Source organism: Parathalassolituus penaei, assembly GCF_026626885.1.
Classification (GTDB): domain Bacteria; phylum Pseudomonadota; class Gammaproteobacteria; order Pseudomonadales; family Oceanobacteraceae; genus Oceanobacter; species Oceanobacter penaei.
In genome coordinates, this window is the sequence record NZ_JAPNOA010000029.1 from 1 (window position 1) to 115,343 (window position 115,343).

The window sequence follows — 115,343 nt, forward strand, 5'->3', positions numbered from 1 at the left end:
TCATCTCAACGGCTGATCGCTTGAATTCCAGTGAGTACTGCTTTGTCTTTTTCTGGTTCTTGTAGGCTGGCATTGGGCACCTTCTGTAACGTCAAAAGGTGTCCGTTAAAACGGGGCAAGATCAATGGCGGCGATGCGTTGTTGTTCGGCCAGTGGCGGGAGGGGGATTTCCAGATTTGCCAGATTTCCTCTTGATATTCGTTGCCTTGTTGTACCCGTTACATGCTGACTAATTTGGTTCTTGAAACCGTCCGAATTAATTAAATGCATCAGCCAGCGAGAGTCGACCTTATCTGACTCAGGGCGTACCACACAAACATCGACGACGGTTACGCAATCGCCCATATCTTCAGGAAATATGCATGCTCTGCCAATAGGATCAGGCATTCGAGCAATCAAAATATCTCCCCCCCGAAGAAAGGTACATCGCAACTCCTTCGCTTTCTCCTGAGTTAAGAATCGGCTTGATTTATCTATAAATTTGGCGACACCTATGTCAGCTAATTGGATCAACCGTACTCCGCCATCAGGGTCTTGATCCTTACTCTCGACCCAATCACCGTCAGAGAAAACGCCCCTCTCGCTGATCAGATCCTTAAACTTCACCATCGGCCACTTCACAGCATTTTCTCCAGTTCATCCAGATCCGTCAGAATGCTGTTCTCCAGCTCCTTCAACCGTTTAAGGATGACTTTCGGGGCTTCGTATTCTTCTTCGGCGTACACCACTTCCTTGTAGCGGTTGATGCTGAGGTCGTATTTGTTGGCGCGGATATCGTCGGCGTTGACCAGGAAGGCTTTTTTCGTTTTGTCGCCAAAGGCGTCAGACATCAGACGTCCGACGTCCGACGAGTCGCCAGACGCATTACGTATCTCCTGATACTGCTTCCACTGGGCAATGGCATCCGGCAGGTCGTTGCTGCCTTCGCCCTTTAATGGCGTGCGTTTGTCGTCCAGTGAGTAACCGTCGGCGAGCAGGTCGTAGAACCAGACCTGTTCGGTACGGCCGCCTTTGGTAAAGATCATCACGGCGGTGCTCACCCCGGCGTAGGGTTTGAAGACGCCGGATGGCAGGCTGATGATGCCTTCGAGCTGGTTGTTATCGAGTAATTCGGCGCGCAGTTGCTGGTGGGCATTGCTGGAGCCGAACAGTACGCCGTCGGGGACAATCACGGCGGCGCGGCCACCGAGTTTGAGCATGCGCAGGATCAGCGCCACGAACAAGAGTTCGGTCTTTTTGGTTTTGACCTTTTTAAGGATGTCTGGCGAGACGTCGTCTTCGTCGAGGCTGCCTTTAAACGGCGGGTTGGCCAGTACCAGATCAAACCCTTCCTGAGCTTCATTTGGGAAGCGTTCCCGAAACTTTTGACTCAGGGTGTCCTGATAGTGAATATCCGGTTCGCCAACGCCGTGCATCACCAGGTTCATGGCGGCAATACGCAGCATGGTGGCGTCGAAGTCGAAGCCGTGGAACATGTCGGTATCCACATGGTGGCGATGTTCGCCCAACAAATCGCCGGTGTATAACACCTGCTCACTCGCTTCGCCCTTGTCATCCAGCACCGTGGTTTTGATGGTGCCGTCTTCGGAGGAGTATTTCTCCAGCATAAATTCGTAGGTGGTGCTGAGGAATCCGGCGGTGCCACAGGCCGGGTCGCAAATGCGGTCGGTGGCTTTCGGGTCCATCATTTCGATCATGGCGCGGATGATATGGCGCGGGGTACGAAACTGGCCGTTGATACCAGCGGTGGTGAGTTTGCTGAGCAGGTATTCGTACAGGTCGCCCTTGATGTCGTTTTGCTCTAACGGCAGTTCGTTGACCATTTCGACGGCTTTTACCAACAGCGACGGTTTTTGCACCATCAGCTGGGCGTCTTTCATAAATTCGGCGAACAACGAGCCTTCGGTGCTGGCGGCGCTGGTTCGGAAATACGGGAACAGGCCATCCTTGATCACAATCATCAGGTTGTTGGCGCTTTCGATGTGTATCAGTTTGCTCCAGCGCAGGTGTTGCTGGTCGTCGGTAAAACGGCGGTTAAACGGTTTGCCGGTACGGGCGGAGCGTTTTTCGTCGCTGGTTTCGTTCATGTCGAGCAGACGCGCGTACATCAGGAAGGTGATCTGTTCGATCACGGTGAGCGGGTTGGCGATGCCACCAATCCAGAATTCTTCCCAGAGTTTGTCGATCTTGCTTTTCAGTTGGCCGGTAATCATGGCGTCGTTATGTGCTCGTTAATCAATCATTTCGGATACGTGGCTGTCGCCGGGTTTATGTGGTTGGCAGCCGGGTATCAGTTACAGGTTTCGGCGGTGGCTTTTCGCTGGCCGGATTTTACCGTAAAGCCTGCCACAAACCGCGCAATCAGGGTGGCTTGTTCGTCCTGGAACAGGCCGTCGATGCCGTCCTGGTGCAGCTGGCTGAAGGGCGCATCATACAGGCGTTCGACGGTCATGCTGCCACTGCGGCAAATTTCGCTTTTCAGCAGGCTGATAAAGCGCTGCTGCTGGCTGTTGAGGTGAATATGGTGTTGCTGCAAAAAGTCGTTGAAACGGGCTTCGATGGCGTCGCGGTCGAGGCCAATAATGGCGCGCAGCAGCTGGTCGACGCCGGCGGCAGAATCCGGGAAGAATTCTTTCAGCAGGTTCAAATCGACCTTGCTGTTACGGGTGTGCAGCAGCGAGTTGAGGTCGTTAAGCTCCTGTTCGGAGATGGTTTCACCGGCGCGGATTTTTTGCAGCGTCGGGTTGCTGTCGAACAGCGGCGTTAACGAGGCTTCGACTTCGCGGCGGTAAATCTCGTAATCGACAGTGCGAATCTGTGTTTTGACCTCTGCGGTTTCGAACTTCTCCCGATCCTCGGCAATATCGATGATGGGGGTGACGTCGGCTGGCAGCGGATTGACGGTTTTGTCGCGCAGGTGAATCACGCTGCGAATATCCTGGCGCGCCAGTTCCAGATCGCGAACGTTGTCCTGTTTCCAGAAGTCGTCACGCTGCAGTTTGGCCACGGTATCGGCTTTGTTGCGCACCTGGTTCATGTTCATCAGCAAGCTGCGGACTTTTTGCTGAATCGGCTGGCGGCTGTCGTTGATCAGCTTTGGCTGATTTTGGGTGCGGTTCAGCAGCTGGGCGTACTGGGCATTAACGATGTCGAGGTCGAAACGCAGGGCTTCGGTTTCGCCCTGAATATTGCGCCATTGCATCAGCGGTGCCATTTGCTCGCGCAGGGCGTTTTTGGTGGTCGGTGAAAATTGCAGCAGCAGCTCGCGGTTGGCCAGTTGTTCTTTCAAGCGCCAGTTATCCCGAATGGCAATGGTGTTGTCGTTAAGGCTGTCGATGTCTTGTTTGATGAGGTCGATCATGACGGTGAAATCGGCCAGCGCCGCTTGCTTGAGGGCTTCTTCGGCAAACATCAGGCGCGCTTCAAACAGCTGCTGAGCCAGAGACTTGGGCTGACGCGGTTCTTCTTCCTCGTGGTCGAGGTTGAAGTATTCAAAGTTGCCCCAGTGATCAAAGATCAGGAATTTTTCCTTGTCGCGACTGCTGCCATCTGGATTGAGGCCGAACAGTCCTTTGCACAAACGTGTGCCCCGCCCGACCATTTGCCAGAATTTGACCTTGGATTTCACCGGTTTGGCGAAAACGAGGTTAAGCACTTCCGGCACGTCGATACCGGTGTCGAGCATATCGACCGAGATGGCAATGGTGACCTGGCTGCTACTGCCGTCGGTGAGTTTGAAGTCGTCGATCAATTCTTCGGCACGGTCGTACTGGCTGTGGATCACGCGGCAGAAGTTGCCCGAAGTGGTCTGGGCGTAATCCGGGTACATCTCGTTAAACAGTTCGTACAGCAGTTCGGCGTGTTTGATGTTGCGGGCAAAAATCATCGACTTGCCGAGGGTTTGGCCGTCGGCGAGGCGCAGGCCGTTTTCCATCAGGTTACGCAGAATGGCGCGGTTGGTGTCTTTGTTGTAGATGGCCTTGTCGATCAGCTTGCTGTCGAAATCCAGCGTGTTGGGGTCGATGCCCTGGTCTTCCAGCTGGGCGATTTGTTCGTCGCTGAGGTTGTTGCCACGGATGCCTTCACGCAGAAACTGGGTGGTATGCGCCACTACTTTGAAGGGCACCAGATTGCGGTCTTCGATGGCTTTTTCCAGCGGGTAGTTGGCGGTTGGCTGTTTGTAGTCGCAGCCGAACAGCTGACTGGTGGAACGGCTGATCATCTCGACCGGGGTGGCGGTAAGACCCAGCTGCAGGGCGTCGAAGTATTTGAACAGGTCGCCGTAGACGTTGTAGATGGAACGATGGGATTCGTCGGCGATGATCAGATCAAAATAACCAACGTCGAAGTTCTCCATGATGTTCATCATGCCGGGATAGGTGGAGATATAAATCCGGGCGTTGGTCATGTCGGACTTTTTGCTTTTGCCAACGATGTAGACCGGCTCCGCCATAAATTCGGTGTAAGCCTTGCCTGCCTGTTTGCGCAGCTCTTTGCGGTCGCACAGGAACAGGATGCGTTTGCTCCAGCCCGCTTCAATCATGCGTTTACTGAGCGCGATGGACACACGGGTTTTACCGGTGCCGGTGGCTTGCACCACCAGCGCCTTGCGGTGGTTAGCGGCGTAGCGTTCACACACGCGGGTGATGGCTTCGATCTGGTAGTCACGCCCGGCGACGTCGGTGTCGATGCGGGTGCCCAGCAGATTACGCGGGCCGCTGCGTTGCTGGATCAGGTATTCCAGGCTGGCTTTGGCGTAGTAGCCATAGAGCTTGCGCGGCGCTTCGCCCTGGGCATCGTTCCAGATCGTGATGTCACGACCGTTGGTGTAAAAAATCACCGGGCGCTGGCCGTACTGTTTTTCCAGGGCGTCGGCATAAAGTTTGGCTTGCTGCTGGCCTTTCTGGCTGTTTTCACGGGCGCGTTTGGCTTCGATCACCGCCAGCGGCTTGCCGTCGTCGCCCCAGAGTACGTAATCACAGTAGCCAATGCCGGTGGCGGTTGGCTGACCATTGACCTGCACCTCGCGGTGTACCTGTTCGGTGTTGCCGGTTTTCGGGTCTGAGTCGGCCAGATTAATGTCCCAACCGGCGGAGTACAGATCCTTGTCGATCATACGACGGCGGGTTTCATCCTCGTTGTAATCGAGGACGCTGCCAGCGGCCTGGTTGCGCTGACGCAGTTGCTCAAGTGCTTCCACCAGCTGCAGATCGGCCAGCGCCTTGTCTTTGGCTTCCAGCTCTTGCTGCAAACGGGCATTTTCAGCCTGGGCCTGCAACTCGGCCTGTTTCACGGCTTCGAGTTCCGCCAGTGCCTTTTCCAGCTGCGCGGCGTGTTTTTCCAGCTCGGCTTTGGATGGCTGTCTGATTTGTTCGGGAGCTTTGAATTCACACAGGTCGGCACTGCTGCCTGCACCGGTGGAGATGAGTAACCAGCTGCCCAGAATATGGGCTTCTTTCAGCAACCAGAGCGGATCGGTTTTGTTGAACTTGCCTTCGTGGGCGGCACGGTTGCCGACTTTGCGAATGGCGTGCAGCTTATCAACAATGCCCTGATCCACCAGGCTGGTGAAGTTGTGGTTATTGAGGCGATCGATAAAGTTTTCGTTCGGGTAAGACGGAATTTTATAGCGGTCGAACACCACACCCACCAGCTTCTCGGCGAAGCAACGCAACTTCACCAGCGCACTTTGCGGGTCGCTATGGGCGTAGGCTTCGGCATGGGCGGCGAGATTGGCGAGGTCTTCCCAATGCGGGCGAAGGTTTTCGAAGTTGATCGACTGCATATATAAAATTCTTTCCATAGTTCCCCTCGTGAACCGGTATCCGAACCGGTTATAGCGAAGGGGATGCCAGTTTTTCAGGAGTCCTTGTGGATTCCGAATTTTTCCATTCGTTTGCTGAGTGTCTGGTGGTTATTGTACCCCAACAACTCGGCGGCTTTGGTCTTTTGGCCAGCGGTTTGAGCCAGTGCTTTTTTAACGTAGTGGCTTTCGACTTCATCCAGAAGTACTTGAATATCAAAGCCTTGTGACAAATCACGTTCCATGATCGGGTTCTGTTTGCTGACCGTTTTGAACAGGGCTTGCAGTAAGTCTTCACCAGTGATGTCAGAACCAGTGGCCCACAGTGCAGCACGCAATATGGTGGATTTTAATTCGCGAATATTGCCCGGCCAGCGATGCTGCTGGATGACATTCTTACCCGACGCGGAAATTTTTTTACCTTCGAGTAATGGATATTCCTTCACCATCACATGCAGCAGGCTATCCGCCAAAAACAACAAGTCGCCATTACGCTCGCGCAGCGGCGGCAGGTGCAACACACCCACCGCTACGCGATAAAACAGGTCTTCACGAAAACGTCCTTCGGCTGCCGCTTCGATCAGATTTTTGTTAGTAGCAGCAATCAGGCGAAAGTCACTGGTTTGCTCTTTGGTATCGCCAACCCGGGTAAAGGTTTTGTCTTGCAGCACCCGCAGCAAGCGCACCTGAACGGCAGGTTCCAGCTCTCCGAATTCATCCAGAAACAGGGTGCCACCATGGGCTTGTTCGAAATAACCGGGCTTGTCGGCAATGGCACCGGTAAAGGCGCCTTTCTTATGACCGAACAGCATGGAGTCGATCAGCTCTGGCGGGAAGGCACCACAATTCACAGCAATAAAGGGTTTGTCTTTGCGAGGGCTGGCGTTGTGAATGGCGCGGGCAAACAACTCTTTGCCGGTTCCGGATTCACCATCAATCAACACCGGCACCTCGTGCTCAGCCAGTATCCGGGCACGCTGAATCAGCGTCTGCATTGACTCGCTGCGCGTAACGATGTCTTTAAATGCTGCGTTATCTGGCGGATTGGTATTGCTGAGGGTTTGCAGCTGACCGGCACTGAGCGATTTGGCTGGCGGGATGTACTCAGCAGCGATATCGAATGGAATGTCCGCAACCTGAACACCTTGCTGAATTGAAGATTGGTAAAAAGTTGCCGGAAAGCGGGTTTTCCCTAACAGAATCCACACCGCCTGCATGGCCGGTGTACCAGGGCTCAGAAGAATGCTGAGATTGTGCAGCTCCCGCTCCGACAGCGATTCCAGCAATTGAGTAGCGCTTTCGTAGATATCGCCAAAGTGTACGGGAGATTGCAGTTCTGCACGGGTAATGGAAACCGGAGTATTAACCTGCCCTTTCAACCAGGTGATGTACTCGTTCACCTGCTCATCAGGGTAGTTATAAAGAAAGCTGGCCGACTTGAACGGAAAGGCTTTCAGGGTGGCCAGAATAGGGCCATCCGTTTCGTTGGCACGAGCATCCAAGTCGTGCTGACCAATCCAGCTGATCAATGTATTAGAAAACACCTGCGACTCCATTTGCATTCCGCCTGCCAAGTGGATCACATATGAATATTAATCGCCAGAGTGCTCAGAAAATCGAACATTAACGAGGCGCCAATTTCAACGCCAAAACGTTGAAATCCCAAACGCAAAAAACCCGGTTACTTGCGTAACCGGGTTTCTTTAATTCTGGTAGGACTACCCAGATTCGAACTGGGGACCTCTACCATGTCAAGGTAGCGCTCTAACCAACTGAGCTATAGTCCTGAATTGCGACGCATATTACGGTACTTACGGATGACTGACAAGCAATTTTTTCGAGCTTGCTGTCATTCCTGCAATGCGGGTTGTTCTTCCGGGTCGCGGTAGTGGCTGATGATGTCGGCAACCACTTCCTGATTGTCCAGCAAAGCCTGTACGCAGCGGCTGTCGATCTGGCCGATAGCGGCCAGATGGCGCAGTTCGTCGAAGGCGTCGGCAAGTGGCCAGGCTTCTTTATAGGGGCGTTTGCTGGTGAGGGCGTCGAACATGTCGGCGACGGCGACGATGCGGGCTTCCAGTGGAATCTCATCGCCGCTCAGTCCTTTGGGGTATCCGCTGCCATCCAGACGCTCATGGTGTCCGGCGACGATGTTGATCATCAAGCGGGAATCCACCATATGGCTGAGCTGGTAGTCTTTTAACACCCGACGGATGATATCAACGCCTTTGACGACATGGCTTTTCATAACAACCCACTCGGTGTCATTGAGTTTGCCGGGTTTCAGAAGAATCTGGTCGGGCACGCCGATTTTGCCAATGTCATGCAGAGGAGCAAACAGGTACAGATGTTCCACAAACTCGTCGTCGAGGTTGTATTCCTGGGCCATGTCTCTGACAATCAGGCGCGCCAGCAAGGCCATTCGTGTGAGGTGGGCGCCGGTTTCAAAATCGCGCAGGGTGACAAATTCACGGGCAACCTGAGCCGTGGTCATCAGGCAGCTGACGGCTGTCAGTTCCGATACGATGGCCATCAGGATCAGGTTGCAGAACAGTACAAGATCTCGCTGGACGATGTCGGTAAACGCGGCTTCGGTAAGGCTGTCGAAAAAAACAAAGCCAACCAGATGATCACCGCTGAACAGCGGAACGGTAAATGACGACTGATAGCCCTGCTCCAGCAGCCATACGGAATGCGGATTATCCGGGGAGACGCTGCCGGGTATGAAATCGATTACGCGGCATTCGCCGCTTGCTGCCAGACGACTTAACGATACGCTGGCTTCCAGTGGATATTGATAGCGGTTGAGCGCGTTGCCGTTACGGGTGCTATTGATGAAGGTTTTGAGCAGATCCGTGGCGGGGTCATAAATAGCACAGGAAACCCGGTCAACGAGGCTGACACGTTGCAGGATATTGTCATGGATTAACGCCAGACGTTCCGATAACGATTCAACCCGGTTCATCAGCATGGAATGGGCATTACTCGACATCCTGCGACTCCTTTGCTCCACACAACCCGCCGGTGCTGTGACTTCGGGGCTGATCTGCCCCGGCGAACAGACGAGTTATACATCACACCTGTTGCCGGGTTACTGACACATGTTAGCTATTGCTGATCATTTTAGCTTTCATGGCATGTAACAAATCGCGCAAACGGGCAGCCTCTTCAAAGTTGAGGTCGCGAGCGGCCTTGAACATCTCGTCCTCGACCTTGGCGATCCGCCCCACCAGCTCGGTCGCAGGCAGTTGTTGCCAATGATCAGCCTGATAATCGGCAGCGGTTTCGGCAACCTTGCGTCCACGGGTTTTGCCTTTGCCTTTTTTGCCCGGTGGTGGTGCCGCCTCCAGAATATCCTCAACGGAGCGATGCACGCCTTGCGGCACAATGCCGTTCTCTTCGTTAAAGCGGACCTGTTTCTCACGTCGGCGGTCAGTCTCGTCGATGGCGCGCTGCATGGAGTCGGTTATGCGGTCAGCATACAGGATGGCCTTGCCGTTGAGGTTACGGGCGGCGCGGCCAATGGTCTGGATCAGTGAGCGTTCGGAGCGCAGAAAACCTTCCTTGTCGGCATCAAAAATCGCCACCAGTGACACTTCCGGTATGTCGAGGCCCTCACGCAGCAGGTTGATACCGACCAGCACATCAAATTCGCCGAGGCGCAGGTCGCGGATAATCTCAACCCGTTCGACGGTGTCGATGTCAGAGTGCAGATACCGCACGCGAACATTCTGCTCCATCAGGAAGCTGGTGAGGTCTTCCGCCATACGCTTGGTAAGTACGGTGATCAGCACCCGCTCTCCAACCTGAACCCGCAGCTGCAGTTCGTGGAGTACGTCGTCAACCTGTCCAGTAGCCGGGCGGATTTCAATTTGCGGGTCCACCAATCCTGTCGGCCGCACCACCTGCTCAACCACCGCATCCTGATGATCACGTTCGTAGTTGCCCGGCGTGGCCGAGACAAAAATGCACTGGGGAACAATTGACTCCCACTCTTCAAAGCGCATCGGACGGTTATCCAGCGCCGACGGCAATCGGAAACCGAACTGCACCAGGGTTTCCTTCCGGGAACGGTCACCGCGATACATGCCGCCAATTTGCGGAATAGTCACGTGGGACTCGTCAACAAACACCAGTGCATCCTTGGGGATGTAATCGAACAGGGTTGGCGGCGCATCACCTTCGGCCCGGCCCGACAGATAACGCGAGTAGTTTTCGATACCGGAGCAATAACCCAGCTCCTGCATCATCTCGATGTCATAACGGGTGCGCTGTTCCAGTCGTTGGGCTTCGACCAGCAGGTTGTTGTCACGGTAATACTGCAGGCGCTGATCAAGTTCGACCTTGATGCCTTCAATGGCGTCGAGAATACGCTGCCGCGGGGTTACGTAGTGGGTCTTCGGATAAATCGTCACACGCGCCAGACGGTTGTAGATGTGGCCAGTGAGCGGGTCGAAGCTGCACAGCTGTTCAACCTCGTCGTCAAACAGTTCGATACGAATGGCTTCGTCGTCACTTTCTGCCGGGAATACGTCGATGATCTCGCCGCGTACGCGGTAGGTGCCACGGTGGAAATCGGCATCGTTGCGGGTGTATTGCAGCTCGGCCAGACGACGCAAAATGGTGCGCTGATCAATGCGATCACCGCGCACCAGATGCAGCATCATCTTCAGATAGGACTCAGGATCCCCCAGACCGTAGATGGCTGATACGGTGGCAACAATAATCGCATCCCGTCGTTCCATCAGCGCCTTGGTTGCCGACAGTCGCATCTGTTCAATATGTTCGTTAACCGAGGCATCCTTGTCGATGAAGGTATCGGATGACGGAACATAGGCTTCCGGCTGGTAGTAGTCGTAGTAGGACACGAAGTATTCCACGGCATTGTCCGGGAAAAACTCCTTGAACTCCCCATACAGCTGGGCTGCAAGGGTTTTGTTGTGTGCCATGACGATAGCTGGCCGCTGACACTGGGCAATCACGTTGGCCATGGTGAAGGTTTTACCAGAGCCGGTTACCCCCAGCAGGGTCTGTTTCAGCAAACCGGCATTCACGCCACGCACCAGTTGGCGGATTGCCTCAGGCTGATCTCCGGCTGGCGGATATTTGCTCGTCAGTTGAAAGGATTTGCTCATCAGGATTCCAGTATCGACATGAATCTAGTAACATTCGCCGGTTTGCCGGAAATCCGGCAATTGTCAGAGCCGGCCAGCTCTTTTTTTATTTCCACCGCCGTTTTCGAGGATACACATTTTGGATCTGCAACTGTCTGATCGCGTACAACAGATCAAGCCCTCTCCTACTCTGGCAGTTACCAACCGTGCTGCTGTGCTGCGCGCAGAAGGCAAAGACATTATTGGCCTGGGCGCTGGTGAACCGGACTTCGATACTCCGGAACACATCAAGAAAGCCGCCATTGACGCCATTAACAACGGCTTCACCAAGTACACCGCGGTGGACGGTACGCCAGGACTGAAGCAGGCCATTATCGGCAAGTTCAAGAACGACAACAACCTGACCTACGCTCCGAACCAGATTCTGGTTTCTTGCGGTGGCAAGCAGAGCTTCTTCAACCTGAGCCTGGCTTACCTGAATCCGGGTGATGAAGTGGTTATTCCAGCTCCATACTGGGTTTCCTACCCGGACATGGTGATTGTGGCTGGTGCGGTTCCGGTGTTTATCGATACCGACATGAGCACCCGCTTCAAGATCACTCCAGAGCAACTGGAAGCCGTTATCACTGACAAGACCCGTCTGGTGGTTCTGAACAGCCCATCCAACCCATCCGGCGTTGCTTACAACCTGGAAGAACTGGCGGCACTGGGTGAAGTTCTGCGTAAGTACCCGAACGTTCTGATCGCGTCTGACGACATGTACGAACACATCATCTGGTCTGAAGGTGGCTTCTGCAACATTCTGAACGCCTGCCCGGACCTCTACGACCGTACTATCGTTCTGAACGGTGTTTCCAAGGCTTACAGCATGACTGGCTGGCGTATCGGTTACGCCGCAGGTCCGGTGAAGCTGATCAACGCCATGAAGAACATCCAGTCCCAGAGCACCTCCAACCCGACTTCCGTATCTCAGGTAGCTGCTGAAGCGGCTCTGAAAGGCGGCAAGGAATGTATGGTGCCAATGCTGGCGGCGTTCAAGGAACGTCACGACTGGCTGACTGCCGCTCTGAACGAACTGCCAGGTGTTGAGTGTGTGTCCGGCGACGGCGCGTTCTACGCTTACCCTTGCTTCAAGGGCGCCATGGCTGCCATGGGTATCGAAGACGACGTAGTCTTCGCTGAGAAGATGCTGCTGGAAGCTGGCGTTGCCATGGTTCCAGGTTCTGCATTCGGCACCCCTGGTTACATGCGTCTGTCTTACGCCACCAGCCTCGACGTACTGAAGGCTGCGGTTGAACGTCTGAAAGCCGCTCTGGCCTGATTGACGTTTGTATGACCCATAAAAAAACCGGGCAATGCCCGGTTTTTTTATGTTTCAAATCTGGTTTCTACCACCTGCTTGTTACTACCACCTGCTTGTTACTACCACCTGCTCAATACCACTTACCAACCCAGAACTTCCTTAACAAACGGAATGGTCAGCTTGCGCTGCTGTGACAGGGATTCCTGATCCAGCTGATCGAGAATATCGGCCAGCCCGGACATACACTCAGGGCCTCGCCCCACCAGAAAACGCGCAACATCTTCACCCAGCAGAATACCGCGACGACGGGCACGCAACACCAGCGCCAGCGCTCGCTCCTCTGGCTGCAGGCTGTGCAACTGATACATCACCCCGCCGCTCAGACGGGATGCCAGATCAGGCAACGCCACCGCCAATCCGCGCGGAGTCACATTGGCAGCCATCAACAGATGGCCTTCGGCGTCACGAATGCGGTTAAACAGGTGGAACAGCGCGATCTCCCAGTCTTCGTTACCGGCAATCACATCAAGATCATCGAGCACCACCAACGGCAGCTTTTCCAGACCTTCAAGAACGGAAGGCTCATACGAAACCAGTTCGCGCAGTGGCAGATACACACTGTGATGACCAAGCCCATCAGCATAGTGACAAGCCGCCTGCAAAAGATGACTACGACCACTGCCAGGATGCCCCCATATATACAGGAACGGATCACCTGCCAGCGTCCATTGCTTCTGGACCGCCTGAATCAGCTCTTCATTGGCACCGGCATAAAAATTGGCAAAACGGGCATCATCCCTGACCAGAACCGACAGGGTTAATTGAGGATGATGACCAGCAGACTTGTTCAGAACCAATGACAGAACCCCGATTCAGGCCACGGAGAGCACGGATTATCAGCCGAAAGCGCCGAAAATGGCAGCCCCGGACTTTTACCGACCTCGGGTCGGACAACGAGGCGCTATTGTGCCACGTACTTTTGCGCTGTCACCTACCCGAAAAAACAGTATCCACACCTTCATTGATCGAAATTTCCGGTCAGAAACGCCCCTTCCGCGAGAATATTGCATCGTTGACGTGCAGGATGGATGACAAATCGCTAGAATACCCCGCTTCTTTGCAGCCACCCTGTGAATCACAGCATGACCGAACCAACATCCCTCAGCTATAAAGACGCTGGCGTCGACATCGACGCAGGCAACGCCCTGGTCGAACGCATCAAACACGTAGCCAAACGTACCCGTCGCCCTGAAGTAATGGCCGGCCTGGGTGGCTTTGGCGCCCTGTTTGAACTGCCACAAGGCTACAAACAGCCAGTACTGGTATCCGGTACCGACGGCGTGGGCACCAAACTGCGCCTGGCAATGGATCTGGCCAAACACGACACCATCGGTATCGACCTGGTGGCCATGTGTGCCAACGACCTGGTGGTTGCCGGTGCTGAACCTCTGTTCTTTCTCGACTACTACGCTACTGGTCATCTGAACGTAGACGTTGCTGCTTCCGTGATCAACGGTATTGGTATCGGCTGTGAACAGGCTGGTGCTGCTCTGGTGGGTGGTGAAACCGCCGAGATGCCAGGCATGTACGAAGGCGAAGACTACGACCTGGCTGGTTTCTGCGTTGGTATCGTTGAAAAAGACGAAATCATCGACGGTTCCAAGGTACAGGCTGGTGACGCTCTGGTTGCCATCGCTTCCAGCGGCCCACACTCCAACGGTTACTCTCTGGTTCGCAAGATCATCGAGTTCTCCAATGCCGACCTGACTGCTGATCTGGATGGTGTCCCTCTGGCTGACGCTCTGATGGCGCCAACCAAGATTTACGTCAAGCCAGTTCTGAAGCTGATCAACGCTCTGGACGTACACGCCATGTGTCACGTAACTGGCGGCGGCTTCCAGGAAAACATTCCTCGCGTTCTGCCAGATAGCTGCAAAGCCCTGATCGACACCAACAGCTGGCGCTGGCCAGCCGTGTTCGAATGGCTGCAACAGGCAGGCAACGTCAAGACGGCTGAAATGTTCCGCACCTTCAACTGTGGTGTTGGCATGATCGTAGCGCTGCCAGCCGCTCAGGCTCAGCAAGCGGTTGCCCTGCTGAACGCTGAAGGCGAACAATCCTGGATCATCGGTGAAATCGCTGCCAAACAAGGCGACGAAGCATCCGTCGAATTCCTGGGTAACCGCACCGTATGATGGTCACTGACAGCATCCCGGAAACCCCACGTCTGGTTATTCTGATTTCCGGCACCGGCAGTAATATGCTGGCGCTGGTTGAAGCTTGCCGTCGTGGCGATCTGGATGCCACCGTTGCCGGGGTGATTTCCAATCGCCCCGACGCCGCCGGTGTCCAGCACGCTCGCGACCGCGATATTCCGGCACTGGTAGTTGATCACAAGGAATTCAGTGACCGTCTGGCTTTCGACAAGGCCATGATGGACGCTATTGATGAATTCGACCCGGACCTGGTGGTTCTGGCCGGATTTATGCGCATTCTTACTCCAGAGTTTGTCCGCCACTATCAGGGACGCCTGCTGAATATCCATCCATCATTGCTGCCGCTGTACCCAGGGCTTAATACCCATCAGCGCGCCATTGATGCGGGTGACAGCACTCACGGTGTTTCAGTGCATTTTGTGACTGAAGAGCTGGATGGTGGCCCTGTGGTTGCACAGGCCGTGGTCAGCGTCACCGCTGACGACAGCGCCAACAGCCTGAAGGACAAGGTTCACGCTCAGGAACACGTGCTGTATCCAATTGTGGTGAAGTGGTTCGTCGAAGGTCGTCTGCGTCTCACCAGTAAAAGCGTTACCCTTGATGGCAAGGAGCTGCCTGCCAGTGGCTTGCGTCTCGACGCACTCTGAGCCATTGTAGGCACTCTGTCCTGCTGGAGTAGCCCCTTTGCGTTTCTTGCATCTGAGCCTGCTGCTATCGCTGCTGGTATCAGGCAGTCCAGCCGGAGCGGTCACCACCGCCCCGGCGGCGACGCCACCTCAAACCCTGTCCAGTACCAGCCTGTCCCCTTTCAAGGCCCGTTACTCCAGCCGTTACAAGCTTGGCTTCCTGTCATTTGATATCGACGCCGACCGTACCCTGCAGCAACTGACAGACAACAGCTGGCAATTGCAATTCAGCGCATCAGCATCAGCCGCCAGCCTGGATGAAACCACACACTTCCAGCTGAACCATGGCAAGATCCAGCCACTGGAATACAGCCTGAAAGGATCAGGAATGATTCAGGAGGATGATCGAGCCTTCCGCTTCGATCACAAGGCCAAAACCGTTCTGAACAGCCTCTCCGGTGATATTTTCAAAAACCAGTGGCACGACCAGATTCAGGACCGCCTGACCTACATGCTGCAAATCAGCCTGGATGTTGCCGCCGGCAAGCGTCAGCTCGAATATCCGGTGTTCGAAAAGAACAAGATCAAGATGCACCACTACGAAGTAGTTGGTGAAGAAACCCTGAGTACCCGTATTGGCCCCCTGCGCACCATCAAGGTTCGTCAGATTCGCCAGGACAAACGCAGTATTACCGCCTGGCTGGCAATCGATCATCAGTACGTACTGGTGAAGCTGGCCGACAAACAGAACAACAGCACCCGTTACGCCATAGATCTGGTCAGTCTTGAGGACTGACCCCAGGGAGAGCCCCCATGCGCCTCAGCGACGCCGATATCGAACAACATCTGGCTGATGGTTCCATCAGTATCGAACCAGCCCCATCCGAAGACGCCATCGCCGGCATCAGCGTTGACCTGCGCCTCGATCACCGCTTCCGGGTGTTCAGCAATAACTCCGTAACCCACCTGGATCTGTCTGGCGACCGTCACCAGCTCGAACGCGATATCGACCGCATCATGAGCAAGGAAATCGAAATCGCTGCCGATCAGGCGCTGTTTATCCACCCTGGCGAGCTGGTACTAGGCGCAACCCTCGAACAGGTGCGAATCCCGGATAATCTGGTGGGCTGGCTGGATGGCCGTAGCTCCCTCGCCCGCCTGGGACTGGTTGTTCACCTGACCGCCGGACGCATTGATCCGGGCTGGGATGGACAAATCGTGCTGGAGTTCTACAACAACGGCAAACTGCCACTGGCATTGCGCCCTGGCATGGTCATTTGCGCCATGTCGTTTGAAACCCTGAGCAGCCCAGCCAAACGTCCGTACAACAAGCGCACCAACGCCAAGTACAAAGGCCAGAAAGGTGCGATGTTCAGCCGTATTTCTCACGACCAGGATACTCCGGACGGAAAGAACTGATTTTTCAGAATTTTTTACTTCTGATAGCTTGACGTTATCTTCGTCTACCGTATAATGCGCACCACTTGCTTATGACGTTCCCCGATAGCTCAGTCGGTAGAGCAGCGGACTGTTAATCCGTTGGTCGCTGGTTCAAGTCCAGCTCGGGGAGCCAACTTCAAAGCAGGTAAAATCCTGAAAAGCGACCGATAGTCGCTTTTTTGTTGTTCAGGATACAGCAATACTTTTGCTGATTATGTTCCCCGATAGCTCAGTCGGTAGAGCAGCGGACTGTTAATCCGTTGGTCGCTGGTTCAAGTCCAGCTCGGGGAGCCAATTTTCCAGCAAAGAATTCGAAAAAGGCGACTTTATGTCGCCTTTTTTATTGCCTGCAATTTCTCCCAGACATAAAAAACGCCAGCACAATGGCTTAATGCCGATCAGTTAGGGACTTTTAAACAGCCTGATCATTGATTTCCGAATGTACCCAGCGCAGCTGGCTGCCCAATGCCCATCTGGGCGAGCCGGGATTCACCGCAACGGCCGACCCAGCCGGGGCATGGATGCCCCGCAAAGCCCTTCTTCACCAATAGACAGGGCACAGGGATGTGCCATCTGGCCGGGGTCGAAAAGCCGTTGTCGGTGAAAACCGGAAGCACGAGCCCAATCGGGCTAAGCAGGGGGAGGCCCGCCCGGCCGGGGGACAAGGTCCCCCATGAGGGCATACGGTAGAGCCAATTAACAAGCCAAGCAGATCGTGACCAACCGATGCGGTAACGACATTTAAGAATGCCGACGGGGGCTTAACTGATCGGCATTAAGCACAATGACTGGCGTTTTATCGCTTCATGATGGAGACGATCAATCACTACCAAACAGATCACGTGTGAAGATCTTGTCTTCCACCCCGGCGAGATCCGGATGCATACGGTTGGCAATAATCACATCCGACAATTCACGGAATTCGTTAAGATCGCGAATGACCCGTGAATTAAAGAAGTTTTCCTCTTTCATTACCGGCTCATAAATCACAACTTCAATCCCCTTGGCCTTGATGCGTTTCATGATGCCCTGAATCGCTGAAGCACGGAAATTGTCCGAACCTGCCTTCATGATCAATCGGTATACACCCACCACCTTCGGTCTGCGGCGAATAATGGAGTCAGCAATAAAATCCTTACGGGTACTGTTGGCATCCACAATGGCACGAATCAGGTTATTCGGTACATCGTTGAAGTTGGCCAGCAGCTGCTTGGTATCTTTTGGCAGACAGTAACCGCCATAACCAAACGACGGGTTGTTGTAGTGTTTACCGATACGCGGATCAAGACCTACGCCATCAATAATCTGACGAGTGTCCAGACCATGAGTCTGGGCATAGGTATCCAGCTCGTTGAAGTACGCCACCCGCATCGCCAGGTAAGTATTGGAGAACAGCTTTACCGCTTCCGCTTCGGTAGAGTCGATAAACAGCACCGGCACATCCTTGCGAATCGCCCCCTGACGCAGCAGATCAGCAAAACGTTCGGCGCGCTCGGATTGTTCACCAATAATAATCCGGGACGGATACAGGTTGTCGTACAGCGCCTTGCCTTCACGCAGAAACTCTGGCGAGAAGATGATGTTTTCAGTACCAAATTCTTCGCGAATGCGATGCGTATACCCCACCGGAATGGTGGACTTGATAATCATCACGGCGGAAGGATTGATAGCCAATACATCCTTGATCACAGCTTCAACCGAACGGGTATTGAAGTAGTTAGTCTCGGTATCATAATCAGTAGGGGTAGCAATAATGACGTAATCAGCCCCTTCGTAGGCCTGATGCTTATCAAGAGTTGCAGTGAAATTCAGCTTCCGGTTAGCCAGAAAGTCTTCAATTTCATTATCGACTATTGGTGCCATTTTACTGTTCAGCATACGAACCTTGTCCTCAACAATATCGAGAGCAACTACTTCGTTATGCTGTGCCAGTAACAGCGCATTAGACAACCCTACATAGCCGGTACCGGCAACCGCAATTTTCACAGATCTACCTCTTGGGACCAGTCTGGGGATGATTGTGCGACCTAAAAACGCTGCACAAACTAACAGAAAGGAATGACATCAAAATGAAAAGACAGACCGCCGGTTAAATCAAAAATTCCCTTAACCTGCTTCCTTTCTGACGCAAGCCGCCTCAAGCGAGGCTGGCAAGGATTCGGGCGCACGCCTCAGCAGGATTGGCAGCCTGAGTGATTGGACGGCCAATCACCATATAACTTACACCCGCTGCAACCGCTTCTTCCGGGGTCATAACGCGCTTCTGATCCTGGTTATCACTCCAGGATGGGCGAATACCTGGGGTTACGGTCAGGAAATCCGAACCGCAGTTTTCGCGAATGATGCCAACTTCATTAGCAGAACACACAACACCATCCAGACCGGAGGTTTTGGCCAGACGCGCCAGACGGGCAACCTGCTGCTCAGGAGTAACATCCAGACCCAGATCAGCGAGATCAGACGCATCCATGGAGGTCAGCACGGTGACACCAATCAGCAGAGGCTGATATGACTGCTTGTCCAGCTCATTACGCGCGGCCTCCATCATACGACGACCACCACTGGCATGTACGTTGACCATCCAGACTCCCAGACGAGCGGCAGCACCAACCGCCTTGGCACAGGTATTGGGAATATCGTGGAATTTCAGATCCAGAAAGACTTCAAACCCTTTTTTCATCAGGTTTTCAACGATCGCAGGACCTTCAGCGGTATAGAGTTCTTTTCCAACCTTCACACGACAGGCAGACGGATCCAGCAGATCAGCCATCGCCAAAGCAGGAGCCGCTTGCGGGTAATCCAGAGCAACAACAATAGGGGATGAAATAGTCATAAGTCTTCCAGCGCAGCAGGCTGGTACTTCAGCGGCGCGGCAGCCTTGAGGCTGGCCCAGTCCTTACAACTCGGGCAGCGCCAGTGAAATTCCCGAGCCTTGAATCCACAGTGATCACAAACGAACCGGGGTTCGTTCTCAGTAATACGCAGGAGAATATCATAGGCCTGTTGTGACTGCGACTGCCCCATCAGGCGGCCCTGACGTAGCAATAGTCCCAGATAGGTCACAAATCCTGTATAAGACGGATGCGCTTCCAGCTCTTTCAAAAAATGCTCAAAAGCCTTGTCCTGTCCTTCGGTATACGCCAACGCCTCAACCCGTGCCTCAAGCGCAGGAACATATCCCAGATCAGCGGTATGCTGTCGTAAATGCACCAGCAGGCCTGAGAGGTCATGCAGCGCCCGAAACGACTCAACCAGAGGCTCCAGCACGGCAACCACAACATGAGAATCCAGATCCATGGCTTTCAGATAACAGCGTACCGCCTCGTTGTGCTCTCGTTGGCGATAGGCCATATCACCAAGAACCACAAATGCACGGGCACACCCCGAATCCATCTTGAGAGCAACACGCGTCAGACGGCGGGTTTCCAGATACTCCCCGACCCGCGCAGCACGCTCAGCCAACTCACAACACGCATGCGCAAGACGCACACACAAACGGGTACTGGCCGGCTTACGATCCTTGTATAGATCAACAACACGCTGCCAGTCACCTTCTTCTTCATACAGCTCTACCAGCTCCAGCTCGGCCTTTTCCTGAACCACACTGCGATTATTCACCAACTCCTGCAATAGACGTTCAGCACGATCAAACAACCCCGCCACCAGATAATCACGGGCGAGTTCCAGCTCAAGCTCCTGAGCGTGAGTGCGACTGAGATCGGTACGGCCAAACAGCCCCTGATGCAAATGAATAGCACGCTCAACCTCACCCTTGTCACGCAAGGTGCGGCCAAGCTTGAGCAGTAGCTCGAGAGTGTCGTCATCCATGCTCTGGGCATTAATGAGACGCTTGAGGGAGGCATCCGAATGTTGTGACAACAGGGTATCAACACTCGGAATCCAGTCAGGAACAGCCGAAGCCGGCTTTTGTTTGCCAGCGCGATATCCAAGAAACCAGCCACTGGCTGTTGCAACCAGCAGTAGCAGGAATACCGCCAAAAGATCCATTACTGGCTCTTGGCCACAGCGGCAACAGGTTTGCTAACCGGCGCAGTGGCAGCAGCCAGCTGTTTCTGCAGGCGACGAATTTCCCGATTCTTGCGAAAACCGGATGCCACACCAGCAATCACTCCCAGCAAACAGCCAAGCATTACCGCAACACCCAACCACATCGCCAACGGCAACTCAGAGGGCTGACCGACCAGGAAATCGACAGGCACAACCGTGCTGTTACGGGCCGCAAAGGCCAGGCAATACACCAGCAGGAGTACAAAGGACACCAGGCTGACAAAAATCCGGATTTTTCTGAGCATGAGCGATCAAACCACAAACACAGGGTTATTCTTCTTCACCCGAATCATTGACCTGATCCCGAAGTTCCTTGCCAGGTTTGAAATGGGGAACGTATTTGCCTTTTAACTCGACAGTTTCACCCGTTTTTGGGTTACGTCCAGTACGCGGCGCACGATAGTGTAATGAAAAACTGCCGAAACCACGTATCTCAATACGCTCTCCGGATGACAGCGATTGCGACATGTAATCCAGCATGGTTTTAACGGCCAGCTCAACGTCTTTTGGTGATAACTGTGGTTGACGCGCCACTATATTCTCAATCAGCTCGGACTTGGTCACAGCAAATTCCTCCGTGAGGGCCAGCCAGACAATTATTCTTGTGAAATCATGCAGTTAGCATCGGGCATTTGCAAGCACAAGAGTAGGCCAGAGACAGCGTCAAAACAACCACACAGCGGGAAAAAGCACCACTCTTATTCCGTAAAGTGAGCATATGGCTGACAAAGGGCAAAAAAAAACCCGCCGAAGCGGGTTTTTTTACACTGGATCAGTCTTTCTGATTCAGTTGTTCCTTGATCAGGTCACCGATAGTGGTAGGACCAGAGATCTCGGATTCAGCTTTTGCACGCTGCTCTTTCAGAGCTTGACGGTCATCAGCGTTGTCTTTGGCCTTAACAGACAGACCAATAGAACGGTTCTTGCGATCAACAACAGTGATCAGAGCTTCAACTTCGTCGCCTTCTTTCAGGACGTTACGAGCGTCTTCTACTTTGTCACGGCTGATTTCAGAAGCTTTCAGAACAGCTTCTACGCCTGGAGCTACTTCAATAACAGCAGCCTTGGCATCAACAGAGATCACTTTACCAGTTACGATCGCGCCTTTGTCGTTGGTAGCAACGAAGTCAGAGAACGGATCGTTTTCCAGTTGTTTCACGCCCAGGGAGATGCGCTCACGCTCTGGATCGATAGACAGGATAACAGTTTCCAGTTCGTCGCCTTTCTTGTAGTTACGAACAGCTTCTTCGCCGTTGTCGTTCCAGGAAATGTCAGACAGGTGAACCAGACCGTCGATGCCGCCGTCCAGACCGATGAAGATACCGAAGTCAGTGATAGACTTGATCTTACCGGAGATCTTGTCGCCCTTGTTGAACTTGGTACCGAACTCTTCCCATGGGTTCATGGTGCACTGCTTGATGCCCAGGGAGATACGACGACGTTCTTCGTCGATATCCAGAACCATTACATCAATCTCGTCACCAACCTGAACCACTTTGGATGGGTGGATGTTCTTGTTGGTCCAATCCATTTCGGATACGTGAACCAGACCTTCAACGCCTTCTTCCAGCTCAGCGAAGCAGCCGTAGTCAGTCAGGTTGGTTACGCGAGCTTTAACGCGAGCGTTTTCTGGGTAACGTTCGTTGATGTTCACCCATGGATCATCGCCCAGCTGCTTCAGACCCAGAGAAACGCGGTTGCGCTCACGGTCGAACTTCAGCACTTTAACGTCGATTTCGTCACCAACAGCAACGATTTCGCTTGGGTGCTTGATACGCTTCCAGGCCATGTCAGTGATGTGCAGCAGGCCGTCTACGCCGCCCAGATCAACGAAGGCACCGTAGTCGGTCAGGTTCTTCACGATACCCTTGACAGACTGACCTTCTTGCAGGTTAGCCAGCAGCTCTTCGCGCTCTTGAGAGTTAGCAGCTTCCAGAACGGCACGACGGGATACAACCACGTTGTTACGCTTGGCATCCAGCTTGATAACCTTGAATTCCAGCTCTTTGCCTTCCAGATGAGCAGTGTCACGTACTGGACGCACGTCAACCAGAGAACCTGGCAGGAATGCACGGATGTTCTTCAGATCAACAGTGAAGCCACCTTTGACTTTACCGTTGATAACACCCATAACCATTTCTTCAGCTTCGAAGGCTTTTTCCAGCTCTTTCCAGCTTTCAGCGCGCTTGGCTTTTTCACGAGACAGGCGGGTCTCACCGAAACCATCTTCCAGAGCTTCCAGAGAAACCTGGGTTTCGTCGCCGATTTTAACTTCCAGCTCGCCTTTTTCGTTCAGGAACTGGCTGCGTGGGATAACGGCTTCGGACTTCAGACCTGAATATACAGTTACCCAGTCGCTGTCGATATCAACAACGGTACCGGTAACGATAGAACCGGGCTGCATGTCCAGTTCTTTCAAGGATTCTTCAAATAATTCAGCAAAACTTTCGGTCATGAATAACACCTGTCTTTTATAAAAGCGCAAGGTCTGCAGAAGAACAGACTAGGCGCGTTCCGAACGGCCAGACATTCGGGGCTGGTCAAACAAAGAACCTCGGGAGCGTATCTCAAAAAAGAGTCGGGAGCTGGCAGACGCCACGGGTTCCGGATCTCAGATCAGTCCTGCTTTGCGAACAAGATCAAGGACCTGTTCACAGACCTGTTCAATCGTCAGTACGGTACTGTCAATCAGAACGGCGTCGTCAGCAGGCTTGAGTGGAGCGACAGAACGGTTGCTGTCACGTTCATCGCGAGCACGGATGTCTTCGATAAGGGCGGGTAAACTAGCATCAAATCCCTTGTCAAGCAACTGTTGATAGCGTCGACGGCCACGCTCTTCAGCACTGGCGGTCAGAAACACCTTCACGGTGGCTTGTGGGAAAACCACGGTTCCCATATCCCGGCCATCGGCAATCACGCCCGGGCTGGTCTGGAAATCGCGTTGGCGCTGCAGCAACGCAGCACGTACCGCCGGCAAGGCGGCTACCTGGGAAGCCAGACTGCCCACTTCTTCGGTACGAATGGTGGTGGTGACATCCTCACCTTCGAGGATCACTTCCACACCGGTAGAACGTGGCACAAAATACACGTCCAGCGTCGCGGCAACATTGGCAACCGCGGCTTCATCATCCAGCGCAATCTGCTTGCGGGTGGCAGCCAGACCGGTGATGCGATACAGGGCACCACTGTCGAGCAACTGCCAGCCAAGCGACTCGGCCAGCAGGGCACAGACCGTGCCCTTGCCAGCGCCGGACGGACCGTCAATGGTGATAACGGGAGCCGTCAGATCAATCATGCTTCTTCCTGAACACTCAGTTGCAGACCGGCACCAGAAGCCAGTTCCACAAAGCCCGGGAAAGAAGTCGCCACGTTGGCGCAATCCAGAATACGAATCTGGGCACTGCCACGCAGGGACGCCATTGCAAAACTCATGGCAATACGGTGATCACCGTGACTTTCGATTTCGCCGCCACCAAAGGCACCGTTACCACCAAAGCCCTGGATGATCGCGCCATCGTGAGTACCTTCAGCTTTGACGCCGAGGATATTCAGGCCATCCACCATGGACTGGATACGGTCACTTTCTTTCACGCGCAGCTCTTCCGCACCGGTCAGTACGGTTTCGCCTTCGGCACAGGCCGCGGCAATAAACAGCGCCGGGAATTCGTCGATGGCCAGCGGTACCTGATCTTCAGGGATACGAATACCTTTCAGCTGGGCCGAACGGATACGGATGTCAGCCACCGGCTCACCACCCACTTCGCGTTCGTTCAGCAGCTCGATATTGCCACCCATGGCACGCAGGATGTTGATCACACCTACACGAGTCGGGTTGATACCCACGTGTTGCAGGGTGATATCAGAACCTGGAGCGATAGAAGCACCCACCATAAAGAACGCGGCAGATGAAATATCCGCTGGCACGTCGATGCTGGTTGCCGTCAGCTCACCACCAGACTTCAGGGTCACCTTGTTGCCTTCCACCTGAACGTCGTAACCAAAACCACGCAGCATACGCTCGGTGTGGTCACGGGTAGGTGCAGGTTCGGTAATGGAGGTTTCTCCGTCGGCGTAGAGACCAGCCAGCAGCACACAGCTCTTCACCTGGGCAGACGCCATCGGCAGATCGTAGTGGATGCCTTTCAGCGCACTACCGCCCTTGACGTGCAGTGGTGGACGGCCTGCTTCAGCAGTCTCGACAACCGCACCCATCAGGCGCAGAGGATCAGCCACACGGCCCATCGGACGCTTGCTCAGGGATTCATCACCCGTCATTTCCACATCAAATGCCTGACCCGCCATCAGGCCAGCCAGCAGACGCATGGAAGTACCGGAGTTACCCAGATACAGAGCATTTGGTGGTGCTTGCAGACCACGCAGACCTACACCGTGAATGGTCACACGACCACGGTGCGGACCTTCGATGACCACGCCCATGTCACGGAACGCTTGCAGGGTCGCCAGGCTGTCTTCGCCTTCCAGGAAACCGGACACTTCAGTCACGCCATTCGCCAGGGAGCCCAGCATGATGGAGCGGTGAGAAATGGACTTGTCACCCGGTACACGGAAAGTACCGGTCAGTGCCTGGCCGGGAGCAGCCAGATAAGCAATAGAACTGGTTTTCATAGGTTCCACAAAAGCCCGACGGGCCAGTATTTTTGTAAAATGATCACGTGCCGCCTTGGCGCGGGTCAACACCCCCATCATGGTGGTGGTGTCATTGCCAGCAATGGCCGCACGCAGGTATTGCAGATCCTTGTTAAAAAGATCCAGTGTTGCCAACAGGTGCTCTCGATTGGCTGAAAAAATGTCACGCCACATTTCCGGACTACTGGCGGCAATCCGGGTGAAATCACGAAAACCGCCAGCGGCGTAATTGAAGATTTCCTTGTTTTCGTGATTGTTGGCGAGAGTGTCCACCAGTGAATACGCCAACAAGTGTGGCAAATGACTGGTCGCCGCCAACACCTGGTCGTGGTGGGCAACGGTCATGGACTCTACATCCGCATCTACTGCCTGCCAGGCGCGAATCACCATACGCAATGCTGCCGGATCGGTATGCTCTTGCGGGGTAACAATCACCTTGTGGCGACAATAGAGATTTTCATCCGCAGCACTGACACCGCTGCGCTCGGAACCAGCAATCGGATGCCCCAGCACAAAACGGTTAAAGCCGGCGCCAAATACATCATCAACAGCTTCAGCAACCGCGCCTTTTACGGAGCCAACATCGGTCAGCACCGTACGCGGCCCGATACTGGCAGCAATGCTTTCCAGTACCGGACGAATGGCAAGAATCGGTACTGAAATAATCACCAGATCCGCATCGACCACTACTTCAGCAACCTGCTCGGACCAGTGATCGACAATACCCAGCGCCAGCGCTTCCTGCATGGAGTCGAGGTTGCGGTCAAAACCACTTACCTGCCCCACACAGCCACGGCTGCGTAAAGCCTTGACCCAGGAGCAACCAATCAGTCCCAGGCCAATGACCGCAATACGCGGAATAAAAAACGAAGATTCCTTGCTCAAAGCCGCTCCTGAACTCAAGCCAGAACCTTGGCCAGTGCTTTCAGGAAGGTACGGTTTTCGGCATCAGTACCAATCGATACACGCACGTATTGCGGCATACCGTAGTTGGCAATCGGACGCACAATCACACCTTCGCGCAGCAGCTTCTGGTAAACCTCAATACCGGTGACGGAATCCGGCACACGGAACGCTACGAAGTTACCAACGGACGGAATGTAGTCCAGACCCATTTCCGCAAATGCGGCGGTCAGCAGTGCCATACCATCACGGTTAGCCTTCACACTCATCTGCAGATAGGCTTCATCGCGCAGCGCTGCTACCGCACCCACCAGAGCGTAGGAGTTAACGTTAAACGGCGGACGCACACGATTCATGATGTCAGCCAGTTCAGGACTGGACACACCATAACCCACACGCAGCGACGCCAGGCCATAAACCTTGGAGAAGGTACGCGCCACGATCAGATTCGGGAATTGTGCCAGCAGCTCAACGCCATCCGGGTATTCCGCTTCTTCCACGAACTCGCAGTAGGCTTCATCCAGCACCACCACGACATTGGCCGGAACGGTCTGCATGAAGGTCAGGACTTCAGCGCGAGTATTCCAGGTACCGGTCGGGTTGCTCGGGTTGGTCAGGAACACCACACGGGTCTTGTCGGTAACGGCAGCCGCCATTGCGACCAGATCATGACCGAAATTCAGAGCTGGAACTTCAACCACAACGCCGCCCTTGGCGCGCGTCAGCAGGCTGTAGATAGAGAAAGCATGCTCGGACACCACCACTTCGTCGCCGTTATCAACAAACGCGCGCACAACGAAATCAAGAATGTCACTGGAGCCATTACCCAGGGTCAGTTGCGCCGGAGTCACGTTCAGACGGGAAGACAGTTCAGCCTTGAGAGCAAAACCGGCACCATCCGGGTAACGGGTCATCTCGGCCATTTCTTCGTTCATGGCTGCCTTGACCGCAGCACTTGGCCCCATCGGGTTTTCGTTACTGGCCAGCTTGACGATATCTTCTTCTTTCAGGCCCAGTTCACGAGCCAGTTCATCAATCGGCTTGCCTGGTTGATATGGTGACAAACCCCGAACACCGGGAACCGCCAGCTGCAGAAAATCCACGCTCATCACTTGTCTCTCACAATTCGAATCAAAAACCCAACCAGCCCGTGCGATCAGAGAACCGCTTTCGGGTAGGAGCCCAACAATTTGTAGTCCGCTACCTGATCCTGCAGACCTTGCAGCACCGGAGCGATCACAGCGTCTGCCGCGTGACCTTCAAAATCAATAAAAAACGCGTAATTCCAGGTACCGGTACGGGCCGGACGCGTTTCAATACGAGTCAGGCTGACACCCGCTTTGTGAAACGGCTCCAACACCTGATACAGGGCCCCAGGCTGGTTACGACTGGACACCATGATGGAGGTTTTGTCGTCGCCACTCGGCAGGGTTTCCAGCTTGCCAATAATCAGGAAGCGCGTGGTGTTGTCCGGACGATCTTCAATATTGGTATTGAGGATATGCATCTCGTACAGATCGGCCGCCACTTCACCGGCAATTGCAGCAGCACCCGGCTCCAGACTGGCACGACGGGCTGCTTCCGCATTGGAGCTGACCGCAACACGCTCAACATTCGGGTAATGTTTGTCGAGCCAGCGACGGCACTGCCCCAGCGACTGGGCGTGGGAAAAAATGCGCTCAACCGTGGCATCCTTGTCCTTCACCATCAGATGGTGATGGATACGCAGGGATACTTCGCCACAAATACGCAGGCCGGAATCAAAGAAGCTGTCGAGGGTGTGAGTGACCACACCCTCGGTGGAATTCTCGATGGGCACCACACCGAAATTGGCCGCGCCACTCTCCACTTCACGGAACACATCCGCGATGGAAACCTGGCTATGGCAATGCACGGCATGACCAAAATGTTTGACGGCTGCCTGCTGGGTAAAGGTGCCCTCAGGCCCCAGGAACGCCACGTTCAGGGGTTCCTCCAGTGCCAGACACTGGGACATGATTTCGCGGAACAGACGCGCCATGCCTTCGTTGGTCAGCGGGCCTTCATTACGCGCCATCACGTTACGCAATACCTGCGCTTCACGCTCCGGGCGATAGAAAACCACAACCTCACCGGGCTGGGCGTATTTCTGTTTAACTTCCGCAACCTGCTGGGCACAGCGGGCGCGCTGGTTAATCAGCTCCTGAATCTGACGGTCGATACTGTCAATGGAGTTACGGAGCTGTTCCAGTTCCTGAGCTTCACTCATAGGCAGCCTTGGGTAACAAATCCGGGTACTGGTCAGGCGACCAGCACCGGATACAAGTTGGATAACCTGAGGTCAGAGACCATCAGCCATTACGACGGGCGAAATCTGCCATGAAATCAATCAGGGCAGTTACCGCTTCCTCTGGTACTGCGTTGTAAATACTGGCGCGCATGCCACCCACACTGCGGTGACCCGCCAGGTTCAGCAGGCCCGCAGCCTCACTCTCTTGCAGGAACAGCTTGTCGAGCTTGCTGTCAGCCAGAGTGAACGGCACGTTCATGATGGAACGGTTGGCGATTGCGACCGGGTTGGCGTAGAAACCGCTGTTGTCGATGTAATCGTACAGACGTTTGGCCTTGCGATGGTTGATTTCAGCAATTGCATCCACACCACCGAGATCTTTCAGCCACTCGAACACCAGACCTGCCAGGTACCAGCTGTACGTTGGCGGGGTGTTGTACATGGAAGCGTTGTCCGCACACACCTTGTAATCGAACATGGTTGGCGTGCAGGCCTGGGCCTTGCCCAGCAGATCTTCACGAATGATCACCACACACAGACCCGCCGGGCCGATGTTTTTCTGGGCGCCAGCGTAGATCATGCCAAAACGGCTCACATCCAGCGGCTCAGCCAACAGCACGGACGAGAAGTCAGCGACCAGCGGCACGTCACCGGTGTCCGGAATGTAGTCAAACGCCACACCACCGATGGTTTCGTTCGGGCAGTAGTGAACGTAATCAGCATCCGGGCTCAGCACCAGTTCCGCCTGGGATGGTGCAGAGGAGAAGTTGTTGCTTTCGGTGCTGGCAGCAACCACGGCATTGCCGTAGCGCTTGGCTTCCTGCCAGGCCTTTTTGGACCACTGGCCAGTCACGATGTAATCAGCCTTGCCAGAGCCCGTCATCAGATTCAGCGGAATCATGGAGAACTGACTGCTGGCGCCCCCCTGCATGAACAACACCTTGTAGTTGTCCGGAATCGCCATCAGGTCACGCAGGTCCTGTTCGGCTTTATCACAGACGGCTACCACGTCCGCACTGCGATGGCTCATCTCCATGATGGAAAGGCCCTTGCCGTGCCAGTCGGCCAGTTCCAGGCCAGCTTTTTCGAGGACAGGGGTAGGCAGCGCGGCTGGGCCAGCGCAGAAGTTAAAGGCTCGTTTTGTAGACATCGGGGGCAAACGCTCTCGCACAGGATAATGCTGTGGGCCCGGACGTCAGACGCCGGGCCCGGTTTTTCCGTTACTCTTGTTCGTCGTCAGCGACTGGAGCTTGTGCTTCCGGGCTATCAGCTTCGGCAGCAGCGGCTTCCACCGGCGCTTCGGAACCTTCGATGACCTCGTCTTCGTCAGACTCAGCGTCACAGATACGTTCCAGACCAACCAGTTTTTCTTTTTCATCGACCTTGATCAGGGTAACGCCCTGGGTGTTACGACCCAGCAGGGAAACCTCACGAACACGGGTACGCACCAGCGTGCCCTGGTCACTGATCAACATCACTTCATCGTTTTCAAAGACCTGAACCGCACCCACCAGCTTGCCGTTACGATCATTGGTCACCATGGCGATAACGCCCTGGGTACCACGGCCCTTGGTCGGGAACTCGGTCACGTCGGTACGTTTGCCGTAACCACGTTCGGACGCCGTCAGAATGGCACCGCCCTCTTCCGGTACGATCAGGGCAATCACCGCCTGATCATCCCCCAGGGTAATACCACGCACACCACGGGCAGTACGGCCCATCGGACGCACACCACCAGTACCGTCCTCACCCTGACCTTCGTAGAAACGTACGGCCTTGCCAGCGTCGGAGATCAGCATGATGTCCTGGCTGCCATCGGTAATGGCAACACCCACCAGATGATCACCTTCGTCCAGTTCACACGCGATCAGACCACTGCTGCGTGGACGGGAGAACTGGTCGAGGCTGGTTTTCTTCACCACACCACGGGCAGTCGCCATAAACACATAACGGTCTTCGCGGTACTCAGGCACCGGCAGTACAGCGGTAATACGTTCGCCTTCAGACAGGCTCAGGACGTTCACAATCGGACGGCCCTTGGCGTTACGGCCCGCTTGTGGAATGTCGTATACAGTCAGCCAGAACACCTTGCCCATGTCGGTGAAACACAGCACGGTATCGTGGCTGTTGCACACCAGCAGGTGCTCAACAAAGTCTTCGTCTTTTACGGAAGTCGCGATCTTGCCTTTGCCACCACGACGCTGGGCCTGGTAGGCATCCATCGGCTGGGTCTTGGCATAACCACCGTGAGACAGGGTCAGTACCAGCTGCTCTTCCGGAATCAGGTCGGCCATGGTCAGGTCGAGACGGGTACCGATGATTTCGGTCTTGCGGTCGTCGCCGTATTCTTCACGAATGGCCACCAGCTCTTCGCGGATCACTTCCATCAGGCGCTCGGAGCTGCCCAGGATTTCCAGATACTCAGCGATTTCTTCCAGCTTCTGCTGGTATTCCTCGATCAGTTTTTCGTGTTCGAGACCGGTCAGTTTCTGCAAACGCAGATCCAGAATGGCCTGCGCCTGAACCGGCGACAGGTGGTAACGGCCATCACGGAAACCGTATTGCGGCTCCAGATCATCCGGACGGCAGGCGTCTTCACCGGCACGTTCCAGCATATCGAGCACATCACCCGGCTCCCACGGCATGGCAACCAGGGCATCCTTGGCTTCAGCGGCGTTGGCGGAGCGTTTGATCAGTTCGATCACCGGATCAATGTTGGCCAGCGCCAGCGCCAGACCTTCGAGAATATGGCCACGTTCGCGGGCTTTACGCAGATCGTAAATAGTGCGACGGGTAACCACTTCACGGCGGTGTTTGACGAACGCTTCCAGCAACTGCTTGAGGTTCAGGGTACGCGGCTGACCATCCACCAGTGCTACGGTGTTGATACCAAACACACCTTGCAGCTGGGTCTGGGCGAACAGGTTGTTCAGCACCACTTCCGGCATTTCGCCACGACGCAGTTCCACCACAATACGCATACCGTCCTTGTCGGACTCGTCGCGCAGCTCGGTGATACCTTCGATTTTCTTTTCTTTGACCAGCTCGGCGATCTTCTCGATCAGACGAGCCTTGTTCACCATGTACGGGATTTCGGTGAAGATGATGCTGACCTTGCCGTTGCGATCGTCTTCTTCGAAATGGTGACGGGCGCGCAGGTAAATACGGCCACGACCGGTGCGGTAGGCTTCGATAATGCCATCACGACCGTTGATGAAGGCTCCGGTCGGGAAATCCGGGCCCGGAATAAACTGCATCAGCTGATCAACATCCAGATCCGGATTGTCGATCAGAGCCAGACAGCCCGTCAGAACTTCGGTGAGGTTGTGTGGCGGAATGTTGGTCGCCATACCCACGGCGATACCGGAAGAACCGTTCACCAGCAGGTTGGGAACACGGGTCGGCAGCACATCCGGAATCTGCTCGGTGCCGTCGTAGTTTGGCACCCAGTCCACGGTTTCCTTGTCGATGTCGGCCAGCAGCTCATGGCTGATCTTGGCCATGCGGATTTCGGTATAACGCATGGCGGCAGCGGAGTCGCCGTCTACCGAACCGAAGTTACCCTGACCATCCACCAGCGTGTAACGCATGGAGAAGTCCTGCGCCATACGGACGATGGTGTCGTATACCGCGGAGTCACCGTGAGGGTGGTATTTACCGATCACGTCACCCACCACACGGGCGGATTTTTTGTAAGGCTTGTTCCAGTCGTTGCCGAGCACGTTCATGGCGTGCAGAACGCGGCGGTGTACAGGCTTGAGGCCGTCCCGGACATCCGGCAACGCCCGTCCGACGATAACACTCATGGCATAGTCGAGGTACGACTGCTGTAACTCATCCTCGATGTTGATCGGCAGTACTTCTTTGGCTAACTCACCCATAGATATTCATGATCCGTGCAAAGCGCTCACCCGTTACCGCGAAGCGGGGCGGGTTTTTGTAGGTTGCCAACTGCTGGCGATCCGGGAGACAAGCCCTGTTGAGGCGACTGGCCCGGCAACACAGGTTGCCAGCTCCATCGATTCCCCGGTGCCATCCTGCCAGGTCAGAAATACCCGGCGCAGCGTCCGTCAATAAAGCGCGCTAGCATAACACAAAACCTCGGGATACCTAGGCGGCAGCCTGCAAAACCGCGCCAGCGGCCTTCCAGAGGCCCTGACGCGGCACTCAGATGCAAGACCTCGGCAGCAACCACACGCTCAGGGTCGCTCTGCGCAAGCCGCTATTGGTATAATGGCATCTTTTGACAGCTCGCCTGGAGAACGCCCATGACAGCCCAACTGCGGATCAATCCCCGCTGGTTGCTGCCAATGACACCGGAAATGCCGGTCCTGGAGCAGCAGTCCGTGTTTATTGCGGACGGCCATATTGTCGCCATTGAAGATGCGTCTTCCACTCGTACCGCCGAACAGGTCATTGACCTGCCCGACCAGGCGCTGCTGCCCGGTTATATCAACGCCCACGGCCACGCCGCCATGACCCTGTTCCGCGGCATGGCCGACGATCTGCCATTGATGACCTGGCTGCAGGACCATATCTGGCCCGCCGAAGGCAAATGGGTGGATACCGACTTTGTGCGTCAGGGCACCGAGCTGGCGATTGCCGAGATGATCAGTACCGGCACGACCACGTTTGCCGACATGTATTTTTATCCGCAGGCAGTGGCCGACGCGGCGCTGCATTGCGGCATGCGCGCGGTGATTTTCACACCGATTCTCGACTTCCCGACCAACTACGCCCAGAGCGCCAACGATTACATCCAGAAAGCCCTGCTGACCCGTGATCACTACAAACACCAGCCATTGCTGACGTTTGGTCTGGGTCCACACGCCCCCTACACAGTGTCAGACAGCCCACTGCGCCAGATCCGTATTCTCGCTGATGAGCTGGATCTGCCGGTGCAGATCCACCTGCACGAAACTGCCTTCGAAGTAGAAGACTCACTGAACAAGCTGGGCAAACGCCCCCTCAAGCGTCTTGCTGACATTGGCTTCCTGACCGAACGGGTCAGCTGTGTGCATATGACCCAGATTGACGACGAAGACATCACACTGCTGCAACGCACTGGCGCCAGCGTCGTCCACTGCCCGGAATCCAACCTCAAGCTGGCGTCCGGTTTCTGCCCGGTGGATCGCCTGCAACAGGCTGGAGTACGTATTGCCCTTGGCACCGACGGCGCTGCCAGCAACAACGATCTCGATCTGCAAGGCGAAATGAAAACCGCAGCCCTGCTGGCCAAGGCGGTTGCCAGCAACGCCGCCGCCCTGCCCGCCCGCGAAGCCTTGTATATGGCCACCATGGGTGGTGCCCGTGCATTGGGCATCAACGAGCGCACCGGTTCGATTGAAGTGGGCAAACTGGCCGACCTGCAAGCCGTTGATTTGTCGCAACTGCCACAACAGCCGCTGTATGATCCGGCCTCCCAACTGGTATATACCAGCAGCAGCCGTCAGGTCCGCCATGTCTGGATTGGTGGTCAGCACCTGCTGGATAACGGTCGCCTGACCCGTCAGGACCCAGAGCGCCTGACCGAAATTGCCCGTTTGTGGCAAACCCGAATTCGTCCTAATTGAACGCACGACTGGAAACAGGAATCCCCATGAGCACACGCGCAACCCCGAACGTCGACGCTGCTGAAATTGCCAAGTTTGAAGCGCTGGCCAGCCGTTGGTGGGACCCGGAAAGCGAGTTCAAACCGCTGCACGAAATCAATCCGCTGCGAGTCAATTACATCGATGAACATGCCCACCTGGCGGGCAAGAAGGTCATCGACGTTGGCTGTGGTGGTGGTCTGCTGAGTGAAGCCATGGCCCTGCGTGGTGCCAACGTCACCGGCATCGATATGGGTGAAGCACCGCTGAACGTGGCACGCCTGCACGCTCTGGAGTCCGGCGTCAGCATCCATTACGAACAGATTCCGGTGGAAGAAATGGCGGCCCGTGAAGCCGGCCAGTACGACGTAGTGACCTGTCTGGAAATGCTCGAACACGTACCAGACCCAGCTTCGATTATTCGCGCCTGCGCTACCCTGGTAAAACCGGGCGGCAAGGTGTTTTTCTCGACGTTGAACCGTAATCCGAAAGCCTACGCTTTTGCGATTATTGGCGCCGAATACCTGATGCGCCTGCTGCCAGCTGGCACTCACGACTTCAGCAAGTTCATCAAACCCAGCGAAATGACGCGCTGGTGCCGTGCCAGTGGCCTGCAAGTCAACGCCATGACCGGCCTGCAGTACAACCCGCTGTTCAAGACCTATCAGCTGAAAGATCACGATGTCAGCGTAAATTATCTGGTTGCCACTGAACGCCCGGTAGAAGACGCATGAGCCAAGCCGCCGACAGCCCAAACACCGAAGCGGCCAGCGCTCCTGGCCCACGCGCCATCCTGTTTGATCTCGATGGCACCCTGCTCGACAGCGCCCCCGACTTTTATGAAGTCGTGAACAGCCTGCGTCGTCAGGACGGCCTGAGCGAATTACCAACCGCACAAATCCGCGAACAGGTCAGCAACGGCGGTGCCGCCCTGACCTGCCTGACCTGGAATATCCAGCGTGATGATCCGGTATTTGACAAACTGCGCGTGCGTTTTCTCGACCATTACCGCCATTACGTTGGCAGCGCCAGCCGCCTGTTCCCGGGCTTTACTGCGGTACTGGCCGAGCTGGAATTACTCGGCATCCAATGGGGTATTGTGACCAACAAACCTCGCCGTTTTACCGAGCCATTGCTGGCCAAACTGGGCATCAACGCGCCAGTCGTGATCTGTGCCGATGACGTCCCGAATGCCAAACCGGCACCGGACGCCCTGTTGCTGGCCGCCAGCAAACTCGATCTGGAACCACAGCAATGCTGGTACGTGGGTGATCATATCCGCGACATCGATGCCGCTCGCAACGCCAGTATGTTCAGTATTGCCGCGCTGTTCGGTTACATCGAAAGCAGCGACGACCCGGCCAGCTGGAATGCCGATGCCAGCATCCAGCGTCCGGACCAGTTACTCACCCTGTTACAACAGGCCTGAATCAAGGATTACCCATGACCAACCCTCTGAGCCTGCAAGGCCGACACATTCTGGTTACCGGTGGTGGCTACGGCATTGGCCGTGAAGCAGCCCTCACCTACGCCCGTGCTGGCGCTACCGTGTTGCTGCTGGGTCGCACCGAACAAGCCCTGAACGACACCTACGACATGATTGAAGCGGAAGGCCTGCCACAGGCAGCGGTGATTCCGTTTGATCTGGAAAACAGCCAGGAAGACACCTACCGCCAGCTGGCGGCCGTGATCGACGCCAACTTCGATCATCTGGATGGCCTGCTGCTGAATGCCGGTGTCCTCGGCCAGCGCACCATGCTGGATAACTACCACTGGGAAACCTGGCAGAAGGTTATGCAGATCAACGTCAACAGCCAGTTCCTGTTGTGCAAACATCTGCTGCCATTACTGCAAAAAGCCCCGGCCGATGCTTCTATCCTGTTCACCACCAGCACGGTTGGCCGCGAAGGCCGTGCATTCTGGGGTGCTTATGCGGTGTCCAAGTTCGCCATCGAAGGCATGATGCAAACACTGGCAGCCGAACTGGAGAACATCAGCCGCATCCGTGTGAACGCCATCAACCCGGGCGCCACCCGCACCGCCATGCGTGCCGCTGCCTACCCGGCAGAAAACCCGATGTCGGTTACCGAAGCCTCTGCCATCATGCCGCTGTATCTGCACCTGATGAGCCCGGAATCGGAGGGGGTTCACGGTCGTAGCCTCGATGCCCAGGGCGATAACGCTTACCTCACCAGCGAGTTTGTGGACTGACAACCACTCAATCCCGGCCAGCACTGGCCGGGATTTCAAGCGGGATGTTTCAATCGAGCTCCGATACATCCTTCAGCAATGCGATGGCTCGCCTGATCTTCTCGCTCGACCCAAGCTCACTCAGATGCTGATCCGTCAAGCACACCCACTCATCCCAGGACTCCGGCGAAAACTGCAGTATTTCCGCACCATCCAATGGTTTGTTATTCGCATCCAGCAACACTGACTTGACCTCATAAATGCTGTCCTGTGGGTTATCTGCAAACCAATGGACGCCCAAAAAGACCGAGTCCCCAGACACAACATCATGGCGATCAAACTCCAGATATAAAACGTCTTCGATCGGCGGTACTCCTTTGGCGCTCACAAACTCCAGACGCACACGATCTACCAGCCTCTCGCCGTCATTGGCAACGATGGTCTGTACCGTTGCCTTTGGGGATGGCACCTTGGTTGCAGCCCGCAGGCGACGAATTGGTCCAGACATAACAACTCTCCTGTTGTGACAATTGGGAAACCATTGTCACCCGTTCTGCTGCCTCTCCTCATATCCCAACTGGTATAAAAAACAGCGGCAAATTTCCGCCACAGAAACTCCAGGAAAGACGTCAAATTTCCGATCAGCCAACACAACAACTAAAACCGTTTGCCGTCATTTTTTCAAAGCGGCAACGCCTCGTTGCCGCTTGCCGCCGCTCAAATAGTTTCAACCCATTGATATATATAGATAAACCATGCAACAACATAAATGGCACAGTTCTGGCTTGATTACCGCTGTCCTGAATTAACGGCAATGAGGTGGTGAATGGTGAGCCCATTACACAACAGCGGCCAGGCTGAACTGCGAGACGACAAGGTCATTGCGCCATTTGGCGAACTGGCTATCAAACCGGATATCCGTCCGGATCTGTTATTCCGGCTGTCTGCCCGCCTGCAAACAACGCTGGACCTGTCGCAGCTGCTGGAAATTTTCTGCAAGGAAATCCAGCACTCGGTTCTGATTGATGGTCTGAGTTACCGGGTTCGCGACCGGGATATTCACATCAGCATGGGGCGCAGCAGCACCCACAGCGTGACCTATGATCTGAATACCCGCAATGACCGCATTGGGGAACTCAGCTTTTATCGTGCCAGTCGTTTCCGCGAATACGAGTTGGCCAATCTGGAAGGATTACTGAGTACGCTGGTGTACCCGTTGCGTAATGCCCTGCATTATCGCGAAGCGCTGGACGCCTCGTTCCGGGACCCATTAACCGGTGCTGGCAATCGGGTGGCACTGGATCGCACCCTCGATCGAGAGGTGGAGCTGGCACATCGTCATGAAATGGCGCTGTCGATCCTGATGCTCGATCTGGATCACTTCAAGAATATCAACGACCGTTACGGACATCACACCGGTGATCAGGTGTTACGGGAAACCGTCGGAGCGATCACCGACAGCATTCGTCAGACCGATATCTGCTTCCGCTACGGTGGTGAAGAGTTTCTGATTCTGCTCAGCAACGCCAATCAGGATGACGCACTGGTGGTAGCGGAACGCATCCGGCGAGCGGTAGCGCTGGTATCGGTGAGTTATCTGGATCAGGTGATTCATCCGGCGGCCAGTATTGGCTGTGCCAGCCTGACCTTTACCGACTCCCGTCAGAGCCTGGTGCACCGCGCCGATCTGGCACTTTATACCGCCAAAGGTCTGGGACGAAATCGGGTAGTGGGCGAAGCCATTCTGGTCAGCTGCCCGGTTGAACAGTCGGAACTGGATGCGATGGAAAACAACACCACAGAACCCGACGTGCAGGCCAACTAGACGGTCACGAAAAACCCTGCACCAACCGGTACAGGGCTTCCCGAGAGCCGCTGTTCGACTTAACGAATGGCGGCGATACCAACCGCTGCACGCACCTGTTCCATCAGCGGAGCACTAATGGTGCGAGCCTTGGCAGCACCGGCTTGCAGACGATCTTCGATATCCTGCGGGCGCGCCAGCAGGTCGTTGTAGGCTTCACGGGCTTCGGCCAGTTCAGCATTGATCAATGCAAACAGCTGCTTCTTGGCATCACCCCAGCCAATACCATCAGCAAAGGCCTGACGCATTTCGGCAGTTTGCTCGGCGGTTGCGAAGGCTTTCCAGATCTGGAACACAGTTGAATCGTCCGGATCTTTTGGCTCGCCCGGTTCCAGCAGGTTGGTCTTGATCTTGTTGATGTGTTTCTGCAGTTGTTTTTCTGGCAGGAACAGCGGAATGGTGTTGCCGTAGCTCTTGGACATCTTGCGACCATCCAGACCTTGCAGCACAGCTACGTTATCGTCCACCACAAACTCCGGCAGGGTCAGCATTGGCTGGCCGTTGTTGTAGATGTGGTTAAAACGCTGCGCCATGTCACGAGCCATTTCCACGTGCTGGATCTGGTCACGACCCACTGGCACCTTGTTGGCAGAGAACATCAGGATGTCGGCAGCCATCAGCACCGGGTAAGAGAACAGACCCATGGTAATGGCCTTGTCCTGATCCTCGCCTTCTGCCACGTTGGCATCCACAGAGGCCTTGTAGGCGTGAGCACGGTTCATCAGACCCTTGGCGCACACACAGCTGAGAATCCAGCACAGTTCAGTGATTTGCGGGATGTCGGACTGACGGTAGAAAAACGCCTTGTCGGTATCCAGACCCAGAGCCAGCCAGGTTGCAGCGATTTCACGGGTAGACTGTTTGACGGCTGCCGGGTCCTGACACTTGATCAGGGCGTGGTAGTCAGCCAGAAAGTAGAAGGATTCGGTGTCGCTGCTGCGGCTTGCGGCAATCGCCGGGCGAATGGCACCCACGTAGTTACCGAGGTGGGGTGTACCGGTGGTGGTAATACCGGTCAGAACGCGCTGAATACTCATGACAGTTCCCGTCAGACATGATCATAAAGCGGGCAATCATACCGGTTTTGGCGTGACCTGCCAGCCTTGCACCGGCGGCCACACCATCAGGAGCGGGAACCTGACGCTTATTCGACGATAAAACCGGAGGCGTCACCGACGCCCTGACGTACCAGCACCGGTACATCGTCGGTCATATCAATCACGGTCGTAGCTTCAAAACCGCAGTAACCACCATCCACAATCAGATCGAGCTGATTTTCCAGCGACTGGCGAATATCGTACGGGTCGGACAGCGGCAGCTCGTCACCCGGCATGATCAGCGAGCTGGTCATCAACGGCTCACCCATTTCTTCCAGCAGCGCCATGGCAATGGCATTGGCGGGCACACGAATACCGATGGTGCGTTTTTTCGGGTGCATCAGCAGCCGCGGCACTTCACGGGTTGCTTCGAGAATAAAGGTGAAGGCCCCCGGAGTATGGGCTTTTAACAAACGGTACTGGCTGTTGCTGACCTTGGCGAAGGTCGACAATTCCGAGAAATCCCGGCACAGCAGGGTGTAATTGTGTTTGGGCCCCAGCTGGCGCAAACGCTCTACCCGCTCGGTGGCTTTTTTATCACCAATCCGGCACGCAAAGGCGTAGGCACAATCGGTCGGGATTACTGCCAGTCCGCCCTGACGAAGAATATCGGCGGCCTGTTTGATCAGGCGCGCTTGCGGATTTTCGGGGTGAATCTGGAAAAACTGGCTCACGTTGGATCCTATAGCAGCCTGCAGCTGCACTCAGCGTAAGAAGATCTGTCGGTACAGCCGCCGCTGCTACCGCCAGTCGGAGTCAGGCTTGTGGTCGCCACAGCGACCAAACGGGTCGAACATCTGCCGGAAACGCCGGCATCACGCCCAACTCCAGTCCATAACGATTGGGGCCATGATAGTCACTGCCACAGGAGCCATACAAATGGAACTCCCGACACAGATCTGCCATCTGGTTTCTCTGCCCATTGTCCATCTGACCGTAGGCAACTTCGAGCCCTATCCCGCCTGCCTCACGAAAATCACTGATGCACGCACGCAACTTGGTGCGAGTCATCTTGTACATATGGGCGTGTGCCAGCACCGGAATACCACCTCCGGCACGTACCCAACGCGCGGCTTCAACCAGCGTTGGCCAGCCGGTCTTGACGTCACCGACCTTGCCCGCGCCCAGATATTTGCTAAATGCGACGGCCATCGAAGGCACCAGCTGACGTTCCACCATATAACGGGCAAAATGTGGCCGACCGACCTGCTCGGCGCGACCACCAGCCAGATCAACAATGTCGGCAAACGGAATGTCATGACGCAGGCGTTTGCTGACCCGTTCGGCAATCAGCTTGCCGCGTTCAGCCCGTACCTGATTCTGATGCTGCTCAGCACCACGCATGGCGTCGCTGTCCGGATCAAAGTTCAGACCGACCATGTGGACGGACACTCCGCCCCACACGGTTGACAGCTCAATGCCGGAAATCAGGCGGACACCTTTGGCTGCTGCAGCCTCACGCCCCTGACGGAACCCGTCGACGGTATCGTGGTCGGTAATGGCCAAAGTACGGATTCCCCGTTCAGCCGCCCGATCAATCAGCTCAGCCGCAGGAAAGTGCCCATCAGAGGCAGTGGAATGGCAATGCAGATCAATATCGGAGTTCACGTGGACGCCCTGTTTTGGTTCGGCCATAATCCCGCCATTGTAATGGTTCAAAGACGCACAAGCGAATGAAGCTGATTCTTGATTTCCTGCCCATAGTGGTGTTTTTCCTGGTTTACAAGTTTGCACCCCAGCTGGTGCCTATGCTTGAACCCATGCTCAGTGCTGAGCAATACAGCAGCGTGGCCGCCATGCAACCGATCATTCTGGCCACTGCGGTGCTGATCCCGGCGACGATTTTGCAGATCCTCTATGCTCGTATCAGTACCGGCAAAGTGGAAACCATGCATCTGGTGACCCTCGCCCTCGTGGTTGTTATGGGTGGTGCCACCGTAATCCTGCAAGACAAGACCTTTATCCAGTGGAAACCGACCGTGGTGAACTGGCTGTTTGCTGCCGGTTTCTTCGGAACCTGGCTGATCACCGGCAAAACCGTGCTGGAACGTATGATGGGGCAGAACCTGATGCTGCCTGCGAAAGTATGGGTACAACTGAATCATGCCTGGACCGCGTATTTTGTGGTCAGCGGTGTAGCCAACCTGCTGGTGGCTTACAACTTTTCAGAGGAAATCTGGGTCAACTTCAAACTGTTTGGCCTGCTGGGACTGACCGTGCTGTTTGTACTGGCACAGTCTGTTTTCCTGTACCGTCATATTAATCCGGATAATCACGAGGAACGCTAAACCATGTGGTACGCAATCATGAGTCAGGACGCCCCTGGCACCCTGGAAACCCGTCTGGCAGTTCGTCCGGCTCACCTTGAGCGACTGAAAGCTCTGGCAGATGCCGGTCGCCTGCTGATTGCTGGCCCACACCCGGCCATCGACAGTGAAGATCCGGGCAGTGCCGGTTTTACTGGCAGCCTGGTGGTTGCCGAATTTGCCTCCCTTGACGACGCCCGTGCCTGGGCCGATGCCGATCCATATCTGGAAGCTGGTGTTTACGAACAGGTTGTGGTCAAACCCTACAAAAAAGTACTGCCCTGAGCCCAAGGTTCAGTTCTGGAGTCCGTTGTGAAATTTCTGATCCCTGTGCTGGCATGTGTTGCCCTGGCTGGCCCAGTAATGGCCGCCCCTGAAAACGCAGCTCCCCCGGCGGGTGAAACACGTTACGTTACCGATACCGTCTGGGTGCAACTGCGCACTGGCCCAAGCAGCCAGTACCGTATCCTGCAAACCCTGAAAACCGGTGACCGCATCACCATGCTGGAAGAAGACAAGGCCCGTGGTTTTACCCGTGTTCGCAGCGACAAAGGCAACGAAGGCTGGGTGTTATCGCAGTTCATCACCAACACCATTCCTCGCTCTGGTGCCAATGCCTCGGCAGAAATTGGTGCCCGTCTGACCGAAACCGAAACCAGACTGGCGGACATCACCAAAGAATACGAAGCCTTCAAGACTGCTGCTGCTGCAACCGCAGCAGAACTGGAACAGCTCAAGGCCTTGTCAGGCAACGTCGTTGCAATCGACGACAAGAACAAGAAGCTGACCATGACCAACCAGGAGCTGGAAATCCAGGTCGAGGCACTGCGCACCGAAAACCAGCGTCTGCGTGAAGATGGCAAAACCAACTTCATGATTTACGGTGGTGGTCTGATTCTGGTGGGTATTTTTGCGGGCATGGTGATTCCATCCATGCGTGGACGTCAACGTTCTTCCGGCTGGGTCTGATGACCCGGACGGCCATTGCAGGAGCAACTCGATGAAACTGGCAGGATTTGCATATGTACTGATGGCTGGACTGGCGACCTTCAGCCCGCTCAGCCAGGCTGAACCGGTACTGGTTCGGCTGGAAACCAATATGGGGAATATCGATCTGTCTCTGGATCGCGACAAGGCTCCGGTCAGCGTCGACAACTTTCTGACCTATGTAAAAAGTGACCAGTACAACCAGACCCTGTTTCACCGGGTAATTGCCGGTTTCATGATTCAGGGCGGCGGTTACGACACCAACATGCGCCAGAAAGCCACGTTACCTCCGATCAAGAACGAAGCGGATAACGGTTTGAGCAATCTGCGTGGCACCATTGCCATGGCCCGCACCAGCAATCCGAACAGTGCTACCAGCCAGTTTTTCATCAACGTGGTCGATAACCGTTTTCTGGATCACGGCACCCGTGACTTCGGTTACGCGGTGTTTGGCAAGGTAACATCCGGAATGGATGTAGTAGATGCCATTGCCGGCGTGCAAACCCGCCCAGGTGACCAGCCGGTCAAACCTGTGGTCCTGAAACATGTTCAGGTGCTTACAGAAGCCACCACAGCAACACCGGCAAAGTAACAAACGACATCAGTGTCGACATCACGACGAGACCGGCGACCGCCTCAGGCTGGCGCCGGTAACGTTCCGCAAACAGGTAATTGAATACCGCCACCGGCATCGACGCCTGTAACAGCACCACTCCCCGCTCACTGCCTTCCAGGCCCAGCAACGCACAAGCTGCCAGACCGGCCAGCAATCCACCACCAATTCGTAAAGCACTGTACAGCAGCGCCTGTCGCCATTGATTCACTTTCAGCCGCGCCAGCGATACACCCAAGGCCAGCAACATCAGTGGAATCGCCATACCACCCAATAAGCGCACCGAGTTGGCAACCGGCACCGGCAAATGCCATTCCTGCCACAGCATCACAATCGCCAGCAGCACCACATACAACATGGGCATCCGCGCTACGGCTCCCAGACCACCGGCCTCCTTGCCGCCCGCCATCAGGGTTGCGACCGGAAAATGGGCAATCGACAGCACCATAAAAAATGCCAGCCCAAGTGCCAGACCGTGATCGCCAAAGGCCAGCATACAAATCGGCAGACCCATATTGCCGACGTTGGGAAACACGAACGATGGCAAATAGGCGCGCACATCCTGCCCCAGCAAACGCGGCACCATAACGCCCAGCGCCGTCATCACCACTGCGACCAGTACACAGGCCATCGCCGTACGCTTGAAGGCTTCGAAGTCCAGCTGCACGGAACTCAGGGTGCTGAGCATCAGACAGGGTGCACCGATGTTGATAACCAGGCGCGAGACGAATTCCGCGTCAAAGGCATAACCTTTACGCGCCCAGAAAAAACCGGCCGTGGCACAAATCAGCACCGGAGCCATGATGGAGAAGATGTTATATAGCATGCGCCAATTGTAGGGGCTCACCGACAGAAAGTCGTGAGTGATAGCTGAGCCATTACTCTCTGCCATGGAAGGCTATGTTTCCGCTTTTATCAGCGCTCCAGCCAGAACCGGGCAAAGACTCGTTTGCCCTGCCGCAACGAGGTAGACTGCGCTTTTTCCTCGAGACAGCCACGTGACCCAACACTCCGAAACCGTCCGCAATCCCGACCTGATCTGGCGCGATGATGGCCAGCCCGTTTCCCGCGAGTTTGATGATCCGTATTTCTCGGTGGATAACGGCCTCGAAGAAAGCCGCCACGTATTTTTGCAGAACAGTGGTCTGCCGCAGCGCTGGCACCACTGGCAAGGGCCTTTCTGTATCGTCGAAACCGGCTTTGGTACAGGCCTCAACTTCCTGATGACCTGGCAGGCCTTTGCCCGTGAAGCCAGTACCGACAGCTGGTTACATTTCACCAGCATCGAGAAATTCCCGTTGTCGGCCCAACAACTGGCACAAGCCATGGCGCTGTGGCCAGAGCTGGCCGAATACACCGAACAATTGCTGCAACAGTACCCGGATGCAATCCCGGGTTTCCATCATATGGAATGGCCAGAACAGCGTGTCCGCCTGACCCTGATCATCGGTGATGTCAGTGAGGTCATGAATGATCTGTCGGGCCCGGTACATGCCTGGTATCTGGATGGTTTTGCCCCCGCTCGCAACCCGGAAATGTGGTCCGACAGCCTGTTCCGCAATATCCGTCGCATCAGCCTGCGTCATCCACGACTGCTGGGCGAAACCACCGCCGCCTCATTCAGCACCGCAGGAATCGTGCGTCGGGGCTTAAAAGGCGCCGGATTCAGAGTGAAACGTTTGCAGGGATTCGGTCGGAAGTGGGAAATGCTGGGTGGCCGCTTTGAACTCTACGCAGGACCGGAACCCGCGCTGCTGAGCCAGGTTCGGCCATGGTTAGTACCGCAAGCACCGGATACCCGCCGTCGTATCGCCGTGATTGGTGCTGGTATGGCCGGAGCAACCACCGCCGCTGCACTGGCTGCTCAAGGGTATGCAGTAGATGTCTTTGATGCCAAAGGCATTGCCAGCGGAGCATCGGGCAACCCGCAGGGCGGTCTGTATATCAAACTGGCGGCATCGGAAAACGCCACTCACAGCGAATTTTACCTGGCAGCGTTTCAGGCCAGCCTGCGGCTGATGCACCAACTCGCCGCCAGAACGGATACACAGCTGTGGGATAACTGCGGTGTTCTGCAACAGGCGATGAACGAAGCGGAAGAAAAACGCCAGCAACGCTTTATGGAAGTCAGCTCCCTGCCAGCCAGTCTGATCCAGCCACTGGATGCGCAGACTGCCACCTCGGTCAGTGGCACCGCCCAAAATGGCAGCGGCCTGTTTTTCCCTGCGGCGGGCTGGGTCAGCCCGGCACGTTTTTGTCAGCAACTGCTGGAACACCCCGCCATCCGCGTGCTGATTCGCAAGGTCGAGCAGCTGCAATACCAGACAGAAGAATCACAATGGCAGTTGCAAATGGCTGATGGCGAAGTGGTTACTTACCCGCAAGTTGTGATTGCTACAGCCTATGATGCCCGCAAGTTGCTACCGGATGCCTACCTGCCGATCAAATCCATTCGGGGTCAAATCACCCTGCTGGATGCTGCCAGTGTCCCGAAAATCAATACCGTACTGTGTGGCGAGACCTACACCGCTCCGGCGCTGGATAATCAGGTCGTGGTGGGGGCTACTTACCACCAGAATGACTTCTGCGAAGAGGTTCGAGAGGCCGATCACGAGCAAAATTTGAAACACATGTTAGATTTTGGGCCCGATTTCTATAACAGTCGTCATAATTTTCGGGTCATTGGCGGCCGAACCAGCTTCCGTTGCACCACTCCAGACTACCTTCCGATGGTCGGCAGCGTGCCAAATCGATCAGATTTTGTACAAAAGTTTGGCATTCTCGGTTCTAACGCTCGTAAGATTCCTGCCATTGAGGCTCCAACACTGCCGGGACTGTGGCTGAATATCGGTCACGGCTCCCGCGGGCTCGCATCAACCCCGCTGTGTGCTGCCATATTGGCGGCGGATATCACCGGAAGTGCACGTCCGATCAGTGAACGCGTTATTGAAGCCCTGTGGCCTGGACGATTTTTATTACGCGATATAATTCGTAAAAAACTGTCACAATTCTGAATAGATATATGGCGACAGAAATGTCGCCATATTGTTCCTCGAATATATATTTCTGTCTTTTCGGACCAATCTAGGGACCCTCTGCAAAACCCGTTACCCGCTCTGGCTTATGGAGATGGTGCCAAATCACGAATCGGCAGTGATGGCTCACCTACCGGCAGCCGGATGAAGGCAGCATGTAAGCACCATCCCGAAAGCCCCGCAGGGCGCGGGCTGCAGCACGTTTGAGCGGTGTTGGCGAACTTGAAAAGGACCCGGCCAGGTTGGTTCGTCATTTCGCTGCGTTCGCCGCCTTGCTCACACGCACTGCAGCACTCGCGCAGAGCTGGGCAGAGTTTTCCAGAGTGTCCCTAGCACCCGATGACTCCCTCTGTCATGCCAGCCCCCTCCCTTTGAAGCCTCAGTCCGAAGCCTCAGTCCGAAGCATCAGTCCGAAGCCTCACACCGAAGCCTCACGCCGAAGCCTTGAATGCCAGTGGTGAAATACCTCATACGATTGAGTCAGAAGATAACAGCCACCGGCGCAGGTGATCTCCAGGCTCACAGGAAGAGTTTGCAGTCGCGCAAAGCAACAAAGCACGCAACATACCGACCACAAGCCCCAAACAGCTCAAAACGGCTTCCGCGAGGTCTCTTTACAGGCCATGTGAATTGAATGGGCGCAGTCACTCTTACATAGCAATGCCACAACATCACTGCGTGTTAAGACATCAGACCAGACAGGAGCAAATGAGGCCAGCAACCAGGCAAGACAGGAACAGAAAGTACTGACTACCGAAGCCTGCCGCTGATGCGGCAGGGCATTCCGGGTGAAGAAGGGAGTTTCAGATAATCCGCTTCAGACGGCGGCGACGTTCAGCCAGCTGCATGGCATGGCGGGACTCCTCGCGAATCTGGCGCATGACTACAGCGAGACTTTCACAGGCTACGCGCACTTCGCGCAGCTGTGCTTTCATCTCGTCGATCTCCTTGACTGCTGCAGCCAGGCGGCGGCGGAGTCGTTGCCGATCAAGATCGTTCATCACGCCACCCCTGTTGAACCAACGTATGTGTCAATTCAATGTGGCAGCTGTTTTCAACAGGGTCAAATAGCAACTTTGCGGAACCGTTTTGGAGCTGACGTAAAACATCTGACTTTTTCCCGGCCAGGCTGATTTCCTGTTCACCGTAGTCAGTGCCTTCTCGCAAAACGTATTCAAGAATAATGGCGTCCAGGGTTTCCGCACCAAGACGGTCCCACGGGATCACCAGAACGCCCTCACGGGGCGCTTCATCATAAGACAAGACCAGCCTCCCGCTCCCATTCACAACACATGCGCAATTCGGCATCAGACGGTGCGTGGCCACGTTCTGCAGACCAGCTGAAGGTATGTTTGCCCGACAGCTCGGTTTCCAGATGCACCGTGGCAGATACCCAGTACATGCTTTTTAGCAGGGTTTCAAACTGACGCAGCCAGGATTCCCACTCGTATTCAACAGCACGATAGGAAGCCGCGAAGTGAATGATCTGGGTTTGATAGGTGCCCGAGAAAATATGATCTCCGGGCATCGAGAACATTTCACGACACAGCAAGCTCCATTCATCATCCACGCCAGCGGGCAAATCCTGGATAGCCGCCCAGTTCACCCGACGCTGGGCTCTGGCAACGGCTTCCTTTGTACCCGGTACATGGCGAATGATGCCGTAGACGATGGATTCCTGATCGAAATGTGTCACTGATGATTCCTGTGAGTATCACCGTACCCCGGTGATTCAGTCGCCCAATGATAACCAAACCGGCCGCCGGGGCAAGATAACAGAGTAGCGGAACGTCAAACGTCCGACACTCCCTGACGTTGATAAATCAGTGGCCAGTGAGCGCCCATAAAAAACGGCGCCGAAGCGCCGTTTCTCAGAGCAAGGATAATCAGCCCGCTTCGCCGATACGACGACGCACATAGGCGCCTGGCGCATCTTCGATGGCTGGCAGCAGCTCGCTGCCTGGCTGACGGGCAGGAATCGCTTCCGCACCGCCCTGTTGTACCACCCACTTCTGCCAGTCGGTCCACCAGGAACCTTCGTTGAACTGGGCGCCCTGGTACCATTCGTCTGCCTCGGAAGGCAGCGCATCGTTGGTCCAGAAGCCGTACTTTTTCTTGTGTGGCGGGTTAACGATACCGGCGATGTGACCGGAACCACCCAGCACAAAACGTGGCTTGCCACCCATAACGGTAGCGCCAGTGTAGGTGCCTTTCCACAGGGCAATGTGGTCCTGGGCACAGGAGATGAAATAGGTCGGCGCATCAACCTTGCGCAGATCCAGCTTCACGCCATCCAGTTCCAGTTCATCCTTGGCAATCAGCTTGTTGTACAGGTACATGTTGCGCAGGTAGAAACTGTGCATGGCAGCAGGCAGGTTGGTGCTGTCAGTGTTCCAGTACAACAGGTCAAACGCCGCTGGACGCTCACCCATCAGGTAGTTATTCACGAAGAAAGACCAGAACAGGTCGTTCTCACGCAGGGTATTAAAGCTGAACGACATCTGGCGGCCATCGTAGTAGCCGAGCATGTCCATTTGCTTTTCAAGCGCGGTAATAGCAGTATCGTTGATGAAAACACCAATCTCGCCAGGCTGAGAGAAATCCAGCAAGGTGGTCAGGAAGGTGGCTGACTGGATGGAGGTTTTCTTTTTCTTCTTCAGGTACGCCATGGTCGACGCCAGCAGGGTACCGCCTACGCAGTAGCCGATTGCGTTGACTTCTTTCTCGCCGGTGGCTTTTTCGATGGCATCAATAGCAGCAATCGGGCCTTCCAGCATGTAATCATCAAAGCCCTTGTTACGCAGTTCCGGACCAGCATTGACCCAAGAGATGCAGAACACGGTATGTCCTTGATCTACAAGCCATTTCAGGAATGAATTGTCTGGACGCAGGTCGAGGATGTAGTACTTGTTGATGAACGGTGGAATCACCAGCAGCGGACGTTTGAACGTCGTTTCAGTGCTTGGGCTGTACTGGATCAGCTGCATGATGTCGTTCTGATAAACCACCTTGCCAGGGGTTACCGCCACGTTTTCACCCACGCGGAAAGCACTGGTGTCGGTCATGGCCACGTTCAGGGCACCACGTGCACTGCCGTCCATGTCTTTCATCAGCTGTTCCATACCGGTTGCCAGGTTGGAGCCACCGGTTTCAAAGGTCTTGCGGATCACTTCAGGATTCAGTGACGGGAAGTTGGTCGGAGCCAGAGCATTCACGTACTGACGAACAAAGTATTCCACTTTCTGGCGAGTGTGATCACTCAAACCATCGGTGTCCTGGATCATCTTCATCAGGGAATTGCCCTGAATCAGATACAGTTGTTTGATGAAATCGAATACAGGGTTCTCAGACCACTCATCGCTCTTGAAGCGCTTGTCTGAAGGGTCTGGTTGAACCACCGGATCAGGATGCTTGCCGAGAAAACGCAGGACAGTGTTCTGGTAAAGTTCCTGCTGCTGGCGCATCAGATCCATCTGGTCTGAAATCAGTTTATTCGGGTTTTCCAGCATGGCGGCGCCAACTTCACGCATGGCAACAGAAAAATCTGCCAGTACGGATGCTGATGGGTCTTCAGCTGAGCTTGGCTGGGTTACTACTTTCTCCCAGAAGCGACCGTAATGTTCTGCCAGGCGGCCCGACATCTCGTAAAAGTCGCCAACGGCAACTTCAAAATTTTCCTTGGGCATAGTCATTCGTTACCTGTTGTTCAGACGTAAATCAAAAAAGGCCACCATAGGTGGCCCTCAGGAATTCTGTAACAGCAATCAGGCAGCGGTTTTGGCAGTTGTTTTGGTCGCTGGCTTGGCGGTAGTGGCAGTAGTCGCAGCAGTAGTGCGAGCTTCTTCCATAATGGATTCTACCTGGGCTTTGAATTCCAGAGCCATGTCGGAGAAGGTCTTGGCATCTTCCATGATCTTCTTGTTCAGGGCGCTGGCTGCTTCAGCCTGGGCAGAGGTGAAGGAACGCATGGATTCTGCGTCCTTGATGTCGGATGCTTTTTTCATCTGATCCAGACCCATCTCGGCATAGCTCTTGATGGCGTTCAGTTGGAAATCAGTCATCTTTTCCATGTTCTCAACGAACAGACTGTTGAACTTGGCCATTGGGGCGTACATGGTTTTGGCCTGTTCGGTGAAAGCAGTCAGAATGGTATCTTGCATGGTTTTAGCTCCTTCAAAACAATGGTGGTTAGCAATATCTGCTGAAAACCATAATACGCCGGTCCGTTTGACACTTGAATGACAAAATAAGGGAATTGACTCACTTTGTTGCCCAAGATCACATTCCATATTTCAGGCCATATAAATTGGCGGCCAAATGTCAGTTTATTGGCGGAGTTTTACCATTTATATGGCTCGATTTGACCTGAAACGACCGTTAGATTCTAACATACGTTAGTTATTTTGAAGATTTTCCTGACATCATGTTCAACATCACCTGCTGAAACTGCCCCATGGCATTCATGCTTTCGGCAATCAGGGGTTGATACAGCGCCATCGGGTCATAACCTTCTTCACCCGACTTCATTTTTTCCAGCATCTGGTTAAACAGTTCTTGCTGAAACTGCTGCACATCCGGCAAGCCCATCACTCGACGAAACTCTTCCGGGGTCAGATCAAACGTTACGTTGATTTGCATGTCTCGATCCTTTTTTGATGAATGGACAGCTGTGCCCGGCACAGCTGCAAGTTACTGCCTGTAAACACTTACGTTGTAGCAACGTTCTTCAAACCAGCCCAGGCCACCAGCAGAGCCAGCACGGATGCGCCAGCAGCCAGCATGAATACTGGCAAACCGCCCAGCGCCCACAGATGACCGCTGCCCCATGCGCCCAGCGCACCACCCAGACCAAACCCGACACTGGAGTACAGCGCCTGTCCCTGCCCTTGCAGGCTGTCCGGGAACAGAACGGGCACATAACGAATGCACACAGCATGCAGCATGGCAAAACTGAAGGCATGGAACAATTGCGCCACCAGCATTAACAACAGACTGTCGGGGAACAACGCAACCATCGACCAGCGAACACTGGTGAGCACCAGACTCAGTAACAACCAGCGACGCAGCGAAGCCTGACGCAGAAAAAATCCGATCTTCCAGAACAACACCACTTCCGCGATGACACCCAGTGCCCACAATCCGCCAATGGCCGCACCACTGTATTGCAGCTCCTGCATATATATGGAGAAAAATGTGTAATAAGGCCCGTGGCTAACCTGCAACAGGAAATTGACTGCAATAAATGCCAGCACCGCCGGTTCTTTCAATAATGGGAATATTGATAATCGGGCATGGGATAACTTACGTTCTCTACGTTGATCCGGAATACCGAAACTGTTCAGCAGAATTCCCAGCATTAACAACAACATAACCACTGGCAACCAGCGAATACTGATGTAATCCAGCAACCAGCCAATCACCACCACTGCAACCACAAATCCGATTGATCCCCACAGACGGATACGGCTGTACTGCTCAAGACAGTTATTGATCAGCCGCATGGTTAATACTTCATATTGCGGCAAGGTCGCAGACCAGAAAAAGCCATACAGAGCCATCACCCCCAGCACCTGCCAGAAGCCATCTGCAATCCAGATCGCCGAAAAACAGATCGCCGTCAGGACTCCGGCCGCTCGTACCATCTGTAACGGGCTATCGAGGCGCTGACCAAACCAGGCCCAGACATTAGGGGCAAAAATCCGCACACCAGAGAAGGACGCAATCAGCGCACCGATTTCATCGGCGCCAAAGCCGAGGTGCTGCAGGTAAAGCCCCCAGAACGGCATGATGCAGCCGGTGAGCGCAAAAAACAGGGCGTAAAACAGCGACAAACGGCTCTTGGGAAAAGCCGGAGAGAATTCACTCATGCAACACAGCCAGACAACCACTTACCTGTTGAGAATAACAGGACATTGCAGGGGCGGAACTACAGGCCGGTAAAAACAGAGCGACAAAAAACAAAAGGCCGTGGGGTTAACCACGGCCTTCTGAAGATTTCTGCAGAGTTCGGGCAATAACCGTCGCCGATCAGGCCTGTGGCGCCAGACCAGCAATCACCGGGGTATTGCACTGTACATCGGCGTTCTGGCCGCGGTGACGCACCAGGTGGTCGAGCAGCACAATCGCCATCATGGCTTCCGCAATCGGAGTTGCACGAATGCCCACACAAGGATCGTGACGACCTTTGGTGACCACCTCAATCGGGTTGCCATCGACGTCGATAGAACGCCCTGGAATCACGAGGCTGGAGGTCGGTTTCAGCGCGATATGGGCAATCACGTCCTGACCGGTGGAAATACCACCCAGGATGCCGCCCGCATGGTTGCTGAGGAAACCTTCCGGGGTCATTTCGTCACGATGTTCACTGCCCTTCTGGGACACCACGGCAAAACCATCACCAATTTCGACACCCTTGACGGCATTGATGCTCATCAGGGCATGGGCCAGATCAGCATCCAGACGGTCGAAAACCGGCTCACCCAGACCCGGCATCAGGCCGCTGGCGACCACAGAAATACGGGCCCCCACGGAGTTGCCTTCGCGACGCAGGGCTTCCATGTAGGTTTCCATCTCGGCCACCTTGCTGGCATCCGGACAGAAGAACGGGTTCTGCTCAACCTGATCCCAATCGAAGTTGGCCATATCAATGCTGATCGGGCCCAGCTGCGACAGGTAACCACGCACCTGAATACCCTTGGCAGCCAGCACTTTCTTGGCGATAGCACCCGCGGCTACGCGCATGGCGGTTTCACGGGCAGAGGAACGACCGCCACCACGGTAATCACGGAAACCGTATTTCTGGGTGTAGGTGTAATCCGCGTGAGCCGGACGGAAAGTCGCAGCGATGTTGGCGTAATCCCTGGAACGCTGGTCGGTGTTTTCGATCAGCAGGCCAATGGAAGTACCGGTGGTTTTGCCTTCAAACACACCCGACAGGATCTTCACCACGTCGTCTTCACGACGCTGGGTGGTGTAGCGGGAAGTGCCCGGCTTGCGGCGATCCAGATCCAGCTGCAGGTCAGCCTCGGTGAGTTCGATCCCTGGTGGGCAACCGTCAACAATCGCCCCCAGTGCCAGACCGTGACTTTCACCAAAGGTGGTGACGATGAAGTTTTTTCCGATGCTATTTCCAGCCATAGTTTTTATCACTCGGGAACACAGGGACGTCGGCACTCACCGGGTCCGGGTTAATCAATTCACTTCAGCAGATCGAGATCACGCGCCTGCAGAACAAATACACCGTGGCCACCACGTTCGAATTCCGGCCACACAAACGGCAACTGCGGATAGGCTTCAACCAGCGCCGGCCAGCTGTTGCCCACTTCAACCACCAGCAGACCGTCGTCGGTCAGGTAGTCACGGGCTTCGGCCAGCATACGACGCACCAGATCCAGACCATCTTCACCGGCCGCCAGGGCCAGTTCCGGTTCGTGATGGTATTCCTCCGGCAGGGTCGACATATCGTAGGCATCAACATACGGCGGATTGGAAACAATCAGGTCGTACCGGCCATCGGCGGCACTGAACAGGTCTGACTGCAGCGCCACCACACGATCTTCCAGCTCGAACCGCTGGATGTTTTCATCGGCCACTTCCAGCGCTTCCGCTGAAATATCCAGCAACTCGACTTCGGCGTCTTCGAAGTGTTTTGCACAGGCGATACCAATACAGCCTGAGCCGGTGCACAGATCGAGAATACGCTGTGGCGCTTCCAGGCCTTTCCACCAGGTAGCAAAGCCCAGCTCGATCATTTCACCAATCGGTGATCGTGGAATCAGCACACGTTCGTCGACCACAAACGGCAGACCACAGAACCAGGCTTCACCAATCAGGTATGGCGCTGGCACCCGTTTCTGGATGCGTTCAGTCACCAGCGCCAGCACTGCTTCCCGTTCCGGACGGGTAACACGCGCCGACAGCCAGCTGTTGTCGAGCTGCCATGGCAGCGACAGCGCATGGGTTACCAGCAACCGGGCTTCATCCCAGGAATTGTCGGTGCCATGGCCAAAATAGATGTCAGCCTCGTTCATACGACTGACGGTCCAGCGCAGCAGATCCTGCAAGGTCAGCAGCTCATCTACCGCAGCCAGCGCGTGTTGTTGAAGATCCATCGGGTACGCCTGTCAAACAAAGGGCACAGTGTACTGTTGGACCGGGAAAACACCAAATAGACCCGCTGCATATCCAGCATATCCGCAGCGACACAACCGGCCGCAGCGGGGCTGGAATCAGCCCATCCGTTGCCCGTACAGGCTGGCACCACCGCTTTCATAGGCATCCAGTGCCTTGTTGGCGATGTGATAACCGAGCGCGATCATTTCACTGGCGCGATAAAACTCGTACATCTCACACGAGGTCATCGGCAGGTTGATCATCAGATCCGGCGGATAAGCGGCGGTTTTGAAGCGAGTCAGCGACAACTGCATGGTTTCCAGCATGTTGTTCATGATTTCGAACTTGCCGATATTTTCGTCGATCTGGCGCGCGGTATTAGTGGCGATACGTTTGCTGTCGGCCTTGTCAAACCAGCTGCCGGCCTTGGCAAAAATGCTTTCCAGCCAGGCCTGTTTTTCCTCCCGCTCTTCCTGCTCGGAACCGAGGGCAAAGTCGTCCGGCATGGCGATATCAGCGTTGAGATCCACCGCCATGATCAGGTCAGCATGGACCGATACACAGGGTGAAATCGGCAACGGATTCAGTACCCCGCCATCCACCAGCACATGACCATTGTGATGTACCGGTTTGAGAACGCTGGGAATCGCTGCTGACGCCCGCATGGCGGTATCGAGGCTGCCACTCTGGAACCAGATTTCCTTGCGGGCGGTCAGGTCGGTTGCCACCGCCGTAAAGGGAATCGGCAAGTCTTCAATCTGCACACTGCCCAGAAATTCACTCAGCAGCGCAAACACCCGATCACCACGAATGACCCCACTCGACAACAAGGTCACGTCGATCAGGCGTAACACATCGAGATAGCCGAGCGTGCAGGCCCAACTACGGAACTCCTGCAGTTTTCCGGCGCAGTAAAAACCGCCAATAATAGCCCCCATGGAGGCACCGGAGATCGCCGCAACGCGATAACCACGCTCTTCCAGAGCATCCAGCACTCCAATGTGAGCGTAGCCCCGGGCACCACCACTGCCCAGCGCCAGCGCCACCGTTTTGTTTACGCCCGCAGACTTGCCGCTATCCATTTCTAACGCTCCGGCCAGAATACAAATCGCAGGGCAGGCGCAAGACTGCGTCCCGGCGCCAGTGCCAACGCCGCCTGCCCTTCCACGTTCAATTGGGTGTTGCCATCAAAGGTCTGCATGCGCAACTGGTCTGCCAGACGCTGCGAACACACCCGGTTGTCTTCCATATTGCTGCTGTCATAACAGTGCACCAGCAGGTACAAACGCCGCTTGCTGCTGTCTGGCAGACGTTTCAGCACCGCAATCAGGCTGCTGCTGGCGTCAACATCCAGCTGGCCATCTTTCACCACCATGCCCGGCAACCAGCCATCGCTGTCGGCGAGAATACGGGTCATGGTTTCTTCATCAATACGAGCCGAATCCAGATTATCGCTGGTGCTAATCACATCCATCGCAACCACAGTCTGGCGCGCCCCGCGATGACTGGCATAGAGCACCACCAGCTGGCGACCGTTTGTGCTGTTTTCCAGCTCCAGCACGGCATACATCTGGCTACTGTCGCGGCCAACCAGACGGCCGTTTCCAAACACATCATTGGCCCAGTAATGGCTTGAACCACAGGATAAATCGGCACAGGAAAACAGCTCCGAGGCTCCACCATCCGCTGCCAGAGCGGCGCGTACATTGGCGCTCAGATTTTTCAGTTCCAGGCGCCCCGGCACTTCCCACACCCGCCGCCACACACTCGCAGCCAGCACTCGTTCGTCACTGGTAGTGACACGATCAACCGTCTTGCGCGGTGCCGACAGCAACAAACGGTACTGACGATTATCCTGCTCTTGCTCCAGCATCCGCGCTGATCCCAGCTCGCTGACTCCGGTTGCGGGGTCTACGGCGGCGGTCGCCGTATTGGCCCACACCAGTCCAGCCATCACCATCAGAAGCCAAGATTTGATTACATTCACCGGTATCCCCTGTTCTATTCATCGGTGCCATCAAGGTGATTGTGCACCACTCGCCCGTTTACTATTGCGACCACCGTCGCCGATCCGGGTTTCATCTCGATACCTGAAGAGTAACACGTCCTCGACAGCTGGCTTTGTTATCTGCGGCGACGTTTTTTTGTCATATCCAGCCCTTGTTCGACCAGACTGTTATAAAAGATCAAAAACATCCCTGAACCACTCGCCACAAACACACTATCCCCGTTAACAGAGCTGGCCGCGATTGCTACACTGCGCATCCCACACGATGTCCGCCGGACCCTGCTTCCATGTTGATGCGTCACCCACTGCTGTTATCCCTGTTTACCTGTATTGTCCTGCTGACTGGTTGCCAGGCCAAACCCAAGCCCCAGACCGACAGCAGCCCGACGACGGCAACTTCCGCCCCTGCCAGTACCACTCCGGCGGCGACCACCAATAGCAAGGCCGCACCGGCTGCACTACCACCACGTAACGTCCGTGAAGCCCTGAATGCGCTCTACGAAGACTATTGGCAAGTGCGTGTTGATCACAGCCCGGCACTGGCCAGTCGTCTGGCCATGGCACCGGATCAGATGTGGGATGATCTCGGGCCGGAAGAACGTGTGCGTTACCGCACCCAGCTGAACGAACTGCAACTGCGCAGCAAGGAAATGAAAGTCAGCGATATGACGCCGCAGCAGCGTTTGTACTTCAACGCTTTCCAGCTGCTGCTGACCCGCCAGTTGCAACTGGAACAATGCCGCCTGCAGACCTACCAGTTCAGTTATGCCAACAGCTGGAACCACACCCTGGTTGATATGCTCGAGCGTACTCCGGTCGACAGCATTCAGGACTTTCACCATTACCTTGACCTCATCGCGGCTATTCCGGGCCTGTTCAGCCAGTGGCAAGCCAATATTGTCGAAGCACGCTCGGCGGCCATCCTGCCACCCGATAGTGCGCGCCGCGAAGTCATTGCCCAACTCGACCAGCAGCTGTCGGGGTATCCGTTCTCGGACAGCGCGGCACCATCCCGTATCTGGCGCGACCTGCAAGGCAAACTGCGAGCCCTGAACCTGTATCCACAATCCGAAGCCCTGCTAGAAGAAAAAGCCCGCAGCACCCTGCTCAACTACATGCTGCCAGCGCTGCGCCAGATGCGTTTTGACCTGCAGGAGCTGAAGACCCCGACTGACCAGAACATGCAACAGCTGCAGGGGGGGGATGCCTGTTATCGCCTGTGGCTGGCAGATGCTGGTGCTCAGGTAACGGCTGAAGAATTACATGAACAGGGCAAACGCGAACTGACCGCCTTGCAGAAAGACATCACCAAGGCGCTGAATCTCGATCCGGGTGTGCCGTTCGCGCCACAACTGCGGGCCTGGGTTGCCTCGTCTCGCAGTGCTCCGGACGACGTCCTGACCCAGGCTCGTATCCGTCTGCAACAGGTCAACCAGCAGCTGCCAAAAGCCTTTGCCTACCTGCCGGGAACACCACTGGTGATTCAGGGCAACAAGGACAAACTGCGCGAGTTCTCCTGGTATCAGGAGCCTCTGGCGGAAATCAATCGTCCGGGTATCTACTGGATCGACAAAAATAACCCGCCGGGTGTGCTGCGCTGGCCACTGGATCTGTACCGCGAAAGCCTGCCAGGTCGCCACCTGCAAGTCGCCTTGGCGCAAGAGAACATCCGTCTGCCTGAATTTCTGCGCACATCCGCCCTGCACGATTATCCGGCTGGCTGGCCAACGGTAGCCGCCCGACTGGCACTGAGCCTGAACGGTTACCAGAACAGCGCCGAAGCCAACCGTGTGTTTCTGCTCGAACTCGAAGAAGCTCTGAACCTGGTACTGGATACCGGTATTCACCTGTTCCAGTGGAACCGTGAACTGGCACTGACCTATTGCCAGGACAACAGCTTCCTCGACCGTGCTGACTGTCTGACCCGTATTGATCGCATCATGCAGCGTCCGGCCTATTTCGCGGCTGCCGCCATTTCCCGCGACAATATCGAGGACCTGCAGGAAAAAGCGGCCGACGAAGCGGGTAGCAAGTTTGATGCAAACCGCTGGCGCAGTGATTTCCTGTCCCAGGGCGCACTGCCAGCCTCGCTTTACAACGAATGGCTCGATCTCTGGGTCAGCGCCCAACCGTAACAGCAACGGCGTTTCTGATTCAGAAACGCCACGCCAACCCGGCCCGCCAGTAATGGTTGGGCTTGGGTTCGATACTCACCGATGCCAACGTAGCGTCGGTGGCCTCCAGCTGCCGAGCACGCTGCAAGCCAGCTTCCAGCTCAAGCCACCAACCGCTGCGCCACTCCAGTCCTGAGCCAAGCCCCATACGCCAGCTGCGATAATTCACTTCGTAAGTGCCAGTCTGCCCACTCAGTTGTTCACGCCAGACACCACCATCCGGCGCTGCCCGTAACCAGCTGCGCCAGCCTGTCTGAATCATGTATTCCAGCCGGGTTTCCGGGAAACCCAGCAATAATTCGGTGTTGCCGCTATGCCAGGCAATGGCAGCATTTGGACGCGGCCGGAAATCACCAAACCGGCGATCCACCATCAGCCCCAGCTGCCAGAAGAAATCACGCTGCGGCATGCTGCGCCAGGCCAATAACAGATTGGCACCCAGCGCTTTGGTATCCGTCACTTCACCATCGGTCATCAGACCCGGCTCCAGATGAATCCGCAGCTGATCCTGGGCGCTGCGCCACTGGTAATAACGCAACGGCACACCAACCCAGTAATAAGGACTTTGAGTAGCAGTGGCTCCCTGCCAGTCGAACCGGGTTTCGTTAATCGTAAACGCACTGCTGAAACCATCTTCGCGGGCATCCAGCTGTTGAATCGGCAACGTCAGTTCCAGCTCCGACATGGTCAGCGCAGTACCGTCGCCCGACTTTGCAGATACCGGTACATCACGCGACCAATACACACCATCCACCGCCATGGCAGCACCAGAAACAGTTGCCAGCGTCAGCCCGAGCAGGCCGCGGCACAGAGCTTTACGCATGACGTAATTGCGCATCAATAGACTCCTCTACACTGGCGTAACTCACCATAAAACCGGTGCGGGTGCTTTGTTTGCGTAACTGATCAATGGAGATCATCAGCAACAACAACAGCTGAAAGGCTTCCAGCAGAGACTCATCCACGCCTTCACTGCGCAAGTGATCATAGTGATCCGCCAGTGCCTCATAGGCCTGGGTTTCACGACGGCGACTGCGCTCATCGGACTGGTGATCCAGCAAGGCAAATACTTCCAGCACCTGAATCAGCGCAGTGACATCACCGGCACGTTTCTGACGCGCCAGCTGGTCTATGTAGAGGTGCAAAAAACGATTGGCCCAGGCCAGTACGGAATAACCGCAGCCAGGGCGTGGCAATACCGGATGCAGAGGATCACGGCCAAGGCTGTCGAACCAGCTGCCGCGATTATCAGAATCGTCCCCATGCGGAACCGCAGTTGGGGTCAGGTTGGATGCGGGGGTCTTGTTCACAATCGGGTCCTCCATTGGTCTGCGGTGGCAGACGTTGTTGAGTACTCAACTGCAAACTCCGAACCAGATTAAAAAACTCCATATGATTCATAGGGTTGAATCGAATTCCGGCAATAACCACAGGGCTTGTGACGGATTTCTGTCGAATAGCGGCAAACGCGGGAGGAAAGCAGCGGCAGTTATCGGCGGATAACTGCCGCAGGCAGCAGAATCAGTGGCCGGACGGTTTGTCGAGGTCGCCCGTGACCTCCTGATGCTGCTTGTTAACCTTGTGGTGCAAGCGACGGGTGCCGATGTACACCAGCAACAGCACAATCGGCAAAGCAACCCCCTTGACAGCGTAAGGGCTCAGCCACGGGAAGATGGTTTTCAGGCCTTCCACCCCGATGCCAATCAGCGCCAGGATGTAATAACCGATCACGACCACCGACAATCCTTCGACGGTTTGTTGCAGGCGCAGCTGGATTTCACTGCGACGGTTCATTGACGACAGCAGATTCTGGTTCTGTTCCTGAATCGACAGCTCCACCCGGGTCCGCAGCATACTGGTGGTGCGGTGAATCCGGCGCGACAGGTCTTCGAGCTGATCTCGCACCGAAATACAGGTCTTGATACCCGGTGTCAGACGGCGTTCCAGAAACTCACGGAAACTCTGCACCCCCTCAATGGGTTGCTCATCGAGCTGGTTAAGACGGTCAATCACCAGATCGTGATAAGCCACCGCCGCCGCAAAACGGAAGTTGGTATCGGAACGGTCACGCTCAACGTCAGCCGCCAGACGCGACAGCGACTTCAGCAATTCACGTTCGTCCTGACGATCTTCCAGCTGGGAAATGCTCAGGTTCAGCTGGGCCAGCGAACCCTGCACTCGCCCCAGCTCGTTACCCATACGACGCGCCACCGGCAAGGCCAGCAGCGACATCAGACGATAGGTTTCCAGTTCGAACAGGCGTTGCACAAGACGGCCGTTTTCCGAAGCGTTCATGCTCTTGTTCACCGCCAGAATACGACCAAAACCATCACTGTGCAGACGGAACGCTGTCCATACCGTGGCTTTGCCATCCATAACGTTGGCACCGGATACCCGCTGCCCTTCAAACCAGCGATACAGCTCTTTATCGTCCGGAACCTTGTCGACCACCGCCAGGTTCACGGCAACCACCAGTTCACCCGGCATATTGGCCAGCCAGTCTTTGGGAATAAACGCCAGGGTGTCCGCCGCAAACGGCTCGGAGTCGTGAACGATAAAGGTGAAGTTGGAGAACTCCAGGTGGCGCTCCCAGCGCAGCTCGAAACCACCAAAGTCCTGATACAGGCAGGAGGATTCCGGGTCCGGGGCTGGCACACTGAAACGGCGGCAAAGCTCGACCACATGGGCATGTAACTGCTGACGGTTGTCATTCAGCTTGACCGTGAAATGGGCCACCTGACAACAGCCTTCGATAACCGGCGAAGGACGATTGTGCAATTCCTCGTACAGGACCGAACGCATCGGATGTACGTTCAGACTCAGGGCCGGTGCTGCGATATCCGGAGAGCGAGGTGACATAAAACAACAGGTTCCTTGTAGTGATCCGCCCGCCTGACAAAAGGGGCGCTATCATCGAGACTAACGGCAAGCCGGTATCGCGGCCAAGGTGTTCATTAGGTTTACTACCAAGGTGGCAACCGGCCAGCGAGGCCACAGATGATTCAGTATGGTTAAGAAATCACACCTGAGCAGGTGTTGAAGACAGGTTTTCAGGCAAGGCCGGTAATGGCTGCAAACGCCGGAAATCGTCCAGCGACAGAGCCAGCAAACGTTCGGCTTCACCATGCCAGCCGCTCAGCCAGGTTTGCAGCGCCGCTTCGATGGGTAACTGCACACCTTCCGGTGGCTGCAACGCCTGCTGCAAATCGGCCAGCGCCACATCGGCCATAAAATCCGCCAGGGTCAGATGACGCAAATCCGGCAACCACACCCAATGCTGATCCTGGGTCGGACTAACCCAGCCACGAGCATGGAACAGCTGCAACAGCGCCGAGATATGCGGCGCCGGAATCAGTCCCAGCTGTCGCCGTAACTGATCTTCACCGGAGGCCCGACCTTTTTGCTGGTTGTCGTACAGGGCCAGCGCCAGCAACAGACGTTCACGCAGCGGATCGAGCGAACGCCGCCGCTCCGGATGCCCAAGGGCATAACTCAGCTCGGCACCCAGCAACAACAGCATCCAGCTGATGTAAATCCACAACAGGAACAACGGCACCGCGGCAAACGCGCCGTAAATCAGCTGGTAAGACGGAAACAGCCCCATCATACGTGCGAACAGGAACTTGCCGGTTTCAAACACGGTGGCCACAAACAGTGCCGCGATAATGGCATCCCGCCATGGCACCCGGCAGTTCGGCACCATCATGTACACAAAGGTGATGGCTGCCGTGGTCATTAATACCGGCACCAGCCGCGCCGCCACCGGAATATGAGTGCCAAGATCCAGCACCGATACCGAGGCCAGCAAGGAGCTGACCGCCTGCGCCGATGCAAACAGTAGCGGCCCCAGGCTCAACACCGCCCAATAACGGAAAAATCGCTGCAGACTGGAGCGTGCAACTTCTACCTGCCAGATCCGGTTGAACTGCTGTTCGATGGTTTGCATCAACATCAGCGCCGTCATAAACAGCGCCAGTACACCGACCCAGGTCAGATCACGCGCTTGCTCACTGAACTGCACCAGATACTTGGAAATCACCCCGCTGCCTTCCGGCATCACATAGGTGAGCAAACTGGTGTGAGCACGCGAACCCCACTTCTGCAGCGCCGGAATAGCACTCAGGATGGCGTAGGTCACGGTGATCACCGGTACCAGCGCAAACAGGGTGGTATAGGTCAGAGCGGCGGCATCCCGGCGCCTTTCCATACTTTCAAAGCGTCTGAGGGTCTGCCAGAGAATTCTCAGGACAAAACGACCGCGACGGTAAGCGGTGAGCATGGGGCAATTTCCTTGGTACAATCAGTAGCCAGTCCGGCTCCAAACGGGAAAAGCATGAGCGAAATTACTATCTACCACAATCCCAGATGCTCCAAATCACGGGAAACCCTCGCCCTTTTGCAGGAACAGGGCATTACCCCACAGGTTGTGGAATATCTGAAAGACACTCCAGACGCCGCCACCCTGAGTGCATTGATCGACCAGCTGGGCTTACAAAGCCCGCGTCAGCTGATGCGCACCAAGGAAGACGAATACAAGGCGCTGAATCTGGACGACACAAGTCTCTCCGATGAACAGCTGATCGCTGCCATGGTGGCCACCCCAAAACTGATCGAGCGCCCGATTGTGGTGTGTAACGGTCAGGCCCGTATTGGTCGCCCACCTCAACTGGTGCTGGAGATTCTCGGATGAGTACAGGCAGTCAGAGCCGACCGTGGGTATTGGTGCTGTATTACAGCCGCCATGGCAAAACATCCGAAATGGCCAAACTGATCGCTCGTGGCGTTGAGCAGGTAACCGGCATGGAAGCGCGTCTGCGCACCGTGCCTGAAATTTCCGCCAACACCGAAGCCAGCGCTCCGCCGATTCCGGAAAGTGGCGCCCTGTACTGCAGCGCCGGTGATCTGCGCCATTGCGCCGGTCTGGTGCTGGGCAGCCCGACCCGCTTTGGCAATATGGCAGCGCCGCTGAAGTATTTCCTCGACAGCACCAGCAGCCTGTGGCTGAACGGCGCGTTGGCCAATAAACCGGCCGGTGTTTTCACCTCATCGTCCTCCATGCACGGCGGTCAGGAAACCACCCTGCTGACCATGGCACTGCCACTGATTCACCACGGTATGGTGTTTGCCGGTATTCCGTATCAGGAAGCCGCACTGAGCCAGACCCGCAGTGGTGGCACTCCGTACGGTGCCAGCCACTGGTCAGGTATGCACAACGATCAGGACATCAGTGCCGAAGAAAAAGCGCTCTGTATTGCCCAGGGCAAACGGATCGCCCAACTGGCGCTGGCACTGCAAAACATTGGCAAGGGAGGTGCGGCATGAGCGCATTTGCGGCCAAGGCCAAAGTCGCCTGGCAGGTGATGAGCGCCAGTTACGCCGGGCTGCTGTTGCTGATGCTGGTTTCCACATTCAGCACCGCACCGGAAGCCATTGAGAGCACAGGCATGATGATTCTGACCGGCCTGGGTATCTGGCTGTTCAAGGTCGCCCCGCTGCTGCTGTTTGTACCGGGGCTGATCAAGGGACTCCCGAAAACCTCAGCCTGGCTGGCCTACATGATCATGCTGTACTTCGTATTGGCCGTGATGCTGGTGTTTACCCCCGGCGCAGGCGGCCAAGGCTGGTTGATGGTGCTGCTAACCATGAGCATCTTTATGGGTGCCATGTTGCACACTCGATGGCACAAACGAGCGGCTGCCGGTCTGTAAGCTGACTTTCTGGCTCAAAACCTGATCAAAATACGATCAAACGAGCCAGATTTATGAAGATTGGCTGCCAACGGTTCCACCCGCGGGAAGCAAGGCATAGTCTGGACTGGCGTGGCCCCCTTCAGATCCAATGCTGCGCGATCCTTCAGAGAAGCCGTTGGCCGGGTCAGGCCCCTGACCCGGCTCTTTTTTACCAACACTAGCCACGGATGGCGGTGTTATCAACCTGTTTCCCGTCAGCCCTGCCGGGCATTCATCAGAAAACGACTTTCAGATCATCCTCATCCGGCACACCAAAACTGGTCCAGGTCTGCACCACCTTGCCGTCCTTGTCGAGCAGATACTTGTAGAAGTTCCAGCGTGGATAACCGGCACTGTCCCCTACCTGCTTGAACAGCGGATGGGCGTTTTCCCCCGTTACCGCCACCGGTGCCAGCATGGTAAAGGTCACACCAAAGTTCTCGCGGCAAACCCGGGCAATTTCTTCCTCGTTTTCGGCTTCCTGATCAAAACTGTTGGAAGCAACACCAATCACCACCAGTCCCTTGTCCTTGTATTCCTCGTGGAGTTTCTCCAGCTCACCAAACTGACGGGTAAAACCACAGTGGCTGGCGGTATTCACCAACAACACCGGATGGCCTTTGGTGATGTCACACAGGTTCAGGATTTTGGAGCTGTGCAGCTGTTTCATGTCCTGCTGAAACACCGCCGGGCATTCATCGGCCTGAACGCTCATCGCCGATAACGCCAGCAGTGGTAACAGACAGGAACGTAATCCGGTCAAGACGAGAGATTTCATGGCAGGCTCCCAAATAGTGATACAAACCTTGTACAGTATTCATGCAAAGCCGGTGTCAGGCAACTGCTTTTGCACCAGAACAAAAATTAGTCAGGTATTTGAGAATAGCCGACCCGGCTCTTGGAACCGGGCATCACAACAACAAGGCAATCAGGAAAAGGCTCAGGCCGACAGGCTGAGGGTTGGCAACACAAAGCGACTACGACTGTCACTCGGGGTCAGACCACACCAGCGTTTGAAAGCACGCCGGAAATTGGTGGTGTCGTTAAAACACAGATGCTGGGCCACCTGTTCGTTGTTCCAGCCCTTGACGTGTAACAGGTACAAACCAACGTGCAACCGCGCCTGATCCTGCAACTGCTGGAAGTGGCAGCCCTGCCGCGCCAGACGGCGCTTGAGAGTCGCTGGGCTCATGGCAAACGCCTCGGCAACCAAAGCCAGATTCAGCGGGCGCTGGATATGCTGCACAAGATAACGGTATACAGACTCTGGAAAACCACGCCAGCGTTGCTGCCCCATCTGCTGCAGCGCTTCCATCTCGGCCGTACGACGTGCCAGCGCCACATGACGAGGCCAGCTCTGCTGCAAGACCGCTCGTGACGTCAGCATCAGATTGATACCGGCGTCGTAATGACAACGCTCACCCAGATACACCTGACTGCTGGCCGCATCCTGCGGTGCCGCACCGGCAAACAGGAATTGCCAGCCAGGCTGCAAACCCGACAACCAGCGCACCATGGCACTCAACCCGGCCATATGCGCTCGCACCAGAAACTCCAGCTCCTCACCGGCACCATGGCTGTCGAGCCACTGCAGATACACAAATTGCTCATCCACAATCAGTCGTGGTGCCAGCAAGGGGGACAAGGCACGCGAATAATCACACAGCAGCTGCAGGGCATCCTGCAGATTGGCAGCGTTGGCGAGCAAGCTGCTGCACACACCATAATGACCCGGCCACAGCTGAGCTCCCCAACGGAATGCCAGTTCACCATCAGAATCCAGACGTCGGGCATTGGCCACCAGCTTTAACAACTGGTTAGGGGAAATCAGCACCTGACCGCTGTGGAAATCCTCTTCAAACAGGCCAGTGCCCTTTAACACCTTATGGCTGTTGTGCCCCTGCGCCAGCAGCAGGTCCAGAAGCACCGCGGCATGGTGATGAGCTGGCAACAAGGAATCGTCGGCATCGTACCAACGGCTTGCCAGCTTCATGCGCCAATGGCCCGCAGTCCGCGCTGACATTTGTGCTGCTCCAGCACCCGATTGGCACGGCTGATCAGCTCTTCCGCACTTTCACCCAACCAGCACGCAATACCAGTGCCGGTGCTCAGGTAGTGGGTTTCACCACTCTGCTTGTTCTTGTAGGCAAACGACTGCACCGCCAGCTCCAGCTCCGACGCCAGACGCTGGCCGGTTTCCATATCCGTATCCGGCAACAGAATCGCAAAACGGTCAGCGGCGTAACGGCAAATCAGATCCTGGGCGCGCAGGTTCAGCAGCAGCAGCTCCGACACTTCATGCAGCAGGTAATCCCCTTCGCGGACACCATTAACGCGGTTAAATCCAGAGAAATTGTCGAGATCCAGCATCACCAGCTGGGTTGTGCCAACCTGGCTGCTGTTGAGGCAAGTCTGCAATTGCTGGCGCAGATAATTGGCACGACCCAGATGGGTCAGGTGATCGGTAAAACGGTGTTCGCGGAACAGGCGCTCGCGTTTGAGCAGCTGCTGATTGATGGAGATCTGCTCGCGATGCCAATGCACCAGACCGTAAGTCAGCAACGCAATACCGATTGGCATAGCCCCCGACTCCAGCCACTTGCCCCACATCTGGCCAGCCGGAATTTTAATAAACTCATCCAAGCTGTCCTGCCACATGGCCAGAAACATAAAGCCCATACCCAGCGTCAGCCAGTTGGTCACTCGTCCGGCCGGACGACTGCCCAGCACCAGCAGCATCCATACCGCCACGGCCATGGCGGAGCCGCCTTCACCGACCACATCGAGCCAGTCAATCTGGCTGAACGGTTTGGAGTTGCCCAGCATCAGGTTGGCCACCAGAGCCGCCAGCGCCAGGCCGGAAATCAGGAACAGCTTGCGCAGATGCAGGTGCAGATGGGTGAACATAGGTATCTCCAGAATCGAATGCCAGCTGGATACCATTGCCAAATGACAGTTCGGTTACAGGCCGGGAGGTCAAATCGGCTCACACCAGATCAGCAACTTCCTGAAATATTTACAATCCCAACGTCATCCACACCGCCGCCTGCCGGGCCACCAGCGTTAACAGACTGCCAATCAACCACTGTTGATCCCGGTTATCAGGGGGCTGATCCGTATTAACCGGGTCAGAGTGGATCATCGGCGGCATCCAGGCGCATTTAAAAGATCTTATTTGAATCATTAAAGCCCATTCGAGATTTATCTGTAACAGAAGTGAAATACCGTCTTTCTACCGTCGCGGCCCATCACAGCCCGGATCACCGGCCACGACATAGGGAGAAACACCGTGAAATTCCGAAGCAAGCCATTGGCAGCCCGTATTACTTTGATCAGCACCCTGCTCGCCTGCAGCCTGGCACAAGCCGACACCAGCCTCGAAGGCCGGGTGGTGGATGCCCAGGGCCAGAACATCTACAGCGGCGCCGTGGTGCGCCTGCTGGAATCTGGTCGTGAAGTAATTACCGAAGCCGGTGGACGTTTCCGGATTCCGGCGCTGGCCGCCGGTGAATATACCCTCACCGTTACCGTCGGCGGCGAAACCGTCGAAACCCGCACTATCACACTCGAAGAACAGCCGTCCAACAGTATCAGCATTGTGCTGAACGAAGGTCAGGAAGCGGTTGAAGAAGTTCTGGTCGTAGGTCAGGCCGCCGGTTTGCAACGGGCACTGGACCGTCAGCGTAACGCCGATGCCATCGTCAGCGCCGTCAACGCCGACGCCATTGGTGAACTGCCCGACAACAACGCCGCCGAAGCTCTGCAACGGGTGCCGGGTATTTCCATCGAACGCGATCAGGGCGAAGGCCGTTTTGTGCGCATCCGTGGCATGGGCGCCGACCTCAACTCGGTAGCCGTTAACGGCACCGAAATTCCGGCACCGGAAGCGGGTGTTCGTGCGGTTGCCCTCGACGTCATTCCATCCAACCTGATTCGCTCCATGGTGGTTACCAAGTCCCTGACTCCGGACATGGACGCCAGCGCCATTGGTGGCGCCGTGGAAATCGAAGGTATTTCAGCCCTCGACCACGAAGGTTCGTTCTATAACCTGGATGTGGCCGAAAGCCACGACAGCCAGAGCGGCAACAACAACCCGAAACTGTCGCTGGTCGCCGGTAACAGCATCGACTTCGATGATGAACAACGTCTGGGGGTTGCAGCTGCCTTCAGTTACGAAGACCGCAAGTTTGGCTCTGACAACGTTGAAACCGGTGGTGCCTGGAGTGATGGCGAACTGGAAACGCTGGAACAACGCGCCTACGACATCGAACGTCAGCGCACCGGTGCCGCCCTCAACATCGACTACCAGCACGACGTCGATAACAGCTGGTATCTGCGCACCCTGTACAGCGAATTCCGCGACGACGAACAGCGTCAGGCACTGGTCGCCACCTTCCAGGATTGGGACGATGAAGCCGGTGAATACGACGACAACAGCCGCGCAGCTGGTGAAACCGGCCATGCCGAAATCAGCCGCGAGCTGAAAGACCGCACCGAAACCCAGAAAATCATCGCCACCACCTTTGGTGGTGAACACTTCCGCGACGACTGGACCATTGAATACAAACTCGGCCTGTCGCACTCCCGCGAAGACGAACCGAACACCATTTCCGCTGCCGCGTATGTGGGTGAATTTGATGACGTCGGTTTTACCAACAGCCGTCGTCCGAACCTGACCGCAGGCAGTGATGTGTACAGCGCCGGTAACTACGAGCTGGACAAGATCAAACGCACCAAAGGCGAAGCCGATGACAGCATGAAAATGGCCAGTCTCGACGTCACCCGCGACATGATTGTTAACGATTACAACGCCCAGACCCGCTTTGGTGCCAAGGTCAAACGCCGAACCAAAACCAACGATCGTACCAACTGGAAATACGGCGACTTCGGTGACGCATCCAGCAGCCTCGGCGACTACAGCACCGGCAACGTTGACTACTCACTTGACCAGTTCGGCCCGGGAATTTCCGCCTCCGCCGTACGCCAGCTGATGAACAGCCTCGACGCCACCGATGCCTATGATGAAGAAGCCTCCTGGATCGAAGACTACGACATCGACGAAAACATCAACGCCGGTTACCTGATGGGTCAGATCGACATTGATGACCTGCGTCTGACCACCGGTGTTCGTCATGAACGTACTCATATCAGCGCCAGTGGTTATGCGCTGGATGGCAATGGTGACATCGTGCAGATCAGCAAGGACAAGGAATATCACCACACCCTGCCTGCACTGTTGGCACGCTATCAGCTGGATGACGATACCCAGTTGCGCGCGGCCTGGACCAATGGTCTGGCGCGCCCGACCTTCGAGCAGATTCGCCCGAACTACGTGATCGATGACAGCGAACTGGAAACCGGCAACCCGGATCTGGTCGCCATGCGCTCCTCCAACCTCGACCTTGGTGTGGAACACTTCACCGGCAGCGCAGGTGTGGTCTCTGCCTTTGTGTTCCACAAGAACATTCACGACTTCATCTACGAAACCGATCTGGGTGAAAGCGGTGCTTACAGCAACCTCGGTGAGTTCGACTCGGTATCCACCTATATGAACGGTGATACCGCGCGTGTACTGGGTATCGAACTGGCCGCCTCCCGCAAACTGACCATGCTGCCAGCACCGTTTGATGGCCTGCTGCTGTCCGGCAACCTCACCAGCGTACGTTCACACGCAACCATCAGTGGTTACGACGGTTCGGATCGTCTGGAACGTGACATTGCCCTGCCGAACCAGTCCGACCTGACTGGCAACCTGGTCATCGGTTACGAACGCGACGACATCAGCCTGCGTCTGGCCACCAACTACAAGTCCGACTATCTGGTCGAAGTGGGTAACCTCGATGACAACAGCGAGGACATCCATCAGGCCAGCGAAACCCGCGTCGATTTCAACGCCTCGTGGGATGTTACCGAACAGCTGAAGCTGCGCTTTGATGTCGCCAACATCACCAACGAGCCGTACTACCGCTGGCAAGGCAGTGAGTCCTACAACGCCCAGTACGAAGCCTACGGTCCGACCTACACCCTCGGTCTGAACTTCCACAACTTCTGATCCCACCCACACAGATGCCATCCAGACAGATGGCGTTGGCCCCGGTGCAAGCCGGGGCTACCGTTCAGGAAATGCTTATGAAACCCGAATATCTTGTTGGTCTGCTGGGAACCACCGTACTGACCGCCTGCAGCCAGACCGCAGTCGTCAACACCACTGACTCAAGTACAACACCGGCAGCCACCAGCCCGGCACTAATAGTTGAAACGGTTGCAGCCAGCGGTGAACAGCTGCTGGCGCTGGATGCCAATCACTGGCTCAGCACCGGTCGTAAAACCGGTATGCAGCTCACGTCTGATCAACAACCGCTGGTATTACCCAGCGCTGGCAGCAAGTTTCTGGATTATCGCCAGAACGGCACCCAGACCCGCACCATTACCCTCAATGCCCACAAACAACTGCAGCTGACCACCTTCAATGCTGACGGCCAGGCCATGATGGCCAGCAGCCAGCCACTGAACTGGGCGGTTGAAGGTCTGTGCCTGTACCAGCCGGATGCCAACCAGAATCTGCAGCTGTTTGTACTGGATGACCGCGCCATGGCACACCAGCTGGTACTGAAGCCACAGGCCGACCAGCTGCAATGGCAGGAGCTGCGCCAGTTCCCTCTGCCACCGCAGGCGGAACACTGCCGTGTCGATGACCTGACCGCACGTTTTTTTGTGTCCGAAGAAAACATGGGGGTGTGGTCATATAATGCCCGTTCGGAAAGCGAGATCGTGCGCAACGCCGTGGATATGGTCGCACCGTGGGGCAACCTCCAGAAAAGCGCCGGACCAGTGGCCATTGTGAATGGTGAACTGCTGGTTGCTGAACCCGGTTACCTGCATCGTTACCGGATTACCGAACAGGGAGCCGACTCCGGCCAGCGTTATCCGCTACCTGCCAACAGCGCTCCTGACAGCCTGCAAGCCAACCAGATCAATCAGCAACTGGTGGTCAGCTGGGTCGATGATGAAGACGGCAAACTCTACAGCACCCACCTCAACGCACCGGCCAGCAGTGCCCGCCACCACAATGCCATTGCTGAAATCGTCGCAGCCGCTGAAACCGCGCCAATGAACACCGAAGGTGATGCCGCCGATGACCCGGCCATCTGGATCAACCGGGCACAGCCAGGCAACAGCCGTATTCTGGGCACCAACAAACAGCAAGGTCTGATGGTGTATGACCTGCAGGGCAATAACCTGCAGCAACTGGCCGCTGGTCGCGTCAACAACGTGGATGTCCGTCAGGGCTTCCGACTGCGTGGCAAAGCCACCGATATTGCCAGCGCCAGCCAGCGTGACGAACGCGCCATCAGCCTGTTCGCCATTGACCCACACACGGGCGAAGTCAGCGCCGCCGGTTCCATTACCACCGGCCTTACCGATGTGTATGGCCTGTGTATGTACCAGCAGAAGCAGGATGTGTTTGTGTTCATCAACGATCAGGACGGTCGTTTTGAACAGTGGCAAATCATCGACACCCCACAAGGCTGGCAAGGTCGTCTGCGTCGCCAGTTTGCGGTAGCAAGCCAACCGGAAGGTTGTGCCGCCGATGACCAGCAACAGCGTCTGTTTATTGGTGAAGAAGATGTGGCGGTCTGGACCCTGTCAGCCAACCCGGACGCCAGTACCCAGATGCAACGGGTCGCCAGTGTTGGTGACTGGTTACAGGACGACATTGAAGGGATGGATGTTTACCACGGCACAAACTCCACCTGGCTGGTGGTATCAAGTCAGGGCAACGACAGTTATGTGGTGCTGGACGCCAACCCGCCGTTCAAACAGGTCGCACGTTTCCGTATTGGCCTGAACGCTGAACGCGGCATTGATGGCGCATCGGAAACCGATGGCCTGACCGTCACCAGCGTTAATCTTGGCGCGGGCTATCCACAAGGTCTGCTGGTGGTACAGGACGGCCGTAACCTGCTGCCGGACCAGGCTCAGAACTTCAAGCTGGTCGACTGGCGAGAAGTGGCACGTTTGTTACCGGAGAAACCATAAGAAAATCACTACCGGCCTCTGGCACTAATGCCGATCAGTTGAGGACTTTTAAACAGCCTGATCATTGATTTCCGAACTTGCCCAGCGCAGCTGGCTGCCCAATGCCCATCTGGGCGAGCCGGGATTCACCGCAACGGCCGACCCAGCCGGGGCATGGATGCCCCGCAAGGCCCGTTGGCACAGGGATGTGCCATCGGGCCGGGGTCGAAACGCCGTTGTCGGTGAAAACCGGAGACACGAGCCCAGTCGGGCAAAAGCAGGGGGAGGCCCGCCCGGCCGGGGGACAAGGTCCCCCAAGAGGGCAAGCAGCCTGGCCAATTAACAAGCCGAGCAGATCGTGACCATCCGATGCGGTAACGAAGTTAACTGATCAGCACCGGGTTCCGGTTTTGGCAGGGCGTTCCAGCCCATTTACGACGACTTATGGCCCAATTGCCCCAGCAATGGGCGCGTGAAGCGGATTTTTCACTCGACTGGGCCTTTATCGAGCAATCCACCCGGATTTTACTGCATTTACCGCCATTAATTCTGGCACGACAAATGCTGTAACCAGATCGACGATCAATGGCGATCGCTCACACATACTCTGAACAACGGCGTTCAACCAACTGGCAGCTTTAATGACGCTGGTGTGGTTAACGCCGTTTTTTATTTCCGACACGGAGCCCAAACATGTCCTACCTGTTGCCGAATGAGTTTGTGACCAAAATGGTCGATGCTGGTGAAGCCAAGATTTACTACTCCACCCGCGATACCCTTATCCGTGCCTATATGGCCGGTGCCATCCTTGCACTGGCTGCCGTATTTGCGGTCACCATTGCGGTGAATACCGGTATTCCTCTGCTGGGTGCGGTTCTGTTCCCGGTCGGTTTCTGCATGCTGTACCTGATGGGCTTCGACCTGTTGACCGGTGTATTTATGCTGACCCCACTGGCATGGCTGGATAAACGTCCGGGTGTGACCTGGGCACAAATCCTGCGCAACTGGGGCCTGGTGTTTGTGGGTAACTTCGCTGGTGCCTTCACCGTTGCTGTGATGATGTCCTTCATTTTCACCATGGGTTACAACACCGATGGTGGTGTGATCGCCGAGAAGGTTTCCAAGATTGGTGAATCCCGTACCGTTGGTTATGCCGCTTACGGCGTTGACGGCTGGTTCACTATTTTTATCCGCGGCATGCTGTGCAATTGGATGGTGTCCATGGGTGTTGTGGGCGCAATGATTTCTACCCACGTGTCAGGCAAGGTGCTGGCCATGTGGATGCCGATCATGCTGTTCTTCTTTATGGGCTTCGAGCACTCCGTGGTGAACATGTTCCTGTTCCCATTCGCCATGATCATGGGGGGTAACTTCTCCGTGATGGACTACCTGATCTGGAACGAAATTCCGACCGCTCTGGGCAACCTGGTTGGTGGTCTGGCATTCACCGGTCTGACCCTGTACAGCACTCACGTGCGTACGGGTGCCAAACGCAGCCTTGATGCTGCACCTATCAGCAGCGCACTGCGCAAAGCGGCCTGATGGTGGTAACCGGTTCCGCCCTTACCGGGGCAGAACCGGTCACACTGCCGACAGGAGCCTCGGCAGTTTCCAACAATCCCTTCAACCATATTTGGCCAGCACCGTCCACAAGACGGTGCTTGTTTTATTTATATCGGGTTATCACACACTCAAAGTGCCTTGCCACATCTGACAGATACTGCGTAAACCCTATGGGGCCGGTGCCGACATTGTTATGCTGCAGAGCAAAGACTCGCAACCGTGATGTAGCCTATGCCCTATTCTCCAACTCCCGAAGACCTTTTGCTGGCCGCCAAGCGTGCTGGCATCAGCGATCTGCAGCAATTACAACGCAACAGTGAACTGGTGATCCGGGTTAGCCGCCTGATCCATGAGCTGCAAAGGGAACGCGGCATATCCAACACTTTCCTGACCTCCAAAGGTCAGAAGTTCGTGAACGAACGTACAGCAGAAATCGAGGCGACTATTGCAGCAGAGGCTGATTTTCGCCATGCACTCAAAAAAATGGATATCGCCGTAAACCACTGTGGTACCAGCCGCTTGCTGAACAGCCTGGCCTTCAGCCTGCACAGTCTGGGCGAGCTGCCCAACTTGCGGGACCAGATTTCGGCTCTGAAGTTAACCGCACAAGATAACACCTGGCGCTTTAACCGCGTGATCGCCGGTCTGTTAAACGTGGTGTTTGAAGCGGCCGACCTCGCCGGTGATCCGGATATTACCCGCGCGTTGGTGGCCCTGTTCAACTTTATTCAGGGCAAGGAATACGCCGGTCAGGAACGCGCCTGGGGCGCCATCGGTTTTACCGGTGGCGAATTCAACACCGAATTGCAAGATCGTATTCACAACCTGCAAGACGCCCAAAACCGCTGTTTTGATATTTTCACCCGTTTTGCCAGTGCTCTGTGTGCCGAACAATGGCGCCAGCTGGAAAGCAGTGATGCCGCCAACGAACTGGGGCGTCTACGCAGTATGATCGAGCGTTTCCGCCGTGGCGACAGCCTGCCAACCGCCTTTGGTGAAATCTGGTACGGCGTTACTACCAACCGTATCGACGATATGCAAGTGGTAGAGAAGCTGTTGGCTAACAACCTGATCGACCTCTGCCAGCAGAACATCAGCAAGGCCGAAGCCGATCTCAAGCAACATCGAGAGCATCTGCAAGGCAGTGAATTTGAAGAACCACCAATTTCGCCACTCTCCACCCCGGAAGGCAAAAACCAGACGCTTAGTAATATTGCACCCGGCTTTAACGTCAAACTGGCACGCTCGGTGTTTGAGCTGGTGCAGGATCAGGCTGAACGTCTGCAGAAAATCAGTGAAGAGCTGGCCGAGGCTCGTCAGGCACTGGATGAACGCAAACTGATCGAAAAGGCCAAAGGCCTGCTGATGAGCAGCCTGGGTGTTAACGAAGAGCAGGCCTATCGGCAAATTCGTCAAGCCGCAATGGATGGCAAGAAGCGGATTGTTGAAATCGCCGCCAACATCATCAGCGTGTCGGAAATGCTGCAGTTGGGTAAAAAAGGCTGATCAGTTAAGGACTTTTTCAACAGGCTGGTTATTGATTTCCAAATTTGCCCAGCGCAGCTGGCTGCCCAATGCCCATCTGGGCGAGCCGGGATTCACCGCAACGGCCGACCCGGCCGGGGCATGGATGCCCCGCCAGAGCAGCCGGCACAGGGATGTGCCGTCTGGTCGGGGTCGAAAAGCCGTTGTCGGGGAATACCGGGGAAACGAGCCCAGTCGGGCTAAGCAGGGGGAGGCCCGCCCGGCCGGGGGACAAGGTCCCCCATGAGGGCAAACAGCCTGGCCAATTAACAAGCCGAGCAGATCATGGCCTTCCGAAGCGGTAACGAAGCGTAAGAATGCCAACGGCTGCTTAACTGATCGGCATTAGATCACTCAGGGCAGTTTTCGCACTGCCCTTATTTCTGGCATCCGGTCGGCAATTTTGCACCAGAATTACCCTCACCCATTCGAAAAGCACCAAAACAGATCAGAATTACCAATAAAACAATCCGCCACCACCACAAGAATGCTGATGCTGTCTGGCCTGATGCGTTTTTCGGAATTGGCACACATTCTGCTGATGAAATTTAGCTATTGATCAATGTGGATCAGGGCTCAAGAACACAGACGTTTTACACCCACTGACTTTTGTCGGCTGGCGTGTGGACGTCTTTTTTTTTGCCCGTTATCCAGTGATTGGTCAGGCCTACACCAATAATCGATAACGAATGACCATGCCGTGAAGGTCATTCCACCTACCGAGGAACTGAGATGGCTTATCTTGCACCTTCAGAATTCGTCACCAAAATGGTCGACGCTGGCGAAGCCAAAATTTACTACTCCACCCGCGACACCCTGATCCGCGGTTACATGGCGGGTGCCATTCTGGCGCTGGCTGCCGTTTTCGCCGTGACCATCAGTGTTAACACCGGTATTCCTCTGCTGGGTGCGGTGCTGTTCCCGGTGGGTTTCTGCATGCTGTACCTGATGGGCTTCGACCTGTTGACCGGTGTATTTATGCTGACCCCGCTGGCATGGCTGGATAAACGTCCGGGCGTGACCTGGGCCCAGATCCTGCGCAACTGGGGCCTGGTGTTTGTCGGTAACTTTGCCGGTGCTTTCACCGTTGCTGTGATGATGTCCTTCATTTTCACCATGGGTTACAACACCGATGGTGGTGTGATCGCCGAGAAGGTTTCCAAAATTGGTGAATCCCGTACCGTTGGTTATGCCGCTTACGGCGTTGACGGCTGGTTCACCATTTTTATCCGCGGCATGCTCTGCAACTGGATGGTATCCATGGGTGTTGTCGGCGCGATGATTTCCACTCACGTGTCTGGCAAGGTGCTGGCCATGTGGATGCCGATCATGCTGTTCTTCTTTATGGGCTTCGAACACTCCGTGGTGAACATGTTCCTGTTCCCATTCGCCATGATCATGGGTGGTAACTTCTCCGTGATGGACTACCTGATCTGGAACGAAATCCCGACCGCTCTGGGTAACCTGGTTGGTGGTCTGGCCTTCACCGGTCTGACTCTGTACAGCACTCACGTGCGTACGGGTGCCAAGCGTGTAATCTGATTCGCAATCCCCCCGACGATGCGATACCGCTCCGGCTCCCCCGCCGGGGCGGTTTTTTATTGAAAACAGGAGTAAATGCCAATGACCAAACCGCTGGCAGTATCCTGCGGACAGTATTCCGACAAGGGCCGCAAGGATCTCAACCAGGACTCCCACGGTTTCAGCCTGCCGCCTGAACCCGCACTGTCATTAAAGGGGATTGCCATTGGCCTCGCCGACGGCATCAGCAGCAGCCCGGTCAGCCAGCAGGCCAGCGCCATGGTGGTGCGCAGCTTTCTGGAAGATTATTACTGCACCTCCGAAGCCTGGAGTGTGCAAAAATCCGGTGAACGGGTACTGACCGCCAGTAACAGCTGGTTGTACTCGGAAACCATGCGCAGCGATTTCCGTTTCGACCGCGACCGCGGTTACGTGTGTACCTTCAGCGGCCTGATCATCAAAGCCAATACCGCACACCTGTTTCACGTTGGCGACAGCCGTGTCTACCGACTGCGTAATCACGCCCTCGAACAGCTCACCAACGATCATCGTATGTGGGAATCCCGCGAGAAAAGTTACCTCAGTCGTGCCATGGGCATGACCGACAAACTCGAAATCGACTATCGCACCCTGCCGGTACAGGCCGGTGATGTGTTTGTGCTGGCGACCGATGGCATTTATGAATTCATTGATCCGCAAATTCTGATCAGCAGCATCGCCACCAGTGACAACCTCGACCACACCGCCCACGCCATTGCCGAAGCGGCGCTGGTGGCAGGCAGTGATGACAACCTGACCATCCAGATTCTGCGGGTCGACGCCCTGGCGGAAGCCGCCAACGAATCGGTATTACGCCAGGTCGAGTCGCTGCCATTACCGCCACCGCTGGAAGCGCGCATGCTGTTTGATGGCTACCGTATTGTGCGCCAGATTCACGCTTCGCCACGCAGTCATGTATTCCTGGCGATTGACGGCAAAACTGGCCAGCAAGTGGCCATCAAGACCCCGTCCACCGACCAGAGCAGCAATCCCGAATACCTCGAACGCTTTATGATGGAAGAATGGATTGCCCGTCGTCTTAACAGCCCGCATGTGCTGAAACCCTTCACGCTCGATCGCCGCCGCAATTTCCTCTACACCACCATGGAATACGTCGAAGGTAAAACCCTCTCCCAATGGCTGGTGGATAATCCACGTCCGGAACTGGAAAACGTACGGAATATCATCGAGCAGGTCGCCCGCGGTCTGATGGCATTTCACCGGATGGAAATGCTGTATCAGGATCTCAAGCCCGACAACATCATGATCGACAACACCGGCACGGTGAAAATCATCGACTTCGGTGCTGTGCGAGTGGCAGGCCTGATGGAAATGCATCCGGACGACACCGGCAACCAGATGCTCGGCACCGCCTTGTATATGGCCCCTGAATACTTCCTGGGCGAACCGGGAACAGTACGCTCCGATCTGTTTTCACTGGCAGTACTCACCTACCACATGCTCACCGGCCAATACCCGTATGGCACCGAAGTCGCTCGCCATCGCTCCGAAACCGCCCAGCGCCGCCTGCATTACCGACCGCTGATCCAGAGCAGCAAAGACGAACGCGAAATTCCGGCCTGGATCGACTTCGCCCTGCGCAAAGCCACCCAGATCAACCCGTACAAACGCCATGCGGAAATTTCTGAATTTCTGTTCGAATTACGGCAACCGGCACGCGAGTTCCTCACCCAGACCAAACCACCGCTGATGCAGCGAAACCCGGTTGGATTCTGGCAAGGCGTATCACTGCTGCAACTGCTCGTAATCCTGTGGATGCTGTACGAACGCTTTGGGCACTAGCGACGGGCGTCGGGCGTCGGGCGTCGGGCGTCGGGTGTCGGGTGTCGGACGAACAGTATCAATCAACACCGATTTAACCCAGCGCAGCTGGCCACCATTAATTGCCCATCTGGGCGAGCCGGGATTCACCGCAACGGCCGACCTGGCCGGGGCATGGATGCCCCGCAAGGCCCTATTTTTACCGATAGACAGGGCACAGGGACGTGCCATCGGGCCGGGGGCGAACAGCCGTTGTCGGTGAAAACCGGAAAAACGAGCCCAGCCGGGCAAAAGCAGGGGGAGGCCCGCCCGGCCGGGGGACAAGGTCCCCCAAGAGGGCAAGCAGCCTTGCCAATTAACAAACCGATCAATCAGCCCAAACAGTTACAACACCCAGTTAATCGGCGCCTGACCCCGACCAAGCAAATACTGATTAATACTGGAAAACTGCTTCTGACCAAAAAAGCCACGATGTGCCGACAACGGCGACGGATGCACCGACTTCAGTACCAGATGACGGGAAGCATCAATCACAGCGCCTTTTTTCTGGGCATAACTGCCCCACAGCACAAACACCAGACCGTCACGCTGGGCATTCAAGGCGCGGATAGCCGCATCGGTAAACTGTTCCCAGCCCTGGCCTTGATGGGAATTGGCCTTGCTCTCTTCCACCGTCAGGGTTGCATTCAGCAGCAGCACCCCCTGATCCGCCCACGGCGTCAGATCACCGTTACCACTCATACGCACACCCAGATCGGCTTCGATCTCCTTGAAGATATTGCGCAGCGACGGCGGCAGAGCCACACCGGCCGGAACCGAGAAACTCAGGCCGTGAGCCTGCCCCGGCCCGTGATAAGGGTCCTGACCAATAATCACCACCCGTACCAGATCAAACGGCGTGTGGTTAAAGGCATTAAAAATCAGCGGCCCCGGTGGGTAGATCTGTTTGCCGGCATTCTTTTCTGCCTGCAGGAACGCTTTCAGATTCAGCATGTAGGGCTGTTCCAGCTCCTGGCCAAGTACCTGTTGCCATGAAGAGTGCAGAGCACCGGGTTTTGACATGGGAAAACCTTGTAGTCGGATCAAATTCGGCCGCCAGTATACTGTATGCCGTATGTCGTGATCGCAGATTCCGGGCTTGATTCGTCAGCTTCTGCCTTGATCTATACGCGCCCTATACCTGCCATACACCTGCCCGATGCCTGCCATACACCTGCCCTTTCGCTGACCAATTGCTTGTCCATTTCATGATCAGGGTCGTTTTTTCACGGGCTTCATGACAAATTTTTACATCATCCAGCATCCCGTTAGACTCTATTCCTGCCAACGATGACTGACTCAAATTGTTACAAACCACAACCATTATCATCTGGGCAATATATCGCCAGGGCTTACCAACACTGGCTTTTTACAGTTTTATACACATAACCCAACCAGAATATATCTTCCACACAGCGTTTTTTTCCGGAAACGCTGCGTTCGTGAACTCCGGTTGTCGCTGCCATACATTCTGAATACTGTTAACGGACAAATATAAATAAGGCCGAGCATATCCTGACAAGTTGTCATGAAATACCGCATCGACTATAAGGGAGCAGCCATGAATCATATCAACCCGATTGATTACATTTCCGATCCACAACGGCATATCGGCTCTCCTGCTCACGGGCACTGACACTTCCGATTTCAACTTCGACATCTGAATACATCATCACAGGTACAACCTGGGATATTGTTTATCCAGACGAAGCATATCGATGTACAAAATATAAAAACAAAATAAAAACCAGAGGAAACTCCCATGAAAAAACCATATCAGATGCTGCTGAAACCACTGGCTGTTGCCATTACTACCGCTGGCCTGCTGGTTGGCTGTGGCAGCGACGATAACAAATCCAGCAGCACTTCTACGGCTGCGGTTGCCGATACCGAAGATACTGCACTGGCATTTGATGCCAGCAACTACACCACTGCGACCATCACTGTTGACGGCGAAAACATGACTGTACGCCAGTACAGCATGGTGTACGTGGCCAATCCGATTGCCATGGCATCTGCCAACCGCATGGGTAGCACCAGTGTGGTTACCAACCCGTACATCTACCAGACTATGATTGTGACCGTGCCGGAAGCGTCGCTGGAAAACCAGACCACCGCCTTGTACTTCATGGTTAACAACGGTGGCTGGTTCAACAGCCCGGCCACTGCTTCAGTAACCGATGGTGGCAGCTACGTCAGCACCTCGGACTCCGACAACGTTGGCGCTGCTCTGAAAGCCGGTTACGTACTGGTCGACGTTGGTACCCGCAGCCGTGGCCTGCGTGCCGAAGATGGAACTTATGCCGGTAAAGCGCCCGCTCCGGTGGTCGATGCCAAAGCCGCTATCCGTTACCTGCGCCTGAACGACAGCCTGATGCCTGGCTCTGCTGAGCGTATCGTTGTAAACGGCACCAGTGGTGGCGGCGGCCTGACCTCTGCTATCGCTGCCAGCGGTAACAGCACTGACTTCCTGCCATTCCTGGATGCCATTGGTGCCGCCGGTGTAACCGGTTCAGGTGATACGCTGGCCAGTACCATCAAGGATGACGTGTTTGCCGCCGTCGCTTACTGCCCAATCAACAACCTGGGTAACGCCGACGCCGGTTATGAGTGGCAATACAACGCCATTCGCAGTGATTCCAACACCGGAGCAATCAGTGGAGTGGCTTACTCGGCTGGCCCACAGCCTGCAGCTTCTGCCGAAATCGCCGCGACCTTCCCGGAATATCTGGCTGGTCTGGGTCTGAAACTGGATGACGGCACATCCCTCACCACTGATAACATCAACGATGAAATCGTGGCCCAGCTGAAAGCTGAAATTGAACGTCAGATTGCAGCCGGTGTAGCCGTACCTGCCTATGGTGAAAACTTCTCCGTTACCCAGCGCGGTGTAACCTCTGAAGTGATTAACGACTGGCTGGTACTGAGCGGTTCAGGTACTTCTGCCACAGTAGAAAGCATCGACTTCGAGAAATTCCTGAAGTTTGTTACCACTCCAATTGCCCTGAAAACCGTGGTTGCCTTTGACGCCACCGCCGTTAACGGCAACACCAGCGTCAGTGGTGAAACCAACCTGTTTGGTAACGAAAACTACGAATACAGCAACTTTACTGCCTGGTCCTGGGACAACAACGAAGTGGTGGCTGACGGTTCCGGTACTGACGACACCGGCGTTACCTGGGCGGATTACATGAGCAGTTCGGACGGTGAAGACCTGGCTACCCAGCTGAAGCTGATCAACCCGCTGTCTTACCTGAATACCGATGCTGACAGTGCTCCACACTGGTATATCCGTCACGGCATGATCGACCGCGATACCGCCTTCGCCATGCAGCTGGCTCTGTATACCGCCGTGAAAAACGATCCGAACGTGCAGGATGTATCCTTCAAACTGCCTTATCTGGTACCACACAGCGGTAACTACGATGTGCAGGAAGCCTTTGCCTGGATCAAGGAAACGCTCGACGCGGCCAACTGATATTCAGCCAGCATACATTGTCCTGCACTCCTCCCCGTGCAGGACAATTGTCTGATTACCGGATAGTCATTCATTTGAATATCCGGTTTTTATATTCAAGCCCTCCCCGATAACAACCACTCGCCCACAAAACCTGCTCACATATCCTGCCGACACGCCCCCGCGATATTCCTTGCCAAACGGTTACCAGACAGCGCTATCGCGCCATACGGAAAGCAGAACCCCGAATATGAACAATCCGACCACACAAGACTGTTATGACATCACACAGTCTGATCGGTATTTACCCAGAATTACACGTCTTCAGCACTGTCTGACACAGGAGCTTTTACAATAGAGGGCCAATTATCCAACGCCCCACCAACAGGATTTGTATGAATATCCGTGCCCTGGCTGCTTCTTCCGTTATCACATTGGCAACCTTGCCGTGGCTGAGTGGTTGCCAGGTCACACTGGGGGATGCCACCACTGAAGAATCCTCCAGCAGCAGTTCCGATATTCTGACCGCCTCAGTGTCACTGGGTGACTGTGATCTGGATACCCAGGCTGAATCCGTGGCCTGTGCCGCCAATGCGTTCCTCGACACCCTGAGCAGCAGCGAACTGAGCAAGGCCCAGCTGTCCTGGTCCGACTCAGAAGCCCGCACCGTCTGGTCGAACCTGCCAGTGGGCACCGTGACCCGTAATGGTCTGCGCCTTGATGCCATGAGTGATGAAAGCAAAACCGCGGCGCTGGTGCTGGCTCGCGCCGCCCTCAGTGATGCCGGTTACGTTGATATGATTGGAGGCTTCGCCGCCGACGAATACCTTAACAGCGTCAAGGGTGCTTCCGGTTACGGTGCCGAGCTGTATTACGTGGCGATTTTTGGCGATCCATCAGCCGATGGCGACTGGATGCTGCAAATCGGTGGCCACCACATGGCCTACAACATCACCTGGCTGAGCGGCCAGGGCTACCCGTTCCCACATCACAAGGGCGCCGAACCCAAAGCCAGTTTTACGCTGGATTCTGCGACCTATGCGCCTTTGAAAGATGAAGCCGATGCTCTGGTAGCCGTCTTTGACTCACTCGACAGTACGGATCTGTCTTATGCCTATCTGAGTGGCGAAAGTTACTCCGACGTTCTGGTTGGCCCGGACAACGGCAGTGGCACCCTGCCCGACAACTATCCAAGTGGCAGTGACCGCGATGGCATGCTGGTATCCGATATGAGCACCTACCAGCAATCGCTGGTAAAAGAAGCCATCCGTCAGTGGGTTGAAGATTATCCGGATGACATCGCCGATGACCTGATGGACGCCTACACCTCGGATGAAGCCTTTGCCGATACCTACGTGGCCTGGGCAGGCACCCAATCCAAAGGAGTCGATGTGGATACCAGCGGTACCTACATGCGTATTGATGGCCCACGTCTGTGGATCGAAATTGCCTGTCAGGGTGGCATCGTTATCACCAACGAAACCCACTACCACACCATGTTCCGCGACAAGTACTACGATTATGGCAACAGCCTCTAACGCTCGTTATCTGAATTGGGTCTGGTGTAGCCTGTGCTGCTGGTTGCTGCTGGCCAGCACCAGCGTGTTGGCCCATCCGGCCGATAACAGCCTGATTCAGATCGACATTCGCGATAGTGGTTTGCGGGTGCACGTGCAGCTGCCAGTTGAGCAGCTGTACATGGCCGAACCCGCGCTGTTTCCGAAAGGACAGGCTTTTGACAGTATCGATGAAGCCCTGCCAGCCTGGTCGGACTTCGATCAGGCCGCCATGATCAGCTACCTGAAAAAACACCTGCATCTGTTTATGGCTGCTGATGGCCCTGATCCGTTAAATCCGTCGGCCTTGCCACGGGTACGATTGGCAGCGCAGCCGCAGATCAACAACATGAGTGTGGTTGTCAGTAACAACTCACTTCAGTTCAAGGCTCTGCTGGATGTCCCCTTCCCCGACCCCGGTATTCGTAATAGCCGCGCCTGGCGCTGGCTCGTTGATACCAGCCTGATCAACCATCGGGTACGTAACCATAAAACCCTGATCACCCTCGGCAGTGACGCTCTGCATGGCCGGGATGGCAGTGATCCCGGCGTACTGGGGATTGTCGGATACCAGAGTGCACCACTGGTGATCACCAGTGATCCTGGTAGTTCGCTTACCCTGCTCACCACTCTGATCAAACAGGGTGTGATGCATATTCTGGCTGGCTTCGATCACCTGTTATTCCTGATCTGTCTGCTGCTGGCTGCGCCATTACGGATTCGTCAGAAACGTTGGGAAATTGAACCGGATCGTCGGCAGGCACTGTGGAATCTGCTAACGCTGGTCAGCGCCTTTTCCCTCGGTCATACCCTGACGCTGGCATTGGCCAGCCTCGGATTTGTCAGTGTGTCCTCACATACCGTAGAAATTGCGGTGGCCGGATCTTTGCTGATTTCCGCCGGGTATTTGTTATGGCCACTCAGCTGCCATCGCATCACAGTGGTCGCAACCCTGTTTGGGCTGGTACACGGCCTGGCATTTGCCAGTGAACTGGGGAATGACGGTTTTGCGCTGCCACGCCAATTGTTGATGCTGGGCGGGTTTGCGATCGGTATTGAACTGGCGCAGGTCGGAATCTGTTTGCTGGTCATGCCCTGCCTGCTGGAACTGGCGCGACACCGAGCCGGCATTTATCACCGCCTGCGTCAGGGGGGAGCTGTTTTTACGCTGACCCTGGCAAGCGGCTGGGCTATCGAACGCACGTTCAATGTGAGTAATCCCTTACAACTGCTGCAAGACCAGTTACCACTGATCCTGCTCGGTATTTATCTGCTGGTTCTGGCCAGCAGCCTCGCCAGTCTGGCCAGCCGACCGGCCAGTCAGCCAACCGTCTCCTGAGCCGCGCCGTCGGCTTCAGGGCGTCGGTGGAATTTCCCGCTCCTGCTGCATTTCGCTCATCATCCATTCCTTGAAGGCCTTCATGCCGGCGGTTAACGGACGATGTTTGCGATACACCAGATAAAACGCCTTGTGAGTATCCAGCTGGATATCAAACGGCACGATCAGGCGGCCTGAGGCTACTTCGCGCGACGTCAGGGTGCTGTCGGCCAATGCCACACCAAGGTCCTCCTGAGCCGCTGCGGTTGCCAGCTGGCCACTGGATAACTGCAAACTGCCTTTGGGCACCAGCGTCGGCACACCGGCCTGTTCCAGCCAGTCCTGCCATTCCCACTTGCGTTTGCTCACGTAAATCAGCGTGTGGTGACGCAAGTCTTCCGGCTTGTTGAGCGGAAAACGGCCATTCATCAGGCGCGGGCTACATACCGGCACCAGCATGACCTTGCACAGGAAGTGGGTTTCAATGTCGTCCCACTCACCATTACCGTAATAAATGGCGATATCGGTGCTGGAGCGATTGAAATCGATCAAACCCATTGAGGCATTGATCTGCAATTCAATATCCGGATACAGCTCCTGAAAACGCGCCATATGAGGCATTAACCAGCGAGTCAGAAAGTTGGGGGCCACACTGATCTGCACCACGTTATGGCCCTGACTGGCGGTCAGACGACGGGTGGCAATCTCGATTTCATCCAGCGCCGGTTTGATCATATTGAGGTACTGCTCACCGGCAGCCGTCAGTTCAACCTTGCGCTTCTGGCGGCTGAATAACTGTACGCCCAGATATTCCTCAAGTGTCTTGATCTGGTGGCTGACCGCCGAAGCCGTCACCGCCAGTTCGTCAGAGGCCGCAACAAAGCTGCAATTACGCGCCGAAGCCTCAAAAACCCGCAAGGCATTCAGGGGAGGAAGACGTCTCATGGCAACTCCTGCGCACACTCAACTAATTAGATATTCTCAGCATTCTGGTTAGAAAGCATCGCTTTTTCAAGTGCCCATGGCGCCTTACCATACTCTCATTCCTGAACAGAAATGAATGGAGCAACACCATGAACCACTTTGATACTGATCTGCACATCCAGCAAGCCCGTGAAGTGCGCAGCGCCTATCTGGCCTCTCTGTTTGCCGCTGTAGTAGCCCGCATCCAGTCTGCTTTCCACATCAAGTCTCACACTCTGGCCAACAGCCACTAAGAGACTCCGACAACACGCCAGGCATTTGGCCGGCTCGAGGATACGTCCTCTGGAGCCAGGCACAAGCCTGAGCAGTGATGACAATTACGCAATAATCTCCCGCTTCTGTACGTTCCCCAGCCCTGGTTCCAGGAGCATCGCGTTGCCTTCTCAGGCTGAATTTTTTTCACCGACTACATACAACCCGGTTTGACCTTCCCCGGTTTCTGTACCAGCACTCCACCCGCCGCATGACTCGCGTCCAAATAAAAACCCCCAGCCGAAGCCAGGGGTAGTCAGTGTGATTGCTCAGCGTTGATACAGCCGGATCAATCAGCCACGCGGGCCACGATCATCCTGCTGGGTACGCTTTTCACCCTTGCCGTGATCATCCGCTTTTAATTGCTGGCGTTGCTCATCGGTCAGCAGCGACAACATATGAGTGCGAGCTTCACTACCACTCACGAACATCTTCTGCTGCAGGCTGGCGAGATTGCTATAAGCCTGATTCAGGGCTTTTTCATCAAACTTGTCGGCAGCGTAAAGATCACGAATGCGGTTGTTGACCTTCATGACCTCGCCCATCAGCTCCCAGTTCTTGCTGCGAGCTTCATCCTGAACACTGGTCATGGCGGTACGCTGTTCAGCGGTCAGCTCCAGCTTGCCAAAGGCGCGCTCGCTGCCAAACATGTCTGGTCCCATACCACCACGGCCCATGCCACCGTGCATTCCACCCTGCATACCTGGGCCCATTTCACCACGGCCCATGCCACCGTGCATTCCACCCTGCATACCTGGGCCCATTTCACCACGGCCCATGCCACCCGCCATTTCACGACCATGACGACCATCACGTTCGCCGCGCTGACCATCACGACGGTCAAAACGGTCACCATCGTGACCACGGTCTTCGCAGCTGCGTTGTTGATCATCGGCCAGTGTTTCGGTGGTAGCGTCCTTGGCGATCACGACCAGAGATGCAGTACCCAGTACGGCAGCCAGAACGCCACCCATCAGGATTTTGCGGGAACTGAAAAATTCATTGCTCATGGCTTTCTCCATATACCTTTTTACAGGTTTTGATTACCCGAAGAGTTCGTCTGTTCGGGTTGACAAATCCAGTATACGGAAGCAAATCCGGAGCACATCGGGGTTAAACACGCTATTGCAGACTTTTGCCCGTGTCGACAAAGCCATATCCAATCTTTACGTACAGGTTTTATTTTTTAAGCTCTGGTTCAGGTTAAATTCGATAAAACCACCCGCATATTGATTATCAGGCTAATGATAAAGGCAGGATATAAACAGAAGGGAAAATTCTACGGGAACGGTATTCTGAACCATTTGCACACGTCCGGCAAAACAATCGCCGCTATCGATACCTTGATCAATGTCCTGTATCGATACAGCCCTGTCTCGAATTCACACGTTTGTAACTTTCAGCGGAAAGCGTCCAGTGGCAGAATCGGTTGCTGACATTACTAACAGAACATCTGATCAACAGATGCAGTGGATGGGTGAGCTATGACTGAAATTCCCATGGATTACCGGATTGGCGATAACGCCTATCTGGCCGCAGGCAAGCAGGAAGGTATCGAAACCCTGGTTAACCGTTTTTACGACCTGATGGACAGTCGCACAGACGCGAGCAGCCTGCGTCAATTACATCCGGACAGCCTCGACCGTGCCCGCCAGCGTCTGGTGTGGTTTTTGTCAGGATGGTTGGGAGGCCCGGCGTTGTACCAGCAAAATGTCGGCAACCAGAGTCTGGCCATGTCCCATGCACAGGTCGCCGTCACCCGAGACAGCATGCAAGCCTGGCTCGATTGTATGAGCCAGGCCCTGCAGGATTGTGGCTATCCACAAAGCTTTCACGATTATCTGATGCATCGTTTCACGACGCCCGCACACTCCATGCTGATGATGGCCGAATATCAGGCTCGCCCGACCAGCACTACTCCGTCCTTCTCTGCGGTGTAACAACAGCTCAATGGTTTGCGAATACTCACAGACCATTGAGATAACCTCCTGTAAATATCCAGCCGTTTTATCTGACCTGCCCGATTAAATAAGACCAATCGCGTCACAGTTTCCACATGAGCGTCCAAGCCGAAACGTCAACATCCGCCAACATGAGTCAAATAACGGCTGATCAACGGCATTTTTTGTTCTTGCCTGAGACAGGACTGCGGTTAGAATCGCGCTTTCGATTACATCCATGCATGGTGAGGATGACCAACCTGCATAATCTTTCAGTCACCCGCTGACTGATCACCTCAGCTCAACAGGGATTGTTGAATATGCTTCAGACCAGGACGCTTATCCATCGTTTGGGGAAACTGCTTCCCCCACGCATTCAATACCCTCAGTACCGCAATTTTCAGGGAGATCTGTGCATGCGCAGGAGCCATCTGCTTGCTCTTTGTTTGCTGGCCAGCACTGCTGTTCAGGCCAATGAAGTCTACAAATGCCGCAATGAAAAAGGTGTTATCACCTATTCCTACCAGGCCTGTGCCAGCCACGGCTACCAAAATGCCGATGCCATGGCCGGAACCGCGCGCCGCGAAGACATCATTGGTGGCTGGATCAGCGACGAAGACTCTCTGGTACAAATCCGCGCCGGCCTGAATGCCAACGGCACCTATGAGGCAGAGATTACCTCCCTGATGGGGATGAAGATGATCGATTTCGGCACCTGGGAATTGAACAACAACAAATTGGATATACGAGTTGAACGCACCCTTCAGGTATTCCAGAACAACGCGCGCGAGAAACACGAAGAATCGGGACGTTCACTGCGCATCAACAACATCAAGAACGACAGTGTCGAAATCATCACCCGTGATGCGTTGACCGGTGCCGATGAAAAACACACCTTCACCCGCACCAAAGAACCCTACAAATACGTCGCTCCCGATCCGGTAGAGCAAGCCAAACGCCATAAGAAGTTACTGGCCAACAACTGCAAAAAAATGCAGGACACCGCCATGTACGACCAGGCGCTGCTAGCCTGCCAGGCCGCGGCTGCCGAAGGTGATGCCAAATCTGCCTGGTCTGCCGCGCAGATGTTCTGGTCAGGCCAGGGCACCAGCGTTAACGAAGACGAAGCACGCCGTTACTACCAACAAGCACAGCAAGGTGGTGTGAAGGAAGCCGCCGAGCCAATTGAAACCGTCTTCAACGATTTTATGCGCCGCTGGCCATTTGAACTGGCCCCCAAGGATGACTCGGTCATCGGTTCCTGGTGTATCACCAAATCCGGCCCATCACTGGACCGTATGACCACCGATAACGGCCGTATCCAGATCAACGCCGATGGCAGCTTCCGTATGCTGAATGACTCCGCCATCAGTACCAGAGGCCGCTGGAGCCAGCAGGCTGACATGCTGAAACTGGGCACCGAAGGTGAGTTTGGTATTCTCAGTCAGTCCGCCGATAAGATGACCCTGCGCAACAACAACAGTTATGTCTGGGTGCGTGGCAACTGTGATACACCATCGCGCAACATGGGCATTGCCCTGCAGCTGGATAACGCCATTGTGATTGGCAGCCAGCCTTACATCGACAGCATTCTGGCCAGTGGCCACAACATCAACACCGCCAATACCCGCAGCCTCTCGGAAACCACACCTCTGATTCAGGCCATCAAGTCCGGCAACAAGGAGCTGGTCAAACGTTTGCTGGAAATGGGCGCAGATGCCGGTCAACCGGACGCGACCGGACGTTCCCCACTGGAAATCGCCCGTAAGGAAAAAGAAGAAGAGATCGTCCAGCTGCTGCTGGGGGACTGGCCACTCAAGGCTCTGCCAGAACGACCACCGGCCAGTGCTGTACCGGCAGGCAGTTTTGCCATCGCAATTCCTGAATCGGAACAACAGGCTTCGAATAAACGCCGCAGTGATTACGACCAGCAAAAAGCCATGCTGGATGCACTCGACACCCATCGCCTGTATCCGTCCAAGGATATTGCCGAGCTGATGCTAACCGCCGCCTGTGAAAAAACCCAGGATGAAAATGCCACCGACAAAGCAGCCCTGCAGCGCACATTTGGCCGCTTGCACGGCGGCATTATGGATGAGCGTAAGCTGGATCTGTCGGTGCTCTACTACCTCAATAACGAAGAGTTTATGAAGCGTTATAGCGGCCGGATGGAAAACTCCATGATGCGTTGTATGTTGTTCAGTGGTCGTTGATGGATCACAGCGCTTTTATAAGCATGAGGATACAGGGCGTCGAGAGTAAGACTGCGTCGCGATTTCTCATCTAGGGACCCTCTGAATAACTCGGTGCCCGCTCTGGCTTATCGGGATGGTGATGAATCACGAAGCCGGTTTGATGGCATAGCGGGCTACGTCAAAAACCGGCGACACCGAGTCATCACCATCCCGAAAGCCCCAAAGGGCGCGGGCTGCAGCGCGTTTGAGCGGTGTTGCCGATCTTGAAAAGGTTCGTCATTTCGCTGCGATCGTCGCCTTGCTCACACGCGCTGCAGCGCTCGCGCAGAGCTGTGCAGAGTTATTCAGAGTGTCCCTAGCCATAGCTCAACCAGATCACCGTATTGGCCCAGCACCGCTGGCTGCCGAATGCCCATCTGGGCGAGCCGGAATTCACCGCAACGGCCGACCCGGCCGGGGCATGGATGCCCCGCCAGGCCGGGGGACAAGGTCCCCCAAGAGGGCTAGCGGCACCGCCAATTAACAAGCGGCATTGTCATGATGCTCTGTTAATCAGCCGAATTAGCGCGTCAGCGGCCAACCAATCAGCAATACCGCCAGCGTCATTACGCCGATAAACACATTCATCGGCACCCCCACACGCAGGAAATCAGAGAACCGATAACCACCCGGGCCATACACCATCAGATTGGTCTGATATCCCAACGGAGTTGCGAAGCTGGCCGATGCCGCCATCATGATGGCCAGAATAAACGGCTCGTTATTCAGATTCGCCTTTTCCGTCATCTCCAGCACAATCGGCAACATCAACACCGCGGCGGCGTTGTTGGTGATCACTTCGGTCAGAATCGAAATCGCCACATAGGTCAGTGCCAGCATCAGCCATGGTGTGCCGTTACTGAGATTGATAATGCCCTGAGCCAAAAACTCGGCGACACCGGTTTTCTGCAAGGCCGTACCGAGGGTAAACGACGCCGCGATGGTAATAATCACGGTCAGATCGAGGCTTTTTTCGGCCTGATTCACCGAACAACAACCCGACAGGATCATCAGAGCGGCACCCAACAACGCCGCGTTGAGCATATCCAGCACACCAAACGTGGCTGCCCCCACCATGGTCACCAGAATGCCCCACGACAACAGCGCACGTTCATGACGTGGAGATTCTTCTTCGAGATCGTTGATCAGCAGGAAATCACGGTTATAACGCTGACGGCTGACAAACGCCGGACGCGCTTCCAGCAACAGGGTGTCACCAGCAGCCAGACGAATAGTGCCCAGATTACCTTTCACACGTTCGCCATTACGCGCCACCGCCAATACCACGGCACCGTAACGATCACGGAAACGGGCGTCACGAATCGCGCGACCAACGGCTTCACAGTGTGGTGACACCACGGCTTCTACCAGACAACGTTCGGAACGACGACTGGTCAGTACCGCTTCGTTTTCCAGTGCCGATGGCACAATGCCATGGATACGCAACAGATCGGAAATGGCCTGGGTATCACCGGCAAATACCAGTCGGTCACCACCCTGCAGGCGTTCTTCCGAGGATACGGCCGTTACAATGGCACCATCCCGTTCGATCTCGACCAGATACACCCGCGACAGCTGACGCAGCCCGGCTTCCAGCACGGTTTTGCCCACCAGCGGACCATCCGGTGACACCATCACTTCGAGAGTAAATTCGCGCAGATTGCCAAACGCCTGCTGTTCAGTACGCGCAGGCAACCAACGCGGGAAAAAGAGCCACATAAACAACAAGCCAGCCAGCCCTACCGGCAACCCCACTGCGGTAATAGCAAATAGCGAAAAGCCTTCTGCACCGGTCAGGCTCTGGTACTGGCCATTCACCACCAGGTTGGTGCTAGTGCCAATCAGGGTCATGGTGCCGCCGAGAACGGCGGTGTAACTCAGCGGAATCATGAGCTTGGAGGGCGCGATGCCAATCTTGCGCGACCACGAATGAATGGCCGGAATCATGGTGGCCACCACCGGCGTGTTGTTCAGGAATGCACTCAGCACGGTGACTGGCGCAAAAATCCGCCACAAAGCCGAACGAACCGAGGTGGGTTTACCCAGCACCTTGTTCACCAGCAAATCAACACCACCAGAGGCATGAATACCGGTTGCCACCACAAACATGGCCGCCACCGTGATCAGACCGGCATTACTGAAACCTGCCAGCGCTTCCGCCGGTGTCAGAATGCCCAGACAGCTGATCACGGTCAGCATGGCCATCATCACCAGATGTGGCCCAACACGGGTAAAAACCAGTAAAAACAGGGTGACGACGGTCAGCCCGAGGGTGAACCAGCCTTGCCATTCCATTTTTTATAAGACTCCGAGGCAGAATGACGGCGATTCTACGGAGAGTTTAAAATGACAATAAAGAATATTAAAAGCTAATTATATTCTTTTAAGAACTAAATGAATTAACCACCAACAACCGTTCCAGCCCCCGACATCAGCGCCTGTAAGACGCCATAGAACAGCACCAGAAAACCACCAACCTCAACCAGCGCCAGACTGATCATAAACACCAGTACGGCCGCCTTCCCCGACTCCGGTTTGAACTGATTGAGGGTATCTTCGCGCCAGCCATGCCAGATATAAGAAACGATGGCACTGGCGAAATAGATCAGCACCGCCAGCATTGCGCTCCGCTCAAGCCAAACCGGCAACTGACTGATCTCCGCAAACCGCGCCAGTAACATGGCGGCAAAGGCGTACAGCAATGAAGCCCGATGGCCAATATCAACATAAGGGTGCGCACGGCCACTGCTGCGGGTATGAATCTGGTAATACTTCCAGCACCCCATCAGCAAACCACACAGAAAGAACACTCCGGCGGCCACCACCGCCAACGGCTCCGCTGCCAACATCCCCGGCTCCTGCTGTTATTATGATGAACAGCACTATCCGGTAAGGCAGCCATCCAACCCATTCAACCGCCGTCGCAATCGGCTGGTTGAATGGTGGCAAGGCCAAAGGTGAAGGCAAAACACTCCGCACAGACCGGCGGAAAGAAATAACGAACGAGCGGCCAGAGGTTACTGACTGGCCTGATCCACGTAATCCAGATTACGCTGGGTAGAACCGGTACTGAGGTTATCCAGCTGGCCTTTGAGCTGATCCACTTCCGCATCGTTACGCGGCGCATGAATTTTGCCCGATCCGGTTTCCACACTGACATCCGGCACCGCTTCTCCGCCGCCCATTTGTTTCACTGACAACCAGCCAATCACCAGCAACACAATCAACAATCCAATCAGACGCATGCCTGTTCTCCATTAAGCATCATGAGGCGATTGATCCACAGGCACAGATGGCTTGCAAGTTCAGCAGCGGGTTCCGTGATCTGAGCGACACCGCTGGTCGCCCAAAGCGCCAGCAGGTCCGCTATCCGATCAACTGTACTTGTACTGTCAGATGGACCCATTAGGCTGACGCTTATCGACCTTTATGACATTTCATTACGGATAATCGTATGTCGCCAAACACTCACTTGTTTCGCCCCTGTGCACTGATACTGGCCATTACCGGCCTGATCGCCTGTGGTGGTTCCGGGCAATCGGATCAACATAACCCCGATGTTGATCTTAAAAACGCCAGCCAGCTCGAACGTTATCTGAAAACCGGTTACATCAGCCGCTACAGCGCTCAGAACCAGGCCTACCCGGTCGATAGCAGCGCCGGTGAGACCGCTACCGATACCTCCACTGACAGTGATAGCGGCAGCGACGACTATTCCTCGACCAATTTGCAGGAACAGGGCGTTGATGAAGCCGATCTGGTCAAACAGAACGGTGAATACCTTTACACCAGTCGTATTCCCACCGGATATGGCCAAACGGCAGATAACAACACACCCGCCATCCTCAGCTGGCAAACCACCGGCAACCCGGTGAGCAGCGCGCTGGTCAGCAGCGTCGAACTGAGTGACAGTTTTGATATCAGTGGTCTGTATCTGAACGGCCAGACTCTGATAGCGCTGACCAACTCGTCACAGGACGCCCCCGCCAACCACTATGGTCAGGACGATGCCACTCTGGTGGACTACTACAACCCCTGGTACTGGCAGTCGTACAGCACCGATATTCGTCTGTTTGACCTCAGCGATCCCGGCCATCCACAAGCCAGTTCCCGACTCAGTATTGAAGGCTCATTGCTCAGTTCACGGGTGGTCGGCCAACAGCTGTATGCCGTGATTATGTACACCCCTGCCTACACAACACCGGTTGACAGCACTCAATCGTACGATGACTGGTATCAGGAGTTGATCAACACGCCATTGGCGGAACTGTTGCCACGGGTATGGGTAAACGGCGCAGAAGCCGGACACCTGTTCGAAGATGGCTCCTGTCATATCAGCAGCACCGAAGACGGTGGTTATCCCGGTCTGGTCGCACTGGTGCGGATTAACCTCAACAACCCACAAGACTACGAAGCTCGTTGTAACAGCGGCCGCATCAACGGCGTGTACGCCTCAACCGATGCCATTGTTCTGAGCGGTTACGACGGTAATCGTTACGACGCCACTCGCCTCGACTGGTATCGCCTGAGCGATCTGCAACTGTTGGCCAGTGGCTCGGTGCCGGGCACTCTGGATGGCAGCATGCCGTCGTTCCGTCTGAGTGAACGTAACGGCCAACTGCGGGTGATCACCTCCAGCGCTAACTGGGGCTTCTGGGATACCATCGCCATCGACGACGTGGCAACGGTTGCCAGTGACGTCGTGCTGGATAACGAGCCGACTGAACCGGCCTTTGCCAATGCAGGTTCTGCCAGCTCTGATGGCAGCAGCGGTTCGGGTGCAAGCAGCGGATCGGATGTCAGCACCACGACAGACAGTGAACCAGATGCAAACGAGTGGGATCATCGTCTGTTTATCCTTGAGCCCGATAACAACGGCCACTTGCAACTGCTCAGCAGCCTGCCGAATACCCAGCGCCCGCAATCGATTGGCAAACCCGGTGAAAGCATTCAGGCCGTCCGCTTTATGAACGAGCGTGCTTATGTGGTGACCTTCCGCAACACCGACCCGTTATATCTGCTCAATCTTGCCAACAGCAACGATCCGCTGGTTGAGGGCGAACTGGAAATCAACGGCTTCTCGGCCTACCTGCATCCTCTGTCGGATGATCTGCTGCTGGGAATCGGCCGTGACGCCGACAGCAACGGCTCGCTGCTGGGATTACGCATCGGCCTGTTTGACGTTTCTACCCCATCCGCTCCGCAGGAAATCAGCCATATCAGCCTCGGCGGCCAGGGCAGCAGCTCGGACGTATTGTGGGATCACCACGCCATCAGCTTTATGGAGCAGGACAACGGCGTTCGCATGGCCTTTACCTGGAGTGATTACAACGACTGGAACTGGCAGGGAGACAAGTTGTACGTAGCGGATATCAACACCAGCGATCAGACCATCACCGCACAGCTGAATGCCACGTTCCGGAACAACAGCGATACCGAGAGCTGGTACTGGTATTACAGCGGTTACAACCGGGTACTGCTCCACAACGATGGCCTGCATCTGATCACCAATGGCGATACCCAATCGGGGCCTCTGAGTGACTGGAGCGGCCAGTAATCTTCTGGGCAGCAACGCCCTGAACACTGATCAAAAACACAACAGCCAGAAAAACAGAAGCCGGCAATCGCCGGCTTCTGTTGTTTGAATCACTAACACCAAGGCCGTTTAACCACGTGCCGACAATGCCAACCGTAACCCCAACCCCACAAACAGCGCTCCCACCGTGCGATTGAGCCACACACTGGCCATACGACTGACTTTCAGCTTCTGACTGGCGGTGGCAGTCAGTACCGTCAGACCCGAGAAGTACAGCAGGCACACCGCAATATAGGTCAAGCCCAGCAGCAGGAACGCCAGGCTGCTATGGGCGCTGCCAGGATCAACAAACTGCGGCACAAAGGCGAGGAAAAACAGCGCCACTTTCGGGTTCAGGGCATTACTCCAGAAGCCTTGCTGAAAGGTGCCCCAGAGCGAAGCCGTCGCCTCTTCAGCTGACGGTGCGGATGCCTCCTCGTCGCTCAGACGGGTACGTAATGCCATCACTCCCATATAGACCAGATATGCCGCCCCCAACAGTTTCACCAGCATAAATGCCGTGGCAGAACTGGCGAGAATCGCCGATAACCCCAAAGTAGCCGCCACCACATGCACCAGACACCCCGTGCAAATACCCAGCATCGCGACCAGGCCCGCACGCACACCCAGCATGGCGCTGCGCGACATCACCAGCAGCGAATCCGGCCCCGGGGTCAGACTCAGCAAAAATGCCGAAATCACATACAACGTCAGATCATGAATACCCAGCATGGCTCAGCTCTCCGGTTACCTTCACAGGTCTTTTGAAATCGTCCAACAACAGCGCACTACTGTATCGCAACGACCGGCGGCTTTAGCCAAATACCGACCAACCGGTAGCCTGCACCAGACGCTCCAGCGCCTGGGTACCCAGCTTGCTGTTGCCCACGGTATCCAGCCCCGGCGACCACACGGCGATGGAAGCACGCCCCGGCACAATTGCCAGAATACCGCCCCCCACACCACTTTTGCCCGGCAAACCGACCCGGAAAGCAAACTCACCGGAGCCATCGTAGTGGCCACACATCATCATCAGGGAGTTGATACGACGGGCCCGATTCGGCAACACCACCCGCGCGCCGGTTAACGGATCACGGCCATCAGCGGCCAGAAACAGACCGGCACGCGCCAGCTGCTGGCAACTCATGGCAATCGCACAGTGGTGGAAGTAGGTGCCCAGCACATAATCCACCGGGTTTTTGATACGCCCATAGGCCGCCATAAAATGCGCCAGAGCGGCGTTGCGGTGGCCCGTGGCCAACTCGGATTTCGCTACCTTGTCATCAAAACAGATGCTGTCGTCGTCAGCGATAAAGCGCACAAATTGCAGCACTTCGGCCAACGCTTCCTTGGGTTGGTGCCCCATCAGAATGGCATCAGCAACGGCTATCGCACCGGCGTTGATAAACGGATTACGCGGTTTGCCGTTTTCATGTTCCAGCTGCACGATGGAGTTGAACGGATCACCAGACGGTTCACGCCCGACTCGTTGCCAAACACCATCGCCCAGCTTGCCGAGCGCTACCGTCAGGCTGAATACCTTGGAAATACTCTGGATGGAAAACAGCTGCTCAGCATCTCCGGCACAGAACATCTGGCCATCCACTGTTGCGATGGCAATACCAAACTGGTTCGGATCGACCGTCGCCAGTTCAGGAATGTAATCCGCTACCTTACCCCGATCGTCACTGGCCCCGATGGTGGCCACAATCTCATCCAGAATCGCCTGCACAGCACATGTCCTGTTGCCCAAAAACAGGGCAGCAGTCTGGCCGAGCCAACCAGCAAGGGCAAGTCCTGCAGCCGGTTAATCCAGGAACAGGCGTTTTTTCCACCCGGAAACGCCAACATCGGACAGATTGGCGAGCTTATTGACACAGTTCCTGATGCAGCACTGCTGACTGTCATGGAGCAGGCGTACACTCGTGGTTCCTTCTGACCAATGTTTTAACCGAAGGATGTTTCACCACCCCAGCCCGCTGTCGAACGGGTTGTACAGACAGCCGCTGGCAACAATAAAAGATCAGGACAAGGAGTCAGATATGTCAGCAGTGCCCACGGTATCCATCACCTCCACGGATGCCATGCTCGCCGAGAAAATTCGCCCGCAAGTCGCCAAAGGCCACAGCAGTATTTCCGGTTTGTCGTCCGGTGCCTTTATGACAGTGCAGATGCACCTGGCTCACTCCAGCCGTTTTTGTGGTGCCGGTATTATTGCCGGTGGCCCCTATCGTTGTGCCGCCATGTATCGCCGGGCCGCCGCACTGCGCGGTGATGCTAATATTCTCACCGCCTATTTTATTGGTATGAATCCGCTGATTCCGTCGGTTGCCCCCAGCGGGATCGAACTGGCCAAACAGGCCCGTGAACGTTCCGGCACCGATATCGACCCCATCGGCCATCTGAAAGACCAGCGTTTGTATATTTTCTCCGGCACCCAGGACAAGGTGGTTTACCAGTCGTCGGTCGAACAAACCAAACTGTTTTATCACGAGCTGGGGGTGAACGACCGTCACGTCAAATGGGTATCCGACGTTGCCGCTGGCCACGCCATTATTACCCGCAATCCGGAAGACTCGCCGTTAAGCACCAACCAGCCGCCTTATATCAACCAGGGCGACTTTATCCAGTCGCATGACATTCTGAAAACCATCTACCCGGATAGCCAAAGCCCGACACACGCAGCGCCGCTGACCGGCCTGCTGCATCGTTTCAGCCAGCTGGCACTGATGCCGGGTGATTCCGAAGCCGAACGTTATGACAACCTCAAAAACGCCAGCATGAGCGAATTCGGTTATGTGTATGTGCCCGCCAGTGTGCTGGATCACTATGCCGCCGCTTCCGAGGGGCATCATCACCAGCATAACCAGCCAGTGCGAATTCATATGGTGATGCACGGCTGCAAGCAGGGTTACAACTACACCCCGGTGATTAACGGTCGCCCGGATACCGACAACTATCCGCCGTACGGCAATCGTTACATCACCACCACGGGATACAACGAATACGCCGACCTCAACAACATGATTGTGATTTACCCGCAGGCCGAAGGTGTGGACGACGGCAAGATCCAGAACCCTGACGGTTGCTGGGACTGGTGGGGTTATACCGGCGACGACTTCTATTCGAAAAATGCCCTGCAAATCCGCGCCCTGTCGCGCATTCTTGAAAACTTTGGCGGCTGATGAATAACAAGGACTGAATCATGACCCACTCAAACAAACGCAAAGCCGATCTTCTGACCCTGGTTTATTCCCCGTTTGGTCACCTCAACAGCGGCCAGAAAAGCTTCAACCGTATGCTGCTGAACAGCTGGCAAAACCAGATGCAAACCGGCGAAGTACTGTGCAGCCGCCATTTGAATCTGAAAGAAATTGGCGACGATATGGTGGCCTTCCAGAAAGCCATTGTGGATCGAATGACCGAACAGCAGGTGGCACTGCTGGAAGGTATCAAGGATATTCAGGACGAATACTGCGAATACCAGGAAACCAACACTTTGACCAAACTGATGGATAACAACTGCAATATTGCCGGTCAGATGATGGCACTGGCGCAGAGCCAGATGACCGGTTGGGCGCAGCTGCTGGACAACATTCAGGTGGATTACGGCTACTGGCTGTATCTGCAGGCCGAAAAAGCCAAACAGTGTGAATGCAAGGGCTGAAACGGCATCAAGGTTAGTACCTGCAACAACGGCGAGAATACGCTCGCCGTTGTTATTTTTCCCTCTCCCTGAAGACAACCCCAGCGGACAATCGGACCGTCCCCAACCAACATGCCAATCCCAGCCGACATGCCCAGCCGACAACCATAGATGAAAACACCTAACGGCTGGCAGACAAACTCTGCTGCCACAAGCGTGCCTGTTCCAGCACCCGCCCGCCAACAATCTGTGCCCGCCGCATCACCTCCTGCTGCCAGTCCCGATCTTCAGTTACGGCTTTGCTGATCGTCGCATTACGAGGGTCCGGCCCGAGATACAAATAAGCGTCCGCTACCCGGTTCATTTGGCTTGATTCACCGGCGGCCGTGCGCCCGCCCGTTACCTCTGCCAGGGTTTTCTGCCCCAGTGCATTCGACTGCAAATCGATCAGGCCGGGCGTACTCCCGAGTGGTTTTCCATTCATATGGGTAAACACACTGAACACCGACGATTGTGTCTGCTGTTGTTCCAGCAAACACACCAGCATACAGGTTGGCTGTGAATCACCCACCAGCGTGACCGGCACACGCAGATTATGGAACGTGCCAAACAGCAACAGGCCCTGACGATGCTGTGCCAGCACCTGCTGCTGAATCACATCGGCATAATGCTGCTCACGACTGTCGACCAGGGTTTGCCACTCAGCGTGATCCAGCAACACCCAGTCAAACGCAGGCTCCGCCAGCACCAGACGGATCTTATGATCGCCACGCTGGTTGAGCTCGTGCAGGTTGACCAGAAAGTCTTCGTATACCTGATACTGCCAGGCCATAAAAAACAAAGTATCGCGCCAGATCGACCGTAACTCATTGATTGGAATGTCTTCGCCATCCAGCAGATAACGGTCAGCCAACGCCTGAAAACGGGCGTTGCCCCACTCCACCACAATATCGTTGGTACTGTTAAACACGGCGTCATCGGTAAGCGCGTTCATCACATAGCGCAGCGGCAGATCACTGCCATGAACATCACCAATGGCGATCAGGGGTGTGCTGGCATACTGGCTGACAATCCATTTGGGATCGGCCAGTTCAAGGTTCGCACTGGCACTTTTAGCCAGCAGCACACCGATCAGCAGCAACAGAAAGCGGGTGAACAGATTCGCTTTTTTCGAGTACGACATTAACAACACCCAACAAATGAGAATAAATCTCATTATATTGAGCATTAATTCAGATACCACCCATGAGGGCGTCAGGAAGTGCCAATACGAGACTTCTGCCAGATTTTCAGAGCAACCACCACCAGCGCAATGGCTAATGCATCAGCAGTCAGGTCACCCAGATCAAAGGTGCGGGTCGGGAATAGAGACTGGGTACATTCTTCCGCAACAGCAAATACCGCCACCAATACCGCTCCCAGGTAACAGCGCAGTCCCAGAAGACGAATCTGACGGCAACGGGTTGCCAGCGTCACCAGCAAGGTCAGCAAACCGAAAATACCGAAATGACCGAACTTGTCGCCATAAGGAATGCTGCGTACCCAGGTCAGAAAGATATTAGGGTTGCCCTGGTCGGCATCAATAATGATCCACAACACAAACAGGAAAAAACCGATGGCCAAAGCCACCAACAGTGGAAATATCCTCGGTGCGAAACCATCCATCTTTTCAGACAAGACACTATTCTCCGTGAGACCCCGGCCCGGCCGGTGGAATATGAATGCAATGTTTGATGTGTTTAAGACTGGTGACGATGGTAAAGGTCATGATCACCAGCAGCGACCACGAGCTCCACTTGCCAACATGCACCGCCGACCAACTGTGAAGCTGGTCCGGATAACTCCAGAGGGTAAAGAACGTACTGATGTTTTCCGCCAGCCAGATAAAAAAGCCGATCAGCACAAACGCCAGCAACAGAGGCATCGAACGCTCACGATCATAAGGCGTGAACACCACAGAGGTGCGGGCATACAACCCCAGCGCTCCGGCGGCGATGTACCAGCGATAGTCACCGATGTAATGATGCGTGAAAAAATTGGCGTAAATCAGCCCGGCCACCAGCCACGCCATCCAATACGGCGGATGATGAACGATGCGTAACCCGAACAGACGCCAGGCCTGAATAATGTAACTGCCAACGGCGGCGTACATAAACCCCGAGAACAGCGGCACACCCAGGACCTTGCTGTAGGCAAAATCCGGATAGGACCACGACTGGATCGACCCCGATACCTTAAAGGCTTCCAACGCAAAACCTACTGCATGAAACATCATGATGGCCTTGAACTCATCAAACGTTTCCAGACGGGTCAGCAACATCCAGCCCTGAATCACGAGGGCAATCAGCAACAGCAGATCATAACGGGGAATACCCAGCACCCCACCACGAGGCACCAGAAAAACCGAGGCAAAAAACAGCCCGGCAAACAGACAGGCCCGTGCTTCCTTGATACCGAAATACCAGAATTCCAGCACGAATCGGCGCAGACCGGTCAGGTGCGGATTATCCCCCCTGACCGTCAGTAAATGCGCATCCAGTGCGCCTAGCGACCAGCTTCCTTGCATAACGCTTATTCAGCGCCCAGCACGATACGGTAAGCAACACCCTGGGTTTCAATCACATCACCAGACATGATTTTCTTGCGCTTGCGGGTCTCGATCTCACCATTCACCAGCACCTGTTCCTGCTCGATCATGATCTTGGCTTCACCACCACTGGAAGCGATGGCCTCAAACTTCAGGATCTTGTAGAGCTCAACCGGCTCGTGGTTGATGATAATTTCTTTCATGGCAAAACCTGCGTCATCAAAACTGTCCGACCAGCAAATCCGGTTCGGCACTTCTGGCGGGCAGTTTAATCACAGGCGGGATTCAAAGCGAATGACTTTGGCGCGGGTTGCAACCGACGGTGCAGAAACCATCGGTATAACCCGCCACCCGCAAAATCAGAACAGCGAACTCACGTTAGCCGAGCAGTACTTGCCACTGGCGCAGACCGCCTTGGTCCACAGACGGGAAACCAGACGGGTGGTGTCTTTTTGCAGTGGCTTCATGGCTTCCAGTTTCGCCAGTACCGCTGACGGTGGATACACTTCCGGCTTGGCCAGCACTTCCGGCGTAATCAGCGGCATGGCAGACGCCATCACGGTTGGATAAGACAGATAGTTGGAGTTACGGGCAGCGTTCTGGGCCTGCATCATGTAGTTGATGAACTGGTAAGCCAGATCCACATGGGTGCTGTTGGTCGGAATCGCCATCAGGTCGATCCACATAGCAGCGCCCTGGGATGGAATCACGTAACTCAATTCCGGCTTTTCCGAAATGCCGGACAACAAGTCACCGGAGTAGCCCATCACCACACAGGCCTCACCCGATGTCAGGGCCTCCACATACCCATCGGAACGCAGATATTTCACATCGACCAGTGCATCCTTGATCAGGGCACCGGCGGAATTCAGAGCTTCAGAAGAAGTTACATTCACCGATTCGCCCATAAAACGCAGCGCTGCAGCGAACAGCTCATCACGCTCGTTTAATACCACAATGCCGCAACTGGATGCTTTTTTGCGCACCTCAGGATCAAACAGCAACGACCAGCTCATTTCATCAGGAGTTACACCAGCACGCGCCAGCGCTGCCTGGTTCAGACCCAGACCGGTGGTACCCCACAAGTACGGCACACCAAACCAGCCGCCGCTATTCTGACCACGAAACTCGTGACGAATGTTGTCGCTGAGCTTGTCGAGGTTTTCCAGTTTATGAGTATCCAGTTCGCGCACCAGACCGGCATCCGCCAACGCCGACAACATCCGGGAAGCCGGGAAAACCACATCAAACTGATTGGCACTGTCGAGGAAATGGGCACCGAAATCATCCACGCTGGTGTATTCAACGTAGTCAATTTTGACGTTGTAGCGTTTTTCAAATTCCTGCAGAACTTCCGGAGCCAAATAATCGCTCCAGTTCAGCACGCGCAAGGTTTCCTGTGCCGACGACATCGACGACATCATTACCAGCAACGAATACAACATCAGGGAAATAACCGACCGCATAACTCACCTCATCTAGTGACAAAACAGGTATGGTCAGCAAACAGACGGAACAGTTTGCGGTTTTCCATAACCTGCGCCCCGATTCAGGGGGCTAATGAACATCCATATTCCGTACACTCCACTTCAGACACTGAAGGGGGGATATGCGTCTTGGAGCGTAAAACAGGAACCAACGCCCAGAATTGGGCGCCCGCATTTTTATGAGATGTGCAGCCAATGTCAACATTCTGACATCAACCAATAGAAAAGGACTGTGCTGCAACTGACATACAACAACAAACCTACAATCAAACAACAGTAAAGAATTTAACCAATACTGTCACAACCGGGGAAAAGAGATAGATAACACAAACAAGACGAAACCAATAATGTCCCAATAGCCGCAGATAATCGATTATTGGAATCGTCATAAAGGTTTTTTATTTTCAGCGAATATAACGACCAAGGGACAAACGAATGCATGCGATGAAATCAGAAAGTGATCGCGCCGAACGGTTCAGCACGATCCATAAAGACCATTCAGGCAGCCAGAGCGCAAAAGCGGTTATGCAGACGAGGCACCACCAGCAGTAATAACGGAATGACGATCAGCATCACCAGCATCGACAACAGGTCTGTCATACCCAGACCGTGATACAACGCATGCCAGCTCAGCAAGTCCACCGGATAGCCGCTGGATTGCTGCAACATACCGGAAATACCTGTCATTACCAGCAGACCTGACGTCATCCAGAACAGCGCATAAAACAACGTTGCATATCCAAGTCCCTTGACCGGGCTGGGATTGATAAAACGCTGTAACCAGAGGCTGAACAACATACCTGAGCAAACAGCTTTAAACAGAGCAAACCATTGCCCATACTCATGCAATATCAGATCGTGTATCCAGGAAATACGGTCCATCAAATAAAATGCATTGGGCTTCTGCAGATATTTCATCAACAGGGCGATATCGGACACCAGATTAATACCGATTACCACAACAGCCAAAAATGAGAATTGACGCTTCATGGATGCACTCTCTGCAATTTGGATAACAATCGGAAATGCCAGCCAGATATCTGCTCCGGACAGAACCGCAATGTGCCACACGCATGAGATTCATCAATAAACGACGAACAATTTTGTGCTCGCCGCACCATCCTGCATATGAAGATGTGAACTGTTTAGTACATTGACAATAGTGGTCATGCCAACGGATCACCACCGTACGTTTTTCGTCATCGGAACTGGCAAAAATTGCCCATAAAAAAACGGGAGCCGAAGCTCCCGTTTTCCGATAATCAGGCACATCTGACGTCAGAGTCAGACCCGGCTGATTACAGCAGTTCGCGACCGTTGTTGGCAGCGATACGCATACGCAGGGCGTTCAGTTTGATGAAGCCTTCTGCGTCTTTCTGGTTGTAGGCACCGCCATCGTCTTCGAAGGTGGAGATACGGGTGTCGAACAGGGAGTTGTCAGACTTGCGACCAACCACAACCACGTTGCCTTTGTACAGCTTCAGACGCACAACACCATTCACCGGCTCCTGGGAAGCATCGATCATGGTTTGCAGCATCTTACGCTCTGGAGACCACCAGTAACCGTTGTAAATCAGGCTGGCGTACTTAGGCATCAGTTCGTCTTTCAGGTGCGCTACTTCACGATCCAGAGTGATGGACTCGATGGCACGGTGCGCGCGCATCATGATGGTGCCGCCCGGAGTTTCGTAGCAACCACGGGACTTCATGCCCACGTAACGGTTTTCAACGATGTCCAGACGACCAATACCGTTAGCACCGCCGATCTTGTTCAGGGTTTCCAGAACAGTGGCAGGAGACATGGCAACGCCATCGATGGCAACGATGTCACCGCGCTCGTAGGTCAGTTCCAGGTAGGTTGGAACGTCCGGAGCGTTTTCCGGGCTTACAGACCAACGCCACATGTCTTCTTCGTGTTCGGTCCAGGTGTCTTCCAGCACGCCGCCTTCATAGGAGATGTGCAGCAGGTTGGCATCCATGGAGTATGGAGACTTTTTGCCAGCCTTGTTGAAGTCGATCGGGATGTTACGCTCTTTGGCATAAGCCATCAGGGTTTCACGGGAAGTCAGATCCCATTCACGCCATGGAGCAATCACTTTTACGCCTGGTTTCAGAGCGTAGGCACCCAGTTCGAAACGAACCTGATCGTTACCTTTGCCGGTAGCGCCGTGGGAGATGGCATCAGCACCGGTTTCGTTGGCGATTTCGATCAGACGCTTGGCAATCAGCGGACGAGCGATGGAAGTACCCAGCAGGTATTCGCCTTCGTAAATGGTGTTGGCGCGGAACATCGGGAATACGAAGTCACGTACGAATTCTTCGCGCAGGTCTTCGATGTAGATTTCCTTCACGCCCATGGCTTCGGCTTTGGCGCGTGCTGGCTCAACTTCTTCGCCCTGACCCAGGTCAGCAGTGAAGGTAACGATTTCGCACTGATAAGTGTCTTGCAGCCACTTTACGATGACGGATGTGTCCAGGCCGCCAGAGTAGGCCAGTACCACTTTCTTGATTTCGGACATCAGATTCTCCCGCTGGGGCGTATGTCTTGTACGTGAAACGAACTCGGAGTCCCGGCTGCAGGCTGTTGCCATCGGGCTGAAGCGAAGGCGAGCAGCAGCAGATTGCCGGGCCAAAAATGAAAAGTGCAATAGTCTAACGGCATGCGACGGCTTAGCCAACAGACAGGCGTGAAAATCCACCGGAATCGCAAATCAGGACATGTTTCATAGCCCACTGTAAGGATTTGTTTATACTCCGCTCATTAAAATCTCCCCAGACCTGACTCCGCCCTGTCACCCGACTACGCAAGGAAGCCTTTATGTACCTGATACGCCGCCATCTGACCGGTGGTTTGCTCTCTGCAGCCTTGCTGCTGACTGGCTGTGGTGCCGACCAGCCCGACAGCAAAGCAGCGACTCAACCCGAAACGGCGGCAGCACAGGTTGTGCCAGCCGCGGTTACGACAACACCACCTCAGGAAGACACCACAACCGGCCAGAACAGTGACACCAACCCGACAGCTCAAGCAGCCAGTGTGCAGCCCGCCGCTCAGGCCCTGAACGAAGCCGTAATGGCGCGTTACGCCAAAGTGCCGCTGGAAGTCAGCCTGATCAGCGAAACCGTTTACGACGATGCCAATACCGTCGCGATCCGCTTTACCTCACCGATTGATGCCAGCCAGCCGTTCGCGGATCGTATTCGTGTGAATGGCAGCAGCCGTCAGCAATGGTTGTTGTCCGACGACGCCATGACGCTCTACTTGCAGGAAGCCAGACCGGAAACCACCTACCGTGTACAAATTGATCCGGGTATCGCTGCCTATAACGGCTCGGCATTGGGCAATGGCGCAGAAGCCAGCGTGACCATCAGTGCTGCTCCGCCGAGCCTGGGGTTTGCCAGCAAGGGCCACTTTCTGCTGCCGGGTTTAAACAAGGGCTTGCCAGTACTGGTACAAAACATCAACGAAGCCAACGTCAGCTTCTATAAGGTCAAAAACAGCAACGCCAGCTTTAACAGCCTGCTCGAATGGGTCAACCGTAATGGCCGGGTCAGCACCGACTCTCTCGATGACCTCAACCAGTTTGCCCAGATGGTGCATGAAGGTCGTTACACGCTGAATCCGAAGCCCAACCACCGCCAGCAAATCAACCTGCCACTCGACAAACCCGCCCTGCAGGAGCCGGGTGTTTATGTGGCGGTGATGTGGGCACCGGGCCAACTGGGACGTATGGTATCGGCCACCTGGTACAGCGTGACCGACCTTGGCCTGCACATTCGCACCCTCAATAACAACCTTGAGCTGTACGTCAGCGAACTCAGCACGGGTAAACCGGTTGCCAATGCCGAAGCCATGATCTGGGGCTGGGATAAGCGCCAATACACCACCACAGCCAACGGCAGTACGGCGAACGACGGCCATGTCAGTCTGAATCGCAAAAATGGCAGTAGCCTGATTGTGCGCAAGGGCGACCAGCTGAGCCTGTTGTCACTGCAGGATGCCAATCTGGACCTGTCCGACTTTGATCCGGGTGAACGCCAGGCATTAAAGGAAGAACTGTTCTTTTACGCTCCACGTAACATCTATCGCGGCGGCGAAACCATTACCGTCAGCGCCCTGCTGCGTAATCAGGATGGCTCACCGGTTCCGGCCCGCACACTCAAGGGCAACCTGTATCAGGCCGATGGCCAACGGGTAAAAGAAGTCAGCCTCAACAGCCAGGGTGGTGGTTATTACCAGTTCGATTACCCACTGGCGCGTGATGCCCAGACCGGTGACTGGTGGCTGCAGGTCAGCATGCCGGATACCGAGTCGTCCACCTGGGAATTCAAGGTGGAAGACTTTATGCCCGAACGCATGAAAATCACCTGGAACCCACAACAGGCACCACGCTGGTTTGCTCCGGAAGAAAGCGTGGAAGTCGATGTCTTGGGTGAGTATCTGTATGGCGCACCGGCCGCCGGTAACCGCTTTGATGCCAGCATCCGGGTAAGCCCTTCGGTTCACCCGTTCCCGCAAGCCGCCGAGTTCCATTTCGGTAATCCGCAATCCTATGACTGGAACAACGAACAGGAACTGACCGACCTGCAAACCGGTGAAGACGGCCATCTGGCACTCAGCATCAACAGCGAATGGCGCAATGCCAAAATCCCGCTGACCGTTGCCATTACCGGCAGCCTGTTTGAAACCGGCGGCCGCGCCGTGATCCGTCGCCATCAGGAAACCGTACTGCCGGCGGAAGCACTGGTGGGTGTGCGCCCGCTGTTCAAGGATCGCGCCGACAGCAACAGCAACGCGCAATTTGAGCTGATCAAAACCAATTTCAAGGGTGAACGTCTGGCTGCCAATGACCTCAAGATCAGCCTGATCCGCCACGAGCGTAACTACCACTGGCGCTTTGATAACAACCGTGGCTGGTACTACGAACGCGAAGCCCGCGATATTCGCGAAATGACCCTGATCCAGACCATTGGCGCTGGCGCAACCAGCCCATTGGAGCTGCCGGTGCGCTGGGGTGAATACAGCCTCGAAGTGCTGGACCCGCAAACCGGCCTCACCACCCGCTACGATTTTGATGCCGGTTACAGCTGGTACTGGGACTACGCCGGTGATCAGCAAGCCCGTCCGGACAAGGTCCAGCTGTCACTCGACAAGGCTGGTTACCAGGCCGGTGACGTTGCCCGCCTGAAACTGACACCACCCGCTGCCGGTGACAGCCTGATTCTGGTGGAATCGGATCGCCTGCTGTGGTCACAACGCATCAGCACCAAAGCCGGTGACAACTTCGTGGATATTCCGGTCGATACCGACTGGAAACAGCACAACATCTACATCAGCGTATTACACCTGCAACCGGCGGATGACCCGCAACGTATTACACCAGCACGCTCCGTTGGCCTGATTCACCTGCCACTGGATCGTACCGATCGTGAACTCAAGGTCAGTTTGAAAACACCGGAAAAATGGCTGCCGGATCGCACCGTAGATGCCGAAATTGCGGTCACCGATATCCATGGCCAACCGGTTTCCAGTGCCTGGCTGACCCTGTCGGCGGTGGATGAAGGTATTTTGTCCCTGACCCGCTTCAAGTCACCCAACCCGATGCCATTCTTCTTCGGCCAGCGTCGTTATGAATGGAACATGGCCGACAACTGGGATGACGTGATTGACCTCGACCGCAATCCGATTGCCAGCCTGCGTTGGGGTGGTGACGGCAGTCTGGATGCTGCCGGTGATATGGCACGCTCCGAGTTCAAGGTGGTATCGCTGTTCTCAGGCAAGGTCGACGTCAAAAACGGCGTTGCCCATGTACCACTGAACCTGCCTGACTTTAACGGCCAGTTGCGCCTGATGGCGGTGGCCTTTGACGATGACCGTGTTGGCAGCGCCGACAAACAGGTAATTGTGGCCGCACCGTTGGTCGCGGAATTACAAATGCCCCGTTTTATTGGTGTCGGTGACGAAACCAGCCTGGCGCTGGACCTGACCAATCTCAGCGAAGCCGCTACTCATCTGGATATCAAACTGACGGCCAGCGGCGCTGGCACGCTGCAGAAAGGTCAGGATCAGGTTGATCTGGCCGTGCGTCAGCGCGAAACCCTGCAATACCAGCTGCAAGCAACCGACCCGGCTGGTGCTATCCAGTTACAACTGGAAGTGACGGGAGTCGCCGACTATCCGATCAAACGCCAATGGACACTGAACAGTCGCCAGCCTTACCCGGCCGAAACCCTGCAACAGCGCGTGCTGCTGGAGAGTGGTGAAGCGCTGAAACTGGATGCTGAAACCCTCAAAAACTGGAAAACCGACAGTCTGCGTGCCGTTCTGTCGGCCAGTAATTTCATCAACCTCGACGCCCATGAACAGCTGCGTAATCTGCTGGTGTATCCATATGGCTGTCTGGAACAGACCGTCAGCTCGGCATATCCATGGCTGTACGCCAGTGACGATGAACTGGCGAGTCTGGAACTGCCAGCCGTCTCTGGTAACAAACGTCAGAGTGCGCTGGCCAAAGCGCTGGAAGGCATCAGCAAACGCCAACGCGACAACGGTGGATTTGGTCTGTGGTCGGCCAACGATGGCAGTGAGGAACACTGGTTAACCGCCTATGCCGCGAATTATCTGAGTGACGCCCTCGACAACGGCCAGAGCATTGATCAGAACCTGCTGAACAAGGCTCTGCAACGTCTGCAGGAGTACACCCGCAACGAAGCCAACTACGACGAACGCTGGTCCAACGATCCTGAGCTGTATCGCATGGCCTATCAGTCGTTTGCCCATTTCGTTCTGGCCCGTCACCAGCAGGCCCGTCTGGCGGACATTCGTAACCTCGCCAAACGTATTTCCAAACGTGCCCCGGCGCTGTCGATGGTGCATCTGGCGTTGGCGGCCCAACTGCAGGGTGATCAGGCTCTGGCAACCGAGCTGGCCGACAAGGCAGCCCAGCGTCTGGGCAAACAGATGCTGCGTCCACAGATGTACCTGGGGGATTACGGCTCGCCGGTACGCGACCTCAGCTGGATTACCTATCTGGGTTATCACTACAACCTGCAATCAGCCGTGGCTGACGCTGCCGTGCAGCAGCTGCAACAGGAGTTGGGCAAACACCGCGTCTACCTGAGCACCCAGGAACGTCTGGCCTTGTTACAAGCCTCGATCGAACTGGAAAAACGCTCCATGACGGAGTGGCAGGCTGACCTGCTCGTGAATGGCCAGACCGAAAACACCCGCCAATCCGGCGCTCAGGTGCTGTATCGCTTCCTGAAAGGTGCGGCACTGCAGCAAGGTCTGACACTCACCAACACCAGCCAGCAACGTCTGTTTGCCAACCTCCAGTATCAGGGCATTCCGGCCCAGGCATCCGAACCCTATGCCGAGCATGGCCTGTCAGTGGATCGTTTCTACTATGATCGCCACGGCAAACCACTGGCCATCAAGGACGGCCAGCTGACCGTCAAAACCGGTGATCTGGTGCTGGTGGAATTGCTGGTTCACAGTGACGATTTCCGCCCGGACCTGATGCTCACCGACTTGCTGCCAGCCGGTCTGGAGGCCGAAAACCAAAATCTGGAAGACAGCATCAAGCTGGATGAAATCCGCGTTGGTGATCGCAGTCTGGAAGAATGGCAAGGCTACGAAGGTTACCGTCACCGCGAATTCCGCGATGACCGTGTCGCCATTGCCCTTGCCGCCGGTGGCGACTACTACTGGGAAGGTGAAAATCCACGCCTGTTCTATCTGGCACGGGCGGTGACTCCGGGTACTTATCTGGTGCCACCACCACAGCTGGAAGACATGTACGAACCGGAGGCCCGCGCCATTGGTTCGACTCCGCAGAAGCTGGTAGTTGCCCCGTAAAGCGCGGTTTTCTACCCTTTTGGCAATCTCTGGACGCCCGGCATTGTTGCCGGGCGTTTGTTCGTTCTGATCAGGCAGATTCATGGTCATCCAGCAGTTGTCCCGTTTGGGGCAGATCATCAGACCGGTTGTTGCCGGTTGCCCTATTATCCGCAAACATCCGTGGCTGACTCTGTTGCTGGCCATGGTCTTGATCACACCCGCGGCCGCCTGGCTGCTCAATCGGGTGTATCCCCTGCCCTTGCCCGGCACATCGGAAGAACGTTTTGCCCAGACCATCACCGATTACCGTGGCCAGCCGCTGCGCGCCTTTGCCGACATCAATGGTGTCTGGCGTTATGAGATCCACCAGCAGCAGGTAGCGCCGTTTTATCTGCAAGCCTTGCTCGCCTACGAAGACCGCTGGTTTTACCAGCATCCGGGCGTTAACCCGTTGGCGATGGCACGCGCCGCCTGGCAAAACCTGCGTTGTAGATGTGTGGTGTCCGGTGGTTCCACCCTGACCATGCAGGTCGCGCGCTTGCTTGACCCACACTCACGCAGTCTCGGCGGTAAACTCAAACAGTTATGGCGGGCGGCCCAGCTCGAATGGTTGTTGTCGAAAGACGAGATTCTGGAGCTGTATCTGAATCTTGCGCCAATGGGCGGCCCGGTAGAAGGCGTTGAAGCGGCCAGCCGTTTGTATCTGAATAAGGCTTCGGCCGATCTATCGCTGGCCGAAAGTGCTTTGCTGGCGGTTTTGCCGCAGTCGCCTTCACGCCTGCGCCCCGACCGTTACCCGGAGCGCGCCCAGCAGGCCCGCAACAAGGTACTCAAACGTCTGCTGGATTTTGGCCTGATCAGTGAGCAGCAATATCGCGAAGCCCTGCTGGAGCGGGTGCTGGCGGCTACTCCGCGTGCGCCCATGCTGGCACCCTTGCTGGCACGCCAGTTACACCAGCAGTTTCCCCACCAGGCGGTGATTCGCACCAGTATTGATGCTGATATTCAGGCCACCCTCGAACGCCTGTTACGCGATGAAATCCGGCGTTATCCGGCCGGGCAGTCTGCCGCCATTCTGGTGGTGGATAACCACAGCCATCAGGTGCGGGCCTATCTGGGTTCCGCCGATTTTCTCAACAACGAGCGTTTTGGCCATGTCGATATGGTGCAGGCGATCCGCTCACCGGGGTCGACCCTCAAACCCTTTATTTACGGACTGGCGCTGGAAGAAGGGCTGATCCACAGCGCCAGCCTGCTGGCTGACGTTCCCCGCCATCGCAAACAGTATCGGCCTGAGAATTTCGCCCGCGATTTCTCTGGCCCCACGGATCCCCAAACCGCGCTGCGTTATTCCCTTAACCTGCCAGCCGTGCAGGTGCTGGAAGCCCTGACGCCCGAACACTTTGCGACAGCATTGGCCAATGTGCGCACGCCATGGCAACTCCCCAAAGGCAGCCAACCCAGTCTGGCACTGGCGCTCGGCGGTGGCGGTTTTAACCTCTGGCAACTGGTAACGCTGTACAGCTCGCTGGCCAACGAAGGCCAGGTGTATCCGTTACAGACGCTGGCCACCGAACCCGACTCACGCGCGACCAACAACAGCGAACAATCGCCGCGCTGGTTATTCTCTCCGGCCACAGCCTGGGTGGTGGGCCATCTGTTGCGTAACCCGCGCCCGAACCGGGTACGGACGCCACAGGTAAAAGACGCACTGCCGCTGGCCTGGAAAACCGGCACCAGTTATGGCTTTCGGGATGCATGGGCGATTGGCGTCACCCCCGACTACAGCATTGGGGTCTGGCTGGGACGGCCGGACGGCACCCCCTCACCAGGCCAATTCGGCTCGTTGAATGCCCTGCCCTTGTTGTTCCGCCTGCAACAGCGTCTCGACCGCCAACCGCAGTGGCCAGCCGCACCGTCTGAGGTCAGCGAACAACGCATCTGCTGGCCGTTGGGACTGGCAGCCAGCAGCACCCAACCGGAGTTATGCCACCAGCAACGCGATGCCTGGATTATTCGGGGCCAGATTCCGCCGACCCTGCGCGACACTGCCGACGGCCTGATGCCCAACCCCATGACCATTCGGGTGTCCGCCAACGGTTTGCTGATCAGTGGTGATTGTGATGCAGCGGCCGACCACACCCGCCAGCTGGCGTTATGGCCCCGGGTTCTGGAACCCTGGTTGGCCCCGCAGTGGCGTTTACAACAGCAATTGCCAGCCTTGCATCCGGGGTGCCACAACAATGATCTGGTGGTTGCACCTTTGCAGATTACCGGACTGGAGCCGGGGAGCTGGCTGGCAGAGCCGACCGGTAGCCATCAGCGCAATAACGACGACAACAGTCGTGAAATCCAGCTGGTGTTGGGGAGTCTGGGAGGATACGGCAGCAAGGACTGGTATCTGAACGGGCAGTACGTGGGAACCAGTACCGGTAACCAGAGCCCGACGCTGCAGCTGACAACTGCAGGTCCACAGGAACTGGTGGTGATTGATGAACAAGGCAGCAGTGATCGTCTGGCGTTTTACGTGAACTGAAGTTGGCCGCCGGTTATGGCGGCTGTGGCCAGCGGATTTGCCAGCGATCATCACGCAACACCAACGGCTGATTCAGGGCACTCGGCTGCTGCGGAGAACCCGGATCAAACGGGCTGTCGAACGGCAAATCACGTACACGATCATCCGAAACCTTGGCTGGGTTATCCGATGGCGTCAACACCGGCGCCACAGCAGGCGCTATCTCCGGCACAATCCCCGGAGCATCAGTTGGGAAATCACCATCAGGCCCGGCCGCAGGGGCATCGCGCAAATCCGGCTCGTTCCAGCGCGCTCCCACCGCCGGAGCAGTTCCCGGCCCGGACGCCGACGAGGTAGGCGGAGACGACGACATCGGTGGCGGAAAACGTGACTGGAAAATCAGTTCCGGTGGAATCGTCAGGTCATCGCCCATTTCCAGGCGAATGGTGACACGGCGATTTTCCGCCCGCCCGGCCGAGGTCTTATTGTTGGCCACCGGGTAACGATCACCGTGAAAACGACTGGTGATCATCGCCGCATCAACGCCCTGTGACACCAGATAATTCTCCACATCCTCAACCCGGCGTTTGGAAATCTGGCGACTGTCATAACGACGACCAACGTTATCGTTATGGCCATCCAGATAAATAGCCTTCACCCGCGGATCATGCTGCAGGTAATAGATGACCCGGTTCAGGGTTTTGATATCCGCCGCGTCAACCTTGTCATCACCGGAACCAAAATAGACTTTGGTGCGGGCGATCTGATCGAAGTTCACGGTTAACAGCTGCCCCAGACAGCGCAGGAACTCCGGGTAATACTCCATAAACGACGAGGGTGACACATAGACCTGCACAAAGCGGTTGTTGTCGTAACCGGTCTTGTGGGTAACGGTCGGCCGCCGCCCCTCCATCAGGCCATGCATGATGATCTGGCTGCGGCGGGTATCCAGCGCCAACAACGGACCATCGTGATTGATACTGGCCGTGCCCAGATTCTCTGGCTGCTCCGAAGGCCGCCACGGCGGTGATAACAGGCTGACTCTGGCGTTGCTGTAATCCATCAGGTTGCGATTGGCCGCCAGTTGAAAACTCAGGCTTTCACCGGCGCGCTGGTAAAACAGCGCCTCCCCAAACCCCTCAATCGGCTGGGCAAAGCGGCACTCGAAAATATTGCCACTCACGGTCCAGCGGGTATTTTGCAAACCGTTTCCGTATTGCAAAGGCCCGGCCACCATCGCCGCGGCCAGAGCGGTAACGGGAAACAACAGGCTGATTGACGCAAGCGGACGCAATTTCATCAAAACCCCAGGGTGCTTTCGCGACTTTTACAGGTGTCTGCCATCGTTATCGGCATAACCGACAGATTCTTGA

Annotated in this window: 95 protein-coding genes and 3 tRNA genes; 39 read left to right on the forward strand and 59 right to left on the reverse strand. The window is 55.4% G+C overall.

Annotation, left to right across the window (positions count from 1 at the left end):
* Nucleotides 1-105 precede the first annotated feature (105 nt).
* The 7 genes from OUO13_RS11385 to uvrB all read right to left on the reverse strand — a co-directional run bounded on the left by OUO13_RS11385 (nucleotide 106) and on the right by uvrB (nucleotide 10,938).
* On the reverse strand, nucleotides 106-609 hold the full coding sequence (locus OUO13_RS11385) for a restriction endonuclease subunit S (protein WP_283174015.1): 504 nt from the start codon (nucleotides 607-609) through the stop codon (nucleotides 106-108).
* Nucleotides 610-617: 8 nt separating this feature from the next.
* Entirely contained in the window at nucleotides 618-2,213 is a 1,596-nt protein-coding gene (locus OUO13_RS11390) for a type I restriction-modification system subunit M (RefSeq protein ID WP_283174016.1), read from the reverse strand.
* Nucleotides 2,214-2,290: 77 nt separating this feature from the next.
* Nucleotides 2,291-5,803 carry a DEAD/DEAH box helicase family protein gene (locus tag OUO13_RS11395; protein WP_283174017.1) on the reverse strand — a complete coding sequence of 1,171 codons (3,513 nt, stop codon included), beginning with the start codon at nucleotides 5,801-5,803 and terminating at the stop codon, nucleotides 2,291-2,293.
* Between the two features lie 56 nt (nucleotides 5,804-5,859).
* On the reverse strand, nucleotides 5,860-7,347 hold the full coding sequence (locus OUO13_RS11400; protein WP_283174018.1) for a sigma-54 interaction domain-containing protein: 1,488 nt from the start codon (nucleotides 7,345-7,347) through the stop codon (nucleotides 5,860-5,862).
* 166 nt (nucleotides 7,348-7,513) lie between these two features.
* Nucleotides 7,514-7,590 (reverse strand) — tRNA-Val (locus OUO13_RS11405).
* A gap of 62 nt (nucleotides 7,591-7,652) precedes the next feature.
* Nucleotides 7,653-8,795 (reverse strand): HD-GYP domain-containing protein, encoded by a 1,143-nt coding sequence (locus tag OUO13_RS11410; protein WP_283174019.1) that lies wholly within the window; start codon nucleotides 8,793-8,795, stop codon nucleotides 7,653-7,655.
* A gap of 112 nt (nucleotides 8,796-8,907) precedes the next feature.
* A complete protein-coding gene (gene uvrB, locus OUO13_RS11415) occupies nucleotides 8,908-10,938 on the reverse strand; it encodes an excinuclease ABC subunit UvrB (RefSeq protein ID WP_283174020.1) in 2,031 nt (676 codons plus the stop codon).
* Between the two features lie 115 nt (nucleotides 10,939-11,053).
* On the opposite strand from uvrB, the gene OUO13_RS11420 reads away from it, so the two are divergent.
* The gene (locus tag OUO13_RS11420) at nucleotides 11,054-12,238 is read left to right on the forward strand and encodes a pyridoxal phosphate-dependent aminotransferase (RefSeq protein ID WP_283174292.1); all 1,185 of its coding nucleotides are present in this window, start codon (nucleotides 11,054-11,056) and stop codon (nucleotides 12,236-12,238) included.
* Nucleotides 12,239-12,360: 122 nt separating this feature from the next.
* On the opposite strand, the gene hda is transcribed toward OUO13_RS11420, so the two are convergent.
* On the reverse strand, nucleotides 12,361-13,077 hold the full coding sequence (gene hda / locus OUO13_RS11425; protein ID WP_283174021.1) for a DnaA regulatory inactivator Hda: 717 nt from the start codon (nucleotides 13,075-13,077) through the stop codon (nucleotides 12,361-12,363).
* Between the two features lie 285 nt (nucleotides 13,078-13,362).
* Here hda and purM point away from each other — a divergent pair, with 285 nt between their 5' ends.
* The 6 genes from purM to OUO13_RS11455 all read left to right on the forward strand — a co-directional run bounded on the left by purM (nucleotide 13,363) and on the right by OUO13_RS11455 (nucleotide 16,796).
* Nucleotides 13,363-14,415, forward strand: coding sequence for a phosphoribosylformylglycinamidine cyclo-ligase (gene purM, locus OUO13_RS11430; protein WP_283174022.1), 1,053 nt, complete (start codon nucleotides 13,363-13,365; stop codon nucleotides 14,413-14,415).
* Nucleotides 14,412-15,083, forward strand: coding sequence for a phosphoribosylglycinamide formyltransferase (purN, locus tag OUO13_RS11435; RefSeq protein WP_283174023.1), 672 nt, complete (start codon nucleotides 14,412-14,414; stop codon nucleotides 15,081-15,083). The genes purM and purN overlap by 4 nt, the downstream gene beginning before the upstream one ends.
* A gap of 37 nt (nucleotides 15,084-15,120) precedes the next feature.
* Nucleotides 15,121-15,858, forward strand: a complete 738-nt coding sequence (locus OUO13_RS11440; RefSeq protein WP_283174024.1) for a DUF3108 domain-containing protein — start codon at nucleotides 15,121-15,123, stop codon at nucleotides 15,856-15,858.
* Nucleotides 15,859-15,875: 17 nt separating this feature from the next.
* The gene (gene dcd, locus OUO13_RS11445; protein ID WP_283174025.1) at nucleotides 15,876-16,481 is read left to right on the forward strand and encodes a dCTP deaminase; all 606 of its coding nucleotides are present in this window, start codon (nucleotides 15,876-15,878) and stop codon (nucleotides 16,479-16,481) included.
* Between the two features lie 78 nt (nucleotides 16,482-16,559).
* Nucleotides 16,560-16,635, forward strand: a tRNA-Asn gene (locus tag OUO13_RS11450).
* 85 nt (nucleotides 16,636-16,720) lie between these two features.
* A tRNA-Asn gene (locus tag OUO13_RS11455) sits at nucleotides 16,721-16,796 on the forward strand.
* A 525-nt stretch (nucleotides 16,797-17,321) separates the two neighbouring features.
* Here OUO13_RS11455 and OUO13_RS11460 read toward each other — a convergent pair.
* The 12 genes from OUO13_RS11460 to gyrA form a co-directional block, all read right to left on the reverse strand.
* Nucleotides 17,322-18,488 carry a nucleotide sugar dehydrogenase gene (locus tag OUO13_RS11460; RefSeq protein WP_283174026.1) on the reverse strand — a complete coding sequence of 389 codons (1,167 nt, stop codon included), beginning with the start codon at nucleotides 18,486-18,488 and terminating at the stop codon, nucleotides 17,322-17,324.
* A gap of 151 nt (nucleotides 18,489-18,639) precedes the next feature.
* Nucleotides 18,640-19,335, reverse strand: coding sequence for an orotidine-5'-phosphate decarboxylase (gene pyrF, locus OUO13_RS11465; RefSeq protein WP_283174027.1), 696 nt, complete (start codon nucleotides 19,333-19,335; stop codon nucleotides 18,640-18,642).
* On the reverse strand, nucleotides 19,332-20,510 hold the full coding sequence (locus tag OUO13_RS11470; protein WP_283174028.1) for a hypothetical protein: 1,179 nt from the start codon (nucleotides 20,508-20,510) through the stop codon (nucleotides 19,332-19,334). Before OUO13_RS11470 ends, pyrF begins: the two co-directional genes overlap by 4 nt.
* Nucleotides 20,510-20,815, reverse strand: a complete 306-nt coding sequence (locus OUO13_RS11475) for a LapA family protein (protein ID WP_283174029.1) — start codon at nucleotides 20,813-20,815, stop codon at nucleotides 20,510-20,512. The genes OUO13_RS11470 and OUO13_RS11475 overlap by 1 nt, the downstream gene beginning before the upstream one ends.
* 25 nt (nucleotides 20,816-20,840) lie before the next feature.
* Nucleotides 20,841-21,134 carry an integration host factor subunit beta gene (ihfB, locus tag OUO13_RS11480; RefSeq protein WP_283174030.1) on the reverse strand — a complete coding sequence of 98 codons (294 nt, stop codon included), beginning with the start codon at nucleotides 21,132-21,134 and terminating at the stop codon, nucleotides 20,841-20,843.
* A gap of 208 nt (nucleotides 21,135-21,342) precedes the next feature.
* A complete protein-coding gene (gene rpsA / locus OUO13_RS11485) occupies nucleotides 21,343-23,025 on the reverse strand; it encodes a 30S ribosomal protein S1 (protein WP_283174031.1) in 1,683 nt (560 codons plus the stop codon).
* 156 nt (nucleotides 23,026-23,181) lie between these two features.
* Nucleotides 23,182-23,865 carry a (d)CMP kinase gene (gene cmk / locus OUO13_RS11490; protein WP_283174032.1) on the reverse strand — a complete coding sequence of 228 codons (684 nt, stop codon included), beginning with the start codon at nucleotides 23,863-23,865 and terminating at the stop codon, nucleotides 23,182-23,184.
* Complete coding sequence (locus OUO13_RS11495) at nucleotides 23,862-26,102, reverse strand: bifunctional prephenate dehydrogenase/3-phosphoshikimate 1-carboxyvinyltransferase (RefSeq protein ID WP_283174033.1); 2,241 nt, start codon at nucleotides 26,100-26,102, stop codon at nucleotides 23,862-23,864. Before OUO13_RS11495 ends, cmk begins: the two co-directional genes overlap by 4 nt.
* Before the next feature lie 14 nt (nucleotides 26,103-26,116).
* Complete coding sequence (hisC, locus tag OUO13_RS11500) at nucleotides 26,117-27,229, reverse strand: histidinol-phosphate transaminase (protein WP_283174034.1); 1,113 nt, start codon at nucleotides 27,227-27,229, stop codon at nucleotides 26,117-26,119.
* 47 nt (nucleotides 27,230-27,276) lie between these two features.
* Nucleotides 27,277-28,368, reverse strand: a complete 1,092-nt coding sequence (gene pheA, locus OUO13_RS11505; RefSeq protein ID WP_283174035.1) for a prephenate dehydratase — start codon at nucleotides 28,366-28,368, stop codon at nucleotides 27,277-27,279.
* 82 nt (nucleotides 28,369-28,450) lie between these two features.
* The gene (gene serC, locus OUO13_RS11510; RefSeq protein WP_283174036.1) at nucleotides 28,451-29,539 is read right to left on the reverse strand and encodes a 3-phosphoserine/phosphohydroxythreonine transaminase; all 1,089 of its coding nucleotides are present in this window, start codon (nucleotides 29,537-29,539) and stop codon (nucleotides 28,451-28,453) included.
* 70 nt (nucleotides 29,540-29,609) lie between these two features.
* Nucleotides 29,610-32,270 carry a DNA gyrase subunit A gene (gyrA, locus tag OUO13_RS11515; RefSeq protein ID WP_283174037.1) on the reverse strand — a complete coding sequence of 887 codons (2,661 nt, stop codon included), beginning with the start codon at nucleotides 32,268-32,270 and terminating at the stop codon, nucleotides 29,610-29,612.
* A 387-nt stretch (nucleotides 32,271-32,657) separates the two neighbouring features.
* Between gyrA and OUO13_RS11520 the strand changes: the two genes are divergently transcribed.
* Genes OUO13_RS11520 through OUO13_RS11535 form a run of 4 tightly spaced genes read left to right on the forward strand, consistent with a single transcriptional unit; the run spans nucleotide 32,658 to nucleotide 36,191 of the window.
* Nucleotides 32,658-33,962, forward strand: a complete 1,305-nt coding sequence (locus OUO13_RS11520) for a TRZ/ATZ family hydrolase (protein ID WP_283174038.1) — start codon at nucleotides 32,658-32,660, stop codon at nucleotides 33,960-33,962.
* Nucleotides 33,963-33,988: 26 nt separating this feature from the next.
* The gene (ubiG, locus tag OUO13_RS11525; protein ID WP_283174039.1) at nucleotides 33,989-34,714 is read left to right on the forward strand and encodes a bifunctional 2-polyprenyl-6-hydroxyphenol methylase/3-demethylubiquinol 3-O-methyltransferase UbiG; all 726 of its coding nucleotides are present in this window, start codon (nucleotides 33,989-33,991) and stop codon (nucleotides 34,712-34,714) included.
* A complete protein-coding gene (locus OUO13_RS11530) occupies nucleotides 34,711-35,409 on the forward strand; it encodes an HAD-IA family hydrolase (RefSeq protein ID WP_283174040.1) in 699 nt (232 codons plus the stop codon). The genes ubiG and OUO13_RS11530 overlap by 4 nt, the downstream gene beginning before the upstream one ends.
* Nucleotides 35,410-35,423: 14 nt before the next feature.
* Nucleotides 35,424-36,191, forward strand: coding sequence for a YciK family oxidoreductase (locus tag OUO13_RS11535; protein ID WP_283174041.1), 768 nt, complete (start codon nucleotides 35,424-35,426; stop codon nucleotides 36,189-36,191).
* A gap of 49 nt (nucleotides 36,192-36,240) precedes the next feature.
* Here the strand turns inward: OUO13_RS11535 and OUO13_RS11540 are convergent, their stop codons facing one another.
* Nucleotides 36,241-36,678 (reverse strand): hypothetical protein, encoded by a 438-nt coding sequence (locus tag OUO13_RS11540; protein ID WP_283174042.1) that lies wholly within the window; start codon nucleotides 36,676-36,678, stop codon nucleotides 36,241-36,243.
* Between the two features lie 318 nt (nucleotides 36,679-36,996).
* Between OUO13_RS11540 and OUO13_RS11545 the strand changes: the two genes are divergently transcribed.
* Entirely contained in the window at nucleotides 36,997-37,995 is a 999-nt protein-coding gene (locus OUO13_RS11545) for a GGDEF domain-containing protein (RefSeq protein WP_283174043.1), read from the forward strand.
* Nucleotides 37,996-38,054: 59 nt separating this feature from the next.
* Here the strand turns inward: OUO13_RS11545 and OUO13_RS11550 are convergent, their stop codons facing one another.
* The 3 genes from OUO13_RS11550 to OUO13_RS11560 form a co-directional block, all read right to left on the reverse strand.
* On the reverse strand, nucleotides 38,055-39,071 hold the full coding sequence (locus tag OUO13_RS11550; protein WP_283174044.1) for a tryptophan--tRNA ligase: 1,017 nt from the start codon (nucleotides 39,069-39,071) through the stop codon (nucleotides 38,055-38,057).
* Between the two features lie 107 nt (nucleotides 39,072-39,178).
* On the reverse strand, nucleotides 39,179-39,805 hold the full coding sequence (locus OUO13_RS11555; protein WP_283174045.1) for an L-threonylcarbamoyladenylate synthase: 627 nt from the start codon (nucleotides 39,803-39,805) through the stop codon (nucleotides 39,179-39,181).
* Nucleotides 39,806-39,887: 82 nt separating this feature from the next.
* Entirely contained in the window at nucleotides 39,888-40,766 is an 879-nt protein-coding gene (locus tag OUO13_RS11560) for a PHP domain-containing protein (RefSeq protein ID WP_283174046.1), read from the reverse strand.
* A 38-nt stretch (nucleotides 40,767-40,804) separates the two neighbouring features.
* Between OUO13_RS11560 and OUO13_RS11565 the strand changes: the two genes are divergently transcribed.
* From OUO13_RS11565 to OUO13_RS11580, 4 genes are read left to right on the forward strand one after another with little or no spacing between them, the layout of a single operon-like run.
* The gene (locus OUO13_RS11565) at nucleotides 40,805-41,419 is read left to right on the forward strand and encodes a septation protein A (RefSeq protein WP_283174047.1); all 615 of its coding nucleotides are present in this window, start codon (nucleotides 40,805-40,807) and stop codon (nucleotides 41,417-41,419) included.
* Between the two features lie 3 nt (nucleotides 41,420-41,422).
* Nucleotides 41,423-41,722 (forward strand): YciI family protein, encoded by a 300-nt coding sequence (locus OUO13_RS11570; protein WP_283174048.1) that lies wholly within the window; start codon nucleotides 41,423-41,425, stop codon nucleotides 41,720-41,722.
* A gap of 27 nt (nucleotides 41,723-41,749) precedes the next feature.
* Nucleotides 41,750-42,406 carry a TIGR04211 family SH3 domain-containing protein gene (locus OUO13_RS11575; RefSeq protein WP_283174049.1) on the forward strand — a complete coding sequence of 219 codons (657 nt, stop codon included), beginning with the start codon at nucleotides 41,750-41,752 and terminating at the stop codon, nucleotides 42,404-42,406.
* A gap of 31 nt (nucleotides 42,407-42,437) precedes the next feature.
* Nucleotides 42,438-43,016: a peptidylprolyl isomerase gene (locus OUO13_RS11580; protein ID WP_428982335.1), complete on the forward strand. Its 579-nt coding sequence runs from the start codon at nucleotides 42,438-42,440 to the stop codon at nucleotides 43,014-43,016.
* On the opposite strand, the gene OUO13_RS11585 is transcribed toward OUO13_RS11580, so the two are convergent.
* Complete coding sequence (locus OUO13_RS11585; protein WP_283174050.1) at nucleotides 42,982-43,863, reverse strand: AEC family transporter; 882 nt, start codon at nucleotides 43,861-43,863, stop codon at nucleotides 42,982-42,984. The genes OUO13_RS11580 and OUO13_RS11585 overlap by 35 nt on opposite strands.
* A gap of 172 nt (nucleotides 43,864-44,035) precedes the next feature.
* Here OUO13_RS11585 and mnmC point away from each other — a divergent pair, with 172 nt between their 5' ends.
* Complete coding sequence (gene mnmC / locus OUO13_RS11590) at nucleotides 44,036-46,051, forward strand: bifunctional tRNA (5-methylaminomethyl-2-thiouridine)(34)-methyltransferase MnmC2/FAD-dependent 5-carboxymethylaminomethyl-2-thiouridine(34) oxidoreductase MnmC1 (protein WP_283174051.1); 2,016 nt, start codon at nucleotides 44,036-44,038, stop codon at nucleotides 46,049-46,051.
* An 824-nt stretch (nucleotides 46,052-46,875) separates the two neighbouring features.
* Here mnmC and OUO13_RS11595 read toward each other — a convergent pair.
* From OUO13_RS11595 to OUO13_RS11645, 11 genes are all read right to left on the reverse strand, one after another.
* The gene (locus OUO13_RS11595; RefSeq protein ID WP_283174052.1) at nucleotides 46,876-47,007 is read right to left on the reverse strand and encodes a hypothetical protein; all 132 of its coding nucleotides are present in this window, start codon (nucleotides 47,005-47,007) and stop codon (nucleotides 46,876-46,878) included.
* A gap of 52 nt (nucleotides 47,008-47,059) precedes the next feature.
* Nucleotides 47,060-47,335, reverse strand: coding sequence for a YheU family protein (locus OUO13_RS11600; protein WP_346429352.1), 276 nt, complete (start codon nucleotides 47,333-47,335; stop codon nucleotides 47,060-47,062).
* Nucleotides 47,325-47,768 (reverse strand): hypothetical protein, encoded by a 444-nt coding sequence (locus OUO13_RS11605; protein ID WP_283174053.1) that lies wholly within the window; start codon nucleotides 47,766-47,768, stop codon nucleotides 47,325-47,327. The genes OUO13_RS11600 and OUO13_RS11605 overlap by 11 nt, the downstream gene beginning before the upstream one ends.
* Before the next feature lie 190 nt (nucleotides 47,769-47,958).
* Nucleotides 47,959-49,758, reverse strand: coding sequence for a PHA/PHB synthase family protein (locus OUO13_RS11610; protein ID WP_283174054.1), 1,800 nt, complete (start codon nucleotides 49,756-49,758; stop codon nucleotides 47,959-47,961).
* A gap of 78 nt (nucleotides 49,759-49,836) precedes the next feature.
* Nucleotides 49,837-50,232, reverse strand: a complete 396-nt coding sequence (locus OUO13_RS11615) for a phasin family protein (RefSeq protein WP_283174055.1) — start codon at nucleotides 50,230-50,232, stop codon at nucleotides 49,837-49,839.
* A gap of 238 nt (nucleotides 50,233-50,470) precedes the next feature.
* Nucleotides 50,471-50,710, reverse strand: a complete 240-nt coding sequence (locus OUO13_RS11620) for a DUF6489 family protein (RefSeq protein WP_283174056.1) — start codon at nucleotides 50,708-50,710, stop codon at nucleotides 50,471-50,473.
* 68 nt (nucleotides 50,711-50,778) lie between these two features.
* Nucleotides 50,779-51,939: an MFS transporter gene (locus OUO13_RS11625; RefSeq protein WP_283174057.1), complete on the reverse strand. Its 1,161-nt coding sequence runs from the start codon at nucleotides 51,937-51,939 to the stop codon at nucleotides 50,779-50,781.
* A 160-nt stretch (nucleotides 51,940-52,099) separates the two neighbouring features.
* Nucleotides 52,100-53,209 (reverse strand): chorismate synthase, encoded by a 1,110-nt coding sequence (aroC, locus tag OUO13_RS11630; RefSeq protein WP_283174058.1) that lies wholly within the window; start codon nucleotides 53,207-53,209, stop codon nucleotides 52,100-52,102.
* 59 nt (nucleotides 53,210-53,268) lie between these two features.
* Complete coding sequence (gene prmB / locus OUO13_RS11635) at nucleotides 53,269-54,183, reverse strand: 50S ribosomal protein L3 N(5)-glutamine methyltransferase (RefSeq protein WP_283174059.1); 915 nt, start codon at nucleotides 54,181-54,183, stop codon at nucleotides 53,269-53,271.
* 117 nt (nucleotides 54,184-54,300) lie between these two features.
* Nucleotides 54,301-55,266, reverse strand: coding sequence for a patatin-like phospholipase family protein (locus tag OUO13_RS11640; RefSeq protein WP_283174060.1), 966 nt, complete (start codon nucleotides 55,264-55,266; stop codon nucleotides 54,301-54,303).
* Between the two features lie 2 nt (nucleotides 55,267-55,268).
* The gene (locus OUO13_RS11645; RefSeq protein ID WP_283174061.1) at nucleotides 55,269-56,171 is read right to left on the reverse strand and encodes a DUF4892 domain-containing protein; all 903 of its coding nucleotides are present in this window, start codon (nucleotides 56,169-56,171) and stop codon (nucleotides 55,269-55,271) included.
* Between the two features lie 308 nt (nucleotides 56,172-56,479).
* Between OUO13_RS11645 and OUO13_RS11650 the strand changes: the two genes are divergently transcribed.
* Nucleotides 56,480-58,327 carry a DUF885 family protein gene (locus OUO13_RS11650; RefSeq protein WP_283174062.1) on the forward strand — a complete coding sequence of 616 codons (1,848 nt, stop codon included), beginning with the start codon at nucleotides 56,480-56,482 and terminating at the stop codon, nucleotides 58,325-58,327.
* Nucleotides 58,328-58,346: 19 nt separating this feature from the next.
* Here the strand turns inward: OUO13_RS11650 and OUO13_RS11655 are convergent, their stop codons facing one another.
* From OUO13_RS11655 to OUO13_RS11670, 4 genes are all read right to left on the reverse strand, one after another.
* Nucleotides 58,347-59,204 (reverse strand): hypothetical protein, encoded by an 858-nt coding sequence (locus tag OUO13_RS11655; protein ID WP_283174063.1) that lies wholly within the window; start codon nucleotides 59,202-59,204, stop codon nucleotides 58,347-58,349.
* A complete protein-coding gene (locus OUO13_RS11660; RefSeq protein ID WP_283174064.1) occupies nucleotides 59,182-59,676 on the reverse strand; it encodes a hypothetical protein in 495 nt (164 codons plus the stop codon). Before OUO13_RS11660 ends, OUO13_RS11655 begins: the two co-directional genes overlap by 23 nt.
* Before the next feature lie 211 nt (nucleotides 59,677-59,887).
* Nucleotides 59,888-61,225 carry a DUF3422 family protein gene (locus OUO13_RS11665; RefSeq protein ID WP_283174065.1) on the reverse strand — a complete coding sequence of 446 codons (1,338 nt, stop codon included), beginning with the start codon at nucleotides 61,223-61,225 and terminating at the stop codon, nucleotides 59,888-59,890.
* 160 nt (nucleotides 61,226-61,385) lie between these two features.
* On the reverse strand, nucleotides 61,386-62,645 hold the full coding sequence (locus tag OUO13_RS11670; RefSeq protein WP_283174066.1) for a YihY family inner membrane protein: 1,260 nt from the start codon (nucleotides 62,643-62,645) through the stop codon (nucleotides 61,386-61,388).
* A 54-nt stretch (nucleotides 62,646-62,699) separates the two neighbouring features.
* On the opposite strand from OUO13_RS11670, the gene arsC reads away from it, so the two are divergent.
* From arsC to OUO13_RS11685, 3 genes are read left to right on the forward strand one after another with little or no spacing between them, the layout of a single operon-like run.
* Nucleotides 62,700-63,056, forward strand: coding sequence for an arsenate reductase (glutaredoxin) (gene arsC, locus OUO13_RS11675; RefSeq protein WP_283174067.1), 357 nt, complete (start codon nucleotides 62,700-62,702; stop codon nucleotides 63,054-63,056).
* Nucleotides 63,053-63,688 (forward strand): NAD(P)H:quinone oxidoreductase, encoded by a 636-nt coding sequence (gene wrbA / locus OUO13_RS11680; protein ID WP_283174068.1) that lies wholly within the window; start codon nucleotides 63,053-63,055, stop codon nucleotides 63,686-63,688. Before arsC ends, wrbA begins: the two co-directional genes overlap by 4 nt.
* Nucleotides 63,685-64,074: a DUF2069 domain-containing protein gene (locus tag OUO13_RS11685; RefSeq protein ID WP_283174069.1), complete on the forward strand. Its 390-nt coding sequence runs from the start codon at nucleotides 63,685-63,687 to the stop codon at nucleotides 64,072-64,074. Before wrbA ends, OUO13_RS11685 begins: the two co-directional genes overlap by 4 nt.
* A 256-nt stretch (nucleotides 64,075-64,330) precedes the next feature.
* Here the strand turns inward: OUO13_RS11685 and OUO13_RS11690 are convergent, their stop codons facing one another.
* The 3 genes from OUO13_RS11690 to OUO13_RS11700 all read right to left on the reverse strand — a co-directional run bounded on the left by OUO13_RS11690 (nucleotide 64,331) and on the right by OUO13_RS11700 (nucleotide 67,002).
* Nucleotides 64,331-64,873: a glutathione peroxidase gene (locus tag OUO13_RS11690; RefSeq protein ID WP_283174070.1), complete on the reverse strand. Its 543-nt coding sequence runs from the start codon at nucleotides 64,871-64,873 to the stop codon at nucleotides 64,331-64,333.
* Between the two features lie 162 nt (nucleotides 64,874-65,035).
* The gene (locus OUO13_RS11695; RefSeq protein ID WP_283174071.1) at nucleotides 65,036-66,118 is read right to left on the reverse strand and encodes an AraC family transcriptional regulator; all 1,083 of its coding nucleotides are present in this window, start codon (nucleotides 66,116-66,118) and stop codon (nucleotides 65,036-65,038) included.
* Nucleotides 66,085-67,002, reverse strand: coding sequence for a GGDEF domain-containing protein (locus OUO13_RS11700; RefSeq protein WP_283174072.1), 918 nt, complete (start codon nucleotides 67,000-67,002; stop codon nucleotides 66,085-66,087). The genes OUO13_RS11695 and OUO13_RS11700 overlap by 34 nt, the downstream gene beginning before the upstream one ends.
* A gap of 382 nt (nucleotides 67,003-67,384) precedes the next feature.
* Between OUO13_RS11700 and OUO13_RS11705 the strand changes: the two genes are divergently transcribed.
* From OUO13_RS11705 to OUO13_RS11735, 7 genes are all read left to right on the forward strand, one after another.
* Nucleotides 67,385-70,147: a TonB-dependent receptor gene (locus OUO13_RS11705; RefSeq protein ID WP_283174073.1), complete on the forward strand. Its 2,763-nt coding sequence runs from the start codon at nucleotides 67,385-67,387 to the stop codon at nucleotides 70,145-70,147.
* A gap of 77 nt (nucleotides 70,148-70,224) precedes the next feature.
* Nucleotides 70,225-72,135 (forward strand): phytase, encoded by a 1,911-nt coding sequence (locus OUO13_RS11710; protein ID WP_283174074.1) that lies wholly within the window; start codon nucleotides 70,225-70,227, stop codon nucleotides 72,133-72,135.
* A gap of 423 nt (nucleotides 72,136-72,558) precedes the next feature.
* Nucleotides 72,559-72,684: a hypothetical protein gene (locus OUO13_RS11715; RefSeq protein WP_283174075.1), complete on the forward strand. Its 126-nt coding sequence runs from the start codon at nucleotides 72,559-72,561 to the stop codon at nucleotides 72,682-72,684.
* A gap of 123 nt (nucleotides 72,685-72,807) precedes the next feature.
* Complete coding sequence (locus OUO13_RS11720; protein WP_283174076.1) at nucleotides 72,808-73,656, forward strand: formate/nitrite transporter family protein; 849 nt, start codon at nucleotides 72,808-72,810, stop codon at nucleotides 73,654-73,656.
* Between the two features lie 252 nt (nucleotides 73,657-73,908).
* Nucleotides 73,909-75,183, forward strand: a complete 1,275-nt coding sequence (locus tag OUO13_RS11725; protein WP_283174077.1) for a nitrate regulatory protein — start codon at nucleotides 73,909-73,911, stop codon at nucleotides 75,181-75,183.
* Nucleotides 75,184-75,933: 750 nt separating this feature from the next.
* The gene (locus tag OUO13_RS11730) at nucleotides 75,934-76,743 is read left to right on the forward strand and encodes a formate/nitrite transporter family protein (protein WP_283174078.1); all 810 of its coding nucleotides are present in this window, start codon (nucleotides 75,934-75,936) and stop codon (nucleotides 76,741-76,743) included.
* Nucleotides 76,744-76,824: 81 nt separating this feature from the next.
* Nucleotides 76,825-78,564 (forward strand): bifunctional protein-serine/threonine kinase/phosphatase, encoded by a 1,740-nt coding sequence (locus tag OUO13_RS11735; protein ID WP_283174079.1) that lies wholly within the window; start codon nucleotides 76,825-76,827, stop codon nucleotides 78,562-78,564.
* Between the two features lie 363 nt (nucleotides 78,565-78,927).
* Here OUO13_RS11735 and ung read toward each other — a convergent pair whose 3' ends face one another.
* Nucleotides 78,928-79,605 (reverse strand): uracil-DNA glycosylase, encoded by a 678-nt coding sequence (gene ung / locus OUO13_RS11740; RefSeq protein ID WP_283174080.1) that lies wholly within the window; start codon nucleotides 79,603-79,605, stop codon nucleotides 78,928-78,930.
* 739 nt (nucleotides 79,606-80,344) lie between these two features.
* On the opposite strand from ung, the gene OUO13_RS11745 reads away from it, so the two are divergent.
* The 3 genes from OUO13_RS11745 to OUO13_RS11755 all read left to right on the forward strand — a co-directional run bounded on the left by OUO13_RS11745 (nucleotide 80,345) and on the right by OUO13_RS11755 (nucleotide 84,934).
* Nucleotides 80,345-82,060 carry a subtype B tannase gene (locus tag OUO13_RS11745; RefSeq protein ID WP_283174081.1) on the forward strand — a complete coding sequence of 572 codons (1,716 nt, stop codon included), beginning with the start codon at nucleotides 80,345-80,347 and terminating at the stop codon, nucleotides 82,058-82,060.
* 374 nt (nucleotides 82,061-82,434) lie between these two features.
* Nucleotides 82,435-83,577, forward strand: coding sequence for a DUF3500 domain-containing protein (locus OUO13_RS11750; protein ID WP_283174082.1), 1,143 nt, complete (start codon nucleotides 82,435-82,437; stop codon nucleotides 83,575-83,577).
* The gene (locus OUO13_RS11755) at nucleotides 83,561-84,934 is read left to right on the forward strand and encodes a HupE/UreJ family protein (protein ID WP_283174083.1); all 1,374 of its coding nucleotides are present in this window, start codon (nucleotides 83,561-83,563) and stop codon (nucleotides 84,932-84,934) included. Before OUO13_RS11750 ends, OUO13_RS11755 begins: the two co-directional genes overlap by 17 nt.
* A 15-nt stretch (nucleotides 84,935-84,949) precedes the next feature.
* Here the strand turns inward: OUO13_RS11755 and gcvA are convergent, their stop codons facing one another.
* Nucleotides 84,950-85,858 (reverse strand): transcriptional regulator GcvA, encoded by a 909-nt coding sequence (gene gcvA / locus OUO13_RS11760; RefSeq protein ID WP_283174084.1) that lies wholly within the window; start codon nucleotides 85,856-85,858, stop codon nucleotides 84,950-84,952.
* A 128-nt stretch (nucleotides 85,859-85,986) separates the two neighbouring features.
* Here gcvA and OUO13_RS11765 point away from each other — a divergent pair, with 128 nt between their 5' ends.
* Nucleotides 85,987-86,130, forward strand: a complete 144-nt coding sequence (locus OUO13_RS11765; protein ID WP_283174085.1) for an RSP_7527 family protein — start codon at nucleotides 85,987-85,989, stop codon at nucleotides 86,128-86,130.
* A gap of 312 nt (nucleotides 86,131-86,442) precedes the next feature.
* Here OUO13_RS11765 and OUO13_RS11770 read toward each other — a convergent pair whose 3' ends face one another.
* A complete protein-coding gene (locus OUO13_RS11770) occupies nucleotides 86,443-87,159 on the reverse strand; it encodes a Spy/CpxP family protein refolding chaperone (protein WP_283174086.1) in 717 nt (238 codons plus the stop codon).
* Nucleotides 87,160-87,633: 474 nt separating this feature from the next.
* Here OUO13_RS11770 and OUO13_RS11775 point away from each other — a divergent pair, with 474 nt between their 5' ends.
* Nucleotides 87,634-88,089, forward strand: coding sequence for a group II truncated hemoglobin (locus tag OUO13_RS11775; protein WP_283174087.1), 456 nt, complete (start codon nucleotides 87,634-87,636; stop codon nucleotides 88,087-88,089).
* A gap of 416 nt (nucleotides 88,090-88,505) precedes the next feature.
* Nucleotides 88,506-90,302 carry an ankyrin repeat domain-containing protein gene (locus OUO13_RS11780; protein ID WP_283174088.1) on the forward strand — a complete coding sequence of 599 codons (1,797 nt, stop codon included), beginning with the start codon at nucleotides 88,506-88,508 and terminating at the stop codon, nucleotides 90,300-90,302.
* Between the two features lie 543 nt (nucleotides 90,303-90,845).
* Here the strand turns inward: OUO13_RS11780 and OUO13_RS11785 are convergent.
* The 3 genes from OUO13_RS11785 to OUO13_RS11795 all read right to left on the reverse strand — a co-directional run bounded on the left by OUO13_RS11785 (nucleotide 90,846) and on the right by OUO13_RS11795 (nucleotide 93,568).
* Nucleotides 90,846-92,618, reverse strand: coding sequence for an SLC13 family permease (locus tag OUO13_RS11785; protein WP_283174089.1), 1,773 nt, complete (start codon nucleotides 92,616-92,618; stop codon nucleotides 90,846-90,848).
* Nucleotides 92,619-92,722: 104 nt separating this feature from the next.
* Nucleotides 92,723-93,172: a hypothetical protein gene (locus tag OUO13_RS11790; protein ID WP_283174090.1), complete on the reverse strand. Its 450-nt coding sequence runs from the start codon at nucleotides 93,170-93,172 to the stop codon at nucleotides 92,723-92,725.
* 168 nt (nucleotides 93,173-93,340) lie between these two features.
* Nucleotides 93,341-93,568, reverse strand: a complete 228-nt coding sequence (locus OUO13_RS11795; protein WP_283174091.1) for a hypothetical protein — start codon at nucleotides 93,566-93,568, stop codon at nucleotides 93,341-93,343.
* Between the two features lie 209 nt (nucleotides 93,569-93,777).
* Between OUO13_RS11795 and OUO13_RS11800 the strand changes: the two genes are divergently transcribed.
* Entirely contained in the window at nucleotides 93,778-95,880 is a 2,103-nt protein-coding gene (locus tag OUO13_RS11800) for a beta-propeller domain-containing protein (RefSeq protein ID WP_283174092.1), read from the forward strand.
* Between the two features lie 108 nt (nucleotides 95,881-95,988).
* Here OUO13_RS11800 and OUO13_RS11805 read toward each other — a convergent pair whose 3' ends face one another.
* Nucleotides 95,989-96,630: a LysE family translocator gene (locus OUO13_RS11805; RefSeq protein ID WP_283174093.1), complete on the reverse strand. Its 642-nt coding sequence runs from the start codon at nucleotides 96,628-96,630 to the stop codon at nucleotides 95,989-95,991.
* A gap of 82 nt (nucleotides 96,631-96,712) precedes the next feature.
* Complete coding sequence (locus OUO13_RS11810; RefSeq protein ID WP_283174094.1) at nucleotides 96,713-97,630, reverse strand: glutaminase; 918 nt, start codon at nucleotides 97,628-97,630, stop codon at nucleotides 96,713-96,715.
* A gap of 310 nt (nucleotides 97,631-97,940) precedes the next feature.
* On the opposite strand from OUO13_RS11810, the gene OUO13_RS11815 reads away from it, so the two are divergent.
* Both OUO13_RS11815 and OUO13_RS11820 read left to right on the forward strand, forming a co-directional pair.
* On the forward strand, nucleotides 97,941-99,083 hold the full coding sequence (locus OUO13_RS11815) for an extracellular catalytic domain type 2 short-chain-length polyhydroxyalkanoate depolymerase (RefSeq protein WP_283174095.1): 1,143 nt from the start codon (nucleotides 97,941-97,943) through the stop codon (nucleotides 99,081-99,083).
* A gap of 20 nt (nucleotides 99,084-99,103) precedes the next feature.
* Nucleotides 99,104-99,565 (forward strand): hypothetical protein, encoded by a 462-nt coding sequence (locus tag OUO13_RS11820; protein ID WP_283174096.1) that lies wholly within the window; start codon nucleotides 99,104-99,106, stop codon nucleotides 99,563-99,565.
* Between the two features lie 160 nt (nucleotides 99,566-99,725).
* Here OUO13_RS11820 and OUO13_RS11825 read toward each other — a convergent pair whose 3' ends face one another.
* The 7 genes from OUO13_RS11825 to OUO13_RS11855 all read right to left on the reverse strand — a co-directional run bounded on the left by OUO13_RS11825 (nucleotide 99,726) and on the right by OUO13_RS11855 (nucleotide 106,137).
* Nucleotides 99,726-100,727 carry a hypothetical protein gene (locus tag OUO13_RS11825; protein ID WP_283174097.1) on the reverse strand — a complete coding sequence of 334 codons (1,002 nt, stop codon included), beginning with the start codon at nucleotides 100,725-100,727 and terminating at the stop codon, nucleotides 99,726-99,728.
* Between the two features lie 71 nt (nucleotides 100,728-100,798).
* Nucleotides 100,799-101,221 (reverse strand): VanZ family protein, encoded by a 423-nt coding sequence (locus OUO13_RS11830; protein ID WP_283174098.1) that lies wholly within the window; start codon nucleotides 101,219-101,221, stop codon nucleotides 100,799-100,801.
* Between the two features lie 4 nt (nucleotides 101,222-101,225).
* A complete protein-coding gene (locus OUO13_RS11835; protein WP_283174099.1) occupies nucleotides 101,226-102,110 on the reverse strand; it encodes a DUF817 domain-containing protein in 885 nt (294 codons plus the stop codon).
* Between the two features lie 5 nt (nucleotides 102,111-102,115).
* A complete protein-coding gene (locus tag OUO13_RS11840; RefSeq protein ID WP_283174100.1) occupies nucleotides 102,116-102,334 on the reverse strand; it encodes an RNA-binding S4 domain-containing protein in 219 nt (72 codons plus the stop codon).
* A gap of 156 nt (nucleotides 102,335-102,490) precedes the next feature.
* Nucleotides 102,491-103,597: an ABC transporter substrate-binding protein gene (locus OUO13_RS11845; protein WP_283174101.1), complete on the reverse strand. Its 1,107-nt coding sequence runs from the start codon at nucleotides 103,595-103,597 to the stop codon at nucleotides 102,491-102,493.
* Between the two features lie 519 nt (nucleotides 103,598-104,116).
* The gene (locus OUO13_RS11850; RefSeq protein ID WP_283174102.1) at nucleotides 104,117-104,608 is read right to left on the reverse strand and encodes a hypothetical protein; all 492 of its coding nucleotides are present in this window, start codon (nucleotides 104,606-104,608) and stop codon (nucleotides 104,117-104,119) included.
* A 308-nt stretch (nucleotides 104,609-104,916) separates the two neighbouring features.
* A complete protein-coding gene (locus OUO13_RS11855) occupies nucleotides 104,917-106,137 on the reverse strand; it encodes an argininosuccinate synthase (RefSeq protein WP_283174103.1) in 1,221 nt (406 codons plus the stop codon).
* Between the two features lie 299 nt (nucleotides 106,138-106,436).
* Here OUO13_RS11855 and OUO13_RS11860 point away from each other — a divergent pair, with 299 nt between their 5' ends.
* Complete coding sequence (locus tag OUO13_RS11860; RefSeq protein ID WP_283174104.1) at nucleotides 106,437-111,473, forward strand: alpha-2-macroglobulin family protein; 5,037 nt, start codon at nucleotides 106,437-106,439, stop codon at nucleotides 111,471-111,473.
* Nucleotides 111,474-111,555: 82 nt separating this feature from the next.
* A complete protein-coding gene (gene pbpC / locus OUO13_RS11865; protein WP_283174105.1) occupies nucleotides 111,556-113,991 on the forward strand; it encodes a penicillin-binding protein 1C in 2,436 nt (811 codons plus the stop codon).
* Nucleotides 113,992-114,004: 13 nt separating this feature from the next.
* Here the strand turns inward: pbpC and OUO13_RS11870 are convergent, their stop codons facing one another.
* Nucleotides 114,005-115,270, reverse strand: coding sequence for a flagellar protein MotY (locus OUO13_RS11870; RefSeq protein WP_283174106.1), 1,266 nt, complete (start codon nucleotides 115,268-115,270; stop codon nucleotides 114,005-114,007).
* Nucleotides 115,271-115,343: the final 73 nt, after the last annotated feature.

What these genes read in the sequence shown, in the direction of transcription:
- OUO13_RS11385 (WP_283174015.1), bottom strand. Translation starts at nt 609, where the DNA reads ATGGTGAAGTTTAAGGATCTGATCAGCGAGAGGGGCGTTTTCTCTGAC.
- OUO13_RS11390 (WP_283174016.1), bottom strand. Translation starts at nt 2,213, where the DNA reads ATGATTACCGGCCAACTGAAAAGCAAGATCGACAAACTCTGGGAAGAA.
- OUO13_RS11395 (WP_283174017.1), bottom strand. Translation starts at nt 5,803, where the DNA reads ATGGAAAGAATTTTATATATGCAGTCGATCAACTTCGAAAACCTTCGC.
- OUO13_RS11410 (WP_283174019.1), bottom strand. Translation starts at nt 8,795, where the DNA reads ATGTCGAGTAATGCCCATTCCATGCTGATGAACCGGGTTGAATCGTTA.
- uvrB (WP_283174020.1), bottom strand. Translation starts at nt 10,938, where the DNA reads ATGAGCAAATCCTTTCAACTGACGAGCAAATATCCGCCAGCCGGAGAT.
- purM (WP_283174022.1), top strand. Translation starts at nt 13,363, where the DNA reads ATGACCGAACCAACATCCCTCAGCTATAAAGACGCTGGCGTCGACATC.
- purN (WP_283174023.1), top strand. Translation starts at nt 14,412, where the DNA reads ATGATGGTCACTGACAGCATCCCGGAAACCCCACGTCTGGTTATTCTG.
- dcd (WP_283174025.1), top strand. Translation starts at nt 15,876, where the DNA reads ATGCGCCTCAGCGACGCCGATATCGAACAACATCTGGCTGATGGTTCC.
- pyrF (WP_283174027.1), bottom strand. Translation starts at nt 19,335, where the DNA reads ATGACTATTTCATCCCCTATTGTTGTTGCTCTGGATTACCCGCAAGCG.
- OUO13_RS11470 (WP_283174028.1), bottom strand. Translation starts at nt 20,510, where the DNA reads ATGGATCTTTTGGCGGTATTCCTGCTACTGCTGGTTGCAACAGCCAGT.
- OUO13_RS11475 (WP_283174029.1), bottom strand. Translation starts at nt 20,815, where the DNA reads ATGCTCAGAAAAATCCGGATTTTTGTCAGCCTGGTGTCCTTTGTACTC.
- rpsA (WP_283174031.1), bottom strand. Translation starts at nt 23,025, where the DNA reads ATGACCGAAAGTTTTGCTGAATTATTTGAAGAATCCTTGAAAGAACTG.
- cmk (WP_283174032.1), bottom strand. Translation starts at nt 23,865, where the DNA reads ATGATTGATCTGACGGCTCCCGTTATCACCATTGACGGTCCGTCCGGC.
- hisC (WP_283174034.1), bottom strand. Translation starts at nt 27,229, where the DNA reads ATGAGCGTGGATTTTCTGCAGCTGGCGGTTCCCGGTGTTCGGGGTTTG.
- pheA (WP_283174035.1), bottom strand. Translation starts at nt 28,368, where the DNA reads ATGAGTGAAGCTCAGGAACTGGAACAGCTCCGTAACTCCATTGACAGT.
- serC (WP_283174036.1), bottom strand. Translation starts at nt 29,539, where the DNA reads ATGTCTACAAAACGAGCCTTTAACTTCTGCGCTGGCCCAGCCGCGCTG.
- gyrA (WP_283174037.1), bottom strand. Translation starts at nt 32,270, where the DNA reads ATGGGTGAGTTAGCCAAAGAAGTACTGCCGATCAACATCGAGGATGAG.
- OUO13_RS11520 (WP_283174038.1), top strand. Translation starts at nt 32,658, where the DNA reads ATGACAGCCCAACTGCGGATCAATCCCCGCTGGTTGCTGCCAATGACA.
- ubiG (WP_283174039.1), top strand. Translation starts at nt 33,989, where the DNA reads ATGAGCACACGCGCAACCCCGAACGTCGACGCTGCTGAAATTGCCAAG.
- OUO13_RS11530 (WP_283174040.1), top strand. Translation starts at nt 34,711, where the DNA reads ATGAGCCAAGCCGCCGACAGCCCAAACACCGAAGCGGCCAGCGCTCCT.
- OUO13_RS11535 (WP_283174041.1), top strand. Translation starts at nt 35,424, where the DNA reads ATGACCAACCCTCTGAGCCTGCAAGGCCGACACATTCTGGTTACCGGT.
- OUO13_RS11540 (WP_283174042.1), bottom strand. Translation starts at nt 36,678, where the DNA reads ATGTCTGGACCAATTCGTCGCCTGCGGGCTGCAACCAAGGTGCCATCC.
- OUO13_RS11545 (WP_283174043.1), top strand. Translation starts at nt 36,997, where the DNA reads ATGGTGAGCCCATTACACAACAGCGGCCAGGCTGAACTGCGAGACGAC.
- OUO13_RS11550 (WP_283174044.1), bottom strand. Translation starts at nt 39,071, where the DNA reads ATGAGTATTCAGCGCGTTCTGACCGGTATTACCACCACCGGTACACCC.
- OUO13_RS11560 (WP_283174046.1), bottom strand. Translation starts at nt 40,766, where the DNA reads ATGGCCGAACCAAAACAGGGCGTCCACGTGAACTCCGATATTGATCTG.
- OUO13_RS11565 (WP_283174047.1), top strand. Translation starts at nt 40,805, where the DNA reads ATGAAGCTGATTCTTGATTTCCTGCCCATAGTGGTGTTTTTCCTGGTT.
- OUO13_RS11570 (WP_283174048.1), top strand. Translation starts at nt 41,423, where the DNA reads ATGTGGTACGCAATCATGAGTCAGGACGCCCCTGGCACCCTGGAAACC.
- OUO13_RS11580 (WP_428982335.1), top strand. Translation starts at nt 42,438, where the DNA reads ATGAAACTGGCAGGATTTGCATATGTACTGATGGCTGGACTGGCGACC.
- OUO13_RS11585 (WP_283174050.1), bottom strand. Translation starts at nt 43,863, where the DNA reads ATGCTATATAACATCTTCTCCATCATGGCTCCGGTGCTGATTTGTGCC.
- OUO13_RS11595 (WP_283174052.1), bottom strand. Translation starts at nt 47,007, where the DNA reads ATGAAAGCACAGCTGCGCGAAGTGCGCGTAGCCTGTGAAAGTCTCGCT.
- OUO13_RS11610 (WP_283174054.1), bottom strand. Translation starts at nt 49,758, where the DNA reads ATGCCCAAGGAAAATTTTGAAGTTGCCGTTGGCGACTTTTACGAGATG.
- OUO13_RS11615 (WP_283174055.1), bottom strand. Translation starts at nt 50,232, where the DNA reads ATGCAAGATACCATTCTGACTGCTTTCACCGAACAGGCCAAAACCATG.
- OUO13_RS11620 (WP_283174056.1), bottom strand. Translation starts at nt 50,710, where the DNA reads ATGCAAATCAACGTAACGTTTGATCTGACCCCGGAAGAGTTTCGTCGA.
- OUO13_RS11625 (WP_283174057.1), bottom strand. Translation starts at nt 51,939, where the DNA reads ATGAGTGAATTCTCTCCGGCTTTTCCCAAGAGCCGTTTGTCGCTGTTT.
- aroC (WP_283174058.1), bottom strand. Translation starts at nt 53,209, where the DNA reads ATGGCTGGAAATAGCATCGGAAAAAACTTCATCGTCACCACCTTTGGT.
- prmB (WP_283174059.1), bottom strand. Translation starts at nt 54,183, where the DNA reads ATGGATCTTCAACAACACGCGCTGGCTGCGGTAGATGAGCTGCTGACC.
- OUO13_RS11640 (WP_283174060.1), bottom strand. Translation starts at nt 55,266, where the DNA reads ATGGATAGCGGCAAGTCTGCGGGCGTAAACAAAACGGTGGCGCTGGCG.
- OUO13_RS11650 (WP_283174062.1), top strand. Translation starts at nt 56,480, where the DNA reads ATGTTGATGCGTCACCCACTGCTGTTATCCCTGTTTACCTGTATTGTC.
- OUO13_RS11655 (WP_283174063.1), bottom strand. Translation starts at nt 59,204, where the DNA reads ATGCGCAATTACGTCATGCGTAAAGCTCTGTGCCGCGGCCTGCTCGGG.
- OUO13_RS11665 (WP_283174065.1), bottom strand. Translation starts at nt 61,225, where the DNA reads ATGTCACCTCGCTCTCCGGATATCGCAGCACCGGCCCTGAGTCTGAAC.
- OUO13_RS11670 (WP_283174066.1), bottom strand. Translation starts at nt 62,645, where the DNA reads ATGCTCACCGCTTACCGTCGCGGTCGTTTTGTCCTGAGAATTCTCTGG.
- arsC (WP_283174067.1), top strand. Translation starts at nt 62,700, where the DNA reads ATGAGCGAAATTACTATCTACCACAATCCCAGATGCTCCAAATCACGG.
- wrbA (WP_283174068.1), top strand. Translation starts at nt 63,053, where the DNA reads ATGAGTACAGGCAGTCAGAGCCGACCGTGGGTATTGGTGCTGTATTAC.
- OUO13_RS11685 (WP_283174069.1), top strand. Translation starts at nt 63,685, where the DNA reads ATGAGCGCATTTGCGGCCAAGGCCAAAGTCGCCTGGCAGGTGATGAGC.
- OUO13_RS11690 (WP_283174070.1), bottom strand. Translation starts at nt 64,873, where the DNA reads ATGAAATCTCTCGTCTTGACCGGATTACGTTCCTGTCTGTTACCACTG.
- OUO13_RS11695 (WP_283174071.1), bottom strand. Translation starts at nt 66,118, where the DNA reads ATGTCAGCGCGGACTGCGGGCCATTGGCGCATGAAGCTGGCAAGCCGT.
- OUO13_RS11700 (WP_283174072.1), bottom strand. Translation starts at nt 67,002, where the DNA reads ATGTTCACCCATCTGCACCTGCATCTGCGCAAGCTGTTCCTGATTTCC.
- OUO13_RS11710 (WP_283174074.1), top strand. Translation starts at nt 70,225, where the DNA reads ATGAAACCCGAATATCTTGTTGGTCTGCTGGGAACCACCGTACTGACC.
- OUO13_RS11715 (WP_283174075.1), top strand. Translation starts at nt 72,559, where the DNA reads ATGGCCCAATTGCCCCAGCAATGGGCGCGTGAAGCGGATTTTTCACTC.
- OUO13_RS11720 (WP_283174076.1), top strand. Translation starts at nt 72,808, where the DNA reads ATGTCCTACCTGTTGCCGAATGAGTTTGTGACCAAAATGGTCGATGCT.
- OUO13_RS11725 (WP_283174077.1), top strand. Translation starts at nt 73,909, where the DNA reads ATGCCCTATTCTCCAACTCCCGAAGACCTTTTGCTGGCCGCCAAGCGT.
- OUO13_RS11730 (WP_283174078.1), top strand. Translation starts at nt 75,934, where the DNA reads ATGGCTTATCTTGCACCTTCAGAATTCGTCACCAAAATGGTCGACGCT.
- OUO13_RS11735 (WP_283174079.1), top strand. Translation starts at nt 76,825, where the DNA reads ATGACCAAACCGCTGGCAGTATCCTGCGGACAGTATTCCGACAAGGGC.
- ung (WP_283174080.1), bottom strand. Translation starts at nt 79,605, where the DNA reads ATGTCAAAACCCGGTGCTCTGCACTCTTCATGGCAACAGGTACTTGGC.
- OUO13_RS11745 (WP_283174081.1), top strand. Translation starts at nt 80,345, where the DNA reads ATGAAAAAACCATATCAGATGCTGCTGAAACCACTGGCTGTTGCCATT.
- OUO13_RS11750 (WP_283174082.1), top strand. Translation starts at nt 82,435, where the DNA reads ATGAATATCCGTGCCCTGGCTGCTTCTTCCGTTATCACATTGGCAACC.
- OUO13_RS11755 (WP_283174083.1), top strand. Translation starts at nt 83,561, where the DNA reads ATGGCAACAGCCTCTAACGCTCGTTATCTGAATTGGGTCTGGTGTAGC.
- gcvA (WP_283174084.1), bottom strand. Translation starts at nt 85,858, where the DNA reads ATGAGACGTCTTCCTCCCCTGAATGCCTTGCGGGTTTTTGAGGCTTCG.
- OUO13_RS11765 (WP_283174085.1), top strand. Translation starts at nt 85,987, where the DNA reads ATGAACCACTTTGATACTGATCTGCACATCCAGCAAGCCCGTGAAGTG.
- OUO13_RS11770 (WP_283174086.1), bottom strand. Translation starts at nt 87,159, where the DNA reads ATGAGCAATGAATTTTTCAGTTCCCGCAAAATCCTGATGGGTGGCGTT.
- OUO13_RS11775 (WP_283174087.1), top strand. Translation starts at nt 87,634, where the DNA reads ATGACTGAAATTCCCATGGATTACCGGATTGGCGATAACGCCTATCTG.
- OUO13_RS11780 (WP_283174088.1), top strand. Translation starts at nt 88,506, where the DNA reads ATGCGCAGGAGCCATCTGCTTGCTCTTTGTTTGCTGGCCAGCACTGCT.
- OUO13_RS11785 (WP_283174089.1), bottom strand. Translation starts at nt 92,618, where the DNA reads ATGGAATGGCAAGGCTGGTTCACCCTCGGGCTGACCGTCGTCACCCTG.
- OUO13_RS11790 (WP_283174090.1), bottom strand. Translation starts at nt 93,172, where the DNA reads ATGTTGGCAGCGGAGCCGTTGGCGGTGGTGGCCGCCGGAGTGTTCTTT.
- OUO13_RS11795 (WP_283174091.1), bottom strand. Translation starts at nt 93,568, where the DNA reads ATGCGTCTGATTGGATTGTTGATTGTGTTGCTGGTGATTGGCTGGTTG.
- OUO13_RS11800 (WP_283174092.1), top strand. Translation starts at nt 93,778, where the DNA reads ATGTCGCCAAACACTCACTTGTTTCGCCCCTGTGCACTGATACTGGCC.
- OUO13_RS11805 (WP_283174093.1), bottom strand. Translation starts at nt 96,630, where the DNA reads ATGCTGGGTATTCATGATCTGACGTTGTATGTGATTTCGGCATTTTTG.
- OUO13_RS11815 (WP_283174095.1), top strand. Translation starts at nt 97,941, where the DNA reads ATGTCAGCAGTGCCCACGGTATCCATCACCTCCACGGATGCCATGCTC.
- OUO13_RS11820 (WP_283174096.1), top strand. Translation starts at nt 99,104, where the DNA reads ATGACCCACTCAAACAAACGCAAAGCCGATCTTCTGACCCTGGTTTAT.
- OUO13_RS11825 (WP_283174097.1), bottom strand. Translation starts at nt 100,727, where the DNA reads ATGTCGTACTCGAAAAAAGCGAATCTGTTCACCCGCTTTCTGTTGCTG.
- OUO13_RS11835 (WP_283174099.1), bottom strand. Translation starts at nt 102,110, where the DNA reads ATGCAAGGAAGCTGGTCGCTAGGCGCACTGGATGCGCATTTACTGACG.
- OUO13_RS11840 (WP_283174100.1), bottom strand. Translation starts at nt 102,334, where the DNA reads ATGAAAGAAATTATCATCAACCACGAGCCGGTTGAGCTCTACAAGATC.
- OUO13_RS11845 (WP_283174101.1), bottom strand. Translation starts at nt 103,597, where the DNA reads ATGCGGTCGGTTATTTCCCTGATGTTGTATTCGTTGCTGGTAATGATG.
- OUO13_RS11850 (WP_283174102.1), bottom strand. Translation starts at nt 104,608, where the DNA reads ATGAAGCGTCAATTCTCATTTTTGGCTGTTGTGGTAATCGGTATTAAT.
- OUO13_RS11855 (WP_283174103.1), bottom strand. Translation starts at nt 106,137, where the DNA reads ATGTCCGAAATCAAGAAAGTGGTACTGGCCTACTCTGGCGGCCTGGAC.
- OUO13_RS11860 (WP_283174104.1), top strand. Translation starts at nt 106,437, where the DNA reads ATGTACCTGATACGCCGCCATCTGACCGGTGGTTTGCTCTCTGCAGCC.
- pbpC (WP_283174105.1), top strand. Translation starts at nt 111,556, where the DNA reads ATGGTCATCCAGCAGTTGTCCCGTTTGGGGCAGATCATCAGACCGGTT.
- OUO13_RS11870 (WP_283174106.1), bottom strand. Translation starts at nt 115,270, where the DNA reads ATGAAATTGCGTCCGCTTGCGTCAATCAGCCTGTTGTTTCCCGTTACC.